At 56.7% G+C, this 113,144-nt stretch carries 112 protein-coding genes, 1 tRNA gene, 2 pseudogenes and 1 other annotated feature (1 of these 116 running past the window's edge); of the genes and pseudogenes, 71 read left to right on the top strand and 44 right to left on the bottom strand.

The window, feature by feature from the left end; translation table 11 throughout:
* The 4 genes from C5F52_RS16435 to C5F52_RS16420 form a co-directional block, all read right to left on the bottom strand.
* Positions 1-821: the 5' portion of a hypothetical protein gene (locus C5F52_RS16435; RefSeq protein ID WP_104799444.1), read on the bottom strand. 16 nt of this gene lie to the left of the window's left edge; only the first 821 of its 837 coding nucleotides appear in the window; the start codon lies at positions 819-821; its stop codon lies off the left edge, out of view.
* Between the two features lie 217 nt (positions 822-1,038).
* Positions 1,039-2,517: a YfjI family protein gene (locus tag C5F52_RS16430; RefSeq protein WP_161499716.1), complete on the bottom strand. Its 1,479-nt coding sequence runs from the start codon at positions 2,515-2,517 to the stop codon at positions 1,039-1,041.
* Positions 2,518-2,685: 168 nt separating this feature from the next.
* A complete protein-coding gene (locus C5F52_RS16425) occupies positions 2,686-2,883 on the bottom strand; it encodes an AlpA family transcriptional regulator (protein ID WP_104799580.1) in 198 nt (65 codons plus the stop codon).
* Between the two features lie 111 nt (positions 2,884-2,994).
* Positions 2,995-3,741: a hypothetical protein gene (locus C5F52_RS16420; RefSeq protein ID WP_104799442.1), complete on the bottom strand. Its 747-nt coding sequence runs from the start codon at positions 3,739-3,741 to the stop codon at positions 2,995-2,997.
* A 316-nt stretch (positions 3,742-4,057) separates the two neighbouring features.
* On the opposite strand from C5F52_RS16420, the gene C5F52_RS16415 reads away from it, so the two are divergent.
* The 6 genes from C5F52_RS16415 to C5F52_RS16390 all read left to right on the top strand — a co-directional run bounded on the left by C5F52_RS16415 (position 4,058) and on the right by C5F52_RS16390 (position 13,134).
* Entirely contained in the window at positions 4,058-5,605 is a 1,548-nt protein-coding gene (locus C5F52_RS16415; protein ID WP_104799441.1) for a class I SAM-dependent DNA methyltransferase, read from the top strand.
* Complete coding sequence (locus C5F52_RS16410) at positions 5,595-6,908, top strand: restriction endonuclease subunit S (RefSeq protein ID WP_104799440.1); 1,314 nt, start codon at positions 5,595-5,597, stop codon at positions 6,906-6,908. The genes C5F52_RS16415 and C5F52_RS16410 overlap by 11 nt, the downstream gene beginning before the upstream one ends.
* Positions 6,905-7,810 carry a DUF3800 domain-containing protein gene (locus C5F52_RS16405; protein ID WP_104799439.1) on the top strand — a complete coding sequence of 302 codons (906 nt, stop codon included), beginning with the start codon at positions 6,905-6,907 and terminating at the stop codon, positions 7,808-7,810. The genes C5F52_RS16410 and C5F52_RS16405 overlap by 4 nt, the downstream gene beginning before the upstream one ends.
* A 67-nt stretch (positions 7,811-7,877) precedes the next feature.
* The gene (locus tag C5F52_RS16400; protein ID WP_104799438.1) at positions 7,878-11,000 is read left to right on the top strand and encodes a type I restriction endonuclease subunit R; all 3,123 of its coding nucleotides are present in this window, start codon (positions 7,878-7,880) and stop codon (positions 10,998-11,000) included.
* Between the two features lie 260 nt (positions 11,001-11,260).
* Positions 11,261-12,403, top strand: a complete 1,143-nt coding sequence (locus C5F52_RS16395; RefSeq protein WP_108358304.1) for an AAA family ATPase — start codon at positions 11,261-11,263, stop codon at positions 12,401-12,403.
* A gap of 5 nt (positions 12,404-12,408) precedes the next feature.
* Positions 12,409-13,134: a DUF4276 family protein gene (locus tag C5F52_RS16390; RefSeq protein ID WP_104799436.1), complete on the top strand. Its 726-nt coding sequence runs from the start codon at positions 12,409-12,411 to the stop codon at positions 13,132-13,134.
* 47 nt (positions 13,135-13,181) lie between these two features.
* Here the strand turns inward: C5F52_RS16390 and yjjJ are convergent, their stop codons facing one another.
* The 4 genes from yjjJ to C5F52_RS30055 form a co-directional block, all read right to left on the bottom strand.
* Positions 13,182-14,525 carry a type II toxin-antitoxin system HipA family toxin YjjJ gene (yjjJ, locus tag C5F52_RS16385; RefSeq protein WP_104799435.1) on the bottom strand — a complete coding sequence of 448 codons (1,344 nt, stop codon included), beginning with the start codon at positions 14,523-14,525 and terminating at the stop codon, positions 13,182-13,184.
* A 227-nt stretch (positions 14,526-14,752) separates the two neighbouring features.
* Complete coding sequence (locus C5F52_RS16380) at positions 14,753-15,211, bottom strand: AlpA family transcriptional regulator (RefSeq protein ID WP_104799434.1); 459 nt, start codon at positions 15,209-15,211, stop codon at positions 14,753-14,755.
* 311 nt (positions 15,212-15,522) lie between these two features.
* Positions 15,523-15,753, bottom strand: coding sequence for a hypothetical protein (locus tag C5F52_RS16375; RefSeq protein WP_369952376.1), 231 nt, complete (start codon positions 15,751-15,753; stop codon positions 15,523-15,525).
* 162 nt (positions 15,754-15,915) lie between these two features.
* Entirely contained in the window at positions 15,916-16,101 is a 186-nt protein-coding gene (locus C5F52_RS30055) for a hypothetical protein (RefSeq protein WP_201747037.1), read from the bottom strand.
* Between C5F52_RS30055 and secA the strand changes: the two genes are divergently transcribed.
* From secA to C5F52_RS16355, 4 genes are read left to right on the top strand one after another with little or no spacing between them, the layout of a single operon-like run.
* The gene (gene secA, locus C5F52_RS16370; RefSeq protein ID WP_104799433.1) at positions 16,021-18,765 is read left to right on the top strand and encodes a preprotein translocase subunit SecA; all 2,745 of its coding nucleotides are present in this window, start codon (positions 16,021-16,023) and stop codon (positions 18,763-18,765) included. The genes C5F52_RS30055 and secA overlap by 81 nt on opposite strands.
* A gap of 6 nt (positions 18,766-18,771) precedes the next feature.
* Positions 18,772-20,013, top strand: coding sequence for a bifunctional glutamate N-acetyltransferase/amino-acid acetyltransferase ArgJ (argJ, locus tag C5F52_RS16365; protein WP_104799432.1), 1,242 nt, complete (start codon positions 18,772-18,774; stop codon positions 20,011-20,013).
* A gap of 11 nt (positions 20,014-20,024) precedes the next feature.
* Complete coding sequence (locus C5F52_RS16360) at positions 20,025-20,897, top strand: ATP-binding protein (protein ID WP_104799578.1); 873 nt, start codon at positions 20,025-20,027, stop codon at positions 20,895-20,897.
* A gap of 3 nt (positions 20,898-20,900) precedes the next feature.
* Positions 20,901-21,371, top strand: a complete 471-nt coding sequence (locus C5F52_RS16355) for an NUDIX domain-containing protein (RefSeq protein ID WP_236657892.1) — start codon at positions 20,901-20,903, stop codon at positions 21,369-21,371.
* Between the two features lie 28 nt (positions 21,372-21,399).
* Here the strand turns inward: C5F52_RS16355 and C5F52_RS16350 are convergent, their stop codons facing one another.
* The 6 genes from C5F52_RS16350 to C5F52_RS16325 all read right to left on the bottom strand — a co-directional run bounded on the left by C5F52_RS16350 (position 21,400) and on the right by C5F52_RS16325 (position 26,295).
* Positions 21,400-21,597 carry a DNA gyrase inhibitor YacG gene (locus tag C5F52_RS16350; RefSeq protein ID WP_104799431.1) on the bottom strand — a complete coding sequence of 66 codons (198 nt, stop codon included), beginning with the start codon at positions 21,595-21,597 and terminating at the stop codon, positions 21,400-21,402.
* 3 nt (positions 21,598-21,600) lie between these two features.
* Positions 21,601-22,353, bottom strand: a complete 753-nt coding sequence (zapD, locus tag C5F52_RS16345; RefSeq protein WP_104799430.1) for a cell division protein ZapD — start codon at positions 22,351-22,353, stop codon at positions 21,601-21,603.
* 70 nt (positions 22,354-22,423) lie between these two features.
* Positions 22,424-23,047, bottom strand: coding sequence for a dephospho-CoA kinase (gene coaE, locus C5F52_RS16340; protein WP_104799429.1), 624 nt, complete (start codon positions 23,045-23,047; stop codon positions 22,424-22,426).
* A 14-nt stretch (positions 23,048-23,061) separates the two neighbouring features.
* Positions 23,062-23,877 (bottom strand): A24 family peptidase, encoded by an 816-nt coding sequence (locus tag C5F52_RS16335; protein WP_104799428.1) that lies wholly within the window; start codon positions 23,875-23,877, stop codon positions 23,062-23,064.
* Positions 23,874-25,082, bottom strand: a complete 1,209-nt coding sequence (locus C5F52_RS16330; RefSeq protein ID WP_104799427.1) for a type II secretion system F family protein — start codon at positions 25,080-25,082, stop codon at positions 23,874-23,876. The genes C5F52_RS16335 and C5F52_RS16330 overlap by 4 nt, the downstream gene beginning before the upstream one ends.
* Positions 25,075-26,295, bottom strand: coding sequence for a GspE/PulE family protein (locus tag C5F52_RS16325; RefSeq protein WP_104799426.1), 1,221 nt, complete (start codon positions 26,293-26,295; stop codon positions 25,075-25,077). Before C5F52_RS16325 ends, C5F52_RS16330 begins: the two co-directional genes overlap by 8 nt.
* Before the next feature lie 293 nt (positions 26,296-26,588).
* Between C5F52_RS16325 and C5F52_RS16320 the strand changes: the two genes are divergently transcribed.
* Both C5F52_RS16320 and C5F52_RS16315 read left to right on the top strand, forming a co-directional pair.
* Entirely contained in the window at positions 26,589-26,981 is a 393-nt protein-coding gene (locus C5F52_RS16320) for an H-NS histone family protein (RefSeq protein ID WP_104799425.1), read from the top strand.
* Between the two features lie 113 nt (positions 26,982-27,094).
* Positions 27,095-27,418, top strand: a complete 324-nt coding sequence (locus C5F52_RS16315; protein WP_104799424.1) for a hypothetical protein — start codon at positions 27,095-27,097, stop codon at positions 27,416-27,418.
* 27 nt (positions 27,419-27,445) lie between these two features.
* Here C5F52_RS16315 and C5F52_RS16310 read toward each other — a convergent pair whose 3' ends face one another.
* On the bottom strand, positions 27,446-28,375 hold the full coding sequence (locus tag C5F52_RS16310; RefSeq protein WP_104799423.1) for a polyprenyl synthetase family protein: 930 nt from the start codon (positions 28,373-28,375) through the stop codon (positions 27,446-27,448).
* 181 nt (positions 28,376-28,556) lie between these two features.
* Between C5F52_RS16310 and rplU the strand changes: the two genes are divergently transcribed.
* The 4 genes from rplU to proB all read left to right on the top strand — a co-directional run bounded on the left by rplU (position 28,557) and on the right by proB (position 31,434).
* Complete coding sequence (gene rplU, locus C5F52_RS16305) at positions 28,557-28,868, top strand: 50S ribosomal protein L21 (protein WP_104796975.1); 312 nt, start codon at positions 28,557-28,559, stop codon at positions 28,866-28,868.
* A 12-nt stretch (positions 28,869-28,880) separates the two neighbouring features.
* Entirely contained in the window at positions 28,881-29,138 is a 258-nt protein-coding gene (gene rpmA, locus C5F52_RS16300) for a 50S ribosomal protein L27 (protein ID WP_100131650.1), read from the top strand.
* Positions 29,139-29,203: 65 nt separating this feature from the next.
* On the top strand, positions 29,204-30,271 hold the full coding sequence (gene cgtA / locus C5F52_RS16295) for an Obg family GTPase CgtA (RefSeq protein ID WP_104799422.1): 1,068 nt from the start codon (positions 29,204-29,206) through the stop codon (positions 30,269-30,271).
* A 23-nt stretch (positions 30,272-30,294) separates the two neighbouring features.
* Complete coding sequence (gene proB / locus C5F52_RS16290; RefSeq protein WP_104799421.1) at positions 30,295-31,434, top strand: glutamate 5-kinase; 1,140 nt, start codon at positions 30,295-30,297, stop codon at positions 31,432-31,434.
* Between the two features lie 42 nt (positions 31,435-31,476).
* Here the strand turns inward: proB and C5F52_RS16285 are convergent, their stop codons facing one another.
* Positions 31,477-32,106, bottom strand: a complete 630-nt coding sequence (locus C5F52_RS16285; RefSeq protein ID WP_104799420.1) for an RNA pyrophosphohydrolase — start codon at positions 32,104-32,106, stop codon at positions 31,477-31,479.
* A gap of 104 nt (positions 32,107-32,210) precedes the next feature.
* Here C5F52_RS16285 and C5F52_RS16280 point away from each other — a divergent pair, with 104 nt between their 5' ends.
* The 3 genes from C5F52_RS16280 (at position 32,211) to C5F52_RS16270 (ending at position 35,154) form a co-directional block, all read left to right on the top strand.
* Complete coding sequence (locus tag C5F52_RS16280) at positions 32,211-33,956, top strand: proline--tRNA ligase (RefSeq protein WP_104799419.1); 1,746 nt, start codon at positions 32,211-32,213, stop codon at positions 33,954-33,956.
* A 128-nt stretch (positions 33,957-34,084) separates the two neighbouring features.
* Positions 34,085-34,729 carry a lytic transglycosylase domain-containing protein gene (locus tag C5F52_RS16275; RefSeq protein ID WP_236657891.1) on the top strand — a complete coding sequence of 215 codons (645 nt, stop codon included), beginning with the start codon at positions 34,085-34,087 and terminating at the stop codon, positions 34,727-34,729.
* Positions 34,726-35,154: a hypothetical protein gene (locus C5F52_RS16270; RefSeq protein ID WP_146100101.1), complete on the top strand. Its 429-nt coding sequence runs from the start codon at positions 34,726-34,728 to the stop codon at positions 35,152-35,154. The genes C5F52_RS16275 and C5F52_RS16270 overlap by 4 nt, the downstream gene beginning before the upstream one ends.
* Before the next feature lie 50 nt (positions 35,155-35,204).
* Here the strand turns inward: C5F52_RS16270 and grxD are convergent, their stop codons facing one another.
* Genes grxD through hemA form a run of 4 tightly spaced genes read right to left on the bottom strand, consistent with a single transcriptional unit; the run spans position 35,205 to position 38,853 of the window.
* The gene (gene grxD / locus C5F52_RS16265; protein ID WP_104799417.1) at positions 35,205-35,522 is read right to left on the bottom strand and encodes a Grx4 family monothiol glutaredoxin; all 318 of its coding nucleotides are present in this window, start codon (positions 35,520-35,522) and stop codon (positions 35,205-35,207) included.
* Between the two features lie 27 nt (positions 35,523-35,549).
* The gene (gene prmC / locus C5F52_RS16260; protein WP_104799416.1) at positions 35,550-36,479 is read right to left on the bottom strand and encodes a peptide chain release factor N(5)-glutamine methyltransferase; all 930 of its coding nucleotides are present in this window, start codon (positions 36,477-36,479) and stop codon (positions 35,550-35,552) included.
* Positions 36,476-37,585 (bottom strand): peptide chain release factor 1, encoded by a 1,110-nt coding sequence (prfA, locus tag C5F52_RS16255; RefSeq protein ID WP_104799575.1) that lies wholly within the window; start codon positions 37,583-37,585, stop codon positions 36,476-36,478. Before prfA ends, prmC begins: the two co-directional genes overlap by 4 nt.
* An 8-nt stretch (positions 37,586-37,593) precedes the next feature.
* Positions 37,594-38,853 carry a glutamyl-tRNA reductase gene (gene hemA, locus C5F52_RS16250; protein WP_104799415.1) on the bottom strand — a complete coding sequence of 420 codons (1,260 nt, stop codon included), beginning with the start codon at positions 38,851-38,853 and terminating at the stop codon, positions 37,594-37,596.
* Positions 38,854-38,877: 24 nt separating this feature from the next.
* Between hemA and C5F52_RS16245 the strand changes: the two genes are divergently transcribed.
* The 11 genes and pseudogenes from C5F52_RS16245 (at position 38,878) to aspS (ending at position 51,927) form a co-directional block, all read left to right on the top strand.
* Positions 38,878-39,162 carry a hypothetical protein gene (locus tag C5F52_RS16245; protein WP_104799414.1) on the top strand — a complete coding sequence of 95 codons (285 nt, stop codon included), beginning with the start codon at positions 38,878-38,880 and terminating at the stop codon, positions 39,160-39,162.
* 117 nt (positions 39,163-39,279) lie between these two features.
* Positions 39,280-43,152, top strand: coding sequence for an FAD/FMN-binding oxidoreductase (locus tag C5F52_RS16240; RefSeq protein WP_104799413.1), 3,873 nt, complete (start codon positions 39,280-39,282; stop codon positions 43,150-43,152).
* A 14-nt stretch (positions 43,153-43,166) separates the two neighbouring features.
* The gene (locus C5F52_RS16235) at positions 43,167-43,586 is read left to right on the top strand and encodes a gamma-butyrobetaine hydroxylase-like domain-containing protein (protein WP_104799412.1); all 420 of its coding nucleotides are present in this window, start codon (positions 43,167-43,169) and stop codon (positions 43,584-43,586) included.
* A gap of 16 nt (positions 43,587-43,602) precedes the next feature.
* On the top strand, positions 43,603-44,334 hold the full coding sequence (ubiE, locus tag C5F52_RS16230; RefSeq protein WP_104799411.1) for a bifunctional demethylmenaquinone methyltransferase/2-methoxy-6-polyprenyl-1,4-benzoquinol methylase UbiE: 732 nt from the start codon (positions 43,603-43,605) through the stop codon (positions 44,332-44,334).
* A gap of 28 nt (positions 44,335-44,362) precedes the next feature.
* Positions 44,363-45,334 (top strand): Tim44 domain-containing protein, encoded by a 972-nt coding sequence (locus tag C5F52_RS16225; RefSeq protein ID WP_104799410.1) that lies wholly within the window; start codon positions 44,363-44,365, stop codon positions 45,332-45,334.
* Positions 45,335-45,393: 59 nt separating this feature from the next.
* Positions 45,394-45,966, top strand: a complete 573-nt coding sequence (locus tag C5F52_RS16220) for a hypothetical protein (RefSeq protein WP_104799409.1) — start codon at positions 45,394-45,396, stop codon at positions 45,964-45,966.
* The gene (ubiB, locus tag C5F52_RS16215) at positions 45,963-47,531 is read left to right on the top strand and encodes a ubiquinone biosynthesis regulatory protein kinase UbiB (RefSeq protein WP_104799408.1); all 1,569 of its coding nucleotides are present in this window, start codon (positions 45,963-45,965) and stop codon (positions 47,529-47,531) included. The genes C5F52_RS16220 and ubiB overlap by 4 nt, the downstream gene beginning before the upstream one ends.
* Before the next feature lie 18 nt (positions 47,532-47,549).
* A pseudogene (locus C5F52_RS16210) lies at positions 47,550-48,995 on the top strand (sodium:solute symporter family protein).
* A 105-nt stretch (positions 48,996-49,100) separates the two neighbouring features.
* Complete coding sequence (locus C5F52_RS16205) at positions 49,101-49,439, top strand: FmdB family zinc ribbon protein (protein ID WP_104799407.1); 339 nt, start codon at positions 49,101-49,103, stop codon at positions 49,437-49,439.
* A gap of 38 nt (positions 49,440-49,477) precedes the next feature.
* Complete coding sequence (locus C5F52_RS16200; RefSeq protein WP_104799406.1) at positions 49,478-50,113, top strand: DUF502 domain-containing protein; 636 nt, start codon at positions 49,478-49,480, stop codon at positions 50,111-50,113.
* Positions 50,114-50,115: 2 nt separating this feature from the next.
* The gene (aspS, locus tag C5F52_RS16195; protein ID WP_104799405.1) at positions 50,116-51,927 is read left to right on the top strand and encodes an aspartate--tRNA ligase; all 1,812 of its coding nucleotides are present in this window, start codon (positions 50,116-50,118) and stop codon (positions 51,925-51,927) included.
* Between the two features lie 86 nt (positions 51,928-52,013).
* On the opposite strand, the gene C5F52_RS16190 is transcribed toward aspS, so the two are convergent.
* The gene (locus C5F52_RS16190; RefSeq protein ID WP_104799404.1) at positions 52,014-52,664 is read right to left on the bottom strand and encodes an ATP-binding cassette domain-containing protein; all 651 of its coding nucleotides are present in this window, start codon (positions 52,662-52,664) and stop codon (positions 52,014-52,016) included.
* A gap of 72 nt (positions 52,665-52,736) precedes the next feature.
* Between C5F52_RS16190 and C5F52_RS16185 the strand changes: the two genes are divergently transcribed.
* Positions 52,737-53,642: an alpha/beta fold hydrolase gene (locus C5F52_RS16185; RefSeq protein ID WP_104799403.1), complete on the top strand. Its 906-nt coding sequence runs from the start codon at positions 52,737-52,739 to the stop codon at positions 53,640-53,642.
* On the opposite strand, the gene C5F52_RS16180 is transcribed toward C5F52_RS16185, so the two are convergent.
* Both C5F52_RS16180 and C5F52_RS16175 read right to left on the bottom strand, forming a co-directional pair.
* Entirely contained in the window at positions 53,608-54,792 is a 1,185-nt protein-coding gene (locus tag C5F52_RS16180) for a class I SAM-dependent methyltransferase (RefSeq protein ID WP_104799574.1), read from the bottom strand. The two genes, C5F52_RS16185 and C5F52_RS16180, sit on opposite strands and share 35 nt — an antisense overlap.
* A 61-nt stretch (positions 54,793-54,853) precedes the next feature.
* Positions 54,854-55,609 carry a hypothetical protein gene (locus tag C5F52_RS16175; protein WP_146100100.1) on the bottom strand — a complete coding sequence of 252 codons (756 nt, stop codon included), beginning with the start codon at positions 55,607-55,609 and terminating at the stop codon, positions 54,854-54,856.
* A 69-nt stretch (positions 55,610-55,678) separates the two neighbouring features.
* Here C5F52_RS16175 and C5F52_RS16170 point away from each other — a divergent pair, with 69 nt between their 5' ends.
* Genes C5F52_RS16170 through C5F52_RS16150 form a run of 5 tightly spaced genes read left to right on the top strand, consistent with a single transcriptional unit; the run spans position 55,679 to position 59,615 of the window.
* On the top strand, positions 55,679-56,416 hold the full coding sequence (locus C5F52_RS16170; RefSeq protein WP_104799401.1) for an endonuclease/exonuclease/phosphatase family protein: 738 nt from the start codon (positions 55,679-55,681) through the stop codon (positions 56,414-56,416).
* Entirely contained in the window at positions 56,413-57,606 is a 1,194-nt protein-coding gene (clsB, locus tag C5F52_RS16165) for a cardiolipin synthase ClsB (RefSeq protein WP_255416374.1), read from the top strand. The genes C5F52_RS16170 and clsB overlap by 4 nt, the downstream gene beginning before the upstream one ends.
* Before the next feature lie 34 nt (positions 57,607-57,640).
* Positions 57,641-58,336: a GTP cyclohydrolase I gene (gene folE, locus C5F52_RS16160; RefSeq protein WP_104799573.1), complete on the top strand. Its 696-nt coding sequence runs from the start codon at positions 57,641-57,643 to the stop codon at positions 58,334-58,336.
* Between the two features lie 11 nt (positions 58,337-58,347).
* Entirely contained in the window at positions 58,348-58,773 is a 426-nt protein-coding gene (locus C5F52_RS16155; protein WP_104799400.1) for a BLUF domain-containing protein, read from the top strand.
* Complete coding sequence (locus C5F52_RS16150) at positions 58,770-59,615, top strand: DUF429 domain-containing protein (RefSeq protein WP_104799399.1); 846 nt, start codon at positions 58,770-58,772, stop codon at positions 59,613-59,615. The genes C5F52_RS16155 and C5F52_RS16150 overlap by 4 nt, the downstream gene beginning before the upstream one ends.
* 5 nt (positions 59,616-59,620) lie before the next feature.
* On the opposite strand, the gene C5F52_RS16145 is transcribed toward C5F52_RS16150, so the two are convergent.
* Genes C5F52_RS16145 through C5F52_RS16125 form a run of 5 tightly spaced genes read right to left on the bottom strand, consistent with a single transcriptional unit; the run spans position 59,621 to position 66,000 of the window.
* The gene (locus C5F52_RS16145; RefSeq protein WP_104799398.1) at positions 59,621-60,952 is read right to left on the bottom strand and encodes a DNA-directed DNA polymerase; all 1,332 of its coding nucleotides are present in this window, start codon (positions 60,950-60,952) and stop codon (positions 59,621-59,623) included.
* A 40-nt stretch (positions 60,953-60,992) separates the two neighbouring features.
* Positions 60,993-62,675 carry a SulP family inorganic anion transporter gene (locus tag C5F52_RS16140; protein WP_104799397.1) on the bottom strand — a complete coding sequence of 561 codons (1,683 nt, stop codon included), beginning with the start codon at positions 62,673-62,675 and terminating at the stop codon, positions 60,993-60,995.
* A 32-nt stretch (positions 62,676-62,707) separates the two neighbouring features.
* Entirely contained in the window at positions 62,708-64,039 is a 1,332-nt protein-coding gene (locus tag C5F52_RS16135) for a sulfatase (protein ID WP_104799396.1), read from the bottom strand.
* 8 nt (positions 64,040-64,047) lie between these two features.
* Positions 64,048-65,025 carry a tripartite tricarboxylate transporter substrate binding protein gene (locus C5F52_RS16130; RefSeq protein WP_104799395.1) on the bottom strand — a complete coding sequence of 326 codons (978 nt, stop codon included), beginning with the start codon at positions 65,023-65,025 and terminating at the stop codon, positions 64,048-64,050.
* Positions 65,026-65,040: 15 nt separating this feature from the next.
* A complete protein-coding gene (locus C5F52_RS16125) occupies positions 65,041-66,000 on the bottom strand; it encodes a tripartite tricarboxylate transporter substrate binding protein (protein ID WP_104799394.1) in 960 nt (319 codons plus the stop codon).
* Positions 66,001-66,087: 87 nt separating this feature from the next.
* On the opposite strand from C5F52_RS16125, the gene C5F52_RS16120 reads away from it, so the two are divergent.
* A complete protein-coding gene (locus tag C5F52_RS16120) occupies positions 66,088-66,621 on the top strand; it encodes a MarR family winged helix-turn-helix transcriptional regulator (RefSeq protein WP_104799393.1) in 534 nt (177 codons plus the stop codon).
* Positions 66,618-67,112, top strand: coding sequence for a thermonuclease family protein (locus C5F52_RS16115; protein WP_236657890.1), 495 nt, complete (start codon positions 66,618-66,620; stop codon positions 67,110-67,112). Before C5F52_RS16120 ends, C5F52_RS16115 begins: the two co-directional genes overlap by 4 nt.
* 63 nt (positions 67,113-67,175) lie before the next feature.
* Here the strand turns inward: C5F52_RS16115 and C5F52_RS16110 are convergent, their stop codons facing one another.
* The 3 genes from C5F52_RS16110 to gpmA all read right to left on the bottom strand — a co-directional run bounded on the left by C5F52_RS16110 (position 67,176) and on the right by gpmA (position 70,230).
* Positions 67,176-67,928 carry a molybdopterin-synthase adenylyltransferase MoeB gene (locus C5F52_RS16110; RefSeq protein ID WP_104799392.1) on the bottom strand — a complete coding sequence of 251 codons (753 nt, stop codon included), beginning with the start codon at positions 67,926-67,928 and terminating at the stop codon, positions 67,176-67,178.
* A gap of 18 nt (positions 67,929-67,946) precedes the next feature.
* Positions 67,947-69,407: a S41 family peptidase gene (locus tag C5F52_RS16105; protein ID WP_104799570.1), complete on the bottom strand. Its 1,461-nt coding sequence runs from the start codon at positions 69,405-69,407 to the stop codon at positions 67,947-67,949.
* Between the two features lie 79 nt (positions 69,408-69,486).
* A complete protein-coding gene (gene gpmA, locus C5F52_RS16100) occupies positions 69,487-70,230 on the bottom strand; it encodes a 2,3-diphosphoglycerate-dependent phosphoglycerate mutase (protein WP_104799391.1) in 744 nt (247 codons plus the stop codon).
* A 94-nt stretch (positions 70,231-70,324) separates the two neighbouring features.
* Here gpmA and C5F52_RS16095 point away from each other — a divergent pair, with 94 nt between their 5' ends.
* From C5F52_RS16095 to C5F52_RS29720, 5 genes are all read left to right on the top strand, one after another.
* Positions 70,325-70,732, top strand: a complete 408-nt coding sequence (locus tag C5F52_RS16095; protein ID WP_104799390.1) for a rhodanese-like domain-containing protein — start codon at positions 70,325-70,327, stop codon at positions 70,730-70,732.
* 19 nt (positions 70,733-70,751) lie between these two features.
* A complete protein-coding gene (grxC, locus tag C5F52_RS16090; protein WP_104799389.1) occupies positions 70,752-71,009 on the top strand; it encodes a glutaredoxin 3 in 258 nt (85 codons plus the stop codon).
* An 83-nt stretch (positions 71,010-71,092) separates the two neighbouring features.
* On the top strand, positions 71,093-71,542 hold the full coding sequence (gene secB / locus C5F52_RS16085) for a protein-export chaperone SecB (protein ID WP_104799388.1): 450 nt from the start codon (positions 71,093-71,095) through the stop codon (positions 71,540-71,542).
* A gap of 20 nt (positions 71,543-71,562) precedes the next feature.
* Entirely contained in the window at positions 71,563-72,618 is a 1,056-nt protein-coding gene (locus C5F52_RS16080) for an NAD(P)H-dependent glycerol-3-phosphate dehydrogenase (RefSeq protein ID WP_104799387.1), read from the top strand.
* A 16-nt stretch (positions 72,619-72,634) separates the two neighbouring features.
* Positions 72,635-72,820, top strand: a complete 186-nt coding sequence (locus tag C5F52_RS29720) for a hypothetical protein (protein ID WP_146100099.1) — start codon at positions 72,635-72,637, stop codon at positions 72,818-72,820.
* A 30-nt stretch (positions 72,821-72,850) separates the two neighbouring features.
* Here the strand turns inward: C5F52_RS29720 and panC are convergent, their stop codons facing one another.
* From panC to metG, 7 genes are all read right to left on the bottom strand, one after another.
* Positions 72,851-73,714 (bottom strand): pantoate--beta-alanine ligase, encoded by an 864-nt coding sequence (gene panC / locus C5F52_RS16075; RefSeq protein ID WP_104799386.1) that lies wholly within the window; start codon positions 73,712-73,714, stop codon positions 72,851-72,853.
* Positions 73,715-73,722: 8 nt separating this feature from the next.
* A complete protein-coding gene (gene panB / locus C5F52_RS16070; protein WP_104799385.1) occupies positions 73,723-74,613 on the bottom strand; it encodes a 3-methyl-2-oxobutanoate hydroxymethyltransferase in 891 nt (296 codons plus the stop codon).
* Between the two features lie 43 nt (positions 74,614-74,656).
* On the bottom strand, positions 74,657-75,454 hold the full coding sequence (locus C5F52_RS16065; RefSeq protein WP_104799569.1) for a ScpA family protein: 798 nt from the start codon (positions 75,452-75,454) through the stop codon (positions 74,657-74,659).
* Between the two features lie 98 nt (positions 75,455-75,552).
* The gene (locus C5F52_RS16060) at positions 75,553-75,756 is read right to left on the bottom strand and encodes a DUF3460 family protein (protein WP_104799384.1); all 204 of its coding nucleotides are present in this window, start codon (positions 75,754-75,756) and stop codon (positions 75,553-75,555) included.
* Between the two features lie 119 nt (positions 75,757-75,875).
* A complete protein-coding gene (locus C5F52_RS16055; RefSeq protein WP_104799383.1) occupies positions 75,876-77,573 on the bottom strand; it encodes a SulP family inorganic anion transporter in 1,698 nt (565 codons plus the stop codon).
* Entirely contained in the window at positions 77,570-78,322 is a 753-nt protein-coding gene (locus C5F52_RS16050) for a YoaK family protein (RefSeq protein ID WP_104799382.1), read from the bottom strand. Before C5F52_RS16050 ends, C5F52_RS16055 begins: the two co-directional genes overlap by 4 nt.
* A 6-nt stretch (positions 78,323-78,328) precedes the next feature.
* Positions 78,329-80,401, bottom strand: a complete 2,073-nt coding sequence (gene metG, locus C5F52_RS16045; RefSeq protein ID WP_104799381.1) for a methionine--tRNA ligase — start codon at positions 80,399-80,401, stop codon at positions 78,329-78,331.
* A 55-nt stretch (positions 80,402-80,456) separates the two neighbouring features.
* Here metG and C5F52_RS16040 point away from each other — a divergent pair, with 55 nt between their 5' ends.
* The 20 genes from C5F52_RS16040 to C5F52_RS15945 all read left to right on the top strand — a co-directional run bounded on the left by C5F52_RS16040 (position 80,457) and on the right by C5F52_RS15945 (position 102,142).
* Complete coding sequence (locus tag C5F52_RS16040) at positions 80,457-80,738, top strand: cupin domain-containing protein (RefSeq protein WP_104799380.1); 282 nt, start codon at positions 80,457-80,459, stop codon at positions 80,736-80,738.
* A gap of 130 nt (positions 80,739-80,868) precedes the next feature.
* A complete protein-coding gene (apbC, locus tag C5F52_RS16035) occupies positions 80,869-81,960 on the top strand; it encodes an iron-sulfur cluster carrier protein ApbC (RefSeq protein WP_104799379.1) in 1,092 nt (363 codons plus the stop codon).
* Between the two features lie 108 nt (positions 81,961-82,068).
* Positions 82,069-82,959, top strand: coding sequence for a helix-turn-helix transcriptional regulator (locus tag C5F52_RS16030; RefSeq protein WP_104799378.1), 891 nt, complete (start codon positions 82,069-82,071; stop codon positions 82,957-82,959).
* 146 nt (positions 82,960-83,105) lie between these two features.
* Positions 83,106-84,773 carry a 2,3-epoxybenzoyl-CoA dihydrolase gene (gene boxC, locus C5F52_RS16025; RefSeq protein ID WP_104799377.1) on the top strand — a complete coding sequence of 556 codons (1,668 nt, stop codon included), beginning with the start codon at positions 83,106-83,108 and terminating at the stop codon, positions 84,771-84,773.
* Between the two features lie 90 nt (positions 84,774-84,863).
* Positions 84,864-86,291 carry a benzoyl-CoA 2,3-epoxidase subunit BoxB gene (gene boxB / locus C5F52_RS16020; protein ID WP_104799376.1) on the top strand — a complete coding sequence of 476 codons (1,428 nt, stop codon included), beginning with the start codon at positions 84,864-84,866 and terminating at the stop codon, positions 86,289-86,291.
* 14 nt (positions 86,292-86,305) lie between these two features.
* A complete protein-coding gene (boxA, locus tag C5F52_RS16015) occupies positions 86,306-87,583 on the top strand; it encodes a benzoyl-CoA 2,3-epoxidase subunit BoxA (protein ID WP_104799375.1) in 1,278 nt (425 codons plus the stop codon).
* Positions 87,584-87,630: 47 nt separating this feature from the next.
* Positions 87,631-88,233, top strand: a complete 603-nt coding sequence (locus C5F52_RS16010; protein WP_104799374.1) for a DUF3305 domain-containing protein — start codon at positions 87,631-87,633, stop codon at positions 88,231-88,233.
* The gene (locus C5F52_RS16005; protein ID WP_104799373.1) at positions 88,223-88,786 is read left to right on the top strand and encodes a DUF3306 domain-containing protein; all 564 of its coding nucleotides are present in this window, start codon (positions 88,223-88,225) and stop codon (positions 88,784-88,786) included. The genes C5F52_RS16010 and C5F52_RS16005 overlap by 11 nt, the downstream gene beginning before the upstream one ends.
* Positions 88,713-90,812, top strand: coding sequence for a 4Fe-4S binding protein (locus C5F52_RS16000; protein WP_104799372.1), 2,100 nt, complete (start codon positions 88,713-88,715; stop codon positions 90,810-90,812). The genes C5F52_RS16005 and C5F52_RS16000 overlap by 74 nt, the downstream gene beginning before the upstream one ends.
* 9 nt (positions 90,813-90,821) lie before the next feature.
* Positions 90,822-91,439 carry a molecular chaperone gene (locus C5F52_RS15995; RefSeq protein WP_104799371.1) on the top strand — a complete coding sequence of 206 codons (618 nt, stop codon included), beginning with the start codon at positions 90,822-90,824 and terminating at the stop codon, positions 91,437-91,439.
* A gap of 196 nt (positions 91,440-91,635) precedes the next feature.
* Positions 91,636-91,854, top strand: coding sequence for a formate dehydrogenase (locus C5F52_RS15990; protein WP_104799568.1), 219 nt, complete (start codon positions 91,636-91,638; stop codon positions 91,852-91,854).
* 12 nt (positions 91,855-91,866) lie between these two features.
* Complete coding sequence (locus tag C5F52_RS15985; protein WP_104799370.1) at positions 91,867-94,833, top strand: formate dehydrogenase subunit alpha; 2,967 nt, start codon at positions 91,867-91,869, stop codon at positions 94,831-94,833.
* Between the two features lie 10 nt (positions 94,834-94,843).
* A complete protein-coding gene (gene fdh3B, locus C5F52_RS15980) occupies positions 94,844-95,473 on the top strand; it encodes a formate dehydrogenase FDH3 subunit beta (protein ID WP_104799369.1) in 630 nt (209 codons plus the stop codon).
* The gene (locus tag C5F52_RS15975) at positions 95,470-95,691 is read left to right on the top strand and encodes a hypothetical protein (protein WP_104799368.1); all 222 of its coding nucleotides are present in this window, start codon (positions 95,470-95,472) and stop codon (positions 95,689-95,691) included. The genes fdh3B and C5F52_RS15975 overlap by 4 nt, the downstream gene beginning before the upstream one ends.
* A gap of 15 nt (positions 95,692-95,706) precedes the next feature.
* Entirely contained in the window at positions 95,707-96,846 is a 1,140-nt protein-coding gene (locus tag C5F52_RS15970) for a formate dehydrogenase subunit gamma (protein ID WP_104799367.1), read from the top strand.
* A gap of 25 nt (positions 96,847-96,871) precedes the next feature.
* Positions 96,872-97,255: a hypothetical protein gene (locus tag C5F52_RS15965; protein ID WP_104799366.1), complete on the top strand. Its 384-nt coding sequence runs from the start codon at positions 96,872-96,874 to the stop codon at positions 97,253-97,255.
* A 73-nt stretch (positions 97,256-97,328) separates the two neighbouring features.
* Positions 97,329-98,216: a formate dehydrogenase accessory sulfurtransferase FdhD gene (locus tag C5F52_RS15960; RefSeq protein ID WP_104799365.1), complete on the top strand. Its 888-nt coding sequence runs from the start codon at positions 97,329-97,331 to the stop codon at positions 98,214-98,216.
* Positions 98,213-100,996 (top strand): ABC transporter permease, encoded by a 2,784-nt coding sequence (locus C5F52_RS15955; protein ID WP_104799364.1) that lies wholly within the window; start codon positions 98,213-98,215, stop codon positions 100,994-100,996. Before C5F52_RS15960 ends, C5F52_RS15955 begins: the two co-directional genes overlap by 4 nt.
* A gap of 25 nt (positions 100,997-101,021) precedes the next feature.
* A complete protein-coding gene (locus tag C5F52_RS15950; protein WP_104799363.1) occupies positions 101,022-101,711 on the top strand; it encodes a DNA alkylation repair protein in 690 nt (229 codons plus the stop codon).
* Positions 101,712-101,734: 23 nt separating this feature from the next.
* The gene (locus C5F52_RS15945; protein WP_104799362.1) at positions 101,735-102,142 is read left to right on the top strand and encodes a group II truncated hemoglobin; all 408 of its coding nucleotides are present in this window, start codon (positions 101,735-101,737) and stop codon (positions 102,140-102,142) included.
* Positions 102,143-102,179: 37 nt separating this feature from the next.
* Here the strand turns inward: C5F52_RS15945 and C5F52_RS15940 are convergent, their stop codons facing one another.
* Together C5F52_RS15940 and radC are read right to left on the bottom strand one after the other, a co-directional pair.
* A complete protein-coding gene (locus tag C5F52_RS15940) occupies positions 102,180-102,821 on the bottom strand; it encodes a Smr/MutS family protein (protein WP_104799361.1) in 642 nt (213 codons plus the stop codon).
* Entirely contained in the window at positions 102,818-103,495 is a 678-nt protein-coding gene (gene radC, locus C5F52_RS15935) for a DNA repair protein RadC (RefSeq protein ID WP_104799567.1), read from the bottom strand. The genes C5F52_RS15940 and radC overlap by 4 nt, the downstream gene beginning before the upstream one ends.
* A gap of 112 nt (positions 103,496-103,607) precedes the next feature.
* Between radC and C5F52_RS15930 the strand changes: the two genes are divergently transcribed.
* From C5F52_RS15930 to C5F52_RS15915, 4 genes are all read left to right on the top strand, one after another.
* Positions 103,608-104,066, top strand: coding sequence for a peptidylprolyl isomerase (locus tag C5F52_RS15930; RefSeq protein WP_104799360.1), 459 nt, complete (start codon positions 103,608-103,610; stop codon positions 104,064-104,066).
* 24 nt (positions 104,067-104,090) lie between these two features.
* The gene (ispH, locus tag C5F52_RS15925; RefSeq protein WP_104799359.1) at positions 104,091-105,026 is read left to right on the top strand and encodes a 4-hydroxy-3-methylbut-2-enyl diphosphate reductase; all 936 of its coding nucleotides are present in this window, start codon (positions 104,091-104,093) and stop codon (positions 105,024-105,026) included.
* On the top strand, positions 105,027-106,349 hold the full coding sequence (gene serS / locus C5F52_RS15920) for a serine--tRNA ligase (RefSeq protein WP_104799358.1): 1,323 nt from the start codon (positions 105,027-105,029) through the stop codon (positions 106,347-106,349).
* 34 nt (positions 106,350-106,383) lie between these two features.
* Positions 106,384-106,473 (top strand) — tRNA-Ser (locus C5F52_RS15915).
* Positions 106,474-106,911: 438 nt separating this feature from the next.
* On the opposite strand, the gene C5F52_RS15910 is transcribed toward C5F52_RS15915, so the two are convergent.
* Both C5F52_RS15910 and C5F52_RS29715 read right to left on the bottom strand, forming a co-directional pair.
* Positions 106,912-107,568: a hypothetical protein gene (locus C5F52_RS15910; RefSeq protein ID WP_104799357.1), complete on the bottom strand. Its 657-nt coding sequence runs from the start codon at positions 107,566-107,568 to the stop codon at positions 106,912-106,914.
* A 67-nt stretch (positions 107,569-107,635) separates the two neighbouring features.
* Positions 107,636-108,247: a hypothetical protein gene (locus C5F52_RS29715; RefSeq protein WP_146100098.1), complete on the bottom strand. Its 612-nt coding sequence runs from the start codon at positions 108,245-108,247 to the stop codon at positions 107,636-107,638.
* A 119-nt stretch (positions 108,248-108,366) separates the two neighbouring features.
* On the opposite strand from C5F52_RS29715, the gene C5F52_RS15900 reads away from it, so the two are divergent.
* From C5F52_RS15900 to C5F52_RS15890, 3 genes are all read left to right on the top strand, one after another.
* Positions 108,367-108,840 (top strand): recombinase family protein, encoded by a 474-nt coding sequence (locus C5F52_RS15900; RefSeq protein ID WP_161499715.1) that lies wholly within the window; start codon positions 108,367-108,369, stop codon positions 108,838-108,840.
* Positions 108,841-109,299: 459 nt separating this feature from the next.
* On the top strand, positions 109,300-110,082 hold the full coding sequence (locus tag C5F52_RS15895; RefSeq protein ID WP_104799566.1) for a TIR domain-containing protein: 783 nt from the start codon (positions 109,300-109,302) through the stop codon (positions 110,080-110,082).
* Positions 110,083-110,094: 12 nt separating this feature from the next.
* Complete coding sequence (locus tag C5F52_RS15890) at positions 110,095-110,820, top strand: serine protease (RefSeq protein WP_104799354.1); 726 nt, start codon at positions 110,095-110,097, stop codon at positions 110,818-110,820.
* A gap of 286 nt (positions 110,821-111,106) precedes the next feature.
* On the opposite strand, the gene C5F52_RS15885 is transcribed toward C5F52_RS15890, so the two are convergent.
* Entirely contained in the window at positions 111,107-111,688 is a 582-nt protein-coding gene (locus tag C5F52_RS15885; protein ID WP_104799353.1) for an SLATT domain-containing protein, read from the bottom strand.
* A gap of 73 nt (positions 111,689-111,761) precedes the next feature.
* The gene (locus tag C5F52_RS15880; protein ID WP_104799352.1) at positions 111,762-112,643 is read right to left on the bottom strand and encodes a nucleotidyltransferase; all 882 of its coding nucleotides are present in this window, start codon (positions 112,641-112,643) and stop codon (positions 111,762-111,764) included.
* Positions 112,644-112,702: 59 nt separating this feature from the next.
* Between C5F52_RS15880 and C5F52_RS15875 the strand changes: the two are divergent.
* Positions 112,703-113,144 (top strand): annotated as a pseudogene (locus C5F52_RS15875) (transposase); the annotation flags it as partial.
* Positions 112,981-113,097: a sequence feature (AL1L pseudoknot), on the top strand. (Overlaps the previous pseudogene by 117 nt.)

The following is a 113,144-nucleotide window of genomic DNA, read 5'->3' as shown; positions in this document are numbered from 1 at the left end:
TCGGATGCCAGTTCGGCCTCCACTGCATCTGACAATTCAGGCGGTATGTCGATCACATAAGAATCCGACTGATTGGTGTGTCCAGCTTCATGTTTGGTGATGGCGGCTCGGGCGATCAACTTCATCACTGGTAGCAAAGCCTCGCGTGAATCAATCTCGGCCACCAGCGCTCGGTTGACGACAAGGCTGCGATGCAGTTCGCGATGCTTGAGAGGAAGAGATGCAAGCTCTTTGCGCAGCAGCTCCTGTTTGGCTTTGAGCTCTTTTTGCGTGACCTGTGCAATGCGCAACTCGACATCCAGCTTGGAAAGCGATTCAGGGGTCACGAAGTCACCTTCTAACTCAAGCATCGATTGCGCAGCTACCTGGGTCTCTTGCAAGATGCGTTCTTCAAGAACGGTGATGCGCTCGTCAAATTTCTCGATCTGGGTTTGTGTCTTTTCAGACGTTGCATTCAGTTCTGCCTCATGACGTGCAAGCGCCGCTATCTCGCCCTTGACCTTTTTCAGGTCCTCTGGCGCATTGACCGTTGGTAACAAATCCATCACTTGCGAATTCAAATGACGCAGATGTATCTCAAGCGTTTGAACTTGTGATTCAGCATGGTTGAGATGCGCCAGAACCTGACGATCGGCAGGACTGGAGCGAGACAGCTTTGAAGCTTCGAGCATTTCCTGATAAGCCGTGTTTCGTTGCAGATGGTTTGCCTTTGCCGTGGCCAGGTCGGTGGTCGTGCTTTCGACCTGGCGTGTCAAAGCGTCGTATTTGCTTTTGATGCCGTTGTAATAAGCGCCAGATTTTTTGAACGGGTTTAGTTGCATGTGAGTCCTTTCGGGTTTGGGTTGAGTTGTGTTGAATCAAGTTGTGCAAGTGCCTCCTCTTGGATAGAGGGAACGCTGGGAGGCTGAGCGTTGGAAACGGTGTGGCTTTGCGATTCGCAAAGATTCGCAAGCTTTCGCATTGGGGTGAGGCCAGTAGCCATGCGGGTATTCGCGGGATTCGCAAAATTCGCAAGGTGCAAAGCTGAAATCTGTTTTTTCATCGGCGCACCACCAGCTCGAACGCTTCTTTGGCGCGTGGGTGAACCGCCGGGGTAACCCAGCCGTGTTCCATCAAGACGCGCATGACTTGCCGTGCAGTATTGGCGCTGCGTATGGCAGCAGGACCATTGCGGTAAATCTCGGTGAGAGAGATGGCGCGGTTGGGGCCGAGTTTTTCTCTCAGCCAGCTCAAGAGCTCTTGGGCCAGACGCAACTCTGGTTTGACCTGACCAGCGCCCCACAACCGCAATGCCTCATCGAGGTAATGCAGCATCAGGTGCAAAGCGCGTGCAATGTGGTCTGCCTGTATTTGGCTCACACCTTCAAACACAGCAAACGTCCCAGCCAAGCGGGCAATGTGTTCTGGTGCCTTGCTGGCTAAAGCACGTACACCGGCATAGCAACCGTCTTGCCCGAGCTGGGCTTCCAAGTCGTTGTAAATGGCAATCCAGTCACGTTTGGCTTGTGGTGACAGGAACAAAAGTGGAGGCTCCAGCTCGTGTTCACTTTTCAGCGGCCATGGATTGGTCAGTAGCGCTTGCACCCTTTGGGCATAAGCTTGATAGGCCATGTCTTGGCTGAGATCCGCTTCCACATAGCTGCGCATGCCAGCTGTGGATTGAGGGAAACTGGTCAGGCAGCGAGCCAGAAATCCCTGCTCACGTGCCAGCGGGTCTGCCAAGAGGCTGGTTGCAACGGCGGGTTGGACCATCAAGTGAAGACTTAAGCGGCGACCGTAATAGCTGCCTGAGCCATCACCTACGCGTACACGGTCAAACTCACCCCGGTCCCACAATCGCGAGAGGGTGGTGAGGGTGCCCAGTCGTTTTTCAGGTGACATGGCAAACCCACCTAAGAACTGCCCGCCTTCATCATTGATCAGACCAATGGATGGCAAGCCAATGATCAATTGACGTTGAATAGCTTCGGTACTGGGTTCAGACACGATCAACAACGGCATGACTGGCGCACAAGGTTTTTCTAATGCGAGAAGCTGCGTTTGACGATCTTCGGAGCTGAGTTTCTTGTCGCTCAGAATTCGCTTGGTTGTGGTTTCATAAATCTCCATTTCTTTTTCATGGGTGGTTCTGTCTTGTTCGTAGGACTGCATGCGTTGCTTTTGATGAGTCCGTACGCCAGCCAGCGCCCAACCATCTGCAGCAGACTTACGTTCACCCGATTCACCCAAGGTCAAGAAATATTCAGACAGGGGTGAGACACGTCCATCGATACAGACGTTTGCGTAAGGCTGTGCCACCTGGTTCATTGCCGCCAAGATGGATTGACCAATCAAGGCAGGGGGTGCTTGAACAACCGTGTACATGGCTTGCACCACGGCAGCACCAATGGATCCCAATGCATCTACGGGATAAGACGAAGCAGGGGGTAACTCACGCGCCAAGGGCAACGGCTCAATGTTTGGGCCTTTGGCCCATTCGGGCGGCTGTGGGTGATGAATGGGATGACCTAGCTTCATGCATGCTCCCATTCAAGTGAGCAGCACATGGTCAATTTCGTGATTTCAGGATGACGCTTTGCGAATCCTGCGAATCTTGCGAAAGTCGGTACCAAGTCTGGGGTTGGGGATGCGCAAGTCCATGCGCATTTTGCGAATCGGCGTGAGCTCATATGTGGCTTTACGGACTCAGCGAGTGGCATTGATCAGCGCACGAATGTCTTCGACACGCCAGACGGTGGTCTTGGTGCCGAGCTTGACGCTTTGGGGGAATTTGCCATCGCGCACGCCAGCCCACCAAGCCGAGCGACTGATGGGAATGACCGCGAGGATTTGAGGAAGCCTAACGAAGCCTGCTTCGGGCAAAGTTGGGCGAATGTGTTTCATATCGAGCATCCATGGTTGTTTGGGGATGCTCGTTATTGAATGCCATACGGCTTCAAATTAGTAGAGACGCTGCGCGCACAATCATCACGCTACGCGCAGCGTGATGGGTAACTATTCTCCGTTCATGCCACGCGCACGACGTGCTGCAAAGATCCAGTTGCGAACAGTGCCAGGTGCTCTGAAAACCTGACTTGCAATCGATGCAGCTGCGGCATCAATCGTTGAGTGATTGGTTGCGAAATACAACTCAAGTGCACGTTGCTTAGCGATACGGTTGCTGTGATGGCGACTGTCCGCTGCCCTCTTGGCTTGCTTGCTTTGGAGCTTCTTGATGTCATCACTTCCAAGTGAATCTGGTGTGAGGCCACGCCTCCATGCTGTTTCGATCGCTGCTGTAACCGGCTGCGCGCTAGGGAGTAATTCCGCGTAAGACCAAGCCTCTTGTGCTTCCAATAAAGTGGCCACTGCTGAAGCGGGAAAGTGCGTCGTCTTGTAGCTGAGGCGTTGCTCAACGACTCCACCCAGCTTAAATGCGGCCAGTACCAAGAAATAAATGTGATTCGGGATGTGAGGCTGACCAGCAGGGATCAGGTGGTTTTCATCAGCCAGAGCTTGCATGAGCCATTCGACGTCACGGTTTTCATCTCGGGTGATGAGTTCATCGCCTGATGCATCGCGCTCTGTTTGAAGGGCGCTTTCGATCATCCCGTTGATGGCTCTCAAGATTGCAACGGCCTGCTCAGGCGTGATGCCCTCAAGTCCCTCGCGCACGTTGTGGGCGAGTTGGACACCTTGGGGAATGGTCAGAAGTTCTTCCAAGGGGGTGGTCAGTGCCAGATGGAGGTGCTGCGAGTTCATCGGAATCAGTTTACCTAGCGTCGTCCAACCAAGGCCAAGTTTGTGCGGCTGGCGCTGTAATTCACGGGTCCTTCCCTGCCAAGAACCTATGCGGGGGGCAAAGGCGCCAGATTTTCCTACCGATAGAGCCGAAATCCGGGTACGCGGTACGCACCGGGTACGCACTTAAACCGCACTATTTCTTCAATTTATGGGTGCCTGAGGAGATTTGGTGCTTTTCCTAGGAAAAATCTGTGCGGCGCCGAAAGCTAATTTTTTTGATTAGTCAGGGCAAAATGTCAGATCAATCTAGCTCCTAAAAATAGAAAATAAAACCATGCTTGACGATATCAAGAAAACCCTTTGGGCTTCGGCTGACAAGTTACGCGCCAACATGGACGCGGCTGAATACAAGCACTTGGTTTTAGGGCTAATCTTCGTTAAATACATTTCAGACGCATTTGTTGCGCGTCAATCTGAACTCACTCGACGTTTAAAGGACCCAAGCGACGAACTGTTCTATGGACATGCACCCTCTGATGAGGATATCGCGGCAGAACTCGAAGATCGTGATTACTACACCTCAGCTAACGTTTTTTGGGTGCCTGAAGGTGCCCGCTGGGAGCAGCTCCGTGCCGCAGCTCCTCAGCCGGATATCGGGAAACGTATCGATGATGCGTTGACCCTAATTGAAGCAGATAACCCCAAACTCAAAGGCATCTTAGACAAGCGATTTGCTAGGGCGCAATTGCCAGATGGCAAGCTTGGTGAGTTGGTTAACTTGATTTCGACGATCGGCTTTGGCGATGATCCATCAAAGGCGCGAGATATTTTGGGACAGGTGTACGAATATTTCCTTGGCATGTTTGCTAGTGCAGAAGGCAAGCGTGGAGGGCAGTTCTACACGCCCGCTAGCATTGTCAAAACACTAGTGGCTGTGCTCTCGCCCAGCAAAGGCCAGATTTACGACCCCTGCTGCGGGTCCAGCGGCATGTTCGTGCAGTCGGAAAAATTCATCGAAGACCACGGCGGCAAGCTGGGTGATGTGTCCATCTACGGCCAAGAGGCCAACCCCACCACCTGGCGCTTGGCGGCCATGAACCTCGTCATCCGGGGCATGGACTACAACCTGGGCAAAGAGCCCGCCGACACCTTCACCCGCAACCAGCACCCCGACCTGCGGGCCGACTTTTGCTTGGCCAACCCGCCTTTCAACATCAGCGATTGGTGGCACGCCAGCCTAGACGGCGACGCCCGCTGGGAATACGGCACGCCCCCGCAAGGCAACGCCAACTACGCCTGGCTGCAGCACATCCTGCACCACCTCAAGCCCACGGGCAGGGCTGGCATTGTGCTGGCCAACGGCAGCATGAGCAGTAGCCAAAACAGCGAAGGCCAAATCCGCGCCGCCATGGTCGATGCCGACGTGGTGGAAGTGATGGTGGCCTTGCCCGGCCAACTGTTCTTCAACACGCAAATCCCCGCGTGCTTGTGGTTCTTGGCCAAACAGAAAAATCGCAAAGGCGAAGTGCTGTTCATCGACGCCCGCAAACAAGCCACCATGATCAGCCGCGTGCAAAGCGAGTTGACAGACGAGGTGATCGAGTGCATCAGCCAAACCGTGACTGCATGGCGCAAAGGTGGTGACAGCTACCAAGACATTGCAGGCTTTTGCCGCAGCGTACCGCTGGCCGAAATCGCCCAACACGGCCATGTGCTCACCCCCGGCCGCTATGTGGGCGCTGAAGAAGTGGAAGACGACGACGAAGCTTTTGCCGACAAGATGCAAACGCTCACCGCCAAGCTGGGCGAGCAAATGGCCAAAGGCGCAGAGCTGGACGCGCTGATTCGGAAGAAGCTGGGGGGGCTGGGGTATGAATTCTGAGTGGCAGCTCACAACCCTTGGTGAAATTTGCACTGAGCAAGGCGGCGCAATTCAAACAGGCCCTTTCGGTAGTCAGCTGCATACATCCGACTACAAAGAAATAGGCATTCCAGTTGTAATGCCAACAAACATTGGTGATGGTGGCATCTCTGAGGATGGCATCGCGCGAATTGACCAATCAGACGTTGATCGACTCTCACAGCACAAACTAATGCTGAACGATATTGTGTTTAGCCGTCGTGGCGACGTGACGAAAAATGCTTTGATTCGTGAGCATGAGGTTGGATGGTTTTGTGGCACTGGTTGCTTGAAGGTACGCTTGGGAACTGAGCGCATTGCAAACGCGAAATTCATTTCACACTGCTTGCGCTTGCCTGATACCAAGGACTGGTTAGTACGGCACGCTGTGGGTGCAACGATGCCCAATCTGAATACAGGAATTCTTTCAGCGGTCCCGATTAATCTGCCGCCTATATCTGTTCAGCATGAAATCGCAGCGATGCTGGGTAGCATGGATGATCGCATCACCCTCCTGCGCGAAACCAACACCACCCTCGAAGCCATCGCCCAAGCCCTGTTCAAGTCCTGGTTCGTGGACTTCGACCCCGTCCACGCCAAGATGCAAGGCCGCGCCCCCGAAGGCATGGACGAAGCCACCGCCGCCCTGTTCCCCGACAGCTTTGAAGAGTCGGATTTGGGGCCTGTGCCGAAAGGGTGGGGGTTTAATTCACTTGATTCAATCGCAACATTCCTCAACGGTTTAGCGCTGCAAAAATTTCCACCGAATGGAGAAAACGATTTACCCGTGATCAAGATTGCACAGCTACGTAAGGGTGACACTGTTGGCGCTGATTTGGCTTCAGGATCAATCAAAAATGAATATATCGTGCAGAACGGTGATGTTCTCTTTTCTTGGTCTGGAAGTCTTGAAGTTGAGATTTGGTGTGGTGGAGTTGGGGCACTGAATCAGCATTTATTCAAGGTTACCTCAGCTGTTTTTCCTAAGTGGTTCTATTTTCTCTGGACACGCCAGCATCTAGAAAACTTCCGACAAATCGCAGCCAGCAAGGCTACAACCATGGGGCACATTCAGCGCGCACATTTGACCGCAGCCAAAGTGATTGTTCCTAATGAAAATTTACTTTGCGCTGCAAACGATGTGATAGATCCAATTTTGCAACAGATCATCAGGAATTCGTTGCGGGTAAATACATTGGCATCTTTGCGAGACTCGTTGCTTCCTCGCTTGATCTCTGGCCAACTTTCACTTGAAACGAATGTGAGTGAGAGGGTTTGTGTATGAATGTCGCAGGATCTCAATATGCACTGTTCGAAGTTCAAGAGTCGTTGCCTGAACAAAAAACATCAGAAGATGTTGGGGAGAAGTTGTTCAGTGATTACATCGTTTATGTAGATGAAAGCGGTGACCATTCGTTAGAGAGTATTGATGCAGAGTACCCCGTTTTTGTGTTGGCGTTTTGTGTGTTCCATAAGCGACATTACAGTGAAAAAATCATTCCGGCGGTGGAGAAGCTTAAGTTCAACTATTTTGGCCATGACAGCGTTGTTCTTCATGAAAATGAAATCAGAAAACAAAAAGGCCCATTTGTATTTTTGAGTCAACTTGCTGTTCGTGAAGAGTTTATGGCCCGTTTGGGCAGCATCATGGATGCAAGCAACTTCATCTTGATTACGTGTGTGGTGGATAAAGCTCGACTAAGTAAGAGCGAAGGTGCTGGCTCTAATCCGTATCACGTTGCATTGGGTTTCTGCTTAGATGCCTTGCGTAGTTTTCTTGCAGAAAAAGCGCAGGACCATTTGAAAACCCATGTGATCGTGGAGTGTCGTGGCCGAAAAGAAGATGCTGAGCTAGAACTTGAATTCCGTCGAATCTGCGATGGCAACAATGCCACCAATAAAAATTTGCCCTTTGATGTGGTGTTTGCAGATAAGAAGACAAACCTCACTGGGTTGCAAGTTGCAGACCTAGTTGCTCGTCCGATTGGTATCAATTACATACGCCCGAACCAACCAAACCAAGCGTTTGAGATACTGCGTCGTAAGTTTTACTGCGATGGGGGCCGTGACTTCGTGGGGCGTGGTTATGAAAACGTCGGGCTGTTAATTCACCCACCCCAGAAAGCGAAAAGCCCCGATGAACCCACCGAGGCTGTAGCGCCGACCAGGAACCCCCAATCCACTTAGGCCTTTAGCTTAACACACTAAAAATTAGGCTGTCGAGTACTCATTAACCCTGCTATTCATAACTCTCATGACCGAAGATCAACTTGAACAGGAAACGCTGGGGTGGCTGAATGATGTTGGTTATCGACATCTTTACGGGCCAGATATTGCGTTCGATGGAGTTACACCAGAGCGTTCTGATTACCGGCAGGTCTTGTTATCGGCACGGCTCAAAAAAGCAATTGATGCTTTGAATCCGTCAGTCCCAGTTTCGGCTCGCGAAGATGCATTTAAGCAAGTAGTTGATCTAGGCATTCCCGCCTTGCTTTCGAGCAACAGACATTTTCACAAGCTTTTGGTTGCAGGTGTTCCAGTCGAATACCAAAAAGATGGTGAAACTCGCGGCGATTTTGTTCGACTGATTGATTGGGCAAACATTGATCGCAACGAATGGCTGGCTGTTAACCAGTTCAGCATCAGGGGGCCAAAGCACACCCGTCGTCCCGACATCATCTTGTTTGTCAATGGGTTGCCGTTAGTTCTTCTGGAACTGAAAAATCCGGCAGATCTGAATGCAGATGTTTGGAAAGCCTTTGATCAGATCCAAACCTACAAAGAACAAATCCCAGATGTTTTCCAGTACAACGAAGTGCTGGTGATCGCCGACGGTACAGAAGCGTTGATGGGGTCCCTGTCGAGCAATGCTGAACGCTTTATGCAGTGGCGCACGATTGATGGCGAAACACTTGACCCACTGGGTCAGTTCAACGAGCTCGAAACGCTAGTTCGAGGTGTCTTAGCCCCCGCATATTTGTTGGACTACTTGCGCTACTTCGTTTTGTTTGAAGATGATGGCACCTTAGTCAAGAAGATTGCGGGCTATCACCAGTTTCATGCTGTGCGTGCCGCGATTGGTCAGGTGGTTTCAGCCTCGCGATCAAATAGCGATCTAAAGATTCGCGGCAAGGGTGGTGTTGTCTGGCATACACAAGGTAGCGGCAAGAGCATCACCATGACTTGTTTTGCTGCGCGAGTAATGCAAGAAACTGCGATGGAGAATCCCACCATCGTCGTGATCACCGATCGTAATGACTTGGATGGCCAGTTGTTTGGTGTTTTCAGCATGTCGCAAGACTTGTTACGCGAACAGCCGGTCCAAGTTGCAACTCGACAAGATTTACGAACCAAGTTGGCAAATCGTCCAGCTGGCGGCATCGTTTTCGCAACCATTCAAAAATTCATGCCGGGTGCTGATGAAGACACATTTCCTGTTTTGTCTGCTCGTCGCAACATTGTGGTCATGGCCGATGAAGCGCATCGCACCCAATATGGTTTCGAAGCCAAACTCAAAGGCAAGCCCGGAGAGCAAACGTATCAAGCTGGCTACGCGCAACACTTACGTGATGCACTTCCGAACGCGACTTTTGTAGCTTTTACCGGGACACCTGTCAGCGGTGAGGACCGTGATACGCGTGCTGTGTTTGGTGATTACATTCACGTTTATGACATGCAGCAGGCCAAGGAGGATGGTGCAACTGTCGCCATCTACTATGAGTCTCGTCTTGCTAAGTTAAGTCTAAATAAAGAAGACTTGCCTCAAATTGATGATGAGGTTGATGAGCTGGCCGAAGATGAGGAAGACAGCGAGCAATCCAAGTTGAAGAGTCGTTGGGCGGCTCTCGAAAAAGTGGTTGGTGCAGAACCTCGCATCGCCAGCGTGGCTGCAGATTTAGTCACTCATTTCGAAGAGCGCCAAAAAGCTCAAAATGGAAAAGCCATGGTCGTCGCCATGAGCCGTGAGATTTGCGTCCATCTCTATAACGAGATCGTCAAGCTTCGACCTGATTGGCACAACGAAGATCCGGAGCTGGGTGCAATCAAGATCATCATGACTGGATCTGCAAGTGATAAAGCGCTTTTGCGCCCACACATTTATAGCAGTCAGACGAAGAAACGCTTGGAAAAACGCTTCAAAGATCCTGCCGATCCATTGCAAATGGTGATTGTGAGAGACATGTGGTTAACAGGGTTCGATGCTCCATGCGTTCACACTTTGTATGTCGATAAGCCAATGAAAGGGCACAACCTGATGCAAGCAATTGCGCGGGTTAATCGAGTTTTCAAAGACAAGCAAGGTGGCTTAGTTGTTGACTACATCGGTATTGGCAATGAGTTGAAGGCTGCAATGAAGGCCTATACCGGAAGCAAAGGTCGTGGCAACGTAACGGTCAATGCTGCTGAGGCCTATGCGGTCTTGGCCGAAAAGTTAGATGTCTTGCGTGCAATGCTTCATGGTTTCGACTATTCCGGTTTTAAAACTGGTGGTCATAAAACTCTGGCGGGTGCCGCCAACCATGTGTTGGGCATCAAGGGCGATAAGGAGCGAGATGGCAAAAAACGTTTTGCTACTGCGGCTCTTGAGATGAGCAAGGCGTTCAGCCTTTGTTGTACTTTGGATGAAGCGAAAGCTGTGCGCGATGAAGTTGCGTTCATGCAAGCAGTCAAAGTTCTTCTGACCAAGAAAGAATTTAGCCTTAAGAAGAAAAATGATGACGAGAAAGATCTCGCCATTCGTCAGATCATCAACTCGGCAGTTGTTTCGGGTGATGTAGTCGACATCTTCGAGTCAGTCGGTCTGGATAAACCAAACATCGGTTTGCTTGACGATGACTTTTTGGCGCAGGTTAAAAATCTGCCAGAGCGTAACTTGGCCGTTGAGCTTCTTGAGCGACTCCTCGCGGGAGAGATTAAAAGCCGTTTCTCCAGTAATGTGGTTCAAGACAAGAAATTCTCGGACATGCTGGCGAATGTGATTCAGCGTTACCAAAACCGAAGCATTGAAACTGCGCAGGTGATGGAAGAGCTGATCACCATGGCAAAGAAATTTCGCGAAGAAGCTGCTCGCGGTCAAACCTTGGGTTTGACGGAAGATGAGGTGCGTTTTTACGATGCGCTTGCAAATAATGAGTCTGCAGTGCGCGTTCTACAAGATGAGATCTTGAAGAAAATTGCCCACGAATTGACTGAAAACCTTCGCCAAAATTTGAAGGTCGACTGGAATGAGCGTGAAAGTGTCCGAGCTAGTCTGCGCTTGATGGTGCGGCGTATTTTGCGGAAATATAAATACCCTCCAGATTTGCAAGATGCGGCGGTTGAGTTAGTGCTTCAGCAAGCGCATGCACTTGGTGAGGAATGGAGCGCTCATTTTTGAGGTGATAGAGTGCTTATTTGTTCGCATTCAGCTCGCGTCGAAATTACAGAAAGCTCTCTATTTAGAGGGGCACCGTGCGCCCATCAACCGTTCTATCGAAACGTTGTCAAAGATCGGCACTCAAGGTTGAGTCAACCAGTAGATGTTGATGTTGCAGAGCTCAAGACGATGACTTCGCTGCTATGTAAGCAGGCGATAATTAGAACGAAACCGCCTATCCCAACATAGGCTGCAAGTAATTTGCTACTAGAGGAAAACTAATGAAGCTTTCAACCATAGAGTATTCTGAGCTCGACGGCACAGCTCAGGCGTGGGTGCTAGACCGTTGCACATTCGCACAAAAGACTTTGCTGGTGGGTAAAAATGCCTCAGGAAAATCTAGGACGCTACGCGTAATATTCGGTTTAGCTAATCATCTAGCAGGCATCTTGCCGCCGACTTCCTCAGCTACTTACAACTGCACATTTAAAGATGCAGATCGCGAATATTCCTATCATTGCATGATGAATGAAGGACACGTTTTGGCTGAGGTTTTGAGAGCTGATAACAAAATTCTCCTTGAGCGGGGTATCGGTGGTGTAGGGAAGATTTTGGCTGAAAAAATTGATGGTGGAGTCCATATTGATTTTCAAACTCCAACCACTGAATTTGCTGCTGTTGCGCGACGTGACTCTATACAACATCCATTTTTAGAGCCTCTTTACCAATGGGCGTCCGCTGTTCGATATTTTCAGTTTGGCTCAAATATTGGTAAGGATCACTTCGCTCATTTCATTCAAAATGGGCCTCCTTTGGATGAGCGAAATCAAGCATCTGTAGTCCCGTTATTTCGTACTGCAAAAAAAGATTTTGAAGAAAAATTCATAAATAATTTAATCAACGATATGGGGTCGCTTGACTACCATCTTGAATCTGTTGATATTGGACCGCCTGTTTCTTTTGCAGCACCGCAAGAAATCGCTCAAGTCGTTGGGCTAAGAGTAAAAGAAACAGACTTGACGGGGTTAACGGATCAGGTCAGTATGTCTCAAGGTATGTATCGCGTGTTGAGTCTACTCATAAACATCAATTACTTCCAGTTGAAAAACACCGGTAGTTGCATTCTGATTGATGATATCGGAGAGGGGTTGGATTTTGATCGCTCTTGTCGTCTTGTCGGTCTTTTGAGGAAGAAATCAGAAGATTCTAATTTGCAAATAATTATTTCAACAAATGATAGATTTGTGATGAATGAAGTCCCGCTGGATGAGTGGTCAATTATTCAGCGTAAGGGAAGCCATGTTAAGTTTAGAAATATTCAAAATTCAAAAGAAATTTTTGAAAATTTTAAATTTACTGGCCTTAGTAATTTTTCATTTCTTGAGCTTGATGTACTAAATGCCCCTGTAGATGAAGAGGCTTGACAGTAATGCGCAAGTTGGCGGTGTTCGTTGAGGGATTTACCGAGCTTAATTTTGTTGAGCGGTTGATAAGTGAAATAGCAGGGGCTCACAATATTAGTTTTGAAAAACGCCAGATAGTTGGCGGAGCAACAATTCCAAGAAAAGTTATTTCTATTAAATCTTCAGATCCCGACTTAGGCCAAAAATTTTATGTCTTGCTATTTGATTGTGGCGGTGATCATCAAGTTAAGCCGAGAATTGAAGAAGAGCACGCATCACTTACTAGAGCCGGATTTTCTGCAATTATTGGATTGCGAGATGTCAGACCAATGTATACGCGGGAGCAAATTCCTTTGCTTGAGAGGAATTTGAAATATGGAATCAAAACCTCTCTTGCTCCAGTGAGTATTATTTTGGCTGTTATGGAAATTGAAGCGTGGTTTCTAGCTGAAGCTGTGCATTTTTCTGTGATTAGCAAAGCCTTAACCATAGATAAGATTTCGGCTGCGATTGGGGGCAATCCTGCAGAGGTAGCATCTTCACGGGAAGAACCAACATTAGATCTTCAAGCCATATATGGGAGTGTTGGTAAAAGTTATGAGAAGCCAGCCCATGAAACAATAAACGCTTTGGACTACTCACGTATTTATCTAGAGCTTGCAGAGAAAATCCCACATTTGGGGCGGTTGATAAAAGAGATAGATTCATTCTTATCTCCTGATGCGAATAACGGAGTGCCTGTTTTATCTTGATATCCCAGTAAGCACTCTGAGGTTGTTGTCAAAGCTACCTTTACTTGTTAAGCCAATCTGTTGATCTGTGCGCTCGCAGATTCCAAGTGTGCCGCAAGTGCGTCAATACAAACTTGGAACTCATTGTTGAATTGATGGGATGCCCGCAAAAACGATAGGTAATTTGTTGCGAGTTCTTGTGCTCTACGCCAACTGTCGTTCCTGACACTGGCGTGAAGCGTGATGGGATGAATGGCATCAGGTAATCGCCCACTACTTGTTGGTGCGAACGACATAGGAGTCATGTCGTATGCAGGGGCGAGTTCATAGGGGCGACCATGTTCTGATACGAACGAGAGGTTGCCGTTATGCATATCCGAGTTGCCGATCAGTGCACCAAACGCCCAGAGTGTTTCTGCCACTTCAGCAGCATCAGGCGTGATGACGCCTTGCTTTGCCAGCGACTTAGTGATCACAGGCCAAGGTTGATTTGCCAACCCAGCAAACTCTGCATCAAATGCAGCTAGTGAAATTACTGCTTTGCGTCCAAGCGTTCCAACACGGTCAAAGCGTTCCACTTCAAGGAATCGCTGACCTTGATGGTCGTAAATAAATGATTCGGCAGCAGTGATATTGGCCTGTCTAAGAGTTTTTAGAGCCATGTGTTCTGCAAGCAATAGATCACGCCAGCGTGAGCTGTTTGGACTTGTCAGTTGCTCACTGAATTTCACAATGACGTGCTTTGCCACTCCAGCAGATTCTGCATAGGCTGTGAATTTGGGTTGTTCACCACCTGCTGAAGAGCCGGGAGAGTCACCTTCTGCTGCGCCGATAGCCAAGCTTGTATATGCCGTAGATTTGTCGGCACTTGAAATGGGCTGAGGCTCAGGCATGTTGATGAATTTATCTCTTGAGATTGTTCCGATCAACAAGTTGCCAACTAAATCGTGACCATGCACGAGCAATGCTCTGATGGCATGGCTATCTGTCCACTCTTTGACTGTGCTTGGCAGACCTAGCTCTGCTCCAAAACGCGCGGCATAAGCGCGACCCAAGAAGCCTTGTGGTCGCATGTCTAGCAACCACCAAGGTAATCCTTCGCTATGAATTTGCACGCCATCGGCTTGTGTGAACACAAAACCATCTGGGCGAACTGGCGCAAGAGTTCCGAGCTCTCTGACTTTGCCTAGTGCATCGACACGATAAACAGGGACTTCGCCGAACCCGCGGCTCTTGTCTCGCAGCAGATAGCGCGTGGACTTTCTCTGCCCCGTTTTGATGACATCGTCCCCCATTGCCGCCAGCGCACGCGTCACCGTCGGCTGGCTCAGGCCGATTTCAGTTCCAATCTGGGTTCCAGATTTGGGGCCTGCCGCTAGGCGAAGGCGTAACGCATCTGCATGAAGTGTCATGATTGAGCAAAGCCTTAAATTATAAAGTGAATTATAAATTTACCTTATTTTTATGGATAAGTCTATATGAATCAATGATTTATCGAAAATCTTAGGGGGTTAACTGCAGAAGAAACTTCTGAACGTTACATGTCGACCACAGCGACACGTTCGCATAACGTGTCGATGAAATGGTGTTTTGGCGACATGAGTTCAGCCAAGAGCCCGAACCTAAAGGGACATTGCTGTCATATTGAGAGTAAACGATCGATCGCTACTCCCCGTGATCTCTTCTGCCCCGTTTGCTGGGTTTCAGCAATTTGCTTTTCAATTTCCGCTTTGTACTGACGTGCCCAAGCCTTCACTTCATTTAGCCTGAACCAGATCTCTTTGTTGACGCGAAAGTGTGGAATGTTCAGCTCTTGTCTCTTGTATGTATTTCTGAACCAGTGCGTTGGCAGTTTGAGGATGAAAGCGACCTCATCGCACTTGAGTGGTTTGGATGTTTCTGACACCGGATTTTGAGCCGTGGACTGCTGCAAAGTGCTTTTTTCAAATTTAAGAACAGTCCGCATTGGATAGAGGATTCGACGGGAAATTTTTAGGTACTGAGGGCCGTAGCCCTTAGTTCTCCACTTTTGCAAGGTTTTGGGTTTGATGCTCCAGTGAGCCGCTAGCTCAGAAGGCGTTAGTAATTTCTCGTCCATTTGGTGATCCAGTTAGTTAGGTCACGCATTCAGGCGTACTTTCTGGAAAAAGCCAAGTCAAAAAGCAAAAAATGGAAAAAGCGGCGAGGCTTAAGCCCATGTAAATCACGTGTTGTTAAAAGTCCACACGGCGGAACTTATTTTGCTTAGCGAAAAAATAGCAATGTATGTCAAGAATCGCCGAGGAAATGAGCATTAATTAAATCGAAGATTTGGTAAGGAGCTTTACGTTTAAGAGGTTCTGTTTACGTGGTTTTGATACGGCACCAAATAAAAGCCTGTTGTACGCAAGTGCAACAGGCTTTTTCTTTTCAGCTGTGCGATTTCACTTTGATGCGGATGGTGTTCACGTCCCATCCTTTGGTTCTGAGGTGCGCGCACAAGGCGGGAATGGTTTGGCGCAGTTTGGCTGCGACGGCACTGTTGGGCACCAACAGGCACCACGCATCGCCTTCCACGCCGCCCGATTGAACCAGCGCACGCAATGACGCTGGTAGTAATGGGGCAATCGCCCGAATTCTTGCCTGCGTGTCTTGGGTCATTGCTGTCAGTTGTGACAGGCCTGGAGCGTTGCTCAGTACCTGATCCAGAGTACGGGATCTGCCCCGAATCAAGACCTTCGCTTTGGGGACGCTGCTGTAGCCCAAGGCGCGATATGCCGCCAGAGTGTCAGGGTGCGGTGTTGAACGGGTAGCCATGCGCAATTATGGATGCGAGTGACGGTTAAAATCCGCAGCTTCTACAAAGCCTTTTACAAAGGATTTTGCGACGCCCTTGCTCAGCAGAGAGGGGTCCACCGCAGTGCTCGCATGGCTCTTAATTTCTTGACTCATATTTTTGGCAGCCGCAATGAGCGCCTGCTGAAACAATTTCGCAAAACTGTCGCGCAAATCAACGCATTGGAACCTTCCTTAGAGAAGCTCAGTGAAGAGGCATTGCGTGCGAAAACAGACGAATTTAAAAAGCGTGTTCAACAAGGCGAAACCTTAGATGCGCTGTTGCCCGAGGCTTATGCCGTCGTGCGCGAAGCGTCTAAACGCGTGATGAAAATGCGTCACTTCGATGTGCAGTTGGTTGGCGGTATTGCGCTGCACCAAGGCAAGATCGCTGAGATGCGCACCGGTGAAGGCAAGACGCTCACGGCGACTTTGCCCGTCTACTTGAACGCCCTGTCTGATCAAGGCGTGCACGTGGTGACGGTGAACGATTACTTGGCCAGCCGTGATGCCAAGTGGATGGCTCGCCTTTACAACTACTTGGGCCTGTCGGTCGGTATCAACCTGCCTCAAATGCCCCGGGATGAAAAGCAAGCGGCTTATCGTGCAGACATCACTTACGGCACCAACAACGAATACGGCTTTGACTATTTGCGCGACAACATGGTCTACGAGCCGCAAGACCGTGTGCAACGTAAATTGAACTTTGCCATCGTGGACGAAGTGGACTCCATCTTGATCGATGAGGCACGCACACCGCTGATCATCAGTGGTCAAGCGGAAGATCACACCGAGTTGTACATCGCCATCAACAAAGTGGTGCCGTTTTTGACGCGCCAAGTGGGGGAGGAAGATCCACACACGGGCGAGGGCATCATCACACCCGGTGACTTCACGGTGGATGAAAAATCGCACCAAGTGTTCATGACCGAACAAGGTCATGAAAATGCCGAGCGTATTTTGGTGGCGCAAGGCTTGCTCGCTGAAGGCGCGTCGTTGTACGACCCTGCCAACATCAGCTTGATGCACCATTTGTACGCTGCGTTGCGCGCCAACCATCTGTATCACCGAGATCAACATTACGTGTGCCAAGACGGTGAAATCACCATCGTTGACGAATTCACGGGCCGCCTGATGTCCGGTCGTCGTTGGAGCGATGGTTTGCATCAAGCGGTAGAAGCCAAAGAAGGCGTTCAGATTCAGGCTGAAAACCAAACCTTGGCGTCCATCACGTTCCAAAACTATTTCCGTCTCTACCAAAAATTGGGTGGCATGACGGGTACGGCCGACACCGAGGCCTACGAGTTCCAAGAAATTTACGGCCTTGAAACGGTGGTGATTCCACCTAACCGCATCAGCCGCCGTGAAGACCAATTGGACCGTGTGTACAAAACCACGGCCGAGAAATACAAGGCTGCGATTGACGACATTCGCGAATGTTATGAGCGCGGTCAACCGGTGTTGGTTGGCACCACCTCCATTGAAAATTCCGAGCTGATTGCCGAGATGCTTGAGAAGGCCAAGTTGCCGCATCAGGTGTTGAACGCCAAGCAGCACGCTCGTGAAGCCGACATCGTGGCGCAAGCGGGTCGCGCCAAGATGATCACCATCGCCACCAACATGGCCGGCCGTGGGACTGACATTGTCTTGGGCGGTAACGTCGAAAAGGCCATTGCGGAGGTTGAAGCCAATGAGGCGCTTGACGCCGCAGCCAAGCAGCAACAGATCGATGCCTTGCGCGTGCAATGGACCAAAGACCATGAGGCGGTCAAATCCTTGGGTGGTCTGCGCATCATCGCAACCGAGCGCCACGAGTCGCGTCGCATCGACAACCAATTGCGCGGTCGCTCTGGTCGTCAGGGCGATCCTGGCTCGTCACGTTTTTACTTGAGCTTGGACGACGCATTGATGCGCATCTTTGCCGGTGACCGTGTCAAAGCCATCATGGACCGTCTGAAAATGCCAGAGGGCGAGGCCATTGAAGCTGGCATCGTCACACGCAGCATTGAGAGTGCGCAACGCAAAGTCGAGGCGCGCAACTTTGATGTGCGCAAGCAGTTGTTGGAATACGACGATGTGTCCAACGACCAACGCCGTGTGATTTACCAGCAGCGTAATGACATTCTGGATGCGTCAGATTTGACGGCTCAAATTGCGGGTTTGCGCGAAGGCACATTCAGCGATTTGGTGCGTCAGTACGTGCCCGAAGAATCGGTGGAAGAGCAATGGGACATCGCGGGCTTGCAGCGTGCGTTGATGCAAGAGTGGTTGATTGACTTGCCTTTGCAAAGCACCATTGAAAAAGCCTCGGCCATCACGGACGAAGAGGTGCTTACCCAAGTGGTGGATGCCGCGAATGCCGCGTTCCAAGCCAAACTCGATCGCGTGGGCCTTGAGCAATTCACCCCCTTCATGCGCGTGGTGTTGCTGCAAAACATCGACAGCCATTGGCGTGAGCACTTGGCCGCCTTGGACTATTTGCGCCAAGGCATCCATTTGCGCGGTTACGCGCAAAAGCAACCCAAACAAGAATACAAGCGCGAAGCGTTTGAGTTGTTTGGTCAGTTGTTGGACATGGTCAAAGTCGAAGTCACCCGCGTGTTGATGACGGTCAAGATTGAGTCGAATGAGCAAATCGAACAAGCGGCCAGCGAGTTGGAAGACCGCGCAGAAACGCTGCACAACGTGACCTACACCGCACCCAATGAGTTGGGTGATGCGGAGGTGACGGCCGATGCCGCCACTTTCGCCACCAGCATGCCGCCCGTTGGCCGCAACGAGCCTTGCCCATGTGGCAGCGGCAAGAAGTACAAACACTGCCACGGCCAATTGGCCTGACCATTTATGCCAGTCAATCTCCTTCCTCCCCAAGTTGCCGACTTGCATGCCATTCCTGGCGTGCGCATCGGGGTGACTCAAGCCGGCATTCGCAAAGCAGATCGCAAAGATTTGACGGTGGTCTTGATCGACGAGGGTGCCTCTGTCAGTGGTGTGTTCACACAAAACCGTTTCTGTGCGGCGCCCGTGCAAATTTGTCGTGAGCATTTAGACGCAGGGCAAGGCATACGTGCGATGGTCGTCAACACGGGCAATGCCAATGCAGGCACCGGCGAAGACGGCTTGAAACGTGCCCGTGAAACCTGCGTGGCATTGGCCGAGGCGCTGCATATTGCGCCCAGTCAAGTGCTGCCTTTTTCAACCGGCGTCATCATGGAGCCGTTGCCGCACGACCGCATCATCGCGGGCTTGCCTGCGGCCATTGCGGCTGCGGGTCAAGCTACGTCGTCGCAGCAGTGGGCTGATGCCGCCGAAGGCATCATGACCACGGACACCGTGCCCAAAGCGGCCAGTACGCAAGTGCAAATTGCGGGCGCCAACGTCAGCATCACCGGCATCAGCAAGGGCGCCGGCATGATTCGTCCCAACATGGCGACGATGTTGGGCTATGTGGCCACCGATGCCTGCGTCGCGCCGGCGTTGATGAAAGAACTCTCGCTGGCTTTGGCCGAGGGCTCATTCAACCGTGTGACGGTGGACGGCGACACCTCGACCAACGACTCCTTCGTGGTCATCGCGACGCACAAAGCCGCGCACCCAACCATCACCAGCTTGAGCAGCGTCGAGGGCCAAGCTTTGCTGCAGGCCATGATGCAAGTGGCGCGCCAATTGGCGCAAGCCATCGTGCGTGATGGCGAAGGTGCCACCAAGTTCATCACCATCCAAGTTGAGGGTGGTCGCGATGGCGCAGAGTGTCGTCAAGTGGCGTACGCCATTGCACATTCGCCATTGGTGAAAACGGCGTTCTTTGCCAGTGACCCCAACTTGGGCCGCATCTTGGCGGCCGTCGGTTACGCAGGCATTGCCGACCTAGACCAGACGGGCATCGACTTGTATCTGGACGATGTGCATGTGGCTGTGCAGGGCGGTCGTCATCCGGCTTACCGTGAAGAAGATGGCCAACGCGTGATGAAGCAATCCGAAATCACCGTGCGCGTGGTTTTGGGTCGCGGTACAGCCAGCGACACCGTTTGGACCTGTGACCTCAGCCACGACTACGTGAGCATCAACGCCGATTACAGAAGCTGATGAGCGATTCCATGCAAAACCCTTTAGAGCGTTTGGTGCAACGCGCCGAGGCGCTGATGGCGCGCATCGAGTCTGTGTTGCCACAACCCATGTCAGCGCCCGATTGGTCGGCGAGCGTTGCGTTTCGCTATCGCAAGCGCACAAGCGGTCACGGTGGTTTGGAGCCTGTGCGCCATGTCGCGCAACTCGGTTTGGCGGACTTGCAAGAGATCGACGGTCAAAAAGAAAAAATCCAGCGCAACACCGAGCAGTTCGTCAAAGGCCTGCCTGCCAACAACGTGCTGCTGACGGGCGCGCGCGGTACCGGCAAATCGTCGTTGATCAAGGCTTGTTTGAATGAATATGCACCGCAAGGCTTGCGTCTGATCGAAGTCGACAAAGACGATCTGACCGACTTGCCCGACATCATTGACGTGGTGTCCACGCGGCCTGAAAAATTCATGATCTTCTGTGACGATTTGAGTTTTGAAGATGGCGAGCCAGGCTACAAAGCCCTCAAGTCTATTTTGGATGGTTCGATTGCCGCGGCCACACCCAACGTGTTGATTTACGCCACCAGCAACCGCCGTCACTTGCTGCCTGAGTACATGAAGGAAAACCTCACCTACACCCACACCGAGGATGGTGAAGTGCATCCGGGCGAGGGCGTTGAAGAGAAAATTTCTTTGTCTGAGCGCTTTGGGTTGTGGGTCAGTTTTTACCCTTTCAGTCAAGACGAGTACCTCACCATTGCTGCGCAGTGGATGTCGTCGCTGGGTGTGTCGCGCGAGGCTATTGAGGCTGCTAAGCCTGAGGCCTTGATTTGGGCGTTGGAGCGTGGCTCTCGCAGTGGTCGTGTGGCTTTTCAGTTTGCACGCGACTACGCGGGCAAGCACGCGGCTTAAGCCGTGACCGATACCGTCGTGCGTGTGGTCGATGCCGACCAGCCTCGTTCAGCTGACCGGACCTTGGTGCAGGTAGCCGTGGGGGTGCTTGTTCGGGCTGATCAAGCCTTCTTGCTTACCAGTCGACCTGAAGGCAAGGCCTACGCAGGGTTTTGGGAGTTTCCGGGCGGCAAACTCGAAGCGGGTGAAACGGTGGCGCAAGCCTTGCGTCGCGAGTTGCAAGAGGAAATTGGCATCACCATTGAAAACTGTGAGCCTTGGAAGATCGAGCGCATTGACTACCCGCACGCGTTGGTGCAACTGAACTTTTGCAAAGTCACGCAATGGTCGGGTGAGTTGCAAATGCGCGAAGCGCAGCAATTTGCTTGGCAGCAACTGCCGGTCGAGATGAAGCCTGTGTTGCCCGGCACCTTGCCGGTTTTGCAGTGGTTTGCGCAAGAGCGTGGGTTTGAGGGCGCAACGCACGCCGTTTAAACCTTGCGGCGACCTTTGGGGGCGCGGTTTATTGCAAGGGCGTGTTCTCGAAGTCGGCGTCGTCTTGCGGCGTTTGATCGGGCAAGCGGTGCTCTTCGTTGGCCCAAGCGCCTAAGTCGATGTTGCGGCAGCGTTCACCGCAAAAAGGGCGAAACAAGTTGGCAGATTCGTAGCGGCTAGGGCCGCCACATTGAGGGCACGTCACGATGCGAAGCGAGGCCGTCATGGGTTAAGCGCACAAAGCCATTTCAAACGCGACGTCGTCGGTGCTGGCTTGCAAGCGGCCTTCACCATCTTGGCGCATCATGCGCACCCAAATCATCAAACGGTTGCCGCTGATTTCAGGAATGAAGCCCAAGGCGGGATCGATGGCGACGCGCATCAATTGGAATTTGCCTTGAGCCAGTGATTGTTGGTATTGACCGCCCATGGCCATGATTTTTTGAGCGCTTCCGGTGTCACGCATCAAAGAGAGCAGCAACTTGACCGAGGCTTGCATGGGTTGAAAAGCTTGCGCCCAGCGCAAGATGTCGCGTCTGCGCACGTCAGGGCTGAGTTGTTGCCAAGCGTGGTAGGCCGGTAAATCAAAGCAGCATGTGCCACCAGGAATCGTGACGCGATTGCGCAATGCGGCCAGCCACTCGTTGTCGGTGATGGTTTGTCCAATTTTGCCGACCGCGCCATTGAGGCCTTCAAAGCATTGCTCCAACTGCCCCAGCAAAATGTCTAAGGCTGCTTCAGAGACCGACGGGTTACCACGCCAGCCGTTGAACTGTTGCTTGTGGCGTTCGAGGTCTTTGAGGATGTCGGATTTCAGATCGGTTCTGCCGCCTGCGTCAACCAGCTCAAACAAGGTGGTGAGCGCAAAGTGGTTGTCGACGGGGTGATCGCGTGACGTGAGCTCTTCAAATCGCTGAAACAGATGTTCCAGACGCAGGTAAGTGCGCACACGTTCATTGAAGGGATGTTCGTACAGAATCACGCAGAAAAACGAAAAATTTGATATTGATAGCTTTGAGCGATGATCATAACCGCTGAGAGCTGTCAGTGCGTCAAACTTTGCATGACAAATCACGCATGATTTGATGTACTTGGATTTTTAGAGCATCCAGCGGCAGCCCTTCGTTGAAGATGACCCAATCGGCGGCCTGCAAGCGTTGCGCCCGAGTGGCTTGGGCGTTGATGATGCCTTGCACAGTTTCTGCGCTCAAACCACTTCTTGATTTGACGCGTTCAATTTGTGTGGCAACTTCGCAGTCCACGACCAAAACGCCGTCGAGTTGTGCACGCCAGCGGCCAGATTCAACCAGCAAAGGCACATCGAACACCAGCAGTGAGTGGCCCGCATTGACCGCAGTTTGTGCTTGGCTTTGTGTGGCCAATGAGACCAAGGGGTGGATGATGGCTTCTAACCTTTGTTTGGCAGACGCGTCTGAAAACACCAGCGAGCGCATGCGGTCACGGTCTAAGGCGCCTTCTGCATTGATGAACTCCGAGCCAAAGACTTGGGAAATGGCGGTAATGGCGGAGCCGTCAGGGGCAGTGACGCTGCGTGCGATGGCATCGGCGTCGATCAAGGCAGCGCCCGCTTCGACCAGCATTTGGCCGACGGTACTTTTGCCGCTGCCAATGCCGCCAGTCAGGCCTAAGCGAAAAGGGGGGAGGGGGGCTTGCATGGCGTTGAGTCTATTCAAAACGCAGGCCAGCCCAAGCTTTGCATGAATTGCGCTGGGTTTTCCCAAGCTAAAAAAGCCCCTGCAGCTGCGAGAAACGGGCCAAACGGTACGTACCCATTGGCCGGCAAGCGATGCCGCCATTGCAGGCTCAGTCCAACAATGGCCCCGGTGAAGCTGGCGAGGATGACAAGCGGAATTAAAGCGAAAGGACCCAACCAAGCGCCTAAGGCCGCAAGTAATTTGAAATCGCCGCCACCCATGCCTTGTTTGCCGGTGATGCGTTCAAACGCGGTGGCGATGCTCCATAAGGCGCCATAGCCCCAAACGGCGCCCCAAACGGCTTGCGTCAGGGGCAATGCCACCCATTGGTCAGCACTGGCGATGAGGCCTAACCAGAGCAAGGGTTGCGTCAAGGCATCGGGTAGCAAGGTGGTTTGCCAGTCGATGAGTGAGAGTGCGAGCAAGCTTGTGCCAAAAAGTGCCCAGCATAGGGCTGTGCTGGTCAGGCCCCAGCGCCATGCGCAAGCTGTCCAAATCAACGCGGTGAGTAACTCGACGGTGGGGTATTGCCAGCCAATGGGATATTTGCAAAAACCACAGCGGCCTTTGAGCCAGACAAAGCTCAGCACAGGCAGCAGGTGTTTGATTTGCAACGGGGTGTGGCAATGTGGGCAGTGCGAGGCTGGCAGACACAGGTCAAAACGAGGCGTGTCGTCGTTGCTTGGCTCGAAACTCGCCATGACCATGCGCGGCAAGCGGTGAACCAGCACATTCACAAAGCTGCCCAAGATCAGGCCCACGCCAAAGGCCAGCCAGAGATTCAAATTCATACCACTTGTCCCAGTTGAAAAATTGGCAAATACAGGGCGACCACCAAACCGCCAATGAGCAAGCCTAGCACCACCATGATGAACGGCTCCATCAAGGTGGACAGTTTGGCGACGGTCGCGGTGACTTCGCGTTCATAGTGCTCGGCCGTTTTATCGAGCATGCGGTCCAAAGCCCCCGACTCTTCGCCAATCGCACACATTTGAACCACCATGGGCGAGAACAAACCATTCGTACTTTCAAGTGCCTGTGCCAACGAGCGCCCCTGCATGAGCTGGGTGTGCATGGACTCGGTCGCGTCTTGGTAATGCAGATTTCCGGCAACGCCTTTCACCGCATCCAGTGCATCCGTCAAGGTGATGCCCGCTGCAAATAAAGTGGCCAAGGTGCGTGTCCAGCGTGCCATGCACGCCTGTCGCACAAGCTTGCCCGCGATGGGCAGGTGCAGCACCCAGCCGTGCAGTCGCCATTGCAGTGTTTTGCTGCGCTTGGCCCATTGCTGCAGAGCCCAGACCGCCAGCAACACTAACAGCAGAAGGGTCCATCCGTGGCGTTGCCAGCCAGAGCTCAAGCCAATCACGAAACGTGTGAGGGCTGGTAATTCGGCGTTGAAAGACTGAAAAATTCCCTCAAATGCAGGCACCACAAACGACAACAGCAGTGCCATCACCACCACCGCGATCACCAACACGGCTGTCGGGTAAATCAGCGCAGAGCGCAAGCTGCTGCGCAGTGCTTCGGCTTTTTCTCGGTGGTGGGCGATCCGGTCGAGCAGCGTGTCGAGCATGCCCGCCATTTCCCCTGCCGCCACCAAATTACAAAACAACGCGTCGAAGACGGCATGACGTTGCAAGGCTTGATGCAAGGCCTGACCGCCTTCGACGTGATGGCGAATGTCTTGCACCATCTGTTGGAGTGCTGTGTGGCGTAGACCGCGCCTCATGATGTCAAAGGCTTGCAGCAAGGGAACGCCCGATTGCAACAGCGTGGCCAGCTGACGGGTGAGTCGTGTCACATCTGAGCTGCTGACGGTGGCGTTGCGCTGTAACCAAACAGGTAGCGACAGCTTGCGATTCACGCTTGTGGCGCGAATTCTTTGGCGTTGCAAAGTGTCTGTCACGGCCGACGAGGTAGGGGCTTGCATCTCGCCGTTGACATTTTTGCCCTCGCGATCGACGCCGCGCCACAGAAAAATAGGCTCAGCCATGGTGCGTCAGCGTCATGACTTCTTGCACAGACGTGATGCCCTGTAGTGCTTTGAGCCAGCCGGCTTGCCGCAGGGTTCGAACACCCTCTTGTGAGGCCTGTTGGGCCAACGCCTGCGTGCTGGCGTTTTGCAAGATCAGCGCTTGTAAGGCGCCTCCGATGGGCATGACTTGGTAGATGCCGATGCGCCCTTTGTAGCCTTGGTCGCAGGCGTTGCAACCCACAGGGTGATAGAGCGTGGGCGAGGGGCGTGACGCCAGTCCAATGGCCTGTTGATCTTGCGTGCTGAGTTGTTGCAGCCACGTTTGTGTTTGCACGCTTGTCGCGCTTTGTTTGCAGGCGTTGCACAAGCGGCGCACGAGCCGCTGCGCCACGATCAAAATAATGCTGGCCGCGACATTGAACGCTTCAATACCCATGTGACGCAGGCGAGCCAAGGTGCTGGGGGCGTCGTTGGTGTGCAAGGTCGATAAAACCAAATGGCCTGTCTGCGCGGCTTGAATGGCGATGGCGGCCGTTTCAAGATCGCGTATTTCACCGACCATGATGATGTCTGGGTCTTGGCGCAATAAAGCTCGCAAGGTGCTGGCAAATGTGACCCCTGCTCGCTCGTTGATATTGACTTGATTTGCGCCGGGTAATTGAATTTCAGACGGGTCTTCCACGGTGGAGATATTCACCTCGGGCCGATTCAGTAACTCAAGGCAGCTGTAAAGCGACAAGGTTTTGCCTGAGCCCGTGGGGCCTGTCATCAGCACCATGCCGTGAGGATGTGCAATGGCGGCCAACAGTCGGGCTTGGTCATCGGCTTCGTAGCCTAGTGTTTCAAGACTTGGGCGTTCGCGGCTGATATTGAGCAAGCGGACCACAATTTTTTCACCATGCAGGGTGGGTAATGAGCTGACCCGTAAATCAATGGTTTGACCCTGGTAAGGGTATTGAATGCGCCCATCTTGCGGCACCCGTTTCTCGGCAATATCCATGCGTGCCAAGACTTTGAGGCGAGAAACCATGGCGTCTCTCAAATGGAGTGCGGGTGTAGCTGCGGTATGCAAGATGCCATCAATGCGAAAGCGCGCTCGGAATTCGGTTTCGCCCGTTTCAAAATGAATATCTGAAGCCCCCTGTGCGACGGCTTGTTTGAGTATGTCGTCTAAGGGTTGAATGACGGACAGTTCGGTGGACTTATTGACCCCTTGAAATGACGGTTGCATGCTGCGCCCCTTGTGTCGTGGAGCTGCATTGTTTGGGCGTGGGTTTTTGTCTTGTGGGAGTCTGCATTACAAAATAGCGCGCTACAAGGTGCATTCGGCGTAGACAGGTTAACTACGTATATACGCGTATGGTTCGTATGACTTCTTTAAAACCTGACCCCAAATTAAATCAATTTAAGAGAGGTGTCGTGCGGAAAATCAGTATTGGATCGTCATCAGATCAATAGCTGCCGATGATTAAAAGAAATTGATATATCATTCTCTTTTTAAATTCGCTTACTGGAGATGAATATATGGCACGTACAACGGTCGCAAACCAACTCGCTACTATTCGCAAGCAACGTGAGTTGTTGGCTAAAAAAGAACAAGCGTTATTGAGCAAATCGCACGACAAAGTGTTGTCGCAAATTGTTCAAATGGCCAAAGATGCAGGCTTGACGGCTGCAGACATCGCCAAGGCCTTGGCCGAAGGTAAGCCCGCGAAAGCTGGTAAAGCCGCGAAGGCGCCCAAGGCTGCAAAAAAAGGTGCTTTGGCTGGTAAGAAAGTTGCCCCTAAATACCGCAACCCTGCCAACCCTGAGCAAACTTGGACAGGTCGTGGCGTTTCGCCAACTTGGGTGCAGGCTTTGAAAACAGCAGGCACTTTGGATACTGCCTTGATTGCCGCAGAGCCAGCTGCCGTTTAAGGTCGTTTTGATGTGCGTCAAAGGCCCGCTGAATGCGGGCTTTTTGTTTTATATCGCACCCTATTTCATACGGCGCAGTCCTAAAATGAAATTTTTAACAAAACGATATCAAAATGAAAAAAACTATTTTGGCTTTTGCTTTTATTGTTTTTGCATTGGCAAGTATGAGCGTGCGTGCTGCGGGTTATCCAACGGTTCCGTTGAACGAGTTGCCTGATCCAATGCGCTCGGCGTGGAAAGAGCAAAAACCAGAAATGACGCCCATGAGCCATTGCGCGGCGGCTTTTGATAGCCATAGTGACGGCGAAAAGATGGTCTTTCGCTGCTCTATACATATCAAAATGTCGGCCGAAGGCGAGCGTCGTGCGATGAAATATTGTGAAGAAAAGCGTGTTGAAAAGAATATCAAAGCACCCTGCAGATTGGTGCAGGAATAACAGCTTCTTGCCCGAAGGACTGGTGCTTTAGCTTCGGCGATCTAAGAGTTGAGCCGCCAAAGCGTGCAGTGCATCACGGTAAGGGCTGGGTGCCAAGACGTGCAAAGCCGCAATCGCGCGCTCAGCTTCTAAGCTAGCGGAACTGCGAGTCGCCTCCAAAGCGCCCGTGCTGCGCACGATACGAACGATGTCGGGCAACGCTTCCATCTCGCCGTTTTCGATGGCGCGTTGAATGAGGGCGCGTTCTTGTTCAGGTGCGCGCTGCATGGCAATGATCAGGGGCAGCGTGTTTTTACCTTCACGCAAGTCATCGCCTAAATTTTTGCCAAGCTCTTGCGCATCGCCGTCGTAATCGAGCACGTCGTCAATCACTTGAAATGCGGTGCCTAAGGCTTGGCCGTAGTTTGCGCATGCCGTTTCCACTTCGGGCGTGCTGCGCGCCATGATGGCCGCCAAACGGGTGCTGGCTTCAAATAATTTTGCTGTTTTGGAGCGAATCACGCGTAAATAACCGGCTTCATCCAGCGAAGCGTCGTGCATGTTCATCAGCTGCAAGACTTCGCCTTCCGCAATCACGTTTGTGGCATCGGCTAAAACCTCCATCACGCGCATTTCGCCGGAGTCGACCATCATTTGGAAGGCGCGTGAATACAAAAAGTCACCCACCAACACGCTGGCTGGGTTACCAAACGATTCGTTGGCGGTGGCGCGACCACGGCGCAACGTGGATTCATCCACCACATCGTCGTGCAGCAGCGTGGCTGTGTGGATGAATTCCACAATCGCAGCCAAGTTGTGGCGCTGTGCGTCTTGGTAGCCCAGCGCGCCAGACATGAGTAAGACCAAGGCTGGTCTGATGCGCTTGCCCCCTGCGGAGATGATGTACTGCGACACGGTGCTCACCAAAGGCACGCCGGAGTCCAAGCGATGCGCGATGACACGGTCAACCTCTGCCATATCGGCAGCAATCAAAGACGGGGCGGAGGAGGAGGCAGAGGTCAAAACAGGGAGGTACTCAACAGTTGAAAAGCCAGCAAATTATAGGTATGTGCGTGCGAGGCTTAGAACTGCTACAATTTCGGGCTCTGCGGAAATTCGTTCGCAGATATCCAAATAGATTCTTATCTAGAGGTCTCACATGTACGCGGTCATAAAAACCGGTGGCAAACAGTATCGTGTTGCTGCTGGTGAAAAAATTAAAGTAGAACAGATTGCTGCGGACGTTGGCCAAGAGATTGTGATCGATCAAGTTTTGGCAGTCGGTAACGGCGCTGAACTCAAGGTCGGCACACCCTTGGTGTCCGGTGCAACTGTCACAGTGACAGTTTTGTCTCATGGCAAGCACGACAAGGTTCGCATTTTCAAAATGCGTCGTCGTAAGCACTACCAAAAACGCCAAGGGCATCGTCAGCAGTTCACTGAATTGCAGATTGCTTCCATCAACGGTTAAGGAGCATTTGACATGGCACAGAAAAAAGGCGGCGGCTCTACGCGAAACGGGCGTGATTCCAAGCCCAAAATGCTCGGTGTGAAAGCTTTCGGCGGTGAGTTGATCTCCGCTGGCGCGATCATCGTGCGTCAACGTGGTACCAAGTTTCACCCCGGCGTTAACGTCGGCGTGGGCAAAGACCACACCTTGTTCGCTTTGGTTGACGGCCACGTGTCGTTCGGCGTTAAAGGCGCTTTGAACAAGCATATGGTCAACGTGACACCTGCTTAATTGAATTAAGCAGAATGTTGCAAAGCCCCGATTCGTCGGGGCTTTACTCTTTTTAGACTACATCCATGAAATTCGTTGACGAAGCCTATATCGACATTGCCGCTGGCGATGGGGGGAACGGCTGCGTCTCGTTCCGCCATGAGAAGTACAAAGAATTTGGAGGTCCCAATGGTGGCGACGGTGGACGCGGTGGGCATGTATTTGCCATTGCCGACATCAACCTGAACACCTTGGTCGACTTCCGCTTCTCGCGCCGCCACGAGGCCAAGCGCGGGCAGCACGGCTTGGGGTCCGACATGTTCGGAGCCGCCGGAGATGACATTATTTTGAAAATGCCCGTGGGCACCATCATCACCGACGCTGAAACTGGCGACGTGCTGTTTGAGTTGCTGACGCCGGGTGAGGTCATCACCATCGCCAAAGGCGGTGACGGTGGCTTTGGCAACATGCGCTTCAAAAGCGCGATCAACCGCGCACCGCGTCAAAAAACACCCGGCTGGCCCGGTGAAAAGCGCAGCTTGAAGCTGGAGCTCAAAGTGTTGGCCGACGTCGGTTTGTTGGGCATGCCTAACGCAGGCAAATCCACGTTGATCTCCGCGATCTCCAACGCACGTCCCAAAATTGCCGATTACCCTTTCACCACCTTGCACCCCAATTTGGGTGTGGTACGTGTGGGCCCAGAGCAAAGCTTTGTGGTCGCCGATGTGCCGGGTTTGATTGAAGGTGCGTCTGACGGCGCAGGTTTGGGCCATCAGTTCTTGCGTCATTTGCAACGCACCCGTTTGTTGTTGCAAATCGTGGATGTCGCACCTTTTGACGATGCTGTGGATCCCGTGGCACAAGCCAAGGCCATCGTGGCTGAGCTGAAAAAATATGACAAAGCTTTGTATGACAAACCACGTTGGTTGGTCTTGAACAAGCTCGACATGATCCCTGCCGAAGCGCGTGCTGCGCTGGTGGCCGATTTCGTCAAGCGCTTCAAGTACAAAGGTCCCGTGTTTGAAATCTCTGCGCTCACGCGTGAAGGTTGCGAGCCTTTGATCAAAGAAATCTACAAGCACATCAAAGCGCAACAGGTGGCCGAGCAGCCGCCTGAGTACATCGATCCGCGCTTTGCTGAGCCCACGCCCTAATGTTTCAACATTAACGTTTCAACATGACAGAACTTCGCTCCACCGTGTTGCGCGATGCGCGTCGCATCGTGGTCAAAGTCGGTTCTAGTTTGGTGACCAATGAAGGTCGCGGTTTAGACGAGCAAGCCATTGGTGAATGGTGTCGCCAACTCAGCGCGCTTATGCGCGATGGGCGCGAACTCATCATGGTCTCCAGTGGCGCCATTGCCGAAGGCATGAAGCGTCTGGGCTGGACCACGCGCCCCAAAGAGCTCCACGAATTGCAAGCCGCTGCCGCCGTGGGGCAGATGGGTTTGGCTCAGATGTACGAAACCAAGCTGCGCGAAAACGGCTTGGGTTCTGCACAAGTGCTGTTGACTCACGCCGATTTGGCCGACCGTGAACGTTATTTGAACGCCCGCTCCACCTTGTTGACTTTGTTGGCCCATGGCGTGTTGCCGGTCATCAACGAGAACGACACGGTGGTCAACGATGAAATCAAATTTGGCGACAACGACACTTTGGGTGCGTTGGTGGCCAATTTGGTCGAGGCCGATGCCTTGATCATCCTCACCGATCAAAAAGGCTTGTTCACCGCCGATCCGCGTCGTGACCCCAACGCCACCTTCGTGCACGAAGCGCGCGCAGGGGACGCCAAGCTCGAAGAGATGGCGGGCGGAGCAGGCTCCAGCATCGGTCGCGGCGGCATGATCACCAAAATCTTGGCGGCCAAACGAGCCGCAGGTTCGGGTGCCTCCACGGTCATTGCTTGGGGGCGTGAGCCTGATGCCTTGTTGCGACTGGCACAAGGCGAGGCCATTGGTACTTTGTTGATCGCACCGACTCAAAAGCAGCAAGCCCGAAAGCAATGGATGGCGGACCATCTGCAATTGCGCGGTTCCATCACCATCGATGATGGTGCGGTTGCCAAGTTGCGCAACGAAGGCAAGAGTTTGTTGCCCATTGGCATGACAGCCGTGAGTGGTGATTTTTCACGCGGTGAAGTGATCGCCATCTTGGATGGGCAAGGTCAAGAAATTGCGCGTGGTTTGGCCAATTACGCCAGCGCCGAAGCGCGCTTGCTCTGTCGCAAGCCATCGACCGATGTGGAGTCGTTGCTGGGCTACGTGGCCGAAGCAGAAATGGTCCACCGCGACAACTTGGTGCTCACCAAGTTGTCCTGAGCAAAGCGATGACATGGGGCACATGCGCCCATGTCAATCGCTTCAACTCTCGTGAGGACGAAGTGCAGATTGAGGATCTGGGTCAAACGTCGCGCCGGGTGGCAGCTCCATGTGACCAGACCCCCCAAATTGCTTGGACATCACCATCATGTCTTGAGGATTTTGATGGGTGTTGCGCTGAAATCGGTTGCGGTTGTCTTGACGCGGCAAAAAGCGTGACAGCTCAGTCAGTGCCATTTCATAGACGCCGCGTTTGAACTCCACCACCACATCCAACGGCACCCAATAATCGTTCCAACGCCAAGCGTCGAACTCTGGATGGTTGGTCGCGCGCAAATTCAAATGGTGGTCAGGCGCCACCAACTGAAGCAAAAACCAAATTTGCTTTTGGCCTTTGTAAAAGCCACGCGCATCACGGCGAATAAACCGGTCAGGCACCTCATAGCGCAACCAATCACGGGTACGGGCAACGATGCGCACATGCTCTTGCTTGAGCCCCACTTCTTCGTGCAGTTCGCGAATCATGGCTTGTTCGGGGGTTTCTCCTCGATCAATGCCACCTTGCGGGAACTGCCAACTGTGCGTGCGAATGCGCTTGCCCCAAAAAACCTGATTTCTTTGGTTGAGCAAGATGATGCCGACATTGGGTCTGAACCCTTCTCGGTCAAGCATAATCAAACCTCAAATTTTTAAACTGAGTCCATTATGCACAGAGCTGCATCTTGTCTCTCAGATTTACCCAAATTCCCCACTGTTTATCGACCTTAGTTGCCCGCATGAAAGCCTCTCAGTTTTTAATTTCTACCCTCAAAGATGCCCCCGCAGATGCCGAAGTGGTCAGCCACAAACTGATGATGCGCGCGGGCCTGATCAAAAAGCTCGGTGCTGGCATTTACAACTACATGCCTATGGGTTTGCGTGTGATTCGCAAGGTCGAAGCCATCGTGCGCGAAGAGATGAACAAGGCGGGTGCCATCGAGCTGACCATGCCCGTGGTGCAGCCTGCTGAGCTGTGGCAAGAAACCGGCCGTTTCGAGAAGATGGGGCCTGAGTTGCTGCGTATCAAAGACCGTCACGGTCGCGATTTTGTGGTGCAACCCACCAGCGAAGAAGTGGTGACCGACATCGCTCGCCAAGAAATTCGCAGCTACAAACAGCTGCCCAAAAACTTTTACCAAATCCAAACCAAATTCCGAGACGAGCGTCGCCCCCGTTTTGGTTTGATGCGCGGCCGCGAATTCATCATGAAAGACGCCTACAGCTTTGACCGTGACCAAGTCTCGGCCAAGCAAAGTTACCAAGTCATGGCCGATGCCTATCGCAAGATTTTTGACCGCTTCGGTTTGACCTACCGCGCCGTGGCAGCTGACAGCGGCGCCATTGGTGGCGATTTGAGCGAAGAGTTCCAAGTGATTGCCGCCACTGGCGAAGACGCCATCGTCTATTGCCCCACCAGCACCTACGCCGCCAACATGGAAAAGGCCGAAGCCTTGGCCCCCACGCAAACGCGCGGTGCAGCCACGCAGGCTTTGACCAAAACCGCCACACCAGGCAAAAGCACCTGCGAAGACGTGGCTGCTTTGCTCAACGTGCCGCTGAACACCACCGTCAAATCGCTGGTGTTGGCGACCGATACCCTCAACGACAAAGGCGAAGTCGTCAAATCACACGTGTGGCTCTTGCTCTTGCGCGGCGACCACGACATGAACGAAGTCAAAGTCGGCAAGTTGCCAGGCTTTGAAGGCGGTTTCCGCTTCGCCACGACGCAGGAAATCGACGACCACTTCGGTTGCAAGCCTGGCTACCTCGGCCCCGTGAACTTGAAGCAACCTTTGAAGATCGTGGCCGACCGCGATGTGGCTGTCATGGCCGATTGGATTTGCGGCGCCAACGAAGTGGACTTCCACATGACCGGCGTCAACTTTGGACGCGATGTGGCCGAGCCCGACTTGGTCGCTGACATCCGCAACGTGGTGGCGGGCGATGCCTCCCCAGACGGTCAAGGCGTGCTCGCCATTGAGCGCGGCATCGAAGTGGGCCATGTGTTCTACCTCGGCACCAAATACAGCCAAGCCATGAACGCCACATTTTTGGATGTGAACGGCAAACCGCAATTCATGGAAATGGGTTGCTACGGCATTGGCGTGACGCGCTTGCCCGCTGCCGCCATTGAGCAAAACCACGATGAGCGCGGCATGATTTGGCCAGACGCGATTGCGCCGTTCACCGTGGTGATTTGCCCCGTCAACATGGACCGCAGCGAAGACGTCAAAACCGCTGCCTTCAAGTTGTACGAAGACCTGTTGGCCTTGGGCGTGGACGTCATCTTGGATGACCGTGGCGAGCGCCCTGGCGCGATGTTTGCCGACTGGGAACTGATCGGCGTGCCTCACCGCGTCACCATTGGCGACAAAGGCTTGAAAGACGGCGTGGTCGAGTACCAACACCGCCGCAACGCCGAGTCCACCAAAGTGGCCGTGGCCGACGTGTTGGCGCATGTGAAGGCCCAACTCGGTTTGTGATGCAACAGGGTGCTCGCTCCCGTTTAGGCCGAACCGGCCTTGCGGGTGTTGAGCTCCTGATTTTTGCTGTGGCGTTCGGTTTGCTGCGTTTGCGGCGGTTGATCGCCTCTTGTTTTTTGGGCTGCGTCGTGTGTGCGGTCACAGCGCACGCAGGCAGCCAACGTGAAGAACCCTTGATCGACTCGGTGCGCACCGCACTGAGTGCCGCTGTGCATCAGGCCGATCCTCCCACCTTGGTACATGCCGATGACAAAGCGGCGCAGGCATTTCAGCAGTGGTTGGCACAGGCTGAGGCCCGTTTAGACAAACAGTTGCAACGCCGCAAAGCAATGCCCACCGCCTCCCATTTGAGTGCGACCTCTGTGACGCCGAATGGCTCACCCGATGTGTTGGCGCACGAGTTAGCCAGTCCGCATTTGCGTCGCGAGTTTTTACAAACTGTGTGGTACGAAAGCCAGCGGGCGGGTTTAGAGCCCGCGCTGGTCTTGGGATTGATTCAAGTTGAGAGTGGTTTTCGCAAGTTCGCGATCAGCAGCGCGGGCGCGAGAGGCTTCATGCAGGTCATGCCGTTTTGGACGCGTGTGTTGGCGCAAGACGACGCGTCGGTGCTGTTTCAGGCGCAGACCAATTTGCGCTTCGGCTGTGTGATCTTGCGGCATTACCTGAACCTTGAAAACGGGCATTTGGCTTTGGCGCTAGGCCGTTACAACGGCAGTCGAGGGCGCATGGACTATCCCAACGCTGTGATCTCAGCCAAAATGATGTGGCAATGAAAACGTTTTTTCTTTCATGTCTGTCTGCCTGCTTCGTCCTGTTGGCAGGATGCGCCACGCCAGAGTACAAGGCGGCGTATCAAGAGTGTTCACCGGGTGCGTTCAGTCAATACCCAGAGGACAAGGTTCGGTCGTTCGAGATGCGCCAACGTTGGATTCAGGTGCCCACAGGGCAAGTCAGCTGCGTCACGGTTCAAGATGCCTCGCACAGCAAGCAAACGGTGTGTACGCCCATCATGTCCATGAGCAGCATCACGGTCATGGAGCCCGTGATCGTGGATCGGAACGAAGAACCGCGGCGGCGTTTGATCAGCGCTTGCACGCAAAGCCTGTGCGTGCAGCGTTTTGGCAATGAAGATTGCAAACCGCCATTGCCATTGCCCATGCCTGCGGGGCAGCCACCCGTCGTCACCACGCCATCATGAAAAAAGCCCGCTCTGAAAGCGGGCTTTTCGTTGTGTGGGGCAAATGCGATTTAGCCGTTGATCACCTGAGTCAACTCGCCCGACTCATACATTTCCATCATGATGTCTGAGCCACCAATGAATTCGCCCTTGATGTAGAGCTGAGGAATGGTGGGCCAGTTGCTGTATTCCTTGATGCCTTGACGAATTTCGGCGTCGTCCAGCACGTTCACGGTCTTGATGGCTTTGGGGTCGACGCCGCAAGCTTTCAAGATCTGAATGGCGCGGCCAGAAAACCCGCACATGGGGAAGCTTGCGCTGCCTTTCATGAACAGCAACACCTCGTTGCCCTTCACCAGTTCATCAATGCGTTGTTGTGTATCGCTCATGAAGTCACTCTCCAAATCAAAAGTTAATTATTTCACTGTTGGCCATTGTCCGCCCGTGCAACGCAGGATGCCCGCGATGTCAGGGCGGCTTTGCACCGCTTGGAAGCCTTGGTTGCTCAGCAAAGTTTGCACGGCATGGGCTTGGTCAAAACCGTGCTCCAGCAGCAGCCAGCCGCCGGGTTTGAGGTGTTGGCTTGCTTGACGCACGATGAGGCGAATGTCGTCCAAGCCGTCGTGGCCCGAGGCCAAGGCGGACAAGGGTTCGTGTTTCAAGGCGGCCAAATGGGCATCGTCGCTGGCCACATAGGGTGGGTTGGAGACGATGGCATCGAACAAAACGGGTGGGGCAGCGTGGGGCGCTCCAAAGGGCGCGAGCCAAGAACCGTGGTGAAACGTCATGGCCAGTCCGAGTTGTTGTGCGTTGGCTTGGGCTACGGCCAAGGCAACGGCGCTGGCGTCCACGGCGCTTAACTGGGCATCAGGGCGCGCGTGCTTGAGGGCTAACGCAATCGCGCCGCTGCCGGTGCCCAAATCCACCACAGTGGGGGCAGGGACGTCGGCCAAGCTAGACAGCGCCCATTCCACCAAGGTTTCGGTGTCGGCGCGGGGGTCGAGCACGCGGGCGTCGACGTGCAAGCGCAGGCCAAAAAACTCTTTGTGACCGGTGATGTAGGCCACGGGTTCGGTGTTGAGTCGTCGCTGCACGTAGCTGGCGAACGCCTCTTGAATGACAGAGGTGAGTACCTCGTCGCTGTGGGCCAGCAGCCAAGCGCGGTCATGCGGTTCGCGGCTCAAGGCATGCAGCAGCAGCACTTGGGCGTCTAGGCGCGGCAGCCCTAAGGTTTGTGCCGCAGTGAGGGCTTGCTGGATGGTGAGCGCGTGCGCATGTGTGCTGCCTTCGGGGTGAAGGTAAGCCTCTAAGTCGGCGTCGTTGTGAGGTAAGGCGTGCTCGCTCATGTGTTGCCCACTTCCAGCGCCGCCAACTGCTCGGCTTCATGGGCGTGACGCAGGGCCTGCAGGGCGTCGCCCAAGTCGCCTTCCATGATGAAGTTGAGCTTGTACAGCGTGAGGTTGATGCGGTGGTCGGTCCAGCGCCCTTGCGGGAAGTTGTAGGTACGAATGCGGTCGCTGCGGTCGCCACTGCCAATCAGGCCCTTGCGCATGGCCGCATCTTTGGCGGCGCGCTCGGCACGGTCTTTTTCTTGAATGCGGGCGGTCAGCACTTTCAGCGCTTGGGCTTTGTTGCTGTGCTGGCTGCGGCCGTCTTGGCATTCGGCCACGATGCCCGTGGGCAAGTGGGTGATGCGCACGGCCGAGTCGGTTTTGTTGATGTGCTGACCACCCGCACCGCTGGCGCGGTAGGTGTCGATGCGCAAATCCGACGGGTTGATTTTGATGGCCTCGGCTTCGTCTGGCTCGGGCAGCACCGCCACCGTGCACGCGCTGGTGTGAATGCGGCCTTGGGTTTCGGTGGCGGGCACGCGCTGCACGCGGTGGCCGCCCGACTCAAACTTGAGCCAGCCATACACGCCGTCGCCGCTTGAGCCGCCGTCCATGCGCACCACCACTTCTTTGTACCCACCCAGCTCGCTTTGCGACTCGCTCACGATTTCGGTGCGCCACCCTTGGCGCTCGGCGTAGCGCATGTACATGCGCAGCAGATCGGCGGCAAACAGGGCTGACTCATCGCCGCCCGTGCCCGCGCGAATTTCGATGAAGGCGGGGCGCGCATCGTCGGGGTCTTTGGGCAGCAGCATGCGCTGCAATTCAGCTTCTAACTGGGTTAACTCGTCTTGGGCGCTGGCGATTTCTTCGTCCGCCATGGCGCGCATTTCGTCATCGTCGCCCACGTCTTGCAGCATCTGTTGCGCGGCCTGCATGTCGGCTTCGCGCTGTTGGTAGCGCGCGAAGCGGCTGGCGGTGGCGGCTACGTCGGTGTGTTCGCGTGACAGGGCCAAAAACTGCGCCATGTCTTTCATGATGTCTTCGCGAGACAGCAAGAAGTCAAGTTCGGCCAAGCGTTGCGTGTAGCGCGCCAGTTGGGCGCGTAAAAAGTCTTTCATGGCCAAGCCTAGCGGTTGCCGCGCAAGAAGAAGTGCTCAATCGCGCGACGTGCGTTTTCGCGTGCGTTGGCGTCACCGGCGTGCAACTCGGCCATCGCGCCGTGCAGCAATTTCTGGGTCAAACCGCGTGACAGGGTTTCGAGCACCGCCTCCACGTCGTCACCTTTGGCCAGTTGTTTGCGGGCACGGGCGAGTTCGGCTTGGCGCCATTCGTCGGCTTGGGTGTTGAGTTGCTGAATCAGGGGCACGTTGCTGCGTTGGTCCAGCCAATTGGCAAAGCTTTGCACGCCCGCATCAATGATGACTTCGGCTTGCGCCACCGCGGCTTGGCGGTTGGCTTGGCCGGTTTGCACCACCACCGACAAATCGTCCACGGTGTAGAGATACACGTCTTCAAGTGATTTGACTTCGGGCTCAATGTCACGCGGCACGGCCAGATCGACCATGAACATGGGGCGGTGTTTGCGTTGGCGCAGGGCCCGCTCGACCGCGCCCAAACCAATCAGGGGCAGGGTGCTGGCGGTGCAACTCACCACCACGTCAAACTCGTGCAGACGCTCGGGCAGGTCGGCCAAGCGCATCACTTCGCCGCCAAATTGGGAGGCGAGTTTTTCGCCGCGTTCCAGCGTGCGGTTGGCAATGGCGATGGCTTTGGGCGTTTTGGCCGCGAAATGGGTGGCGCAGAGCTCAATCATTTCGCCTGCGCCCACAAACAGCACGCGGGTTTCGCTCAAATCTTCAAACAGTTGGCTGGCCAAACGCACGGCAGCGGCGGCCATGCTGATGGAGTGCGCGCCAATCTCGGTGGAGCTGCGCACTTCTTTGGCCACGGCAAAGGAGCGTTGAAACAGTTGGTTGAGGGTGGTGCCCAAGGCGCCGGCTTCAGAGGCGGCACGCACCGCGTCTTTCATTTGGCCCAAGATTTGGGGCTCGCCCAGCACCATGGAGTCGAGGCCGCTGGCGACGCGAAAGGCGTGGCGGGCGGCTTGGTCGTCTTGCAGGGCGTAGGTGTGGCCTTGCAGCGCATCGGGCGACACGCCGCCCGATTGGGCCAGCCAAGCCAAGGTTTGTTGCAGTTGGGTGGCATCGCCCGCGCCGTAAATCTCGGTGCGGTTGCAGGTGGACAAAATGGCCACCTCGCTGTCTTGGCTGTGGCTCAGGCGCAAAGCGCTCAGCGTAGGCCCCATTTTTTCGAGGGCGAACGCGAATTTACCCCGCAAGTCGAGCGGAGCTGTGTTGTGATTGAGGCCCAAAGCCCAGACTGCCATCCTCAGATTATAAAATTTACGCGCATGGGTCCTTTAGAACACGTCATTCACACTTTTAACTTCATCGCCCCCGCTTGGTGGATGGCTTTGTTGTGTGCCTTGTTGGCCCGCTTTGCGCTGCGCGGTTGGCTCTCGGCCTCGCGCTGGAGTGTGCTGAAGCAGACGTTTTGGGGCGGTTTGTTGGGCACGCTCACTTTGTTGGGCGGTCTGTGGCTCTGGGGTGTGGACGGCAAGATGGCCACCTACGGCGCTTTGGTGCTGGTCTGCGCCACCGTCCAGTGGTTGATGTGCCAAGGCTGGCGACGCTGAAGCATCCACTTTGTGCGTAAGTTCTCTCTGAGACGGCCCAATGCTAGGGACATACCCTGCAGTACCATTCATGCCCAATAAGCGAACCTTAAGCGCCGTCTACGCGCCCCCTGATCTATGAACGCTCCCACCTCGCTCAACCATTTGCTCGCCACGGCCCCTGAAAGCCCACGGCTGCGCGAAATCCCCTACAACTACACCTCGTTTTCTGACCGCGAAATCGTGATCCGTTTGCTCGGTCTCGATGCTTGGGAATTGCTCTTGCGTCTGCGTCAAGAGCGCCAAACTGGCCGCTCTGCCCGCATGTTGTACGAAGTGTTGGGCGATATTTGGGTGGTGCAGCGCAACCCCTATTTGCAAGACGATTTGCTGGATACACCGAAGCGCCGCCACCAATTGGTCGAGGCTTTGCACCACCGTTTGGGCGAAGTGGCCCGTCGCCGCACGCCCCAAGACGATGCCGAGCGCGATGCCTTGGTGGGGCAGTTGTTGCAAGCGGCCAGCAGCGCCATTGAAGCGTTCAATGCGCAGTTCGACACCATTGCCGACTTGCGCAAAAAGACTACGCGCTTGTTGAAGAAGCTCACGGCCAGCGACAACATCAAGTTCGACGGCCTGTCGCGCGTGTCGCATGTGACCGACGCTACCGACTGGCGCGTGGAATACCCCTTTGTGGTGTTGACACCTGACAGCGAGGCCGAAATGGCTGGCATGGTCAAAGGCTGTATCGATTTGGGCCTGACCATCGTGCCGCGCGGCGGCGGTACGGGCTACACCGGCGGTGCCATTCCTCTGACATGGCGCAGCGCGGTGATCAACACCGAAAAGCTCGAAGCCATGACCGAGGTGGAAATGCGCAACTTGCCGGGCCTTGACCAGCCCGTGCCCACCATTTGGACCGAAGCCGGCGTGGTGACGCAACGCGTGGCCGACGCCGCAGAGCGCGGTGGTTTTGTGTTCGCCGTCGACCCCACGTCGGCCGAAGCCTCGTGCATTGGCGGCAACATCGCCATGAACGCGGGCGGTAAAAAAGCCGTGTTGTGGGGCACTGCCCTCGACAACTTGGCCAGCTGGCGCATGGTGACGCCGGATGCGCAGTGGCTGGAAGTCACCCGCGTGCAGCACAACCTGGGCAAGATTCACGATGCCGAGATGGCCAGCTTTGTGCTGAACTATTTCGAAGCCGATGGCAAGACGCCCATTCGCGAAGAACGCCTCGACATTCCCGGCAAAACCTTCCGCAAAGAAGGCTTGGGCAAAGACGTGACCGACAAGTTTTTGAGCGGTCTGCCTGGCATTCAAAAAGAAGGCTGTGACGGCCTGATCACCAGCGCCCGCTGGATCGTGCACCGCATGCCCCAGCACACCCGCACGGTGTGCATGGAGTTTTTTGGCAACGCCAAAGACGCGGTGCCCAGCATCGTGGACATCAAAGACTTCATGTTTGCCGAGCAAAAGCGCAGCGGCGTGTTGCTGGCCGGTTTGGAGCATTTGGACGACCGCTACTTGCGCGCGGTGGGCTACGCCACCAAGAGCAAACGCGGTGGCCTGCCCAAGATGGTGTTGATCGGCGACATTGCCGGTGACAACGCCGACGACGTGGCCCGCGTCACCTCGGAAGTGGTGCGCTTGGCCAACTCGCGCAGCGGTGAAGGTTTCGTCGCCGTCAGTGCCGAGGCGCGTAAAAAGTTTTGGTTGGACCGCAAACGCACGGCCGCCATCAGTCGCCACACCAATGCCTTCAAGGTCAACGAAGACGTGGTCATTCCCCTGCCGCGCATGGCCGAGTACACCGACGGCATTGAGCGCATCAACATCGAACTGAGCTTGCGCAACAAGATCGCCTTGTGCGAGGCTTTGGACGAATTTTTTGCAAAAGGTAATTTGCCGCTGGGCAAGTCTGACGATGCGGCAGATATTCCTTCGCCCGAGTTGATGGAAGACCGTGTGCAACAAGCCCGCGCCTTGATTGAGGACGTGCGTGGCCTGTGGCAAGGCTGGTTGCGTGACTGCGATGGTTTGTTCCCGCAGTTGCAAGACCACAGCTTGCGTGCGAGCTGGAAAACGCAAATCCGTGCTGGGTTGCAAAACATCTTCACGGGCGCTCAGTTCTTGCCCATCTTGGACGAGTGCAATGCCATTCACAAACGCGTGCTCAAAGGTCGCGTGTGGGTGGCGCTGCACATGCACGCCGGTGACGGCAATGTGCACACCAACATTCCCGTCAACAGCGACGACTACGCCATGCTGCAAACCGCCCACGAGGCGGTGGCCCGCATCATGGTGCTGGCGCGTTCTTTAGACGGCGTGATTTCGGGCGAGCACGGCATTGGCATCACCAAGCTGGAGTTCATGACCGACGCTGAGCTCAAGCCCTTTGCCGATTACAAAGCCCGCATCGACCCCGAAGGCCGTTTCAACAAAGGTAAATTGCTGCGCCATGTCGATGCTGACGTCAGCGTGCGTCATGCCGATTTGAGCCAAGCCTACACGCCGAGTTTTGGCTTGATGGGCCACGAATCGCTGATCATGCAGCAGTCCGACATTGGTGCCATCGCGGGCAGTGTGAAAGACTGTTTGCGCTGCGGCAAGTGCAAGCCCGTGTGCTCCACCCATGTGCCACGCGCCAACTTGCTCTACAGCCCGCGCAACAAAATTTTGGCGACCTCCTTGTTGGTCGAAGCCTTTTTGTACGAAGAGCAAACCCGCCGTGGCGTGTCCATCAAACATTGGCAAGAGTTTGAAGACGTGGCCGACCATTGCACGGTCTGCCACAAGTGTTTGACGCCTTGCCCCGTCAACATCGACTTCGGCGACGTGTCGATGAACATGCGCAACTTGTTGCGCAAGATGGGCCAAAAGAGCTTCCGCCCTGGCAATGCCGCGGCCATGTTCATGCTCAACGCCACCAACCCAGAAACCATCAAGTTCGCACGCAGCGCGATGGTCGATGTGGGCATGAAGTTGCAGCGCGTGGCGCACGATGTGCTGGGGGTGATGGCGCGCAAGCAAACCAAGGCACCGCCCGCCACCGTGGGCACGGCGCCCATCAAAGAGCAAGTGATTCACTTCATCAACAAGAAAATGCCTGGCGGTTTGCCCAAGAAAACCGCGCGCGCTTTGTTGGACATTGAAGACAAAGATTACGTGCCGATCATTCGCAACCCGCAGGCCACGACTGCTGAGACCGAAGCGGTGTTTTATTTTCCCGGCTGCGGTTCGGAGCGCTTGTTCAGCCAAGTGGGTCTCGCCACGCAAGCCATGTTGTGGCATGCGGGCGTGCAAACCGTGTTGCCACCGGGTTACCTGTGCTGCGGCTATCCGCAAAAGGGTTCGGGTCAGTTCGACAAGGCCGAGCAAATCATCACCGACAACCGTGTGCTGTTTCACCGCGTGGCCAACACGCTGAATTACCTCGACATCAAAACCGTGGTGGTGAGCTGCGGTACCTGTTTTGATCAGCTGCAAGGCTACGAATTCGACAAGATTTTCCCGGGCTGCCGCATCGTCGACATCCACGAGTTTTTGCTCGAAAAAGACATCAAGCTCAACGCCGAGCAGCAAGCGGGCTATTTGTTCCACGACCCGTGTCACAGCCCCATGAAGCAGCAAGACCCGATGAAAACGGTCAAAGCTTTGGTGGGCGATCAAGTGGTCAAGAGCGATCGCTGCTGCGGCGAATCGGGCACCTTGGGTGTGACGCGTCCTGACATCTCGACCCAAGTGCGTTTCCGCAAAGAAGCCGAGTTGCAAAAAGACGAAGTGGCCTTGCGTGCCATGACCGGTCAAGCCAAAGGCGATATGAAAATTCTCACCAGCTGCCCCAGCTGCTTGCAAGGTCTGACCCGTTACGGCGATGACTTGCAAAACGGTTTGCTCGAAGCCGACTACATCGTGGTCGAGATGGCGCGCAAGATCTTGGGCGAGCAGTGGATGCCCGAGTACGTGGCCCAAGCCAATGCCGGCGGCATTGAGCGCGTGTTGGTTTAACCAGAAAGACAGCCATGGCAGGCCTCGAAAAACATACCCCCACCCCGCAAGACATCACCGTGCACGGTGCCTCGCGTGCGCTTGAAATCAGCTTTTCAGACGGCGCTGCGTTTCGCATTCCGTTTGAGTTGATGCGCATCTACAGCCCCTCTGCCGAAGTGCAGGGCCACGGCCCCGGCCAAGAGGTGCTGCAAACCGGCAAGCGCGACGTGGGTCTGGAAGGCTTGGAGCCTGTGGGCAACTACGCCATCAAACCCACCTTCAGCGATGGCCACGACAGCGGCTTGTTCACTTGGGAATACCTGTACTTCTTAGGCTCCGAGCAAGACCAGCTGTGGGCTGATTACGAACGCCGTTTGAGCGAAGCTGGCACCAGCCGCGACGCCCCCATGCCCGAAAAAGCAGGCGCAGGCTGCAGCAGTCACGCACATTGATAAAATTAAAAAAATTATGAGCAGCACCCATTTCGGCTTCAAAACCGTCGACGAAACAGAAAAAGCCAAACACGTCCGTGGCGTGTTTGACTCGGTCGCGTCCAAATACGACGTGATGAACGATCTCATGTCCGCCGGCTTGCACCGCCTGTGGAAGCGTTACACCGTGATGGTGGCCGACTTGCGCGAGGGCTCGCAAGTGCTCGACATCGCGGGTGGAACGGGCGATTTGTCCATGGCCTTTGCCAAAAAGGTGGGTAAAACGGGCCGCGTGGTGCACACCGACATCAACGAAGCCATGTTGCGCACAGGTCGAGATCGCTTGCTGGACCAAGGTTTTGTGCTGCCCACTTTGGTGTGCGACGCCGAAAAACTGCCATTCCCCGACAACCATTTCGATGTGGTCAGCGTGGCCTTTGGCCTGCGCAACATGACGCACAAAGACGTGGCGCTCAAAGAAATGTGCCGCGTGCTCAAGCCCAACGGCAAGTTGCTGGTGCTGGAGTTCTCTAAAGTGGCCAAACCGCTAGAGAAGGCTTACGACTGGTACTCCTTCAACATCTTGCCCAAGCTGGGCCAGATGATTGCGGGCGATGACGCGAGTTACCGCTACTTGGCCGAGTCCATTCGGATGCACCCGGGTCAAGAAGAACTCAAAGCCCTTATGAAGCAAAGTGGTTTTGGTCATGTGGACTTTCACAACATGAGCGCCGGTGTAGTCGCACTTCATGTTGGAATCAAGTGCTGAGCTTTCAAAAATAAATGGAGATGAAAAAATGAAACAACTGTGGTCCACAATTTTGGTCATTGCCTTGGCTTTTACAAGCCTGCACGCCGATGCGGCGAAACGTTTGGGTGGCGGTAAGTCCGTCGGGCAGCAGTCCAGCAACGTGACGCAACGCGACGCCGCTAAACCCGCGCCAGCCGTCACGCCTGCGCCAACGGCCGCACCTAGCGCAGCGCCTGCTGCGGCTCAGCCTAAGAAATCTTGGGGTATGGGTGGCATGTTGGGTGGTTTGGCCGCCGGTTTGGGTTTGGCTTGGTTGGCCCACTCACTGGGTTTTGGCGCTGAGTTTGGCCAATTCTTGATGTTTGGTTTGATCGCTTTGGGCATCATGATCGTGGTGGGCATGGTCATGCGCCGTCGTCAATCTGCGCAGGCAACAGGCAATAGCCCTTTCGCTTTTGAAGGTGCTGGCGCACCCGTCAATCCCAGCAACTTGCCGCAGTACAACCCCAAAAATGTGGGCAACGACGCTTCGGCTCGTCCGATGGACACCGACCCCACTTACGCCCCTCAGGCTGCGTATGCAGGCGGTTCCATGATTGGTTCTGGCTTGGCTGGCAACCAGACGTGGGGTATTCCAGCTGGATTTGATGCTTTGGGTTTTGTGAACGCCGCCAAAGAAAACTTCATCACGTTGCAGCAAGCGTGGGACCGTTCAGACATTCCTGCTTTGCGCGTCATGATGACCGACAGCATGTTGGACGAAATCAAAACCCAATTGGCCGAGCGCGAGGCAACGGCCAGCGGTCAAGTCAACCACACCGAGGTGGTCATGTTGGACGCGCAGTTGTTGGGCGTTGAAGAGGTTGGTGCGGCTTACATGGCCAGCGTCGAGTTCTCAGGTTTGATTCGTGAAGATGCGTCTGCTGGACCCACCCCATTCCGCGAAGTCTGGAACATGACCAAGCCCAAAGACGGCAGCTTGGGCTGGTTGGTGGCAGGCGTGCAAGCGCTGCAATAAACCTCGGTCAGATCAGGGCGCTTCGAGAGGAGCGCCCAAACAGGGAATAATTGGGGACTATGGCAACACAGTCCCCTTTTTCTTGGTTGGCCGACGCAGCAGATGCGTTGCGCGCCAAAATTCCTACCGATTTCCCGTCTTCTTTCACGCCGCCCGCTTGGGCGGTGGCTGAAGTGCAGCAGCGCGTGGTCTTGTTTTTGAACCATGTGTTGATGCACGAGCCCGCGGCGCGTGACCGCTTGCAGCGCCAAAAAGGCCGTCAAGTGCAGGTGTGCTGGCGCGACCAAGTGTTTCAATGTCAATTCACGCCTGCAGGCTTGGTCGAGTTCATGCCGCCTCAAGGCGGCGCCTCGGTGGCCGATTTGGTCTTGCGTGTGAATGAACCTTCCCCTTTCGCGTTGGCCAAAACCGTGTTGCAGGGCGACAAGCCACCTATTCGCATTGAGGGCGATGTGCAGCTGGCTGCCGAAGTCAATTGGCTCATCGACCATGTGCGTTGGGATGCTGAAGAAGACTTGGCCCGTTTGATTGGCGACGCCCCCGCCCACACCTTGGTGCAAACCGGTCTGCGTGTGGTGGATGCTTTACGCAGCTTTGTGCAACAGCGCATGACGACAAAGGCTTCGACATGACACGCTTGTTGCGCGGCATCTACATCGTTCTCATCGTCTTGCGCTATGGCTTGGACGAGCTGGTGCTCACCAGTTTTCAAAAGCCGGGCCTGCGTTTGCTGGCGCGCATCGTGTCCATCGGACGCGACTTGTCGGCGCCACGTGGCCAGCGTTTGCGCGAAGCGCTGGAGCACCTCGGCCCCATTTTTGTGAAATTCGGCCAAGTGCTGTCCACCCGCCGTGATTTGCTGCCCCCCGACATTGCCGACGAGCTGGCGCACTTGCAAGACCGTGTGCCGCCGTTTTCGTCGGACGCCGCCGTGGCCATCATTGAGCGTGCGTTTGGTCGTTCGTTGGATGAAATCTTTGTTGAGTTCACGCACCAGCCGGTGGCCAGTGCCTCCATCGCGCAGGTGCACTTTGCCGTCATCCAAGACCGCAATGGCTTGACCCGCGAAGTGGCCGTCAAAGTGTTGCGCCCCGGCATGCTGACGGTCATCGACAAAGACCTGAGCCTCATGCGCATGATGGCCGGTTGGGTTGACCGCCTCAGTGCCGACGGCAAACGCTTGAAGCCCCGTGAAGTGGTGGCCGAGTTTGACAAGTACCTGCACGACGAACTCGATTTCGTGCGCGAAGCCGCCAACGCCGCGCAACTGCGCCGCAACATGGAAGGCCTCGATTTGGTGCTGATCCCCGAAATGATTTGGGACTTCTGCCACACCGATGTCATCGTGATGGAGCGCATGAAGGGCGTGCCCATCAGCCAAGTGGACCGTTTGCGTGCCGCGGGTGTGGACATTCCTAAGCTGGCGCGCGACGGTGTGACCATCTTCTTCACCCAAGTGTTTCGCGATGGTTTTTTTCATGCGGACATGCATCCGGGCAACATCCAAGTCAGCCTCGACCCAGCCACCTTTGGCCGCTATGTGTCGCTGGACTTTGGCATCGTGGGCACGTTGACAGAGTTTGACAAAGAGTACTTGGCGCAAAACTTCACCGCTTTTTTTCGCCGTGACTACAAGCGTGTGGCTGAGCTGCATGTGGAGTCGGGCTGGGTGCCAGCGGACACGCGGGTGGACGAGTTGGAGTCGGCCATTCGCGCCGTCTGCGAGCCGTACTTTGACCGCCCGCTGAAAGAGATTTCGCTTGGCATGGTGCTCATGCGTTTGTTCCAAACCTCGCGCCGCTTCAATGTCGAGATTCAGCCGCAGCTCGTGTTGCTGCAAAAAACGCTGCTCAACATCGAAGGCTTGGGCCGTCAACTCGACCCCGAGTTGGATTTGTGGAGCACCGCCAAACCGTTCTTGGAAAAGTGGATGCTCGACCAAGTGGGCCCCAAAAAGTTGTGGGACCAATTGGTGGCCGAAGCACCGCGCTACGCCAAGCTCTTGCCCGAGTTGCCGCGCTTGGTGCACGATTTTTTGAAGCACCGCCAAAACGACGGCAACGCCCAGTTGCAATTGCTCATCGAAGAGCAGCGCCGCACCAACCGCATGCTGCAACGCCTGATGTGGGTGGGCGCTGGCTTTTTGGGCGGTTTGATCGTGGTTCAGGTGGTGTTGCGCACCCACGCGTTTTTTTGATTTTTCGGGAGTTGACCCGTGCTGCTCACACTCGTCATCGTCTATTTGCTGGTCACCATCGCGATTGGTCTGATGGCGGCCAAGCGTGTTCAAAACTCGGCTGACTTTGCCATCGCAGGTCGTCACCTGCCCATGGCCATGATCGTCACCACCACGTTTGCGACGTGGTTTGGTTCTGAGACGGTGTTGGGCATTCCTGCCAAGTTTGTGAACGGCGGTTTGCACGGCGTGGTGGAAGACCCCTTCGGCGCGGGTTTTTGCTTGATTTTTGTAGGCTTGTTTTTTGCCGCCAAGCTCTACCGCATGACCTTGCTCACCATCAGCGACTACTTCCGCGAGCGCTATGGCCGCACGGTGGAAGTGGTGTGCTCGCTCATCATCATGGTCAGCTACCTCGGCTGGGTGTCGGCGCAAGTCACGGCTTTGGGCTTGGTGTTCAACCTCTTGTCCGATGGCGTGGTCAGCTTAGAGCTGGGCATGGTGATTGGTGTGGTGTCGATCTTGGCTTACACCTTGTTTGGTGGCATGTGGTCGGTGGCCATCACCGACTTCATTCAGATGATCATTTTGGTGGTGGGTCTTTCCATCTTGGCTGTGTTTGCCGCAGGGCAGGCCGGTGGTGCCGACAAGGTGATTGCGCTGGCGATCAGCCAAGACATGTTCAAGTTTTGGCCTGAGCCCAACACCAAGGACGTGTTGTTTTTCTTTGCCTCGGCCATCACCATCATGTTGGGGTCGATTCCGCAGCAAGACGTGTTTCAACGCGTCATGTCGGCCAACAGCATCAAGGCCGCCACACATGGCCCCGTGATTGGCGGCATTTGCTACATCTTGTTTGCGTTTGTGCCCATGTTTTTGGTGGTCAGCGCCATGATCATCATGCCCGAGCAGGCGAAGGCGCTCATGGCTGACGACCCTCAAAAAGTGCTGCCCACCTTGGTCATGACGCAAATGCCGTTTGTCATGCAGGTCTTGTTTTTTGGTGCGCTGTTGTCGGCCATCAAGTCGTGCGCTTCGGCGACTTTGCTGGCGCCCAGCGTGACGTTCACCGAGAACATTTGGCGTCAATTTCACCCCCATCAAAGCGACTAACAAGAACTCAAAGCCATGCGTGTGACGGTGCTGGTGTTCAGCCTGTTGGTGCTGGGGTATGCCGTCCGTATGCAGGGCACATCGATTTATGAAATGGTGTCGAGTGCTTACCAAGTCACCTTGGTCGGTACGTTTGTGCCATTGGCATTTGGCCTGTATTGGTCGCGCGCCACGACCCAAGGCGCCATTTTGGCGATTGTGTTGGGCTTGCTGACTTGGGGCGTTTTTTTACTCACGCCTGCGGGTGAGGTGTTTCCATCCCAATTGGCAGGGGTGTTGGCCAGTTTGACGGGGATGGTGTTGGGTTCGTTGGGGCCGCAAACCATTCGCAATACCCACAGCAGCCATCACAAATTGGTGGGTGTGGCCTGACGGCCCAGAGGTGCTGGGCAAGCCCCTGTTGTGCGGGCTTGGCGCATGGGCCTTGAAGACGGGGCGGGCGCCTATAATTGGTGGTTTTACCGAACCCTCCTAGCCATGCCCATTTATGCCTACAAATGCGGGTCCTGCGGCCATGCCAAGGACGTCCTGCAAAAAATGGCCGACGATCCGTTGACCGACTGCCCAGCTTGCGGCAAACCCACGTTTTCTAAACAACTCACAGCCGCTGGTTTTCAGCTCAAAGGCTCGGGTTGGTATGCCACCGACTTCAAAGGCGGTTCTGGCGGCACTTCGGCGCCAGCAGCCGTGCCTGCCGATGCGTCAGCGCCTAGCAGCGATAGCGCTGCGGCACCTGCGGCTGCGAGCACCAGCGAGTCTTCGGCCAGTACCCCGGCGGCTGCCGGTGGTTGTGGCGCGTCATGCGCTTGCCACTGATTTGCGTTTAAAAACTTCCCTCCTTACCCGAGCACTTCATGCCCATTAAAAAATATCTGCTCGCAGGCCTGTTGGTCTGGACACCTTTGGCCATCACGGTTTGGGTGCTGACTTGGCTCGTGGGCGTGATGGATGGCATCTTCATCGACACCATCTCCAAGTTTCGCCCTTTGGTATCTCAGGACAGCGTCACGAACATGCGCAGCATGACCGGCTTGGGCGTGGTCTTGGTGCTGCTTGTGCTGTTGGTCACCGGTGCTTTGGCCTCCAACGTACTGGGTAAATGGCTGGTGCGTCAGTGGGACAAGTTGTTCACCAACATCCCCATCGTCAAGTCGATTTACGCCAGCGTGAAGAAGGTGTCGGACACCTTGTTTTCTAGCAACGGCAATGCGTTTCGCAAAGCCTTGTTGGTGCAATACCCCCACGCGGGCATGTGGACCATCGCCTTTCAAACGGGGACTCCCGTGGGTGAAGTCGCTTCCAAGTTGCAAGGCGAGCACCTGAGTGTTTACGTGCCCACCACCCCCAACCCCACCAGCGGATTTTTCTTGCTGGTGCCACGCAGTGATGTCATCGATCTCGATTTGAGTGTGGATGAAGCGCTGACGTATGTCATCTCCATGGGCGCTGTATCTCCTAGCGCCCCAGCTATCAACGAAAAGAGAAAATAAAAATGGCAATGCGTTCCCACTATTGCGGTCTGGTGACCGAAGCCCTGATTGGCGAAACCGTGAGCCTGTGCGGCTGGGTCAACCGTCGCCGTGACCACGGTGGCGTGATCTTCATCGACTTGCGTGACCGTGAAGGTTATGTGCAGGTGGTGTGCGACCCTGACCGTCCCGAGATGTTCAACGTGGCCGAGAACGTGCGCAATGAGTTTTGTATCCAAGTCAAAGGCTTGGTGCGCGCCCGTCCTGATGGCACGACCAACGAAGGTTTGAAGAGCGGCAAGATCGAAGTGCTGTGCCACGAACTCATCGTGTTGAACGAGTCGGTCACACCGCCGTTCCAAATTGATGACGACAACTTGTCTGAGACCACACGCCTCACACACCGCGTGCTGGACCTGCGTCGCCCGTACATGCAAAACAACCTGATGCTGCGCTACAAAGTGTCGATGGAAGTGCGCAAGTACTTGGACGAAAACGGCTTTGTGGACATCGAAACTCCGATGCTCACCAAGAGCACGCCCGAAGGCGCCCGCGACTACCTCGTGCCTAGCCGCGTGCATGACGGCCACTTCTTTGCGTTGCCTCAGTCGCCTCAGTTGTTCAAACAGCTGTTGATGGTGGCGGGCTATGACCGTTACTACCAAATCACCAAGTGCTTCCGTGACGAAGACTTGCGCGCTGACCGCCAGCCCGAATTCACCCAGATCGATATCGAAACATCGTTCCTGACCGAAGAAGAAATCCGCGACATGTTCCAGGGCATGATCAAGCGCGTTTTTCAGAAGACCATTGGTGTGGACCTGGGCGAGTTCCCGGTCATGACCTACCAGGACGCCATGCACATCTACGGCTCCGACAAGCCCGATCTGCGCGTGAAGCTGCAGTTCACCGAAGTGACCGACGTCATGGGCGATGTGGACTTCAAGGTGTTCTCGGGCGCTGCCAACATGAAAGGCGGCCGCGTGGTTGCTTTGCGCGTGCCCAATGGCTCGGTCGAAGGTGGCGGCATCAGCCGTGGCGAGATCGACGCCTACACCGAGTTCGTCAAGATCTACGGTGCCAAGGGCTTGGCCTACATCCGCGTGAACGACCTGTCCAAGGGCCGTGACGGCTTGCAGTCGCCCATCGTCAAGAACATCCACGACGCGGCCCTCAACGCCGTGCTGGAGCGTTCCGGCGCACAAAACGGCGACCTGATCTTCTTCGGTGCCGACAAGGCCAAGGTGGTGAACGACGCCATCGGCGCTCTGCGCATCAAGATCGGCCACAGCGCCTTCGGAAAAGCCAACGGCCTGTTTGAAGACCGTTGGGCGCCGATGTGGGTGGTCGACTTCCCGATGTTCGAGTTCGACGATGAAAGCCAACGCTACACCGCTGTGCACCACCCCTTCACGGCACCCAAAGACGGCCACGAAGACTGGATGGTCACCGCGCCCGAGAAGTGCATCTCCAAGGGCTACGACATGGTGTTGAACGGTTGGGAAATGGGTGGCGGCTCGGTGCGTATCCACCGCGCCGATGTGCAACAAAAAGTGTTTGATGCTTTGAAGATCACGCCCGAAGAAGCCCAGCTCAAGTTCGGCTTCTTGCTCGACGCCTTGCAATACGGCGCGCCTCCACACGGCGGCTTGGCCTTCGGTCTGGACCGCATCGTGACCTTGATGACCGGCGCCGAATCGATCCGCGACGTGATTGCTTTCCCCAAGACCCAACGCGCCCAGTGCTTGCTCACCCAAGCCCCAAGCCCGGTGGACGAGAAGCAACTTCGCGAACTGCACATCCGCTTGCGCAACTTGGATGCAGCCAAGGCTTAATCAGCCCTGATGTTCCTCAGCAAAACGCCACCTTCGGGTGGCGTTTTGCTTTTGTGGCCGCGTTGAGTGTTCTCGATGGAGCCAGATCAAAGCGCGATGAGCGACGCCAAATCTACACCTGCAGGCGCTGTGTAATCTGCCACCACCCAAGCCCGTGTGGGGTGCGCGCTCATGTCTTGTAAAAAGTTCAGCACTTCTTGGATGGACACCGCGTCGAGTGACACAAACGGTTGATCTAGCAAGGTCACAGCGGCGCCCGAGGCCAGCGCGCCTGCAATCGCGACTTTGCGGCGACTGCCGGTGGACAGCATGAAGAGCTGTTTGTGCGTGTGTTCGGTCAAGCTCAGCGCTGGCATGAGCTGTTGCAACAGCGCATCGTCGAAGCGGGGGTAGCGCATTCGCCAGGCATCCCAGCAGGCTTGCACGGTGTCGTTGTCTTGACCAGGCAAACTCAAATCGCACCAAAACACTTGGTGTTGGTAGTCGGTCGTTTGCACGGGCCATTGGCAGTGGGGGCTGTGCAGCGTCATTTGCCCCTCTGTGGGTTGGAGATGAGCGGCCAGCAGGCGCAATAAACTGGTTTTACCTTGGCCCTCGTCGCCCACCACGGCCGTGACGCCGGCGGGAAGGAAGAAGTCTAGGTTGGTGAACAAAGGCGTTGCGCCGGGTCCGCCAGTCAGCCCCGAAAGGCTCAGAACAGTCGTGCTGTCGTTCGTGGCGTAGGTGTGTTTGAGCATGAACGAGATGTTAGCGGCGACCTCACTGGCGTCGTCAAGGTGCTGGCGAATCGATTAGGATAAACCCTAGTTATGACTACTTTCCAATTTCCCGCTCGCCACTACGCACTGCCCGCTGCCCAGCGCCACTTGGCGTACAGCGAGGTAGGCGATGCCAACAGCACACATGTGTTGTTGTGTTTGCCGGGTCTTTTAGAAACCCGTGCATCGTTTGATCCTTTGCTGCAAGCAGCGCAAGGCGTGCGTGGACTGCGCGTGATCAGCTTGGAGCATGCAGGCCGTGGTGATTCGAGCCCACTGCCGGGCGATCAGGGCTACGCCATGTCGGTGTATTTGGCCGACACCTTGGCGTTTTTAAAGCAGGTGGTGCTGCGCGAGGACGGCGTTGTCATGCGTTTGGATGTGTTGGGCACCAGCATGGGTGGCATTTTGGCGATGTATCTGGCGCACGAATTGGGCCCGCGTGTCGATGGTTTGTTTTTCAACGACATTGGCCTGAGCTTGCATTGGATGTCCATTTACGGCCTTTACGACGGCATGAAAGTGCAAGGCCGTTTGCCCGAGCCCGAGATGCTTGCTGCAAAACTCAACGTCACCTTGGGTGCGGTGCAGGCGGTGCAGTCGCCCGCGCACTTCGATTTGCCTTACCGCAAGGACTGGAAGGGCATGAAGTTTGGCCACTTGTTGAGCCACTTCGACGGGCCGGTTCGCCTGATTCACGGCGGCGCGTCAGGCGTGTGTCCGTCCAGCCAAGTGCGTGAGATGCAGCAAGAGTTTGCGCAATGCGAGGTGTTGGAGGTGGCGGGAGCTGGGCACCCTGCGCCATTCACGCCAGCGGTGTGCCAGTTTGTGTTGCAGGCCTTAAGTCAAGTGCCGGTTGACGCAGCCTTCACGGCGGCCAAGCAAGCCCAAGAAGACACCGAGCGTGGCTTTTGGCCGTGGATCAAGCGGCGCTACCAAGGCGCCACAGGGACGTGATCTCTTGAGACCGCGCGGCATGCAGCGGGTCAGACGTGTCAGCCGCTTTGCCATGACGCGGACGCACATCGTGACGGCCCAACACGGTCAAGCCACCCTCGGCGATCCAGCCCAGCAGCTCTTCGCGTGAGCGCAGGCCCAAGTGCTCTGCCAAATCCGACAAGATCAGCCAGCCTTCACCTTGAGGGCTGAGATGCTCGCGCAGGCCTGACAAAAAACCGCGCAGCATGCGGCTGCCTTCGTCGTACACCGCATGTTCGATGGGGGAGCTGGGGCGGGCGGGCACCCAAGGCGGGTTGCACACGATCAAGGGCGCTTGGCCTTCGGGGAACAAGTCGGCTTGCACCAGTTCTACTTTGTCGATGCGTTGCAGGCGCTTTAGGTTCTCGCGGGCGCAGGTGAGGGCGCGCGGGTCGAGGTCGGTGGCGACGATGCGCTGCACCCCGCGTTTGGCCAGCAAGGCCGAGAGCACACCGGTGCCCACACCAATGTCAAAGGCCAAGGTTTTGTTGGGCAGTGGTGTGGAAGCCACCAAGTCGAGGTATTCGCCGCGCACGGGCGAGAACACGCCGTAGTGCGGGTGAATGCGGTTGTTGGGGGCCTCGCCTAGGGCTGGTATTTCAAGGCCCTTCTTGCGCCATTCGTGTGCGCCTACAAGGCCTAACAGTTCGCGCAACGACACCATGCACGCTTCGCCCGTGGCAGGGCCCCACGCTTCGGTGCAGGCTTGACGCAAATCAGGCGCGCGGCGCAGGGGGATGGTGTAGTCGCCGTTGAGTGGCACCAGCACCATGGCCAACGTGCGGGCGCGCTGGCCCAAGGCTTGGCGGTGCAGGTGGAAGTGTTGAGCGGCAGATGCTGCGGCCAAGCTTGCGGTGGAGGCCTCTGCCGAGGGGGCTGCTTCTGCCGTTTTGCTGGCTTTACTGACTTTGCGTGGCTTGCGCTCAGCGCGGCGCATGAGGGCTTGCAGCAATTGGCGGGCGTTGTGAAAGTCGCCTTGCCACAGCAAGCCTGTGCCTTCGCAGGCCAAGCGGTAGGCCGAATCGGCTGACAGCGTGTCGTCGGCGCGCACCACGCGGCGGGGTGCGGGGGCGCCGCTTTCGGCGCGCCAAGTGGGTAAGTCAGTGAGGAATTCGGGAGCTTGGGACATGGCGCGCATCATAGAGGCGTGCTAGGCCGCGCGGTGTGCGGCCGTCCCAAGCGTGAGGCGCTTAGAAATTCAGGACTGCGCCGATTTGCCAGCGTGTGCTCTTGGGCTCAAACCAAGATTGACCACCTGACTTCACGGTATCGGAGTCGCCCAAGCGCGTTATCCGGACGAAGGGTGAGAGGTTGGTGCCATCGTCTAATTTGAAACGTGTGCTGGCTTGCAGGTACGCGCCATTGGTTTGGGTGTTGCGAATGTCGGCATTGATGGGGTTGGCTTGAGACAGACGTGAGGTGTGTGTGCCGCGCAATAGCAGCGCCCCTTCGAGTTCCCATGTCGCAGCGCTGGTCCAGCGCACAGGCAGCCAAATTTGCGTGGCTTGGCGTTCGTAGCCGCTGTGATTGGTGCTGGTTTGGCCGCGCAAATCGTTCCACAGTGTCTGCAAGCCTAGGCCTGCAGACAGGCCTTCTTGGCCCGTGCCTGTTTGATAAACGGGTGCCAGGGCGCGCCAACGGGTTTCGATGTTTAAAACGCCATCCATGTCACCGGTGTTTGTGCTGGTGTACTTTTGACGACCCAGCAACACATCGCCTTCTAATTGCCAGTTAGGCAAAGCTTCTAAGCCGTTGAGGCGCGCGTGGACACCGACTTCGGTACCCAGTAGTTGCATTTTGGATTCGGTGTAGCGGTCCAACCCTAAGCTCATGCCCCATTGCACTTTGGGCGCAGCTTCGCGTGGCGTCACGCTGTCGTTGGCAACCGCTGATGTGCAACCCAGCACAAGCGAAGAAATAAGTAGGAAAGTATTGGTTTTCATCATGCCTAGTTTGTATCAGATTTTTGTGACCTTGGTTCGCCTGCTGGCTCAGGCACACTCTGGCGCATTCAGATGAAAACCTTCAAAGTCGCCACTTACAACATCCACAAAGGCGTGCAGGGCTTGGGGCCCGCACGTCGTTTGGAAATTCACAACTTGGGTCATGCGGTGGAGCAGTTCGATGCGGACATCGTGTGTCTGCAAGAGGTGCGGGCTTTCAACCACCGCCATGCGCGGCGTTTTGCGCATTGGCCTGCCTTGGGCCAAGCGGACTTTTTAGCGCCCGAGGGGTACACGCCGGTGTACCGCACCAACGCCATCACGCGCCATGGCGAACACGGCAATGCGTTGCTCAGCCGTTGGCCCGTCCTGACGCACAGCCATGAAAACATGTCGGACCATCGCTTCGAGCAACGCGGCTTGTTGCACGTTGCCCTGCGTGTGCAAGAGCGCGAGGTGCATGTGGTGGTGGTGCATTTGGGGTTGTTGCCCGCCAGTCGCGTTCGGCAAATCAAGCAGTTGCACGATTACATCGCCCGTGAGGTGCCTGTCGATATGCCATTGCTGGTGGCCGGTGACTTCAACGACTGGGGCAGCACCATCACGCGCATGATGGCGGACGTGGGTTTGCACACCAACCACGAGGCGCCTGCGCCGACGTATCCCTCGCGCTTGCCTTTGGTGCAACTCGACCATGTGTATGCGCGCGGGGTGCACATCGTCGACACCCATGTGCCCAAAGGCGGCATTTGGGCGCGCATGTCGGACCATTTGCCACTGCTGGTTGAACTGGCTTGGGTGCAGCCGTGACCCGATCTCACTCCACCGCTGTCAACACGCATTCCATGCGTTTGTTGGTGGGGGCGGTCGATTTATTTCCCGCGTTGGTGGAGGCCATTGATGCCGCTCAGCATGACGTTTGGTTAGAGACGTACATCTTCAGCATGGCCGGTGCAGGCGCCGATGTGGCCGAAGCGTTGATGGCTGCCGCGCAGCGCGGTGTGGTGGTGCGCGTGGTCGTGGATGGTGTAGGCACCGGGCAAGTGCCTGATGTGTGGTCGCAACGCTTGGCCCAAGCGGGGGTGCAGTGGCGGGTGTTTTCGCCCTTGAACCGTTTGGGTTTGACGGTGCCTAGCCGCTGGCGACGGCTGCACCGCAAACTGTGCGTGGTCGATGCGCAAGTGGCCTTTTGCGGCGGCATCAACATCTTGGATGATTTTTTAGACCCCCATGTGCACGGCTTGTTGAGCGCACCGCGTTTGGACTACGCCGTTCAAATTCGCGGCCCTTTGGTGCGCGCGGTGCTAGACACCATGACCCAGCTGTGGTCGCGCATGGAGGCTGTGCGTGATTTGCGTTATCAAGATTTTGCGGGCGCTTTGGACGCGTTGCGCTTGGCCAACCCGTTGCGACATTCGCCCTCGCGTGGGGGCGCGCATTTTGTGCTGCGCGACAACGTGCGCCATCGCAGTGAGATTGAGCGCACCTACCGCAAAGCCATTGGCACTGCGCGCCACGAGGTGGTGGTGGCCAGTGCCTATTTCTTCCCCGGACTGCGCTTGCGCCGTGCCTTGGTGATGGCGGCCAAGCGAGGCGTGCGCGTGCGCTTGTTGCTGCAAGGTCAATACGAGTACCTGCTGCCTTACCGTGCCTCGCGTCAGCTGTACGGGCAGCTGATGTCGGCGGGTGTGGAAATTTACGAATACCACGCCAGTTTTTTGCATGCCAAAGTGGCGGTGATTGACGGGCATTGGGCCACCGTGGGCTCGTCCAACCTCGATCCTTTGAGCCTGTTGCTGGCGCGCGAGGCCAACGTGGTGGTGCGCGACGATGCGTTTGCCCGCGCTCTGCAGTCCAACTTGGAGGCCGCCATGAATGCGGGGGCTCGTCGCGTGGAGCCACACGATTACCTCAACCGCCCTTGGACCCAGCGCGCCTTAGATGTTTTTTCGTCTTGGGTGCTGCGCTTTGGTGTGTTTTTGACTGGAAAACGTTACTGAATGGGGGTATTTGTTCGCTGCTACCATCGACGCCATGAATGAGAATGACAACTTTGAAGGCACCCCCGTATCTGTCAAGATTCGTGAGCGCATTGCCGCCGCCCGCAAACGCTTCCACAGCAACGACAACATTGCCGAGTTCATCCAACCGGGTGAATTGGAGGCCTTGCTCGACGAAGTCGAAACCAAAATGCAAGGTGTGCTCGACAGCTTGGTGATTGACACCGAGCACGACCACAACACCGGCGACACCGCCCGCCGCGTGGCCAAGATGTACTTGCAAGAAGTCTTCAAAGGTCGTTACGTCAAAGCACCGGCCATCACCGAATTTCCCAATGCCGAGCACCTGAATGAGCTGATGATCGTTGGCCCCATCACCGTGCGCAGCGCGTGCAGCCACCACTTTTGCCCCGTCATTGGCAAGATCTGGATTGGCGTGTTGCCCAACGAGCGCACCAACGTGATTGGCTTGTCCAAGTACGCACGCTTGGCCGAATGGGTCATGGGGCGCCCCCAAATTCAAGAAGAGGCCGTGGTGCAATTGGCCGACTTGATTCAAGAAAAAACCCAACCCGATGGCTTGGCCATCGTGATGGAAGCCAGCCATTTCTGCATGTCATGGCGCGGCGTGAAAGACATGGACAGCAAGATGATCAACTCGGTCATGCGCGGGGCGTTCTTGAAAGACCCCAACTTGCGTCGTGAGTTCTTGTCTCTGATTCCTAAATAAGGATTGATGCCATGTTGGTTCGCTTGTTGTACGTCAGCCGTTCGGTCAAACCCGAAACCCCCGAAGAGACGGAATCCATTCTCAACAGCTCGCGTGAGCACAACATCAGCAACGGCATCACCGGCGTGCTGTGCTTTGGTGGTGGCATTTATTTGCAAGCCATTGAAGGTGGTCGCAACCAAGTCAACGCGCTGTACACCCACATCGTCAAAGACCCGCGTCACAAAGATGTGGTGATCTTGGCCTACGAAGAAATTTCTGAGCGTCGCTTTGGCGGTTGGACCATGGGCCATGTGCGTTTGGACAAACTCAATCCGTCCATCGTGTTGAAGTACTCTGAAACCCCTGAGCTCGATCCTTACGGTGTGTCGGGCAACGTGTCGTTCGCGCTGCTGGAAGAGTTGATGGCCACTGCGTCCATCGTCGGCCGCGCTTGACCCTGATTGGCTGCGATTTCAGCAGCAGCCCCACTAAACGCAAACCTATCGTCGTAGCTATCGGCCACGCCCAAGCTGGCCGCGTGCAGCTGCAAAGCCTCGAACGTTTTCAAACCTTGGGCGCCTTTGCCGACTGGCTGAAACAGCCTCAAGCGTGGGTGGGCGGTTTCGATTTGCCGTTTGGCTTGCCGCGCGAACTGGTGGAAACCTTGAACTGGCCCAACGATTGGTTGGCCTGCATGCAGCACTACGCCGCCCTCAGTCGCGCTGAGATTCGCGACATTTTCAAAACCTTTTGCGATGCGCGTCCCGTGGGCGGCAAATTCGCCCATCGCGCCACCGACACGCCAGCGGGGTCTAGCCCGTCCATGAAATGGGTGAACCCACCGGTCGCTTTCATGCTTCACGCGGGTGTGCCGTTGTTGATTGAGGCGGGTGTCACGCTGCCAGCCTTGTACGCGCCCGCTGCACCCTCTGCGCCAGCCACACCCTCCCAGCCAACGCGTATCGCGCTGGAGGCTTACCCCGGCTTGCTGGCGCGTGAGTTGATCGGCAACACCAGCTACAAAAGCGACGACAAGGCCAAACAAACGCCCGAGCGTTTGATTGCACGCAAACAGTTGCTGCAAGCTTTGGAGATGGGCCAAACCCGCTTGGCCCTGCGCCTCAAACTCACCCACGCCCAGCACGACACCTTGGTTGACGATGCCAGTGGCGATAGCCTCGACGCCGTGCTGTGCATGGTGCAAGCTGCGTGGGCGCAAGCGCAGCATGCAGCGGGTCATGCCCAATACGGACTGCCCGCGTGCGATCCGCTGGAGGGGTGGATCGTGACGGCTTAAAACGCCTAACGCTCCGACTCCAAATCAGGAATCCGATTGAACGCAATCCGCATGGGCGCGTGGTCTAGCCCCGCTTGAGCGCTGGCGAAGTACACCGTGTTTTTGCCATGCTTGCCGTTGAGCATGTCGATGGCGGCTAGTAGTTTGCGGCGGTCCCGCACAGGCTCTATCTTTTGAGCCGTGCGCGCTGACAATGAGCCCGTAAGTTGGGGCACACCCTCTGCATCCGCAGCATCCGCCGCGGCTTCATCAAACCCAAACAAATCGCCCGTGTGTTGACCCGCTTCAACCAACCCATGCAATTGCACACCCACCGTCACAGGCTGAGCTAGCAAGTGCAAGCCGCTGTGCCACAGCTGTTCTAGCGTGTGCAGCAAAAACGCGGTGTCTTGGGTTTCACCAATGTGTGCGGCGCGGTCATCGCCCATCATTTGCCCGCGGTTGCCGCCGTACCCGTGGCGGCAGCGCACATGCACGCTCATGCTGGAGGCGTACACGTTTTGCTTGCGCAAGCGCATGGCAGCTTTTTGCGTCAAGCGGTTGAGCACCGCAAACGCGCCTGCGGGGTTGCGCAAGTCGGGCGGTAGCACGTGTGAGTGGCCCAGCGACTTGGCCACCGCCTCGCGCGGGCCATACCACTGGCCGCGCAGCTTGTCGTACATCTCGGCACCCGCCACGCCGCCCCATGCCGTGCGCAGCAGCTCGCGGGGGGCGGCATACAGCTGCGCCATCGTGTGAATGCCGCAGCTTTGCAAACGCTGCATCAAGCGAGGACCAATGCCGTTGATTGCCGACGGCTTGAGCGCCAGCAGGCGTTGTGGAATGTCGTGCGTCTCAAGAACCGTCAGCCCGTCGGGCTTTTGCATGTTCGACGCCAGCTTGGCCAGCAGCGTGTTGGGCGCAATGCCCACCGAGGTGCGCATGCACTCGCCCAGCTGCGCCACCACCTCGGCCTTGATGCGCTCGGCCAGCCCCACCGCACGTTCGCGCTGTTGCCAACGACCCGTTAGCTCGCACTCCATCTCGTCAATCGACAGCACTTGGCGCACGGGGGCCAGCGTGTCCACCACCGCCACCGCGCGGTGGTGCATCTCCACATACTTGGCGTGGTCGGCCAGCACGATGGCAATGTCGGGGCACAGCCGCCGCGCCTCGGCCACACCGGTGCCTGTGCCGATGCCCAGCGCCTTGGCCTCGTAACTGGCGGCAATGCAGCACGACGTTTCGGCCAGCACCGGCACCACGCCCACAGGCCGCCCGCGTAGCGCGGGGTTGAGCTGTTGTTCAACCGAGGCGAAGTAGCTGTTGAAGTCGACGAAGAGGGAGCGAAGCGTCATTGAATACTGTTTATAAAAACAGTATTCTAGTGGACGAGCTTTAAATACACCACCCCATATCTGCAGGCAACGTCTCCAACTGCCGCAACTGCGCAATCGCTTCCGCGTCCGTGCGATACATGTGCAGCCCCGCATGCGCTTGCAGACAGCCTGCGCGGCGCAGCACGGTTTCTACAGGTAGCTTCATGCCGCTGATGTGCAGGCTGATGCCGCGCTCGCGCAGCATGGCTTCAAGTTTGGCAAGGCTCTCGACACCCGTGGCGTCGATGCGGTTGATGGGCATGGCAAACAGGCACACATGGGTGACGTTGGGGTGCTGGCTGAGGTGTTCCATCACGGCGCGCTCAAGGGTGCTGGCGGCGGCGAAGTCGAGTTCGGCGTCCATGCGCAGGGCGTAGAGGTGGTTGGCCAAGGGGGGCAGTTTCCACAGATGGCGGTCGCGCAGGCTGCCGTCGGCGTGCAGGCCCACTTCAATGATGCGCGGGTGCAAGCGCGTGTGCAAAAAGTGGCTCAGGCCCATCACCACACCGGCCAATACGCCCCAATACAAACGCGGCGCTGAGAGCAGGGTAATCACAAACGTCACCACCGCCGTGGCGGCTTCGACGCGGTCAATTTTGTAAAGCTGCACAAATGCACGGGGCTTGATCAGCCCCATCACCGCGGCCACCACGATGGCGGCCAGCACCGACTGCGGCACGGGGTGCAGCATGGGGGTGAAGAGCAAGAGGATGGCCAAGATCACCACCACCGACACCAAGGTGGCCCAGCTTGATTGCGCGCCCGCATACAGGTTCAGCGCCGAGCGGCTGAACGACGAGCTGGTCGGAAACGCGCCGCACAAGCCCGAGGCCACTTTCGCCAAGCCTTGGCCAATCAAGTCTTGGTCTTGGTCCCAGCGTTTGCCGCTGCGGTCGTTGTCGACCTTGGCGCTGGAGGCGGTTTCTAAAAAGCTCACCAGCGTGATGACCAAGGTGGGCAGCACCAATTGTTTGAATATTCCCCATTCAATGACGCTGGGCAGATACAGCGCGGGCAAGCCTTGCGGCAATGCGCCCACCACCGCTGTGCCTGAGGCTTCTAGCCCCAGCGCCCAGCTCAGTCCCGCCGCGCCCAGCACCACCACCAACACGGTCGGAAACGTAGGTCGCCAACGGCGTGCCAACACCAGCAGCACCAACGTCACCAACCCAAACGCCAAGCTCGCCCAGTCCATGCCCGTGCCTGTCAGCAGGGTGGACCAGCCATGTTGAAAACCCAGCAACGCAGGCAGCTGCGACGAGATGATGAGCACGCCCGCGCCTTGCGTGAACGCCATCAACACCGGTGAACTGACCAAATTCAGCAACCAGCCAAACCGTGCAAAACCCAACACCACCTGCAGCAAGCCCGTCATGAGCGACAGCCACACCGTGAGGTTGATCCACGCTGAACTGCCCGGTTCGGCCATGCCACTGAGCGACGCCGACACCAAAATGGCCGTGAGCGCCGTGGGCCCCACCGACAAACGTTGCGATGCGCTGAACAGCACCGCCACCAACGCCGGCAGCAACGACGCGTAAATGCCGGTGATGAGTGGCATGCCCGCCAACGCGGCATACGCCACGCCTTGCGGGATGACCATCAGGCCCACACTCAAGCCCGCGAAGGCTTCGCTTTTGAGCAATTGCGAAGTCGGGCGTTGCCAGTTTAGGAACGGGAGCCAGTGTTTCAGGTGGTGCATGCGCTGATCGTAATCGGACTCGCGTTGTTATATCAGCGTTGAGGCATGTCTTTGACCGAATAGCCCAAACTCACGGTGGCGTCTTCGGGAATAGGGGGCATGGTGGCGTGCCAGTCTTCCCACGCTTGACGCATGGCTTGCAAACGTTCGGGCTGACGGCCGCCGAGGTTGGCACGCTCGCGTTCGTCGGCTGGAATGTTGAACAGGTAGTCGTTGCCGTCGACGCGCAAATACTTCCAGTCGCCATGACGCAGGGCGCGTTGGCCACGGTGGTTCATGCGCCAGTGCAGGGGACGGTCGAACTGGTGCGAGGCATCGCGCAGCACGGCGGTGAGCGACACGCCGTCGAGTGGGTGCTGTGCATCGGGCGTGGCGCCACCGAGCTCCAGCATGGTGGCCGACCAGTCCATGGTCATGCAGTGCTGTTGGCTCACGCCGCCGGGGGCAATCACGGCAGGCCAGTGGGCGATCCATGGCACGCGGATACCGCCTTCGGTCAAGTCCATCTTGCCGCCGACCAAGGGCCAGTTGTCGCTGAAGCGTTCACCGCCGTTGTCGCTGGTGAAGACCACCAAGGTGTTGTCGCGTTGGCCCGTGCGCTCCAGCGCTTGCATGATCCAACCAATGCCTTCGTCCATGTGATGGATCATGCGGTGGTAGGTGTGGATGTTGCCGCCGTGCAGGTGGAACAGGTTGCTTTTCACTTCCTCGGCTAAGGCGTGGTCTTCGCGTGTTTCCCAAGGCCAATGGGGGGCGGTGTAGTGCAGGCTCAAAAAGAAAGGCGTGTCTTGCGCTGCACCTGGGGCCATGCGTTCCACGTAATCGACGGCGCGTTTGGACAGCAAGTCGGTCAAGTAGCCTTCTTCCGCGTGCTCTTCTTCACCTTGGTAAAGGTCGTGGCTGCCATTGCCGCTGCAATGGCTGAAGTAGTCCACGCCGCCCGCCATTGGCCCATAGAACTCTTCGTAGCCTGATTTGAGGGGGCTGAACGAGGGCGGATAGCCCAAGTGCCATTTGCCAATCAACGCGGTGCGGTAGCCGCTGGCTTTGAGCAACGATGGCAAGGAGGGGTGCTCGGGCGGCAAGCCCAGCGTGGTGCTGCCTTTGCTGCGGCTGTTGATGGGCTCTTCGGCGGCACCGCGCAAGCGGTATTGGTAGCGCGCCGTCATCATGGCGAAGCGGGTGGGCGAGCACACGGGGGAGTTGGAATAGCCTTCGGTCAAGCGCAGACCGTTGGCGGCTAGGCCATCGAGCACGGGGGAGACGGGACCAAATTTGGCATCGCGGCCGCCGTAGCAGCCGAGGTCGGCAAAGCCTAAGTCGTCGGCGACGATGAAGATGATGTTGGGGCGTTGTGTCGTCATGAGCGGTGTTATTCGATTTGCATGCCAGTGGCTTTGATGATGGGGGCGTAGCGGTTGCGCAGGTTTTCAAGGCGCTGTGCAGCGGCGCTGCCTGTCTCGGCTTCGATGACCAAGTCCAAGTTGTCTAAACGTGTTTTGATGTCAGGACGTGCCAAGGCTTCCGTCATGCCTTTTTGCAAAATGGCCACCACGTCAGGGGGCGTGGCGGTGGGCACCATCGCGATGTAGAGCACTTCCAGCGACAAGTCTTTCAAACCCAGTTCGGCCACCGTGGGCACCTCGGGCGCGAGGGGCGAGCGTTTGCGGCTGGTCACGGCCAGCGCGTTCATCTTGTCGGCTTTGACGAAGGGCAGCATGCCGGGGGTGGCCAGCACACCGCCGTCGACCTCACCCGAGATGACCGCGGTCACCGCAGGCGTGTTGCCCTTGTAGGGCACATGGGTCACTTTGACGTTGGCAGCATCGCCAAAAATCTCTGCGGCCAAGTGCCCAGGGCTGCCGTTGCTGCCCGAGCTGAAGGTCAAGCCTTTGCCGCGTCCGCGCGCGATCAAGTCGTTCATGGTTTTGATCTGCGTGGCGGGGTTCACGCCAATCAGCAAGCCCGAAGACGCAATGATCATCACGGGTTTGAGATCGCTCAGCTTGTACGGCATGTTTTTGTAAATGCCGGGGTTGACGGTGAATGTGGTGTCGATGCCGATCAGCACCGTGTGGCCATCGGGCGCGCTTTTGGCCACCAAGTCAGCGCCTAAGTTGCCGCCTGCGCCCGGGCGGTTTTCCACCACAAAAGGTTGCTTCAAGGTTTGCTGCAAGGCCTCGCCCAGCGAGCGGGCCAAGATGTCAGAAGGGCCACCCGGCGGAAAGCTGTTGATCAACTTCACCGGCTTGCTCGGAAAGCTGGGGGCTTGCGCCAAGGCTGCCGAAAAGGGGCTGATGCAAGCGATAGCCAGTGCCACCGTGCGTAAAAGAGCGTGTGTGTGTGTCATACGATGTGATGTGGTTCAGTCCAGCGAGATGCCGGTGGCTTTGATGGGTTTTTCCCAGCTTTTCAAATCGGCCTTTTGCGCTGCAGCCAAGTCTGCACCGTTGGAGCCAATCGCTTCGTAACCGAGTTTAAGCATGCGTTCGCGCATGGCGGGATGGTTCATCGCTTTCATGGCCGACTTCTCCAGGCGTTGCAACACTTCGGGCTTCATGTGTGCGGGGCCGTACATGGCAAACCACGCCGTGGCCTCCATGGGGATGCCAGCTTCTTTCAGGGTGGGAACTTCCGGCACTTGCGGGTCGCGCTTGGCGCCGGTCACGGCGATGATGCGAACCTTTTGCGTGCGGTGCAGCTCGGCGGTTTCAGACACCACGTCAAACTTGTAGCCAATGTGGCCACCGAGCAAAGCGTTGTTGGCGGGTGAGCCGCCTTGAAACGGCACATGGTTGAGCGAGATACCGGCGGCTTGTTCGAGCATCACGCCCATGAAGTGCGGCAGCGTGCCGGAACCGGCTGTGCCGTAGCTCGCGTTGTTGGGGTCGGTGCGGGATTGGGCGATCATCTCTGCCATGGTCTTGACGTGGCTGGCCGGGCCCGACACCACGCCAAACTGAAAGCGCGCGAGCTGCGACACGGGGGTGAAATCTTTCACCGCGTCGTAGTCCAATTTTTTGTAAACGTGTGGAAACAGCACCATCGGGCCGCTGGGCAGCACGATCACAGTTTGTCCGTCGGGCTTGGCGGCTTTGACAAAGGCCAAGGCGATGCGCCCACCTGCCCCTGCTCGGTTGTCGACGGTGACGGAGCTGAAGTCTTCGCGCATGCCGTCTGCCATCAGACGGGCCAGGGTGTCGGCAGAGCCGCCCGGTGGAAAGCCGACCACTATTTTGAGCGCAGGTTTGTCTTGCGCCTGCACGGCGGGCAGCAGTGAAAAGCTAGCCAGCAGCAAGCAGAGGTGTTGAAGTTTGAATGTCATCGTGGGCGGGGTGAAGGTGGGAAACCTTCACAATGTAGGTGCCAGATGCTTGATTGTTCTAATCAATTGCTCCTCTCGGAAACCCTGATGACACAACGCACCCCTTCTCAACGCCTCGACTCCGTCGATGATTTGCTTTTGTTTCGACTCGGCCTGTTGTCGGCCGAAGCGGGCGCCATGGTCGTGCGTTTGTGCGAAGGGCGTTATGGCATCACGCGTCGCGAATGGCGTGTGCTGGGCTTGCTTTACGGGCACGAAGGTGTGCCTCCGTCCACGCTGGCGGAGCGCGCACATTTAGACCGAGCGCGCACCTCGCGTGCCATCAGCACCTTGGTGGAAAAGCAACTGATCAAGCGCACCACGACGCCTTCCGACCGACGAGGCGCTCGCTTGACGTTGACGGCAGAAGGTTTGCGCTTGTACCAAGACTTGATGCCCGAGGTGCAAGAGATCAATCGGCGCATTTTGGGTGTCTTGTCGCCTGAAGACATGGTGCAGTTAGACAGCTTCCTTGCGCGCTTGCATGCCAGTGCCCAAGCCCTGAAAAAAGAGATTGCGCCTGATTTGCCCAAGACTTACCGTTTGCGGGGGCGTCAATTTTCAGGAGACACGTCGTTGTGACGGTGCTTCCGTCTTGGCACTTGCGCCGCCTTGTCGTTTGGGCGTGTTGTTGGGTGAGTGCGTCAGCGCTGGCGTGGCCCGGCATGGTGACGCATGTGAGCGATGGCGACACGGTGTGGGTGCAGCCGCTGCAAGGGGGCGAGGCTAAGAAAATACGTTTGCTGGGGCTGGACGCGCCCGAGGTGTGCCAAGCGTGGGGGCCGCAGTCGCGCGAGGCCTTGCATGGGGTGTTGCAAGGTCAGTTGGTGGAGGTGCAGGGGCGTTACCGCGACACGTATGGCCGTTTGTTGGCGAACATCTCGCGCCAAGGGCATGACGTGGGGGCGTGGATGGTGGCGCAGGGCCACGCTTGGTCTTCGGGTTACCAGCAGCGCGCAGGCCCGTATGACGCGCTGCAGATGCAGGCACAAAGTCAGCACTTGGGGTTGTTTGCCGATGGGCGGGCTGTGCCGCCTCGGGCGTTCAGAAAGCGTTTTGGGTCTTGCCACTGAGGGCGCTGACATGCGGGATGCGCAGCGTTGGTGAAGCCTTGGCTTTGTGCTGAGACTTGGGCGTCAGTGGTTTTGCCCGCAGACGGGGCAGCTGGGGTTGCGCTTCACGCGCATTTCGTTCCATTCCATGCCGCGACCGTCCAACATTTGCAAGCGGCCCACCAAGCGAGAACCGATGCCCGTGATCAGCTTGACCGTTTCCATCGCTTGCATGGTGCCAATCACGCCCACCAGCGGCGCGAGCACGCCCATGGTGGCGCAGCGCACTTCTTCTGGCGCGGTGTCTGGCGGGAACAGGCAGGCGTAGCAGGGCGATTGCGCGTCGCGTGCGTCGTACACCGCCAATTGCCCATCCAAGCGAATGGCTGCGCCTGAGACGAGCGGCACTTGGTGCTTCACGCAAGAGGCGTTGACAGCTTGGCGTGTGGTGAAGTTGTCGCAGCAATCGACCACCACGTGCACGGTGGGCACCAAGCGGTCGAGTTCGGCGGCGTCGAGTTTGTGGGCCAGCGGGGTGATGCGCACTTCGGGGTTGAGCGCGTGCATGGCCTGCGCCGCCGAGGTGACTTTGGCTTCGCCCACACGTTTGGTGCTGTGGGCGATTTGACGTTGCAAATTGGTGAGGTCCACCGTATCGTGGTCGGCGATGGTGATGTGGCCCACGCCCGAGGCGGCCAAGTACAAGGCGACGGGCGAGCCCAAGCCGCCGGCGCCGACGATCAACACATGGCTGTCAATGAGTTGCTGCTGCCCCTCAATGCCCACCTCGTCGAGCAAGATGTGGCGCGAGTAGCGCAGCAGTTGGTCGTCATTCACCGCAAGCGCACCTGTGGCTTATTTGTCTTTTTTCTCGGCAGTACGCTCGGTTTGCGTCTTGCTGGCCAGCACGGGCTGGCCTTTGAGTTGCTTGAGGGCTTGTTGCAGTTGGAAGTCTTGCTCGCTGCCAAATTCAGGCGGGCGACGCTCGCTGTTGGGCTTTTTGGACTCTTCTTCCAAACGCTTCATGGCTTCTTCACGCGCTTTTTCTTTTTCCTTTTCTTTGGCCACGTCTTTGGCATCTTTGCCTTGACCGCTTTCCAAATGCTTGTCGAGGTCTGCTTCACGCATGCGCAAAATGGCGAACGGGCTGCCTTCGGCGGTGTCGTCCAACAACACTTCAGGCACGATGCCTTTGGCTTGGATGGAGCGGCCGCTTGGCGTGTAGTAACGCGCTGTGGTGATCTTCAGCGCCGTGTCTGCACCCAGCTGGCGCACGGTTTGCACCGAGCCTTTGCCAAAGGTTTGGCTGCCCATGATGGTGGCGCGTTTGTGGTCTTGCAGAGCACCGGCGACGATCTCGCTGGCCGAGGCCGAGCCTTCGTTCACCAACACCACCAAAGGCACGGTGCGGTAAATGCCTTTGGTCGCTTGGTGCAAGCGGGCAATGGGGTCGTTGCCACTGGTGCGGCGGTAAAACTCAGGCGAGGCTTTGTAGACAAACTTGCTCTCTGCCAATTGACCGTTGGTCGACACCACGGCCACGTTTTCAGGCAAGAAGACGGCCGACACGGCCACCGCGGCATCCAACAAACCACCGGGGTCGTTGCGCAAGTCGAGCACCAAGCCTTTGAGCTTGGGTTCTTGTTTGTAGATCTCTTCGAGTTTCTTGGCGAAGTCGTCCACCGAGCGTTCTTGGAACTGGCTCAAGCGAATCCAGCCCATGCCGGGCTCCATCACTTTGCCTTTGACGCTTTGTGTTTTGATTTCTTCGCGAATGATGTTCACGGGGAAAGTGCGGTTCTCGTCCTTGCGGAAAATGGTCAACAGCACTTTGGTCCCAGGCTCGCCACGCATGCGTTTGACCGCGTCGTTGAGCGAGAGTCCTTTGACGGCGGTGTCATCAATCTTGGTGATCAAGTCGCCCGACTTCATGCCCGCACGGAAAGCGGGTGAGCCCTCGATGGGCGACACCACTTTGATCAAACCTTCTTCTTGGGTGATCTCAATGCCCACGCCCACAAAACGACCTGTAGTGCCTTCGCGGAACTCTTTGAAGGTCTTTTTGTCGTAGTACTGCGAGTGCGGGTCAAGGCTAGCGACCATGCCGGTGATGGCGTCGCTGATGAGCTTTTTCTCGTCCACGGGTTCGACGTAGTCGCTCTTGACCATGCTGAACACGGCGGCGAGCTGCTGCAGCTCTTCCAGCGGCAGCGGTGCCATGTTGGCGCGTGCCGTGGTTTGCAGCGAGACGGTGGTCAGTGCGCCAGCCAGCGCGCCGACGGTGATCCAACCTGCGATCTTGAGTTTGTGGCTCATGTTGCCCTTGAGTGTTGACGTGATTTGCGAGGAAGCCAATATACAACGCGCCTTGGCGGCGCGTGGGTTGACAGCCCGATTAGGCTTTGCCTTGTGAGGCCACTGCCGCAGCAGCTTTGGCGGCAGCTTCGGCGTCGCCCAAGTAATAGTGGCGAATGGGCTTGAGGTTTTCGTCCAGTTCGTACACCAGCGGGATGCCGTTGGGGATGTTCACGCCCACGATGTCGTCATCGCCGATGTTGTCGAGGTACTTCACCAACGCGCGGATGGAGTTGCCATGCGCAGCCACCACGATGCGTTTGCCCGCCTTGATGGCAGGGGCCATTGACTCGTTCCAGAACGGCATGACGCGCTCGACGGTGTCTTTCAGACATTCGGTCAGCGGCACTTGCGCAGGGTCGAGTTTGGCGTAACGGGGGTCGCTGCGCTCGCTGCGGGGGTCGGTGGCTTCAAGCACAGGCGGGGGCGTGTCGTAGCTGCGGCGCCAGATCAGCACTTGCTCGTCGCCGTACTGTTTGGCCATGTCAGCTTTGTTCAGGCCTTGCAAGCCGCCGTAGTGGCGCTCGTTCAGGCGCCAGCTTTTCACCACGGGCAGCCAGGTGCAGTCCATCTCGTCCAAAGCGAGGTACAGGGTGCGAATGGCGCGCTTCAAGACGCTGGTGTAGGCCACGTCGAACTGAAAACCTTCCGCCTTGAGCAAGCGGCCAGCCGTTTTGGCTTGTTCGATGCCCGTGGGGGTGAGGTCCACATCGGTCCAGCCGGTGAAGCGGTTTTCAAGGTTCCAGGTCGATTCGCCGTGGCGGATTAAAACAAGCTTGTACATGGTGTGTGAAACAAAGTCAGTGAAAGGTTGGCCGTGATTTTAGAATGCGGGGCTGACACGAATTTTTCTAACCCCCCCCTGAACTGGATTCCCCGTGAAATTTATTCTCGACAACTGGATGCTGATCGCCGTGGCGCTCGGCAGCGGCTTCTTCTTGGTGCTGCCTGTGGTGCAAGGCGCCGCCGCTACCGGTATTTCGCCCAATGAGGCCGTGCAGTGCATGAACCGCGAAAAAGGCGTGGTCATTGACGTGTGCAGCGCCGAAGAGTTTGCGGTTTCGCACATCAACGGCGCGGTGAACGTGCCTTTGGACCAACTCGAAGGCCGTTTGGCCAGCGTGGTTAAAAACAAAAGCGTGCCTTTGATTTTGGTGTGCGCGGCGGGCTCACGCTCCAAGCGCGCCCAAGCCATGGCTCAAAAACTGGGCTACGAGAAGGTGCATTCTTTGCAGGGCGGACTGAAAGCTTGGAAAGAAGCTAATCTTCCTGTCTCCAAAGCCTAATTACTTCTGAAAGACCTGCATGCAAGCCGTCAAGATGTACACCACCGCCGTTTGCCCGTATTGCATCCGCGCCAAACAATTGTTGACCGCCAAAGGTGTGGCCCACATTGAAGAGGTGCGCATCGACACCGACGCCCAAGCGCGGGCGCACATGATGGAAATCACGGGCCGCCGCACGGTGCCCCAGATTTTCATTGGTGACACCCATGTGGGCGGTTGTGACGATTTGATGGCCCTCGACAGCCAAGGCGGTTTGCTGCCTTTGTTGCAAGCCTGAAACTGACATAATTCAGCCTCCCGATGGGTCGCCCGCCTCGGTGTTTTGCCGGCGCGGGTTTTTTTATGCACTTGGAAAAAATAATGTCTGACGAACAACAAACTCCCGTATTTCAAATTCAACGCGTCTACTTGAAAGACATGTCGTTGGAGCAACCCAATTCGCCTGCCATCCTGATGGCCCAAGAGCAGCCGTCGGTGGACATCCAATTGGGCGTGGGCATGGAACAAGTGGCTGAAGGCATTGTTGAAGTCACCGTGACTGCCACCGTGACCACCAAAATTCAAGACAAAACTGTGTTTTTGGTCGAAGCCAAACAAGCCGGTATTTTTGAAGTGCGCAACTTGCCTGAAGACCAAATGGGTCCCGTCATTGGCATCGCTTGCCCACAAATCATTTACCCCTACCTGCGCGGTAACGTGGCCGACATCATCCAACGCGCTGGTTTCCCACCTGTGCACTTGGCTGAAATCAACTTCCAAGCCATGTACGAGCAACAACAGCAGCAACAAGCTGCCGCTGCGGTTCAGTAAATTCAAAGCGGGTTCAGGCCATGAAGATTGCCGTGCTTGGCGCCGGTGCCTGGGGCACCGCCTTGGCCATCAACGCAGGCGCACACCATGCTGTGACCTTGTGGGCGCGTGATGCGTCGCAAGTGCAAGCCATGCAAGCCGAGCGCGTGAATACGCGCTACTTGCCCGGCTTGCCGTTCACCGCGGGTGTGCAGGTGTCTTCAGACGCTTTGGGCCCTTGGTTGGCCGAGCAAGATTTGGTGGTCGTGGGCTCGCCCATGAGCGCCCTGCGCGGCATGCTGACCCAATTGGCCCCGATCTTGGGCGACCGAGTGCCAGTGGCTTGGCTGTGCAAAGGCTTTGAGGCTGTGCAGCCTGAGGCCTCTCACTTAGACGCTTCGCACGCCAGTGCTTCACGTCCTGATGTATCGCCCATGGGCGTGGGCTTGATGGCCCACGAAGTGCGCGCGCAAGTCGCCCCCGTGTTGCGCGGTGGCGCCTTGAGTGGCCCCAGCTTTGCCCAAGAAGTGGCGCGCGGCATGCCCACCGCCTTGGTGGCGGCCAGCAGCGATGCCGCAGCCCGCGACGCCATGGTGCAAGCCTTTCACAACCCCAGCCTGCGCGTGTACGCCAACGACGACATCGTCGGCGTCGAAGTGGGCGGCGCGGTGAAAAACGTGCTCGCCATCGCCACCGGTTTGTGCGACGGCTTGCAACTCGGCCTCAACGCACGCGCGGCGCTGATCACCCGAGGTTTGGCCGAAATCACCCGCTTAGGCGTGGCATTGGGCGCCAAAGCCGAAACCTTCATGGGCTTGTCGGGCTTGGGCGACTTGGTGCTCACCGCCACCGGCGACCTCAGCCGCAACCGCAAAGTGGGCCTCGCCTTGGCCCAAGGCATGACCTTGCAACAAGCGGTGGACTCACTCGGCCATGTGGCCGAAGGCGTGTACTGCGCCCGCACCGTGGTGCAACGCGCCCAAGCCTTGGGTGTGGACATGCCCATTGCCCAAGCTGTTGTGGCTTTGTTGGACGGTCACATTTCGCCTGCACAGGCCGTGGCTGTGTTGATGGGGCGTGGGGCTAAGGGCGAGTAAAGACGGACGGCAACAGATGCGTGTACTTTTTGCGTGGCTGTTGTGCACTGGTTTGACGGCGTGTGGCGTGCTCACTGAGCAGTCTGTTTATGAAGGCATCCGTGCCACGCAGCGCGCGAAATCTGCCGGTACGGGGCAAGACGACAAAGCTTTGCCAGACTACGACCAATACAACCAAGAGCGCGAGAATCTCAAAAAATAGGTGTCAGCAGCAGCTTTGACGCCATCGCACTCACACCTCCAAGTTATCAATCAACCGCGTCTTCCCCAACTTAGCCGCCCCCAACACCACCAGTGGCTCAGCGCATGGCCCCGTCAGCGGCGATAAATCATGCTGGCGGCGCACCGTCACGTAGTCAGGTTGCCAGCCACGCGCACGCAGGGCTTCCATCGCAGCGGCTTCGGCAGCCGCCACATCGAATGCACCAGCCGCATTGCCCGCAAGGGCCGCCGCAGCCAAGTCCTTCAACGCGATCGACAGTTGCACCGCTTCTGCGCGTTCTTCGGCACTCAAGTAGCCGTTGCGTGAGCTGAGGGCCAAGCCGTCGTCGGCACGTCGCGTTTCGCCGCCGATGATCTCAATGGGCAGTGCCATTTGTTGCACCATGCGGCGGATGACCATGAGCTGTTGGTAGTCTTTTTTGCCAAAGAGCGCGATGTTGGGTTGCACGACGTTGAAGAGTTTGTGCACCACGGTGCTCACGCCGACAAAGAAGCCGGGGCGGAAGGCGCCTTCCAAGATGTCGGCCAAGTCTGCGGGGGGGTGCACTTTGAACACTTGGGGTTCGGGGTACAGGTCTTTTTCAGAAGGGGCAAACAGCACGTCGCAGCCGTTGGCGGCGAGTTGTTCGCAGTCGCGCTCAAAGGTGCGGGGGTAGGTGTCGAAGTCTTCGTTGGGGCCGAATTGCAGGCGGTTCACAAAGATGCTGGCCACGGTCATGCCGCCTTGCGGGGCGCGGGCGTCTACCGTTTGGCGGGCCATTTGCATGAGGTCCAAGTGGCCTTGGTGCAGGTTGCCCATGGTGGCCACAAAGGCGCGCAGCGCGGCGGGTTTCAGGGCGCGACGGAGGTCGTCAAGGGTGTGGACGATGTGCATGTGTGTGTTTACCAAGCGTGTTCAGCGTTGACAGGAAAGCTGCCGTCTTTCACGGCGGCGACGTAGGCAGCCATGGCGGCTTGCACACTGGGGCTGCCGGTCATGAAGTTGCGTACAAATTTTGGGTTTTTACCGAGGTTGATGCCCAGCATGTCGTGCATCACCAGCACTTGGCCAGCAGTGCCGTTGCCCGCGCCAATGCCAATGGTGTGGCAGCGCGGCAGTTCTTGGGTGAGGGCGGTCGACAGGGCTTCGGGCACCATCTCCAGCACCACCATGGCGGCACCGGCATCTTGCAGATCCAAGGCGTGTTGGCGCAGTTGGGTGGCCGAGTCGCCACGGCCTTGCACGCGGTAGCCGCCCAAGGCGTGCACGGTTTGCGGTGTCAGGCCCAAATGCGCGCACACGGGAATGCCGCGCTCGACCAAGAAGCGCACGGTCTCGGTGGTCCAGCCACCGCCTTCGAGTTTGACCATGTGGGCACCCGCTTGCATCAACACGCTGGCGCTGCGCAGGGCTTGCTCTTTGGACTCGTGGTAGCTGCCAAAGGGCAAGTCGCCAATGATCCAGGTGGTGCCTTGCACGCGTTGCACGCCACGCGCCACGCTTTCGACGTGGTAGCGCATGGTCTCTAAGCTGACGCCCACGGTGCTCGACAAGCCTTGGCACACCATGCCCAACGAGTCACCCACCAACAGACATTCCACGCCCGCCGCATCGGCCACGGCGGCAAAGGTGGCGTCGTAGGCGGTGAGCATGGTGATTTTCTCGCCCCGCGCGCGCAACTCGTGCAAGCGCGGCAGGCTGATGGGTTTGCGGGCCGACACGGGCGAGGCCGGTGGCAAGGTGCCGTAGGGTGAGGCAGTTTGACTTTGGGGGGCGTTGCTGGAGTTGCTCATAAAGGGTGCGGCCAGATGCCAGTCGTTGAAGGTGAATGAGGGGTCAGCTCGGCGTGTAGGCCAAGCGCACGTAAATGGGTGCAAAGGCCTCGGCCTGCGTGATTTCGATCAGCGTTTCTTTGCCCAGTTCGAGCAGTGCGATGAAGGTGACCACCAACACGGGCACGCCCTGTGCGGGGTCAAAGAGTTTTTCAAATTCCACAAAGCGTTGGCCTTGCAGCTTGCGCAGCACGATGCTCATGTGCTCGCGCACCGACAGCTCTTCGCGCGAAATTTTGTGGTGCTGAATGAGTTTGGCGCGCTTCAAAATGTCGGCCCACGCCTGCTGCAACTCCACCACATGCACGTCAGGAAAACGCGGTTGCAACGATTGCTCGATGAACACCTGCGCCTTCAAGAAATCGCGGCCATATTGCGGCACTTCGTTGAGCTTGGCGGCGGCCAGTTTCATTTGCTCGTATTCGAGCAAACGGCGCACCAGCTCGGCACGCGGATCTTCGGGCTCTTGGCCCTCGGCCACCTTTTTGGGCGGCAGCAACATGCGCGATTTGATCTCGATCAGCATGGCCGCCATCAGCAGGTATTCGGCGGCCAGCTCTAAGTTGCGGCTGCGAATCTCGTCCACATAGCTCAGGTACTGGCGCGTGAGCGCGGCCATCGGGATGTCGAGGATGTTGAAGTTTTGCTTGCGGATGAGGTACAGCAGCAAATCCAGCGGGCCTTGGAAGGCTTCGAGGAAAACTTCCAGCGCATCGGGCGGGATGTACAAATCCTGCGGCATGGTGAACAGAGGCTCGCCATACAGGCGGGCCACGGCCACGTTGTCGATCACCTCAGGCATGGCGGAGGCGGGTTGTGCCTCAGCGTTGGGCAGGGTGATGTCAGCAGGGTTCACAGGATGCGCTTCATCGAAAGAGCTTAGGCCAAGACCGTCGCTCTTTATGCGTTGGTTTGGTAAACGTAAGGTTTTTGCGCCACGCGACCGGCTTGCAGGTCTTGCTGCACGTCGCGGTTCACCTGTTTGTCCCACAGCAGGGCGCGGCCATCGCGTTGCGCTTGTTCCAAGCCAGGCTTTTGGGCTTTGAGCTGTTCGATGAACTGCGTGGCTTCGGAGGTGTAGTGGTCGCGTTGAAAGATCGACATGGTGAGTATTCCTAATAGAAGGGAAGGATTTTAACGACTGAGGCTGCACGGGCCCTGACGCGCTTGGCGGCGCTCATCTTTGGGCGGCACACGACACACTCATGAGTGGGTAAATGCGTTCATGTTCGCGCGCTTGGTTGTGCCAGCGCCTGCGCAATGCCTTGTGCCAAATCAGGCGCCCATTCGGCATGCGAGGCCTCGCCCAGCAAACCGCTGCGTTGGGCAATGTCCAGCGGCTGGTGGGCCAAGCCACACAGCACCAAGCGCCGTTGTTTTTTGTGACACGCACGCGCCAAAGACAGCAGCGCATCGACGCCCGAAGAGTCGATGTAAATCAAGTTTTTCAGGTCCAGCACCACGGCTTGGGTGGGCAGGTTTTCTTCAATGGCTTCCACCAACTTGACGGCGCCAAAAAACAAGGCGCCGTAGAAACGGTGGGCCTGCACCGCATCACCCCGTCCCGCCAAAGCGGGTTGGTCTTGTGCTGACACGGGTTCGGCGCGGGTGAGGTTGGAGATGCGGTAGATGAAGGTCAGGCAAGCCGCAATCAGGCCCACCTCGACGGCCACCGTCAAATCGACCACCACGGTCAGCAAAAACACCGCCAGCAGCGTGGCACGGTAAGGCATGCGGTATTGGCGCAGGTGCACAAATTGGCGCCATTCGCCCATGTTCCACGCGACGAACATCAAAATGGCCGACAAGGCTGCCAGCGGCACATGGCCCGCCAGCGGCGCGGCCACCAGCATCACCATCAACAAGGTGAGGGCGTGCACCATACCGGCGATGGGGCTGTTGCCGCCGTTTTTCACATTGGTCACGGTGCGGGCGATGGTGCCGGTGGCGGGCATGCCGCCAAAAAATGGGGTCACCATGTTGGCAATGCCTTGCGCCATCAACTCTTGGTTGGCGTCATGGCGGTCGCCATAGGGGCCGTCGGCCATCATTTGATCGGCAATGCGGGCGCACAGCAGCGACTCAATCGAGCCCAGCAAAGCCAGGGTGGTGGCCGGAATCAGCAGAAATTTGGCGGTTTCCCAGCTGAAAGTGGGCCACTCAAACGCAGGCAAGGTGCTGGGAATGCTGCCAAAGCGCGAGGCGATGGTTTCTACGTTCAAATTCAGCGCTTGGCTGGCCAGCGAGGCCAGCACCAACACCAAGACGGAGCCAGGCACCACACTGATTTTTTTGGCGTGCGCGTGCTGCTGACTCAGTTTGGGCAGCACAAACTGCCAACTCACCAGCAAGCCCAAGCAGGCACAGGCCAGCAACAAGGCTTGCAGGTTCAGGGTGTCCAAGTGCGAGGCCAGCGTGTGCAAAATGCCAAAAAAATCAGCAGGCATGGTCTTGACGCTGAGCCCCAAAAAGTCCTTCACCTGCGACACCATGATCAGCACCGCAATGCCGTTGGTGAAGCCGATCACCACGGCGACGGGGATGAAGCGAATCAAGCTGCCCAAGCGCATCAGCCCCATGGCAAACAGCATCATCCCCGACATGACGGTGGCAATCATGAGATTGGCCAAGCCGTAGCGCTCCAAAATGCCATACACGATGACGATGAACGCGCCCGCAGGCCCGCCAATTTGCACGCGGCTGCCGCCCAGAGCCGAAATCAAAAACCCCGCAATGATGGCGGTGAACAAACCCGCTTCAGGCTTGAGGCCCGAGGCAATGGCAAACGCCATGGCCAGCGGCAACGCCACCACGCCCACGGTGATGCCTGCGCCCACGTCTTGCACCAAGCGCGCACGGTTGTAGCCCTGCAAGGCGTCGAGCAAACGGGGGCGGAAAAAAGAGAGAGAAGCCAAATTCATCGTTGCCATTTCACGTTGACGTCGTCCAGCACGGGGCGCAAGGCCACGGTCCACAGCAACAACGCCAGCGGCAAGGTGGTGATGTAACCCCAGCCCTTAAAGCCCAGAGCACCCACCAGTCCGCCACCAAAAAAACAAACAATCAACAGCGCTTGAAGGCGCAAACGTTGACGGTTCGCTCGCACCTGAGGCACGCCTTGCGCCGAGGTGGTGCTGCGGTTCACGTAGAACAATTTGCCCAGCTCAATGCCAAAGTCGGTCACCAAACCGGTGATGTGCGTGGTGCGAATTTCGGCGTGGGAGATTTTGGTGATCACCGCGTTTTGCAAACCCATCATGAAGCACAGCAGCATGACGGTGAGTGGCAAGAACACGCTGGCAAAACTGCTGATCGCCGCACCAAACAAACCAAACACCAGCAGCGCCAAAGACTCCAGCAGCAACGGCAAGCTGTACGCGCTGGCGAGATGGCGGCGCAGTCCCCAATTCACCAACACGGCGGTGCACATGGCCCCTGCCACAAAGGCCATCAGACTGCCCAGACCCGTGGCGACCAAGTCGAAATGCCCCAGCACCAAGTCGTCGGCGACCGAAGACACCACACCGGTCATGTGCGAGGTGTAGCGTCCGACGGCTAAGAAGCCACCCGCATTGGCCGCGCCCGCCACAAAACTCAACACGGCCCCCAACTTGACGTTGGCTTGGGTTGACCGCGCAATGCTGGTCCAGCCGTGGATGAGTGGGAACATGCCGACTTAGTGAATCCGCATGCCAGGCTTGGCGCCGGGCCATGGGTGCAGCACGTAAATGCCCGCATCGGTTTTGTCGTCCGCGTGGCTGGCGGCGAGCACCATGCCTTCACTCACGCCAAACTTCATCTTGCGTGGCGCCAAGTTGGCCACCATCACCGTGAGCTTGCCTTTGAGGTCTTCGGGCTTGTACATGCTGGCCACGCCTGAGAACACATTGCGCGTTTTGCCTTCGCCCACATCCAGCGTGAGGCGCAGCAACTTGGTCGAGCCTTCCACCGCTTCGCAGTTGACGATTTCGGCAATGCGTAAATCGACCTTCGCAAAGTCGTCGATGCTGATAGTGGGTGCGATTTCTTCGCCGCCTGGGGTGACTTTTTCTTCCACGACGACGGGTGGCTCAAACAAGGCTTCGAGTTGTTCGGGGGTGACGCGTTGCATGAGGTGTTGGTAAGGTTGAATGGTCGCCACGTAGCCTGTGGCGTTCCAGTTTTGCATGCTGGTGCCAGTGAAGGCTTCCACCGCTTGCGCAAGCGCGGGCAGCACAGGGGCCAAGTAGCGGCTCAGCTCGGCAAAGGCGTTGATGAGCAACGAGCACACTTGGTGCAGGGCTTCGTTGTTGGCGGCATCTTTGGCCAAGTCCCAAGGCTTGTGTTGGTCTACATACGAATTGACCTTGTCGGCCAGCAACATGATTTCGCGTGCGGCTTTGCCGTATTCGCGGGCGTCATAGGCTTGGGCAATGCTGTCTTTGGCGGCGTGAATGTCGCTCAACAGCGCGGTGCCTTGTTCGCCAAAACTTTGTGTGAGCTTGCCTTCAAAACGCTTGGTTAAGAAGCCCGCCGCACGCGACGCGATGTTGACGAATTTGCCAATCAAATCGCTGTTCACGCGCAGCATGAAATCTTCGGCGTTGAAGTCCACGTCTTCGTTTTTGTTGTTCAGCTTGGTGGCCAAGTAGTAACGCAGCCACTCGGGGTTCATGCCGAGGCTGAGGTACTTGAGCGGGTCGAGGCCGGTGCCACGGCTCTTGCTCATCTTCTCGCCGTTGTTGACGGTGAGGAAGCCGTGCACAAACACGTTGTTGGGCGTTTTACGGCCGCTGAAGTGCAGCATGGCGGGCCAGAACAGCGTGTGGAAAGTGACGATGTCTTTGCCGATGAAGTGGTATTGCTCCAGCTTGTCGTTGGCCATGTAGGCGTCGTAACTCTCGCCACGTTTGTCGAGCAAGTTTTTCAGCGAGGCCAAATAGCCCACAGGCGCGTCGAGCCAAACATAAAAGTACTTGCCTGGTGCATCTGGAATTTCGATGCCGAAGTAAGGCGCATCGCGCGAGATGTCCCAGTCGCCCAAGCCTTCGCTGGTCGTGCCATCGGGGTTGGTGCGCACCGTGAACCACTCTTTGACCTTGTTGGCCACTTCGGGTTGCAACTTGCCGTCTTGGGTCCACTTTTCTAAGAACGCCACGCAGCGTGGGTCAGACAACTTGAAGAAGAAATGCTCGGAGCTTTTCAGTTCAGGCTTGGCGCCCGACAAAGCAGAGAACGGGTTGATCAGGTCGGTGGGGGCGTAGACCGCGCCGCACACCTCGCAGTTGTCGCCGTACTGGTCGTGGGCGTGGCACTTGGGGCACTCGCCTTTGATGAAGCGGTCGGGCAAAAACATGTTCTTCTCGGGGTCGAAGAACTGGTCAATCGTGCGGCGCTCAATCAGCGAACCGCCTTGTGATTCGGGGATGTCGCGCAAGTCACGGTAAATCTGGCGGGCCAGCTCGTGGTTCTCGGGCGCGTCGGTGCTGTGCCAGTTGTCAAACTGGATGTGAAAGCCATCCAAATACGGCTTGCGGCCTGCGGCGATGTTGGCCACAAACTGCTGCGGGGTGATACCTGCCTTCTCGGCGGCAATCATGATGGGCGCGCCGTGCGTGTCGTCCGCGCCCACGAAATCGACCTTGTGGCCCTGCATGCGCTGGAAACGCACCCAAATGTCGGCTTGGATGTACTCCATGATGTGGCCGATGTGGAAATTGCCGTTGGCGTAGGGCAGGGCGGTGGTGACGAAAAGCTGGCGCTGTGACATTTAGAACAAGACCTTTGAACAAGGGGGTGGATTTTAGTTCCTGCAAAATTTGGCCATGAACCTCCCTAGCTTTGACGAATTCAAACAAACCGCCATGGCCGCCGGCTTTGACGAAGTCCTGGCCCGCGAATGGGCACCCAACACCGTGCTGGCCACCCACACCCACCCGTTTGCCGTGCAAGCCGTGGTGACGCAAGGCGAGATGTGGCTGACCGTGGATGGCCAAACCCAGCACCTGTTGCCGGGCTCAACCTTCGCGCTGGCCCGCGATGTGCCCCACGACGAGCGCTATGGCCCCGAGGGCGCGGCGTATTGGGTGGCGCGTAAAAACGCTTGATTGGCGACGCACGTTCGTCGGTTTCTCTCATTCATAGGCGCTCAGTCGCACGGATGACCTGCGTTGCATGCGGTCAAACGCGCCGCGCTAGACTTGCCCGCAATTCCTATTTCAAGAACAAAGAAGTTTTATGGCCCTGAACGAACAAGCCCTGACCGCCGCCCTGCAGACCGTCATCGACCCCAACACGGGCAAAGACTTTGTCACCACCAAAGCCCTGAAAAACCTGCAAATTCAAGGCGGCGATGTGTCGTTTGATGTGGTGCTGGGCTACCCCGCCAAGAGTCAAATTGCAGGTTTCCGCAAAGACTTGATCGCCGCTGCCAAAGGCGTGGCGGGTGTCGAGAACGTGTCGGCCAACATCACCATGAACATCGTGGCGCACGCCGCGCAGCGCGGTGTGGCTTTGCTGCCCCAAGTCAAAAACATCATCGCCGTGGCTTCGGGCAAGGGCGGCGTGGGCAAAAGCACCACCGCCGCCAACTTGGCGTTGGCCTTGGCCGCCGAAGGTGCCAGCGTGGGTTTGTTGGACGCTGACATTTACGGCCCCAGCCAGCCCATGATGATGGGCATCGAAGGCCGCCCCGAAAGCACCGACGGCCAAACCATGGACCCTTTGGAAAACTACGGCGTGCAAGTCATGTCCATCGGTTTCTTGGTGGACCAAGACGAAGCCATGATTTGGCGCGGCCCCATGGCCACCCAAGCGTTGGAGCAGCTGCTGCGTCAAACCAACTGGAAAGCGCTGGACTATTTGATCGTCGACATGCCCCCAGGCACGGGTGACATTCAGCTCACGCTCAGCCAGCGCGTGCCCATGACCGGTGCGGTCATCGTCACCACGCCGCAAGACATCGCGTTGTTGGACGCCAAAAAAGGCATCAAGATGTTCGAGAAGGTGGGCGTGCCCATCCTCGGTTTGGTCGAAAACATGGCGGTCCACGTTTGCACCAACTGCGGCCACATCGAACACATTTTTGGCGCGGACGGTGGCAAGAAATTGGCTGCCAAAGACGGCATGGACTATTTGGGTGCCTTGCCCCTGAACATGCAAATTCGCCTGCAAGCCGACAGCGGCAAACCCACCGTGGTCGCCGATCCTGACGGCGAAGTGGCAGGCATCTACAAGGCCGTGGCCCGTCAAGTGGCGGTGAAGATCGCGGCCAAGGCCAAAGACTTCTCCAGCAAATTCCCAAGCATCAAGATCTCCAAAGACACCTGAGCGCCGGTTTTTCGGTGTCAGCCCAACCCGCAACCGCGTCCGCGTTTGCGGGTTTTTGCTGTCTGCACTATTTTGCAGTTCAACTCGAATTTGCATTAAAGTGCAGCCATGTCTTACGCTGACGACGACCTCACCCGCCATCCGTTTCTCACCACCTTGGGCGAGCGCGTGCGCACCTTGCGCGCGCGTCGCGGCCTCACGCGCAAGGCGGTGGCGCAGGCGGCACGCGTGTCGGAGCGGCATTTGGCCAATTTGGAGTCGGGCACCGGCAACGCGTCCATCCTGATCTTGTTGCAAGTGGCGCAGGCGCTGCAGTGCACGATTTTTGAGCTGCTGGGCGACGTGACGACGTCATCGCCCGAGTGGTTGTTGATTCGCGAATTGCTCGAAAAGCGCAACGAAGGCGAGCTGCGCCGCGTGCGGCAGCAGATTGGCGACATGTTTGGCACCCACGGCGACGAGCAAGCGCGCAGCAACCGCATCGCCTTGGTGGGCTTGCGCGGCGCAGGAAAAACCACTTTGGGTCAGCGTTTGGCAGACGATTTGGGGTTCCCCTTCATCGAACTCAGCCGCGAGATCGAGAAGTTTGCGGGTTGCAGCATCAGCGAAATTCACAACCTCTACGGCACCAATGCTTACCGCCGCTACGAGCGCCGCGCCTTGGAAGAGGCGATTCAGATCTACCCCGAAGTGGTTATCGCCACCCCCGGCGGCTTGGTGTCGGACTCGGCCACGTTCAACGAAACGCTGTCGCATTGCTTCACGGTGTGGCTCAAAGCCGCGCCCGAAGACCATTTGGGCCGCGTCGCCGCACAAGGCGACATGCGCCCCATGGCGGGCAGCAAAGAGGCGCTGGAAGATTTGAAGCGCATCTTGGACGGCCGCTCGGCCTTCTACGCCAAAGCTGACCTCACCTTTGACACCAGCGCCCAGCCGTTGGACGACAGCTTTTTAGCGCTGCGCACCCAAGTGCGTCAGGCGCTGAAGCTGCCGCTTTAAGTTTCCCCATCTGTTCGGCCTAGGCATATTCCCTAACATGCACAAAAATGCAGTTGCAAAATTTAGAATATGCAATATGATGCACATCACGGCGATGAAATCATCGCATGTCATGAACCAGCGCCAAGCCACCTTTGGAGATTCCCATGAGCCAAGCCAACACCGTCGACTACCAGATTGACCCCAGCCAGTACAAGCACTGGTCGGTCAAGTACGAAGGCGAAATCGCCACCTTGCAACTCAACATCAACGAAGACGGCGGCATTCGCCCTGGCTACAAGTTGAAGCTCAACTCCTACGACTTGGGCGTGGACATTGAGTTGTACGACGCGCTGCAACGCATCCGCTTTGAGCACCCCGAAGTCAAAAGCGTGGTGGTGACCAGCTTGAAAGACCGCATCTTCTGCTCGGGCGCCAACATCTTCATGTTGGGCCTCTCCACCCACGCGTGGAAAGTGAACTTCTGTAAATTCACCAACGAAACCCGCAATGGCATTGAAGACTCCAGCCGCCACGATGGCCTGAAGTTTGTGGCTGCTGTGAACGGCGCTTGCGCGGGCGGTGGCTACGAATTGGCCTTGGCCTGCGACGACATCGTGTTGGTGGACGACCGTTCTTCCAGCGTGTCGCTGCCCGAAGTGCCTTTGCTGGGCGTGTTGCCAGGCACCGGCGGTTTGACCCGCGTGACCGACAAGCGCAAAGTACGCCACGACCACGCCGACATCTTCTGCACCAGCGTGGAAGGCGTGCGTGGCCAAAAAGCCGTGGACTGGCGCTTGGTGGACGAGATTGCCAAGCCCGCCAAATTTGCCGAAGCCGTGCAAGCACGCGCCCAAAAATATGCCGCCAGCAGCAAGCGCCCAGGCGCTGCTGCCGCTGGCAAAGGCGTGACGCTCACACCGTTGAACAAAACCGTCTCGGCTGACGCGCTCACCTATGACTACGTGCAAGTCGCCATCGACCGCACCAAGCGCACAGCCACCTTCACCGTCCACGCGCCCAAAGCCGCCGTGCCCACCACCGTGGAAGGCATCGAAGCCGCTGGCGTCAATTGGTACCCGCTGCAAATGGCCCGTGAGTTGGACGATGCCATTCTGAACATGCGCACCAACGAGTCGGAAATCGGCACGTGGCTCTTGCGCACTGCTGGCGACGTGCAACTCGCCTTGGACTCAGACGCTGTGCTGGCCCAGCACCAAGCGCATTGGCTGGTCAATGAAACACTGGGCATGCTGCGCCGCACCTTGGCCCGCATTGACGTGTCATCGCGTTCGCTGTTTGCTTTGATCGACGAGGGCTCGTGCTTCGCTGGCACCTTGGCCGAGTTGGCCTTTGCTGCCGACCGCGCTTACATGTTGGCCTTGCCTGATGCGCCTGAAAAAGCGCCCAAGTTGGCCTTGAGCGAACTCAACTTCGGCCACTTCCCGATGGTCAACCACCAGTCGCGCTTGCAACGTCGCTTCTACGAAGAAGTTACGCCACTTGAAAACGTGCGTGCTGTCGTGGGCCAACATCTGGACGCCGACCAAGCGCTGGCCTTGGGGCTGGTCACCGCCGCGCCAGACGACATCGATTGGGCCGACGAAATTCGCCTCGCCGTCGAAGAGCGCGCCGCCATGTCGCCTGACAGCTTGACGGGTTTGGAAGCCAACTTGCGCTTCTGCCAAAAAGAGTCGATGGAAACCCGCATTTTTGGCCGCCTCTCGGCGTGGCAAAACTGGATCTTCCAGCGCCCCAACGCCGTGGGCGAAAAAGGTGCCTTGAAGGTGTACGGCAAAGGCGAAAAAGTTCAGTTCGACATGAACCGCGTTTGATGTTTTTGCGTTGTGCAGTGCGGTGCCCGGTGGTCCACGCTGCAACCGAAATTTGACCCCACCGTTGCTTCTTAATTTCTGGAGACCCTCATGTCCGGTATCAACTACAGCGAAAAAATCCCCAACAACGTCAACCTGAGCGAAGACCGCACCCTGCAGCGCGCCTTGGAGCAGTGGCAGCCCAACTTCATCAACTGGTGGGACGATATGGGCCCTGAAGGTTCCACCGATATGGACGTGTACCTGCGCACGGCCGTGAGCGTGGACCCGCAAGGCTGGGCCCAGTTTGGCCACGTCAAGATGCGTGACTACCGTTGGGGCGTGTTCCTGAACCCCGGTGAGCAAGACCGCAAGATCCATTTTGGCGACAACATCGGCGAAAAAGCCTGGCAAGACGTGCCTGGCGAACACCGCGCCAACCTGCGCCGCATCATCGTCACACAAGGCGACACCGAGCCAGCGTCTGTGGAGCAGCAGCGCCACCTGGGCCTGACCGCGCCCAGCATGTACGACCTGCGCAACCTGTTCCAGATCAACGTCGAAGAAGGCCGCCACCTGTGGGCCATGGTGTACCTGCTGCACAAATACTTCGGCAAAGACGGCCGTGAAGAAGCCGATGCCTTGCTGCAGCGTAACAGCGGCAACGAAGACAATCCCCGCATCTTGCAGGCCTTCAACGAGAAGACACCCGACTGGTTGAGCTTCTTCATGTTCACTTACTTCACCGACCGTGACGGCAAGTTCCAGTTGTGCGCTTTGGCCGAATCTGCATTTGACCCATTGGCCCGCACCACCAAGTTCATGCTGACCGAAGAAGCGCACCACATGTTCGTGGGCGAGTCCGGCGTGAGCCGCACCATCCAGCGCACCGTCGATGTGATGAACGAACTCAAGACTGACGATGTGGGCAAGCTGCGTGCTGCCGGTGTGATCGATTTGCCGACCATCCAGCGTTACATCAACTTCCACTTCTCGGTGACCATCGACTTGTTCGGTGCCGACCAGTCGTCGAACGCCGCCACCTTCTATAGCTCCGGTTTGAAAGGTCGTTACGAAGAAGGCAAACGCGGTGATGACCACGTCTTGAAGGGCAACAGCTACAAGATCTTGTCCGTGGAAAACGGTTCCTTGGTCGAGAAAGAAGTGCCCATGCTCAACGCTTTGAACGAAGTGCTGCGCGACGACTACATCACCGACTCCAAAGGCGGCATCGACCGTTGGAACCGCGTGATCGCCAAGGCGGGCATTCCTTTCACATTGACCGCGCCCCACAAAGCGTTCCACCGCAACATCGGCTCTTTGTCCGGTGCCAAGATCACGCCCGATGGCCGTGTGGTGAGTGACGAAGAGTGGATGTCCAAGGTCGGCGAGTGGTTGCCTTCCAACGAAGACCGCGCTTTTGTCGCCAGCCTGATGGGCCGTGTCGTCGAGCCAGGCAAGTTCGCCAACTGGATCGCGCCACCCGTCATGGGCATCAACCGTCAGCCCGTGGACTTCGATTACGTCCGTTTCAACTGAGTTAAATTTGTGCCATGAACGCCACCCCCGAACTCATTCAGCAGCATCTGATCGATCCTGAGATCTGCATCCGATGCAACACCTGTGAAGCCACATGTCCGGTGGGGGCGATCACGCACGATTCGCGCAATTACGTGGTCATCGCCGACAAATGCAATTTGTGCATGGCTTGCGTGCCACCGTGCCCCACGGGCTCCATCGACAACTGGCGCAGCATGCCCAAAGCGGCGGCGTACAGCATTGAAGAGCAATTGACGTGGGACGAGTTGCCCGCAGCCTTGACCGAAGCCGAGTTGCAAGCGGCGGGTGTGTCGGGCGATGCGTCTGCCGAACCGCAAGCGAGCGCGCCTTCAGCAGCGTCTGTGAGTGCCTCACCCGGTGAGGGTGAGGCGTTCAACTCAGGCGCGTTTGGTGCCAGCACGCCGCCTTGGTCTGCCGCGCATCCGTACACCAATTTGCACGGTCCCAAAGCGCCAGTGACAGCCAGCGTGGTGGGCAATGTGCAGGTCAACGAGGCAGGCACGGTCAACGAAACGCACCACATCGTGCTCGACTTTGGCAGCTTGCCGTTCCCCGTGTTGGAGGGCCAATCGATTGGCATCATCCCGCCCGGCTTGGATGCGCAAGGCAAGCCACATCACGCACGCCAATACTCGATTGCCAGCCCGCGCAACGGTGAGCGCCCCGGTTACAACAACCTGTCGTTGACGGTGAAACGTGTGGTCGAAGACCACCAAGGCAAAGCCGTGCAAGGCGTGGCGTCTAACTTCTTGTGCGACATGAAAACCGGTGACACGGTGCAGGTGATTGGCCCCTTCGGCGCCAGTTTCTTGATGCCCAATCACCCCAAATCGAACATCGTCATGATTTGCACGGGCACCGGCAGTGCGCCCATGCGCGCCATGACCGAGTGGCGTCGCCGCTTGCGCGCCAGTGGCAAGTTTGAAGGCGGCAAGCTCATGCTGTTCTTTGGCGCTCGCACCCAAGAAGAGCTGCCTTACTTTGGCCCGCTGCAAAAGCTGCCCAAAGATTTCATTGATATTCAGTTTGCGTTCTCACGCACGCCTGGCCAGCCCAAGCGCTACGTGCAAGACCTCATGCGCGAACGCAGCGCCGATGTGGCGGCCTTGCTCAAAGACCCCAACACGTATTTCTATGTGTGCGGTTTGAAGAGCATGGAAGAAGGCGTGGTCATGGCCTTGCGCGACATCGCCAACGACGCAGGCCTCGGCTGGGACAACGTGGCGCCCGCCTTGAAGCGCGAAGGGCGCTTGCATTTAGAGACGTATTAACCCCAGTCAAACAGCAGGACGGCGGGGCCAAGTACCATGTGCCCCCTATGAATCACCGTCCCAGTTTGCAAGTTGCTGTTGTCATGCGCCGCGAGCGCGTGCCTGGCGCCATGAGCCGTTGGCAAACTTGGCGCTGGGTCCTGCACGATGTGGTGGGTCACGACCTCACGCCGCACGAGGCGCACTTTGGCACCGCACCGCGTTGCCTGCGTCAGACCGAGGACGAGCAGTTGTGGCTGCACCCCGGCTTCACCGTTGAACTGTTCAAAGACGATGCCGAGGGCTATTACCTCAACAGCACCACGCCTGCGCCGTGTTGGTTTGTGCTGTGGCGCATGGAAGAAGAGCCCGCCATCAGCGACGAGGTGATGGCCGTGCCCACCATGGTCAGCCTGAGTTACCACGATGCAGGCCGCTGGTTGGACGCCCAAGAAAACGTGGACCAGGTGCCCGCCCCGCCCGAGGTGGTGGCGTGGATGAATGAATTCATGGACGAGCATTGGGTGGTCGAGGCCAAGCGTCGCAAACGCCCCGACAGCTTCAGAGCCTTGCAAGACCGCTTTGGCAACCCCGCGTCTGTGAGCACCGAAAAAACTCGCGGTGGTGGCATGGGTGGTGGTAACTCCGGAGGCGCTGGCCATGGCCAATGACGAAACGCCCGCTGGCTTTTTAAGCCGCTGGTCGCGCCGAAAAGCGGAGGTGCGCGAAGGCCGTGTGTTGGATGAACCGCCAGCGCCGACCCCCATCTCGACCCGTGCTGTGCCACAACCCAGCCCGCAATCAGCCCTTGCCGATGCTGCCCCAGCCGCGGCTCAGGCTGGGCAGCCAGCGCCTAAACCCGAAGCGCCCACTTTGGCGGATGTGGACCAACTCACGCCAGAGTCCAGCTACGCCAACTTCATGTCCCGCGACGTGGCCCCCGAGGTCAAAAACGCGGCCATGAAGAAACTGTTCAGCGATCCGCACTTCAATGTGATGGACCGCATGGACATTTACATTGACGACTACGGCATTCCCGACCCCTTGCCTGCCGCCATGCTGCGTCAAATGACCAGCGCCAAGTTCTTGAACTTGTTCGACGACGAGCCCGAGCTTGTCGACACCCCTTCACTCACAGATAGCCCCACGCATGACCACGCTGATTTGCGACTGCAACCAGACGCAGCCCCTAGACCCGAAGGCACTGAGCCAAAGCCTCTCTGAAAACCTCACGCTGCACACGGCCTTGTGCCGTCGTGAAGCGGGGGCGTTTGTCAAAGCCGTGCAAGGCACCGACGATGTCGTGGTGGCCTGCACCCAAGAACAACGCTTGTTTGGCGACTTGGCCGTGGAGGCGCAAGCCAAAACCTCGGTCATCAAATTCGTCAACATCCGCGAGACCGGTGGTTGGAGCAGCGACGCCAAAAACGCAGCGCCCAAAATGGCCGCGCTCTTGGCCGCTGCGCATTTGCCCGAGCCCGAACCCGTCACCACCGTCACCTTCAAAAGTGCAGGGCGCTTGCTGATTTTGGGTGACCTGGACCAAGCCGAAAAAGCCGCGGCATTGTTGGCCGACACCTTGAACGTGACGATCTTCACCCAAGGCGCGGGCGACGCGGGCGGCTCCCAAGACCGCCGCTACCCCGTGTTGGGCGGCAAAGTGTTGCGCGTGGATGGGTGGTTGGGCGCCTTCACCCTGACATGGCAACGCACCAACCCGATTGATTTGGATCTGTGTACCCGCTGCAACGCTTGCGTGGCCGCTTGCCCTGAGCAAGCGATTGGCCTGGACTACCAAATTGACCTGAACAAATGCACCTCGCACCGCGATTGCGTGACCGCTTGCGGCGCCATCGGTGCGATTGATTTTCAGCGCGTGGCACAAGAAGAAACGGCGGAGTTCGACTTGGTGCTCGACCTGCGCGCGCACAGCGCGTTCAACCGCCATGCCTTGCCGCAAGGCTACTTCCGTGAAGCCAGCGTGGCCAACCTCATGCGCTTGCGCGAGTTGGTGGGTGAGTTTGAAAAGCCCAAATTTTTTGCCTACAAACAAAAACTGTGCGCGCACAGCCGCAACGAACAAGTGGGCTGCAACGCCTGCGTGGACATTTGCTCTGCTGAAGCGGTTAGCTCCGACAAGTCGCGTCAGCAAATCAAGGTCAACCCCAACCTGTGCGTGGGCTGCGGCGCATGCACCACCGTCTGCCCGACAGGGGCGTTGACCTACGGTTACCCGCGTGCCAGCGAGCAGGGGCAAAAGCTCAAAACGTTGCTCAGCACCTACCAAAAAGCAGGCGGCAAAGACGCCGTCATCTTGTTGCACAGCCAAGAGGCGGGCCAAGCGGTGGTGCAAGAGTTGGGCCGTGCGGCGCAGCTCAAGCTGGCGCAGGGCGTGCCCGCGCACGTCATCCCCGTGTCGGTGTGGCACACGGCCAGCTTGGGGTTGGATGTGTGGTTGTCGGCCTTGGCCTATGGTGCGGCTCAACTTCTGGTGCTCGTCACCACTGAGGAGGCCCCGCAATACCTGGATGGTTTGCAAGCGCAGATGGACCAAGCGCAGGCGTTGCTAGAAGGCTTGGGCTTTGCCAAACCGGCCCAAGCGCCGGTGCAACTGGTGCGCGCCACGCAAGCCTTGGAGTTGGATGCGGAGTTGCAACGTCTGACCACGGGCAAGTCACGCTTGAACGCGGCTGTGCCTTTGGCCACCTTTGCGGTCACGGCTGAAAAACGCAGCACCTTGAATTTTGTGATCGACCACTTGCTGGAGCATGCCCCTGCCTTGAAGGCCAACACCGCCCCCGAAGCGCTGGCCTTGCCCGCCGACGGTGCTTTGCTGGGCACGGTGGAGGTCAACAAAGACAGCTGCACCTTGTGCATGAGCTGCGTCAGCGCCTGCCCCGCCAACGCTTTGCAAGACAACCAGCAAGCGCCGCAATTGCGCTTCTTCGAGAAAAACTGCGTGCAGTGCGGCTTGTGCGTCAGCACCTGTCCTGAAAAAGCGCTGAACTTGGTGCCGCGTTTGCTGCTGACACCCGAGCGCAAAGAAGTGCGCGTGCTCAACGAAACCCAGCCCTATGGCTGCATCCGCTGCCGCAAACCCTTTGGCACGCTCAAAGGCGTCGAGGCCATGATCGGCAAACTCGCTGGCCACGCCATGTTCCAAGGCGCGGCGCTGGAACGCCTCAAAATGTGCGGCGACTGCCGCGTGATCGATATTTATTCGTCTGGCGACGAGCAAAAAATCCTCTAAATTATTTGTATGACCGCACCTCACCTGACCTCTGCCCTTGACGAAGAAACCGCGCGCGCCGAGTTGTATGGCTTGATTGCCGAGCTGTTTTACGCCCCTGCACGCCCTGACATGCTGGCCCAGTTGCGCGTGGCGCCCACCGAGGCGCCCACTGCCGGTGGCTTTTTGGAGGAGCCTTGGCGCCAGTTGGTCGGCGTCACCCGCGACATGGACGATCTGAGCATTCAGCGCGAACACGACGCCTTGTTTGGCGGTGTGGGCAAGCCCGAGGTCTACGTGTACGCATCGCACTTTTTGACGGGTTTCTTGAACGAGAAGCCGTTGGCCCAGTTGCGCACCGATTTGGCCGCGTTGGGGCTCACGCGTGACGCCAGCACCATGTCCGAAACCGAAGACCACGTGTCGTATGTTTTTGAAGTCATGCGCTTTTTGGTAGCGGGTGACGATGTGGCGGTGTCCAACCTCACGCAGCAAGCAAAGTTTTTTGGCAACCATGTGCAAACCTGGTTGCCCGCGTTTTGTGATGCGTTGCAAGCCAACCCACGCGCCCGCTTTTACGGTGCCTTGGCCGAGTTGACGCGCGCGTTTGTGAGCGTTGAGTCACAAGGCTTTGACATGCTGAGTTGAGTGCATGGGCGCGTTTCACTTCTTCTTTTGAAAAGAGTGAGACGTTTGGAGGGTTGCAAAGCGGCGTTTCGCCAAGGACCCCATACTTTTTCCGAGTGTTTTCTAGTGCTTTGGCGTAACTACGTACTAGACAAACGCCTTTATTCGATACAGTATGCAAAGTTGTGCATACGCACAAACCCAAGAGGAGCAAGACATGCAAAAAGAACACGCCAAAGACCAAGCTGCGCCATCGCGCCGTGGCTTCTTCATGGGCGCCGCAGCCGCAGGTGCTGCCGTCGCCGCAGTCACCGCATTGCCTGGTGTGAACGCACCCGAAGCAGCCGTCAAAGCACTGCCTCCCGCGCCTGAAAACGGTGGCGGTTACAGCTTGAGCGAGCACGTCAAACGCTATTACCAGACCGCCCGCGTCTGATTTGGAGCACCTATGTTGTTAACCCGTAAATCTTCCAGTGCTGCCAGCCCATCGGCTGGTGGTTCGACTTTGGTCAACCGCCTGCAGCGCGGTTTGTCGCAAGCATTGCCGACTTTGGACCGCCGCGGTTTTCTGCGTCGCTCCGGTTTGGGCATTGGCGTGGGTTTGGCTGCTACGCAGCTGAGCTTGGTCAAAAAAGCGCAAGCCTCAGGCACGATGTCTGGCGATACCCCCAACAAAATTGAAGTCAAACGCACGGTGTGTACCCACTGCTCGGTGGGTTGTGCGGTCGATGCCGTGGTTGAAAACGGCGTCTGGGTACGCCAAGAAGCGGTGTTTGATTCGCCCATCAACCTCGGCGCCCACTGCGCCAAAGGTGCGGCCTTGCGCGAGCACGGCCACGGCGAGTTCCGCCTGCGTTATCCCATGAAATTGGTCAACGGTAAGTACGAGCGCATCAGCTGGGACACGGCCTTGGACGAAATCAGCGCCAAGCTGTTGGAGCTGCGCAAGACCTCTGGCCCCGACAGCGTGTACTGGATTGGTTCGTCCAAGCACAACAACGAACAAGCCTATTTGCTGCGCAAGTTCGTGAGCTACTTCGGTAGCAACAACTGCGATCACCAAGCTCGTATTTGCCACTCCACCACCGTGGCCGGTGTGGCCAACACGTGGGGTTACGGCGCGATGACCAACTCGTACAACGACATGCAAAACAGCAAGGTCGCGATGTACATCGGTTCCAACGCGGCAGAAGCCCACCCTGTGTCCATGATGCACATGCTGCATGCCAAAGAAAACGGCTGCAAGATGATCGTGGTGGACCCACGTTTCACACGCACGGCAGCGAAGGCCGACGAGTACGTGCGCATTCGCTCGGGCTCTGACATTGCTTTCTTGTTTGGCTTGTTGCACGTCATTTTTAAGAACGGCTGGGAAGACAAGAAGTACATCAACGACCGCGTGTTCGGCATGGACAAGGTCAAAGAAGAAGTCATGGCCAAGTGGACGCTCGACAAGGTCGAAGAAGTCTGCGGCGTGTCGCCTGAGCAGGTGACCAAAGTGGCCACCATGCTGCACGAAAACAACCCCGGTACCGTGGTGTGGTGTATGGGTCAAACCCAGCACACCATCGGTAACGCCATCGTGCGTGCCTCGTGCATCTTGCAATTGGCTTTGGGCAACATCGGCAAGTCCGGTGGCGGCACCAACATCTTCCGTGGCCACGACAACGTGCAAGGCGCGACCGACGTGGGTCCTAACCCCGACTCGTTGCCCGGCTATTACGGCATCGTCGAAGGTTCATGGAAGCATTTCGCCAAAGCATGGGGCGTGGAATTCGATTGGCTCAAAGGTCGTTTTGCATCGCCCGCGATGATGACCAAGCCCGGTATCACTGTGTCGCGTTGGATCGACGGCGTGATGGAAAAGAACGAGCTCATCGACCAAGACAGCAACCTCAAGGCCGTGTTCTATTGGGGCCATGCCCCCAACTCACAAACCCGTGGTTTGGAGATGAAGCGTGCCATGGACAAGCTGGACTTGTTGGTGGTCGTTGACCCCTACCCATCGGCCACGGCAGCGATGGCTGCCATGCCCGGCAAAGCCGAAGACCTCAACCCCAACCGCGCGGTCTATCTGTTGCCGGCTGCCACGCAGTTTGAAACCAGCGGTTCTTGCACGGCTTCAAACCGTTCGTTGCAATGGCGTGACAAGGTCATCGAACCTTTGTGGGAGAGTCGCACCGATCACATGATCATGTATCAGTTCGCCCAAAAGCTCGGTTTTGGTCCAGAGTTGGTCAAGAACTACAAGCTGCAAAAAGTCAAAGGCATGGACGAACCCATGCCCGAAGACATCTTGCGCGAAATCAACAAGTCGGTTTGGACCATTGGCTACACCGGCCAAAGCCCAGAGCGCTTGAAGGCGCACATGAAGAACATGCATTTGTTCGACGTGAAGACCCTCAAGTCCAAAGGCGGCAAAGACAAAGAAACCGGTTACGACTTTGGTGGCGATTACTTCGGCTTGCCTTGGCCTTGTTACGGCACGCCCGAACTCAAGCACCCAGGCACCTCCAACCTGTACGACACCTCCAAGCACGTCATGGACGGCGGCGGTAACTTCCGCGCCAACTTCGGCGTTGAGAAAGATGGTCAAAACCTGTTGGCGGAAGATGGCTCGCACTCCAAAGGCGCGGACATCACCACGGGCTACCCTGAACTCGACCACGTCTTGCTCAAGAAACTCGGTTGGTGGGACGAACTCACCGATGCCGAAAAAGCATTGGCCGAAGGCAAGAACTGGAAGACCGACAACTCGGGCGGCATGATGCGTGTGTTCATGCAGAACCACGGTTGCCATCCCTTCGGCAACGCCAAAGCGCGTGCCGTGGTGTGGAACTTCCCAGACCCCATCCCACAACACCGCGAGCCTTTGTATGGCACGCGTCCTGACTTGATGGAAAAGTACCCCACGCACGCTGACAAAAAAGCGTTTTGGCGTCTGCCCACCTTGTACAAAACCGTGCAAGACAAAAACATCGCCGACAAGGTGCATGAGAAGTTCCCGCTCATCCTCACCTCGGGCCGTCTGGTCGAGTACGAAGGTGGCGGCGAAGAGACCCGTTCCAACCCTTGGCTGGCCGAGCTGCAACAAGAAGCATTTGTTGAGATCAACCCCAAGACTGCGGCTGACCGTGGCATTCGTAACGGCGAACGTGTGTGGCTCAACAGCCCCACTGGTGCACGTTTGAATGTGCAAGCTTTGGTGACCGAGCGCGTGGACACTGGCACCGTTTGGATGCCGTTCCACTTCTCGGGCCGCTGGCAAGGCAAGGACATGCTGGAGTTCTACCCCAAGGGTGCAGCGCCCATCGTGCGCGGTGAGGCCGTGAACACGGCCACGACTTATGGTTACGACAGCGTCACCATGATGCAAGAAACCAAAACCACCGTTTGCAACATCGAACGCGCCTAAGGAGAATTAAATGGCACGCATGAAATTTATCTGTGACGCTGAGCGTTGCATCGAGTGCAACGGTTGCGTCACCGCTTGTAAAAATGAACACGAAGTGCCATGGGGCGTGAACCGCCGCCGTGTGGTGACTTTGAACGACGGCGTCCCCGGCGAGAAATCGATCTCTGTCGCGTGTATGCATTGTTCCGACGCACCTTGTATGGCCGTTTGCCCTGTGAACTGCTTCTACAAGACCGACGAAGGCGTGGTCTTGCACGACAAAGACATTTGCATTGGCTGTGGCTACTGCTCTTATGCTTGCCCGTTCGGCGCACCTCAGTTCCCAAGCCAAGGCACCTTCGGTGTGCGCGGCAAGATGGACAAGTGCACCTTCTGCGCCGGTGGTCCAGAAGCCAACGGTAGCGAAGCCGAGTTTGAGAAATACGGTCGTAACCGTTTGGCCGAAGGCAAGTTGCCTGCTTGCGCCGAAATGTGCTCGACCAAAGCCTTGCTCGCCGGTGACGGCGACATGGTGGCCGACATCTTCCGCAACCGCGTGGTCAAGCGCAACAAGGGTGCAGAAGTGTGGGGCTGGGGCACGGCTTACGGCTCTAAGCAGGCCGGCCAAGCACCCGCCAAAGTTGAAGGAGTGAAAAAATGATGAAACGCATGTCACTCATCATCTTGAGCGCGGCCGCGCTCACCGCTTGCGGCGAGAAAGCGCAAACGCTGGGCACCAAAAACGACGCCACAGCCTACAGCGGTGCTCAAAATCACTTTGTAGAGCCAGGCTGGACAGCCGGTGACAAAACCAGCTGGGAGCAACAGCTGCGCGCTCGCGGCCAATACGGCCAAAACGACCACAGTCGCGCACCGTAAATCAAGGGGCACACCATGTACCGCTCTTTTCAATCGGTGTTGTGTGCAGCTTTGACGGTGTTCGCACTGTCGGCTGTCGCGCAAGACAAAGCGCCTGCGGCGGCTCCGGCCATCCAGAGCGTCAACATCCAAGACGTCAAGCCTGATGCCAGCGATGCGCCCGGCTATGCCGAGCAAAGCAATGGCGAACGTGCCAAAGTTCAGCCCGGCAACAACGCGCCCATGTGGCGCGCGGTAGGCGCAGGTGTGGAAGGCTATAGCAGCTTGCCCAAGTCACAAGCCCCCGAAGCTGGCGTGCTGATTCAACCCTTTGTGCAGTACCCTGGCTCACGCGTGACCAACGCGGGTGAGGCATGGCGCCAAGTCCGCAACAACTGGATCATTCCTTACGGCGGTTCACTGTTGGTGATCGTGTTAGGGGCCATTGCCGTTTTCTACTGGCGCAAAGGCATGATGCGTTTGCACGGCGCGCCTACGGGCAAAGAGATTGAGCGCTTCACACCGTTTGAGCGTTCGGCCCACTGGACCAATGCGATTGCGTTTGTGGTCCTGACGCTGTCAGGCATCACCATGGCGTTTGGCAAGTTTTTCATGCAACCCATCATTGGCGACACGTTGTTTGGCTGGATCACGTACTTGCTGAAGAACGCGCACAACTTTGCCGGTCCGTTGTTTGCCGTGTCGTTGACTGTGGTGTTTTTCACCTTCCTCAAAGACAACTGGCCCAGCAAAGAAGACTTTGTGTGGCTCATCAAGGCCGGTGGCATGTTCGGTGGCAAAGAAGTGCCTTCGCACCGCTTCAACGCCGGTGAGAAAGTCGTGTTCTGGGGCGGCGTGTTTGGCTTGGGCTTGGTGGTGGTGGCGTCTGGCTTTGTGCTCGACAAGATCGTCCCCGGCTTGATTTACGAACGCAGCACCATGCAAATGGCGCACATGGTGCATGCCGTGGCTACGCTGTTGATGATCGCTATGTTCATGGGCCACATTTACATGGGCACCATCGGCATGGAAGGCGCTTACAAAGCCATGCGTACAGGCTACGTCGACGAGACGTGGGCCAAAGAACACCATGAACTCTGGCACGATGACATCCAAGCTGGCAAGATTCCCGCACACCGCTCTGAGCCCGTGACGGGCCCTGCGGTTCGCGCTTGAACACCGCCTCGATACAGGAACTGATATGACCAAAACACTCTTAGTTTTTATGTTGGCAGTGGCCAGCGCCACCGCGTTTGCCAAATTGCCTGCGCCTAGCGACGAAGCCAAGGCCAAAGCGGCTGAGGCGGCTGCCAAGACAGCGCACGCGGGTAAAACAGACGCCTATTTGCTGTGCAAGTCACAAGACAAAGTGGCCGCACATGTGCAAAAAACCAACAAAGCCCAAGCAGGTAAACCTGCCACTACGGCACCTTGTGTGGACCCCGGCAAGTTTGTCTACACACCGCCAGAAGCTGCGCCTGCTGCGGCAGCACCAGCGGCTGGGGCCACTGCCCCTGCGGCGGCTGCCACGACAGCAGCCCCAGCCAAAACCGCAACGCCTGCGGCACCGGCTAAAAAATCGTAATCCACACAGCCTCGCTGTGCATTGGGCCGCGCCTGCCAAGGTGTCGGCCCTTTTTGTTGTAGCCTGTCGTTCTATGCCCCTCGTTTTATCTTCTGTGCCATCTCTGCCCCGTCTCACCCAAGCCCAAGCCGAATTGACGCGCCAAATTGAGGTCGTCAATGAGCACGGCGTGCGCGAGTTCACGTCCATCCCAGCGGAGCGCGCGTTGACCGTCTATGTGGACAAGCGCGAAATCGTCACCCTCATGACCCTTGGCGCACACCCCGAGTTGTTGGTGCTGGGCTATTTGCGCAACCAACGCTTGGTGGGCCATGTGAGCGAGGTCGAGTCCATCACCGTCGATTGGGACGCAGGCGAAGACGGTGCAGGCGTGGCGGCGGTGAAAACCCACCAAGGCATTGCCGACATTGCCGCGCGCACTGAAAAGCGCGTGGTCACCACCGGTTGCGGGCAGGGCAGTGTGTTTGGCGACTTGATGGGTGAGATCGACACCTTGGTGCTCCCCGATGCGCGCATCAGCCAAGCGCGTTTGTATGGCTTGCTCAATGCCATTCGCGTGCAAGAAACCACTTACAAATCGGCGGGCTCGGTGCATGGTTGCGCTTTGTTCAGCGGCGAGCAGATGCAAATCTTTGTGGAAGACGTGGGACGCCACAACGCGATAGACACCATCGCCGGCTGGATGTGGATGAACGGGGTGGTTGCCGATGCCGATTCAATTTTTTACACCACGGGCCGCTTGACCAGCGAGATGGTGATGAAGTCTGCGCAAATGGGCGTGGCTGTGGTGGTGTCGCGCAGCGGCATCACGCAAATGGGCTACGACGTGGCCACGCGCTTGCAGCTGTGCACCATTGGTCGCGCCACCAACAAACACTTTTTGGGCTACACCGCACTTGAACGTTTGCAGTTGGACCCCGCGCTGGCGGTTGGTGGCGTACGCAAGGTGGAGCAAGCATGAGCGAGCGCACGCAAGATGCGTCTACGCATGACACAGCGCAATCGCTTGGCGCGGTGGTTACACCGGCAGGGCTCAAACAAACAGGCGTGACTTGGTGGACGCAAGCATGGCGCACGCTGTGGCGCGATGCCCGCGCAGGCGAGCTGCGCTTGCTGGTGGTGGCCGTGGCGCTGGGCGTGGCAGCACTCAGCTCGGTCAGCTTTTTGGCCGACCGTTTGAACGGTGGTTTGCAGCGCGATGCCCGTCAACTTTTAGGGGGTGATGTGGTGGTGGTGAGCGACCAAGCCACACCCGCGCACATCGTGCAACGCGCTAAAACGGACGGCTTGCAGGGTGTGACCACCTTGAGCTTTCCGACCATGGCGCGTGGTCAGCCACAAAGCGGTGGCGAGAGTAACAGCCGCTTGGTCGCACTCAAAGCGGCAGAAGCTGGTTATCCGTTGCGCGGCGAACTCAAAGTTGCCAGCAGCTTGGCGCAAGCGCAACTCGTGCTGAGCCATGACAACACAAGCAGCGACGACAGCAAAAGCCCCAGCGTCAATGGCCGCAGCATCCACACAACAACCGTTGAAAAAAACACGAAAATTCCCGCCAGCGGTGACGTGTGGGTCGAACCTGCTGGCCTAGAAGCCTTGGGCCTCGATGTGGGTGACAGCGTATCGCTAGGCAATAGCCGCTTGCGCATCAGCCGCGTGCTGGTGAACGAGCCAGACCGTGGCGCAGGCTTCATGAATTTTGCACCGCGCGTGTTGATGAACAGCGCTGACTTAGACGCCACGGCTTTGATCCAACCCGCCAGCCGCGTGACCTGGCGCTACGCCGTCGTCGGCGCAGACAACGCCACGAAAAAATTTTTAGCGTGGGCCGAAGCCGAGAGTAAAAAACCAGAAGTGCGCGGTGTGCGTGTGGAGTCGCTCGAAGCAGGCCGCCCCGAGATGCGCCAAACCTTGGACCGTGCGGGCAAGTTCTTGAACTTGGTGGCTTTGCTTGCGGCGTTGCTCAGCGCGGTGGCCGTGGCACTCGCGGCCCGCGCCTTTGCCGCACGCCATTTGGACGACTGCGCCATGCTGCGCGTGTTGGGCTTGAGTCAGCGCCACATTGCGTTGTCGTACACCGCCGAATTTGTGTGGGTGGGCACCTTTGCCAGCACCTTGGGTTTGGCCTTGGGCTATGCCGTGCACTTGGTGTTTGTGGCTTTGCTCAAAGGCTTGGTGGACACCGCCTTGCCTGCGCCCAGCGTGTGGCCGGTGGTGTATGGCTTGGGCACGGGCCTCACCTTGTTGCTGGCGTTTGGTTTGCCGCCTGTATTGCAGCTGGCCAGCGTGCCCGCACTGCGTGTGATGCGTCGTGATGTGGGTGAACTCAAAGCCACCACGCTCAGCGTGTGGGCCTTGGGACTCACCGGTTTTGCCGTGCTGTTGATCGCTGTCAGCCGTGATTTGAAACTCGGTCTCATGGTGGTGGGTGGCTTTGCAGGTGCGGTGTTGGTGTTTGCGGGAATGGCTTGGTTGGCCGTGCAAGTGCTGCGCCGCAGCGTGGTGGAGGGCAGTGCGCCGCCGTGGCTCATGCTGGCCACGCGACAAATCAGCGCACGTCCTGTCTACGCCATGGTGCAGGTGAGCGCGCTGGCGGTGGGCTTGTTGGCCTTGGCCTTGTTGGTGCTGCTGCGCACTGACCTCATCAGCAGCTGGCGCAATGCCACGCCGGTGAATGCGCCCAACCGTTTTGTCATCAACATTCAACCAGATCAAGCCGCCTCGTTTTTGCAAACCCTGCACGACGCAGGCGTGCGCAAGCCCGATTGGTACCCCATGATTCGTGCGCGCTTGGTGGCGGTCAATGGCAACACCGTCACCCCCGACAGCTACACCGAAGAGCGTGCCCAGCGTTTGGTGGACCGCGAATTTAATGTGTCGTTCAGCGCCGATCAACCCGAACACAACACGGTTGTTGCGGGTGCGTGGCAAGCTGAGGAGCTGGATGGTTTGAGCATCGAAGACGGCATTGCCAAAACCCTGAAACTCAAGCTGGGCGACCGCTTGCGCTTTGACATGGCGGGCGTGTTGCACGAAGCACGCATCACCTCGGTGCGACGTGTGGACTGGACCTCCATGCGCGCCAACTTCTTTGTGATGTACCCCGTCAGCCGACTCGTCACGGGCGCGGGCTTTGATGTGCCCACCACCTACATCGCTGCTTTCCGTGTGCCGCAGCGTGTGGCAGGTGCAGACGCAGTGGCTGAAGCAAGCGCCACGCCTTCTGCCAACCCGACCCGCAAGTTGGTGAAGTCTTCTCCCACATTCGACAACCAACTCATCAGCCGCTTCCCCAACGTCACCAGCGTGGACATGGGCGCGACCTTGAACCAAGTGCAAAACGTGCTTGGCCAAGTGGTGAGTGCGGTGGAGTTTTTGTTCTTGTTCACCTTGGCCGCTGGCTTGGTCGTCTTGTTTGCGGCGGTCACCGCCACGCGCGAAGAGCGTGCGCGTGAATACGCGGTGTTGCGTGCGCTGGGTGCGTCTAACCACTTGCTCGCCAAGGTGCAGCGTGCCGAACTGGCGGGCGTGGGCGCGTTGGCGGGCTTCTTGGCCAGTGGCGTCGCGATGGCCATGGGCTGGGGCTTGGCCCGCTTTGCGTTTGAGTTTGAATGGACGGCCAGCCTGTGGGTGCCTTTGCTGGGCGCGGTGGTGGGCGCGTTGTTGGCTTTGGCTGCAGGCTGGTGGGGCCTGCGCGATGTGCTGCGTCGCCCTGTGGTGCAGACCTTGCGCCAAGCATCTTGAATCGCGCGCTAGCTTGTAGAGCAAGATGACGCCAAAGCAGTTTGTCCATGCCGTTGAACTCGCTTTGATGCCCTTGGCCGATGAAGCCAAGGCGCAAGGCATGAAAGCCTATTTGCTTAACCAATTTGAGTTCTTAGGATTGGCAGCGCCCGTGCGCCGCGCAGCGGTCAAAGAAATTGGCAAAGTGAAGTGGCAAAGCTCAGCTGATTTGTTGGCCGCCGCCGAATTACTGTGGCAAAAGCCCGAGCGTGAATACCGCTACACCGCCGTGGATTTGCTGCGCCAACACAGTGGCCTGCTGAGCGTGAATGACCTGCCCGCGTTGCAAGCCTTGCTGCTGCGCGACGCATGGTGGGAAACCGTGGACGGCTTGAGTGCCGTCATCGCCGAGGTGATGCGCGCAGCGGTGCTGCAAAAACCAAACGCAGCCGTCACGATGGAGACATGGCTGAAGCACCCCAGCCATTGGGTGCGCCGCTCGGCCATGCTGCATCAGTTGGGCTGGCGCTTAGACACCGACACCACGCGCTTGTTTGGCTTTGCGCAACAACTGGCGGATGAGAAAGAGTTCTTCATCCGCAAAGCCATTGGCTGGGCACTGCGCGACTACGCGCGCTGGAACCCGCATGCGGTGACCGAATTTTTGGTGCAACACCGCGCCAACCTGTCTGGCCTCACCATGCGTGAGGCCGCCAAACATTTGACCTTGCCTTGAGCCCCAGCGCTGACAATCTCACTATGCAAATCGAAGAAAAATCACCGTTTGACACCCCGTTTGAATGGATAGGCGGCGAGCCGCGCGTGCGCGCCTTGGTGGATCGCTTTTATGACCTGATGGACTTAGAGCCCAGCTATACCGAGCTGCGTGCTGCTCACGGCCCCGAGTTGGCCAATGCCCGCGAGCGCTTGTTCATGTTCTTGTGTGGCTGGTTGGGCGGACCCGACTACTACGTTGAAAAACACGGCCACCCGCGCTTGCGCATGCGCCACATGCCGTTTTCGATTGGCATCAAAGAACGCGACCAATGGGTGGCGTGCATGGACCAAGCGATGGGCGAAACCGGTGTGCCTGAAGGTTTGCGAACGCGCTTGAAGAACAGCTTTTTTCAGACGGCGGATTGGATGCGTAACAAAGGCATGGCCTAAACAGCGCAGGCCTCGGGCGCGGCTGCGCTGCCAAACTTTAAACGTTGCTTGGCCCCAGCAACACCACCAACGCCCCCGCACCGCCATCCGATGGTTTGGCCTGCACAAAAGCCAGCACTTCGTTTTTTTGCACCAGCCAGCGCTGCACTTTGCTTTTGAGCACGGGCTCTTTGCCCGGTGAGCCCAAACCTTTGCCGTGCACCACGCGCACGCATCGCCAGCCCATGCGTTTGGCATCGCGCACAAATTGGCCCAGCGCTTCGCGGGCTTCGTCGCTGCGCAGGCCGTGCAGGTCGAGTTGGCCTTGCAGGCTCCATTCGCCTTTGCGCAGTTTGCGGGTGATGTCGGTGCCAATGCCGGGGCGTCTAAAGCTCAGTTGGTCGTCCACGTCGAGCAGGGTGCTCACATCGAACTCGTCGCTCATACTCTCTAGCAGCGCGGCTTGGTCGTCCAAGTCTTGTTGCAAGGGGCGTGGCTCGGGGCGTTTGGACAGGTTGAGCACGCGCGCTTTGGCGGGAATGGGTTTGACGGCACCCACGGCACGCACAAACAAATGGCGTTCTGCCTCGGCTTTTTGTGCGGCTTCGATGCGGGCTTTTTCGGCGGCGGCAGCGGCCAGCGCGGCGTTGTTCACCTGCTGGCGAATGGCGGCCAAGTCTTGCAACGATTTGGCTTTCACAGCAACCCTTCTTCGGCCATCGACAGGTATTTGCCTTGGGCCACGATGATGTGGTCGCGCACGGACACATCGATCAAGGCCAGTGCTTCTTGCAGGGTGCGGGTGAGTTTCATGTCAGCTTGTGAGGGTTTGACGGTGCCGCCGGGGTGGTTGTGCGCCAACACCACGCCGTCGGCCCCCAAGGCGAGCGCCGTTTTGGCGACTTCTCGGGGGTAGACCATGGTTTGCGACAGCGAGCCGCGAAACATGGGCTGGTAAGACAGCAGGCGGTTGTGGGCGTCAAGGAACAAAACGGCAAAGACCTCGTGTTTGAGTTGCGCTAATTCGAGTTGTAAGTATTGTTTCACCGCATTGGGCGAATTCATCACCGTGGTTTCAGTTAATTGTTGAGTCAAGGCCCGTCGCGCCATTTCGAGCACGGCCACCAATTGCGAGCGTTTGGCGTCGCCACCCATGCCTTTGAAGGTTTTGAGCTCGGCTGCGCTGGCGTGGATGAGGCCTGCAAACCCTTTGAATCGGTCCAGCAGTTCTTGGGACATGACAAACACGCTTTTGCCCTTGATGCCGGTGCGCAGAAACAAGGCCAGCAGCTCGGTGTCTGTCAGCGCCGAGGCCCCGTGCTTGAGGAGCTTTTCGCGAGGGCGCATGTCAAGGGGGAGTTGCTGGATCGACATCGGTTCGGTCATGGCGTGGCTCTCTCAAAAAGGGCGGTGGGCGCTCGTGCAAGCAGAAATGAGCGACAGGGCTGGAGCTTTCTACAATAGGCCCCAGTTCAAAGAGAGTCCCATGTCTGCATCCAACGACCACCCTACCATCGGCCCCGCTTCCTTTTTAACGCTGCACTACCGGCTTTCGGGACCGCAAGGCGATGTCATCAACACCTTCAACGACAAACCGGCCACGTTGTCGCTGGGTTCGGGCGAGTTGTCGCCTGCGTTGGAGCAGCAGTTGCTGGGATTGGCCGAAGGCATACGCACCACGTTTGAGTTGCCCGCTGGCGCCGCTTTTGGCGAGCGCAACCCTGACATGCAGCAGTGGGTCAGCAAGAGCCTGCTCAAAGAGTTTGGCGACCCTGACGAGCAATACGCCGTGGGCGATGTGGTGCAGTTTCCTGCACCCAACGGCCAAGGCTCGTTTGCCGGTGCGGTGCAACAAGTGACCGACGATTCGGTGCTGTTCGACTTCAACCACCCGTTGGCCAACCAGCCCGTGACGTTTGAAGTGCACGTCATTGGCATTTTGTAATTGCCCCGTGCGAGCCGCCGTTTTATGAGCACTACTTTTCAAGAAATCGTCCTGGCCGAACCGCGTGGCTTTTGTGCGGGCGTGGATCGCGCCATCGAGATCGTGGAGCGTGCGCTGAACAAGTTTGGCGCGCCCGTGTATGTGCGCCACGAGATCGTGCACAACACCTATGTGGTGGACAACCTCAAGCAGCGCGGTGCCATCTTCATCGAAGACTTGGCCGATGTGCCCCCAGGCGCGACGCTGGTGTTCAGCGCGCACGGCGTGCCCAAGTCAGTCGAAGAAGAAGCAGCGCGGCGCGGCTTCACCGTGTTTGACGCGACTTGCCCGCTGGTGACCAAGGTCCACGTCGAAGTGGCCAAGCTGCACAAAGAGGGCTTTGAGTTCATCATGATTGGCCACAAGGGCCACCCCGAAGTGGAAGGCACCATGGGCCAATTGCTCGACGGTATTTACTTGGTGGAAGACGTGGCCGATGTGGCCCATGTGACGCCTAAGCAAACCGAGCGTTTGGCGGTCGTGACCCAAACCACGTTGAGCGTGGACGATGCCGCGCACATCACCGATGCGGTGATCGCCCGTTTCCCCAGTATCCGCAAGCCCAAGATGCAAGACATTTGCTACGCCACCCAAAACCGCCAAGACGCGGTGAAGGTGCTGAGTGCTGAGGTGGATTTGGTCATCGTGGTGGGCAGCCCCACCAGCTCCAACAGCAACCGTTTGCGCGATGTGGCCCAGCGCTATGGCGCAGAAAGCTACATGGTCGACAACGCCGAAGAACTTCAACCCGCTTGGTTTGAAGGCAAAGCCCGCGTGGGCTTGACCGCTGGCGCTTCAGCGCCCGACATCTTGGTGCAACAAGTGATTGCCCGCATGCGCGCCTTGGGCGCCGTGTCTGTACGAACCTTGGATGGTGTTGAAGAAACCATCAAATTCCCGCTTCCCAAAGGATTGAAGTAAATGTTAGACATCACCCAGTTGCGCCGTGACTTGCCCAGCGTCATTGCCAAACTCGAAACCCGCAAAACCCCTCAAGCGTTTTTGAATGTGGACGCGTACCAAGCCTTAGAGGCCGAGCGCAAAACCCTGCAGACACGCACGGAAGAGCTGCAGTCCAGCCGCAACACACTGTCCAAGCAAGTGGGCATGCTCAAGGCCAAAGGCGAGAACGCGGACGCTGTGATGGCGCAAGTGGCCGACATCAAAACCGAGCTCGAAAGTTCTGCTGTGCGACTGGACGCCTTGCAAGCTGAACTGCAAGCCCTGTTGTTGGCTGTGCCCAATTTGCCCCACGACAGCGTGCCTGTCGGCGCTGACGAACATGCCAATGTGGAGCTGCGCCGTTGGAGCCCTGTGGGCACCGAACCCGCTGAGCTGGGTTTCGCCCCCAAAGACCATGTGGACTTGGGTGAGCCCTTGGGCCTCGACTTTGAAATGGGCGTCAAGCTGACCGGCTCGCGCTTCACCGTGATGAAGGGCCCCATTGCCCGCATGCACCGCGCCCTCGCGCAGTTCATGCTGGACGTGCAAACCCAAGAGCACGGCTACACCGAGTGCTACACGCCTTACATCGTCAACGCCGATAGCCTCAAGGGCACCGGTCAGTTGCCCAAGTTTGAAGAAGACTTGTTTGCCGCCAAAAAAGGCGGCCAAGACGGCGTAGCCAGCGGCGAAAGCACTGAGTTGTATTTGATCCCCACCAGCGAAGTGCCATTGACCAACTTCGTGCGCGACGTGATCGTGGCCGAGGCGGAGTTGCCCATCAAACTCACCGCCCACACCCCTTGCTTCCGTTCTGAAGCGGGCAGCGCAGGACGCGACACGCGTGGTTTGATTCGCCAGCACCAGTTCGACAAAGTGGAGATGGTGCAAATCGTGCACCCCGACCACAGCTACCAAGCCTTGGAAGACATGACCGGCCATGCCGAAGCCGTGTTGAAAAAGTTGGAATTGCCCTACCGCGTGATGGCGCTGTGTACCGGCGACATGGGCTTTGGCGCCACCAAGACCCATGATTTGGAAGTGTGGTTGCCTGCGCAAAACACGTACCGGGAAATCAGCTCGGTCTCAAACTGCGAAGCCTTCCAAGCCCGCCGCTTGCAAGCCCGTTTCAAAAACGCGCAAGGTAAAAACGAACTCGTGCACACCTTGAACGGCTCGGGTTTGGCCGTGGGCCGCACCTTGGTCGCGGTGTTGGAGAACCACCAGCAAGCCGATGGCAGCATTCGCGTGCCTGTCGCGCTGCGCCCGTACATGGGCGGTATTGAGGTGCTGCGCGCCTGATAGAATACTGGCTTCGACAAAACGAACCGCATCAGGAGAGGTGGCAGAGTGGTCGAATGTACCTGACTCGAAATCAGGCGTAGGGGCGACCCTACCGAGGGTTCGAATCCCTCCCTCTCCGCCATTGAATAACCCTAAGTGATTGATTTGCTTAGGGTTTTTTCTTTTCCATCTGGGTAACAGATACTGGTTACCTCACTAGTTACCACGTAACTTAGCAAAAATTACCACTACAGACAAGATTACAACATACGCCCACATTGCGTTTCATCTGTGTGTGAATTGATGCATCTGTCTTGGTGAAGCAAGTTGTCGGCGAAAAGGGCATGTATTTGCGGATTGACCAGCCAATAGTCATCACTGTGCCAAGCACTTCCTGATGCGTTTGACAGACCTCAATTGGCTACAGAACTCTCACATCCCTTTGATGCTCATTTATTCGAAGGACCGCTTTTATCGCTCTGTATACGACTGGATCGGTATGGTCAAGCGCTTTAGCGGCAAAACGGATCAAAAGTAATTTCATCAGGGAAGCTGTTTGTTCCAAGTCTTTGCCAAAGTGCTATGGTGGGTATGCTCGGCAGTGGCGAATTGCCTTCGGAACTTTCACGATGAAAGGCTGATTGTTGGTCTTATTAGGAACCCAGATAGCACGCCATTCTTTCTGATACTCATATTCTGGGTCTTTCATCACCGCAGGGTGCAGAGTATGCGGTTGTGTGTAATGAGTCGTTTTATTTAGATATGCGACGGGTCCTAGTCCGTTGAAGACGGCTTGATGGCGAATTTTTCTGCTGATTACATCGAAGAACTCATATGGTCGAAAAATCTGTAGGCAAGCATCGCAGCCGAACTCCTTCATGACAGTTGGGCTGTATTCTGAAGATACGCAGTAGATATAGAGATCTGGGGAATTGCTATGTGCAATTAGGCGCGCACCATCTTCGAGAATGATTTTGACTTTGGCATCTCGCTGTTCTGGCTGTAATACATGTTTACGAAAATACTCAGACTCTGGTGAGTTGGATGCTAGGTCAATTTCGCCACCACCTTCCAAAAACAACTCTGTCTTGTGAAGGCCTTCGTTTTTATCGCCGATGACATCCCCATAGGATTCAGTTTTTCTGTAGTCGTGCAGTGTGCCTATCTTCAAGCTGCCACGTGAAAGGAATGCTTGCAGATATTGCTTAGGTAGGTACTTGTAGAGTGGCTGTTGCATGTATCAAAATGACCAAATTCAGCGCTCGCACACTATGCTGTACGCTGGAATATTAGATTGTTAGAACTCACAACAAGGAGTCCATTTCTTCCATTAGAAGAATGAACTCAACCGCGGTGAGGTCCTGATAAAGAAGTTGTCGACCATTCTGCGCAGGTCCATAGGTAAGTGTTTTCCAAGTGACCGGAGCTGCACTTGAGTTCTGGATGTTGATGATCCCCTTGTGAGAGAGAGCATTTCGTACAACACGACCAAAGTTCCATGTTGCTGGCCAAGCATGAACATTGCTGCCATATTTAGACTCAGCAGTGCAGCGATTGGACTCGAAGTATTGAACAAATGCATTTGCAATCATTGATCCATGAACTCCTTGCATGCCAGTCAGCCAAATCGGATGACTTGGTGGTGCATGATTTATGGGAACCTCGTGTATCACTATACGGGTTGGCCATTGATTCGCAAGCAGAGCGGTAAGTACTGGTTCTGGAAATACGTGAAACTCGCATGAAGCGACATGCGGTAACCCAACTACAGCTATGAAATCATTCGGACCGAATTGATGTGTTGGAAGACCTGCCTGAGCTTGAAACGCGAGGCCGAGCGATGAAATTCCTGCGATAAACGACACGATGTTGTCGAAAAATCGATGACTCTGGGCGGTGTATGTGTGTTTCAGCATTTATGCGATCAGTCAGTTTGGGCTAGCTCTATAACGTTATCCGCCGCATTTCACTCATTAGATAGTAAGGGACGACTTACTATCTACCTGAAACCGCGAAAATTGCTATGAGTATGCACTTGGATAAGACCTTCATTGACAAGGCATCAGGCAAAGATACTGATCGCCCACAACTTACAGCCGCTCTTGCTCATCTCCGTGAGGGTGACACATTCATCATCTACTCGATGGATCGCCTCTCCCGCTCTTTGAACGATTTAATCGGTATGGTCAAAAGTTTGACCGCCAAAGGCATCAAAGTTCAATTTATCAAAGAATCATTGACATTCACTGGTGACAACAACCCAATGGCTAACTTGATGTTGGGCATCATGGGGTCACTGGCTGAATGGGAGCGATCTGTGATTCGAGAACGTCAGTTGGCGGGAATTGCCATTGCCAAGGCTAAGGGCGTTTACAAAGGTCGCAAAAAAGCACTTTCGGCGGATGAGCAAACCGAACTCAAAGCACTTGCCCTTGGTGGCGCAAATAAGTCAGATCTTGCAAAGCAGTTCAGCATCTCGCGTCAGACACTCTATTCGTACCTGAGTTAAATGAGAGTGGGTGAAACAAGCTGTGTCGCTAGCTACGAACGTAGTTTGTTTGAAGTCTTTAACCAAGGGCTATGGTGGGTAGGTTTCATTTCTTTCCCCAATAATCGCTGCTATTTCCAATAAGCGATTAGATTCTCTTTGATGTGGTTCCTGTGTCTTAGCGTTTTCAGTAACACTAGGCATTGAAGTCCAAAGTTAATTCAACTTTTTTCACATTTTTTCTTGAGTGATTGATCTTTTCGTTCGCGCTGACATCCACACCTCCATCGCGATGGTCTCCGATCAGCCTTGATCTGAAGTTGCCAACATGGATGACCGGAGTGCCGCGATTGCAGACATCGACCAACAGTGAAGGTTACCTACTGCCGGCCGAGAGCAACGTTTAATAAGGCAGTAGCTCGGCACCTAATGGTGTTCGCTTCAAAGTATATGAGCGAGAATCGTCCTCGAAGGAACACTATGAACCCAGCGACCCTGATGGCAAAGTTGGCCGGCATTCGAAAGGCCGTTAATGACCTGTTGAGCGAAAACGTCTCGCGCAATCAGAGCCAAGGGCGAGTCGTTTTGCGATCACATTACGAACCCAGTCTGGTTGGTCACTACTTTGAGCAGGCGAGTATTCACGTCAACAAGCTCCGCATGCTCCTGCCAGAGTTATTCGGGGACTTCCAAACGATCGAGACAGAGGCTACAACCAAAATATCAATGGGGCCGACCGACCAAAAGCCAAACCACTTCGGTCGACAACAGCTAGAACGGCTCACGCGAGACATTGATCAAATTTTCGAGATTCGCGCCAATAGTGTGCTTGCTCAACCCGTAGTCGCCGCTTCACGTTGCGTGTTCATCACACACGGTCGTTCTGATGACTGGCGAAAAGTTCAGGCCTACATCGAGAAAGATGTGGAGCTTCCCACTATCGAGTTAGCGCAACAGCCGAACATCGGACAGACGATTATCGAGAAACTCGAACGCGGTGGATCGCTTTGTGACAGCGCAGTCATTGTCATGACTGGTGACGATTTCGCAGAGGATCAAATCCGGGTGCGCGAGAATGTGATGCATGAAATTGGGTATTTCCATGGTCGATTCGGACGCGATCGAGTAATCCTACTGCACGAGGAAGGCGTCAATGTTCCGACAAATCTCGCCGGCATCGCATATGTGCCTTTCCCTAAAGGTACGATCGAGGTAGGCTTTCACGTACTGATGCGCGAGTTGACCGCGATGTACAAGTGCTGAAAAAGTAAAAGCATGGCTGGACCAATTACTCCGACTGACGGGATCATTGCTATTGTTGAGACCGATAACGGCGACGTGAAACGCTTCCTAGGTACGGGATTTTTTGTCGGAGACGGCAAAACTGTCATAACTGCGAAGCATGTCGTTGAGGACGCGCTAAAGACCAAGGTTCTGGTCGGAGTAGCGCAAATTCAGCGCGATGGGAGCATGAAGTGCTGCGATATTTTGTCCGCTTTGGTAGACGATGTTTTTGACATTGCCGTCTTAACGCTACTCGTAGCCCCTTCAAACTTGATATGCCTTTCCATCTCTCGGGAGCAAGTTTCCTCAAACATTGACGTTCTATGTGTTGAGTACAGCCAGACTGTCAATCGACTTGATCCCAACGGAGAGCGCAAAATAGTCTTCAATACGTTGGCACATAAGGGCAATGTCGTATCTCATTACCTCAGCGATTTCCCCGAAACGGCACCCACGCCTTCATTTGATACATCCTTCCCTGCATTGAAAGGGGCCAGTGGCGCTCCCGTAATTCGGGGGTATGATTTTGTAGTTGTCGGGATGTTGGTGGCCAACAGGGAAAGGCATTTGTTACCCGCTCAAATAGAACGCATTGACGACAGCGGCAAGATTGTCGAGGAACGTAGTTACTTCCTGCCTATGGGAAAAGCATTGGAGGCGTCAGTCATCGCAGACTTCCTTGAAAGGCATCAGATTGCAGTGACGGTAGCGCCTTGAAGGCTTGTAAGCCAAACTGGATTGGATGACCGCTCTGGGATTGTCGATCTCGGAGTGCAACTGCAGCCATTGGTCGAAGCCATCCTGACCACCTCTTGCGCGACTGACCGCAACCAGCCTTTAGGCGACCTCCATGGGCGAAGGACTGGATTGCAGCGGTTGTTGCCGCTCATCTCAAAAATCTCATCGTCCCGTTTTAAGCACTCAGCTGTCGTTCGTCAAAAAGGAAGCGGCTTCTGATGACTGAATTTACCAAGCGTGCGTAGTTTCCCTGCCAGACCACCTTTCAGGCCACCTTATCGCTACCTACGCGCAGTGCGGGGGGCAGTAAATGGTCCAATTCGTCATCAGAGAAATAAAGTTCCTCGGCATTCTTCAGCGCATTCTGGGCAGCCGCATAGGCTTTTCCGTCGGTACGTGGAGCTGCCTTGTAAATTACCTCAAGCTGTCCATTAATCTCATCGCGTCGAACTCGAATCTGGACCTCATCGCATCCACCGCGCATGTCTGTGATCAAGCTCAGCATGCCTTCACGGAGCCCCCACAACTTCGCTGCAGTCTCAGTGTGGCGTTGAGCTTCGGCACCCATGTTCTCCTCCTTTACGTAAAGAACAACACCGAGAAGAATGGTCGACAGTATGGCGCCAACAATTGTTCCGCAATGTGAATCGCCAAAGACTGCCAAAACAAGCGCGCTGCTCGTAACTGCTGACAACCAGATTTCGATCTTTTTCACAAAGTGATAGCGTTCGATTAATGCATCAGCCATTTTCATGTGAGTCTTGTGCGTGTAAGCGACCCGGCCATACATCTCCCTGAGTTGGCTCTCAAGTGGCTTCGGCTTATTTTTTTCTGCTGTAGCAGTCATCTAACTCCTCCCATTTTGAAAAAATTTATGCCAACGTTACGTCGTTGAACCCGAGTTGTAAACGTTTCAATTCCTATACCGGAAAGGCCTTTCCATAGATTTGACGGTACTTGTTCTTTGCGGCCCAGTGCTCGTTGTTCGCCATATTCTCGATAGCTTGGAGCGCGTAGATTCTGCTCTCTTGAGATCTTGCACGAAACGCCCCAACTTTGTAAACGTAGGACCCGCTACCGGGTGCTCGCCAGAAAGTCTGGCTGGTATCCTGAACCGTAAGGTACGTAAAGAAATCACGCGTCATGAAGTCGTAATAGAGATATGACTTGTCACGGTAAGTCCACGTTTCCATAAATTGATACGCTAGAGTATCAAGGAGCATCCCGCTCATCTGGACATCATTCTTGTCGCGCCATGCTCGTGCCATACGACCGAGCGTCACAAGATTACCGTTTGATTCAACGTTACGGGTACGAAAAGCATCAATTTCATGCTTGGGTTTGCATATCTTCCAGCTACCACCTCCGTTGGAGTCTGCATAGGTATATGAATTGTCTTTGTTCAGAAAGACTGGAACGATCTCATAAGTGATGCCGTCTGTGAATGCAATTTTCACTATCTGGCCGTCTGCGATTACTGCAGAGTCAGGATAAGTTTTGTTTAACGACGTGCGTACAGCCTGAAGAAGTGCGGACTGTCCATTCCCCGCGTGCCCGTTGAACTGCTGGTATACCGCGTAAGGCATGACATAAAGCAGGTCTACATCGCTCACCGAAGCAATTGCTGTATTTCGGCCGTAAGAACCGCCGTAGAAGCTATTTGTGGTATTCGAATCAGTGCCACGAAAATCCGTGTTTAAACGCCTAGTTATTGTTGCCGTCCGGTCCGAAATTGAATCCCGCTTTGCCTTTGGTATGGGCAATTGCGTGCAGAAATTCTCGAAGTATTGAGCTATCGACATCTAACAGTCTGAATCGCCCCGTGTTTTGAGGAGGCTCCAACCTTTGAGAAGATGGAGCTATGAGCAAATCAAATCGTTTTTCCCCCGAAGTACGCGAACGCGCTGTTCGCATGTTGCAAGACCACCGTGGCGAATATCCGTCCACATGGGCGGCCATTGAATCAATTGCACTCAAGATCGGCTGCGCCCCTCAAACCCTTCACGAATGGGTTCGTAAGCACGAAGTCGACAGCGGCGTGCGCGGCGGCACCACCAGCGCTGAGCATGACCGAATCAAGGAGCTTGAACGCGAGAACAAAGAGCTGCGTCGGGCCAATGAGATCTTGAAGGTGGCCAGCGCGTTTTTCGCCCAGGCGGAGCTCGACCGCCGACTCAAGTCTTGAAGCGTTTCGTCGACCAGCATCGCAATACCTTCGGGGTCGAGCCAATTTGCAAGGTTTTGCAAATTGCCCCGTCTTGCTACAGGCGACACGCCGCCCTGCAACGCAACCCACAACTTCG

The organism is Limnohabitans sp. TS-CS-82 (assembly GCF_002943475.1).
This window is presented reverse-complemented; position numbering and strand designations above follow the sequence as displayed.

Coding starts and splice junctions, on each gene's coding strand:
- C5F52_RS16180 (WP_104799574.1), bottom strand. CDS start 54,792: ATGTCCCAAGCTCCCGAATTCCTCACTGACTTACCCACTTGGCGCGCC.
- C5F52_RS16200 (WP_104799406.1), top strand. CDS start 49,478: ATGCCCATTAAAAAATATCTGCTCGCAGGCCTGTTGGTCTGGACACCT.
- secB (WP_104799388.1), top strand. CDS start 71,093: ATGTCTGACGAACAACAAACTCCCGTATTTCAAATTCAACGCGTCTAC.
- C5F52_RS15975 (WP_104799368.1), top strand. CDS start 95,470: ATGATGAAACGCATGTCACTCATCATCTTGAGCGCGGCCGCGCTCACC.
- cgtA (WP_104799422.1), top strand. CDS start 29,204: ATGAAATTCGTTGACGAAGCCTATATCGACATTGCCGCTGGCGATGGG.
- C5F52_RS16205 (WP_104799407.1), top strand. CDS start 49,101: ATGCCCATTTATGCCTACAAATGCGGGTCCTGCGGCCATGCCAAGGAC.
- C5F52_RS16155 (WP_104799400.1), top strand. CDS start 58,348: ATGTTGGTTCGCTTGTTGTACGTCAGCCGTTCGGTCAAACCCGAAACC.
- ubiE (WP_104799411.1), top strand. CDS start 43,603: ATGAGCAGCACCCATTTCGGCTTCAAAACCGTCGACGAAACAGAAAAA.
- grxD (WP_104799417.1), bottom strand. CDS start 35,522: ATGAGCGATACACAACAACGCATTGATGAACTGGTGAAGGGCAACGAG.
- C5F52_RS15895 (WP_104799566.1), top strand. CDS start 109,300: ATGAACCCAGCGACCCTGATGGCAAAGTTGGCCGGCATTCGAAAGGCC.
- C5F52_RS16375 (WP_369952376.1), bottom strand. CDS start 15,753: ATGACCCAAGACACGCAGGCAAGAATTCGGGCGATTGCCCCATTACTA.
- C5F52_RS16185 (WP_104799403.1), top strand. CDS start 52,737: ATGACTACTTTCCAATTTCCCGCTCGCCACTACGCACTGCCCGCTGCC.
- boxB (WP_104799376.1), top strand. CDS start 84,864: ATGTCCGGTATCAACTACAGCGAAAAAATCCCCAACAACGTCAACCTG.
- apbC (WP_104799379.1), top strand. CDS start 80,869: ATGGCCCTGAACGAACAAGCCCTGACCGCCGCCCTGCAGACCGTCATC.
- radC (WP_104799567.1), bottom strand. CDS start 103,495: ATGTCGATCCAGCAACTCCCCCTTGACATGCGCCCTCGCGAAAAGCTC.
- C5F52_RS16060 (WP_104799384.1), bottom strand. CDS start 75,756: ATGTCGATCTTTCAACGCGACCACTACACCTCCGAAGCCACGCAGTTC.
- C5F52_RS16235 (WP_104799412.1), top strand. CDS start 43,167: ATGGCAGGCCTCGAAAAACATACCCCCACCCCGCAAGACATCACCGTG.
- C5F52_RS16125 (WP_104799394.1), bottom strand. CDS start 66,000: ATGACATTCAAACTTCAACACCTCTGCTTGCTGCTGGCTAGCTTTTCA.
- C5F52_RS15970 (WP_104799367.1), top strand. CDS start 95,707: ATGTACCGCTCTTTTCAATCGGTGTTGTGTGCAGCTTTGACGGTGTTC.
- ubiB (WP_104799408.1), top strand. CDS start 45,963: ATGACACGCTTGTTGCGCGGCATCTACATCGTTCTCATCGTCTTGCGC.
- C5F52_RS15985 (WP_104799370.1), top strand. CDS start 91,867: ATGTTGTTAACCCGTAAATCTTCCAGTGCTGCCAGCCCATCGGCTGGT.
- serS (WP_104799358.1), top strand. CDS start 105,027: ATGTTAGACATCACCCAGTTGCGCCGTGACTTGCCCAGCGTCATTGCC.
- C5F52_RS16120 (WP_104799393.1), top strand. CDS start 66,088: ATGACACAACGCACCCCTTCTCAACGCCTCGACTCCGTCGATGATTTG.
- C5F52_RS16270 (WP_146100101.1), top strand. CDS start 34,726: ATGAAAACGTTTTTTCTTTCATGTCTGTCTGCCTGCTTCGTCCTGTTG.
- ispH (WP_104799359.1), top strand. CDS start 104,091: ATGAGCACTACTTTTCAAGAAATCGTCCTGGCCGAACCGCGTGGCTTT.
- C5F52_RS15995 (WP_104799371.1), top strand. CDS start 90,822: ATGACCGCACCTCACCTGACCTCTGCCCTTGACGAAGAAACCGCGCGC.
- argJ (WP_104799432.1), top strand. CDS start 18,772: ATGCCAGTCAATCTCCTTCCTCCCCAAGTTGCCGACTTGCATGCCATT.
- C5F52_RS16080 (WP_104799387.1), top strand. CDS start 71,563: ATGAAGATTGCCGTGCTTGGCGCCGGTGCCTGGGGCACCGCCTTGGCC.
- C5F52_RS16280 (WP_104799419.1), top strand. CDS start 32,211: ATGAAAGCCTCTCAGTTTTTAATTTCTACCCTCAAAGATGCCCCCGCA.
- C5F52_RS16145 (WP_104799398.1), bottom strand. CDS start 60,952: ATGACGCTTCGCTCCCTCTTCGTCGACTTCAACAGCTACTTCGCCTCG.
- C5F52_RS15890 (WP_104799354.1), top strand. CDS start 110,095: ATGGCTGGACCAATTACTCCGACTGACGGGATCATTGCTATTGTTGAG.
- C5F52_RS15950 (WP_104799363.1), top strand. CDS start 101,022: ATGACGCCAAAGCAGTTTGTCCATGCCGTTGAACTCGCTTTGATGCCC.
- C5F52_RS16415 (WP_104799441.1), top strand. CDS start 4,058: ATGCTTGACGATATCAAGAAAACCCTTTGGGCTTCGGCTGACAAGTTA.
- C5F52_RS16050 (WP_104799382.1), bottom strand. CDS start 78,322: ATGTTCCCACTCATCCACGGCTGGACCAGCATTGCGCGGTCAACCCAA.
- C5F52_RS15910 (WP_104799357.1), bottom strand. CDS start 107,568: ATGCAACAGCCACTCTACAAGTACCTACCTAAGCAATATCTGCAAGCA.
- C5F52_RS16055 (WP_104799383.1), bottom strand. CDS start 77,573: ATGAATTTGGCTTCTCTCTCTTTTTTCCGCCCCCGTTTGCTCGACGCC.
- C5F52_RS16240 (WP_104799413.1), top strand. CDS start 39,280: ATGAACGCTCCCACCTCGCTCAACCATTTGCTCGCCACGGCCCCTGAA.
- C5F52_RS16170 (WP_104799401.1), top strand. CDS start 55,679: ATGAAAACCTTCAAAGTCGCCACTTACAACATCCACAAAGGCGTGCAG.
- C5F52_RS16410 (WP_104799440.1), top strand. CDS start 5,595: ATGAATTCTGAGTGGCAGCTCACAACCCTTGGTGAAATTTGCACTGAG.
- C5F52_RS16310 (WP_104799423.1), bottom strand. CDS start 28,375: ATGGCAGAGGTTGACCGTGTCATCGCGCATCGCTTGGACTCCGGCGTG.
- hemA (WP_104799415.1), bottom strand. CDS start 38,853: ATGGCAGTCTGGGCTTTGGGCCTCAATCACAACACAGCTCCGCTCGAC.
- C5F52_RS16245 (WP_104799414.1), top strand. CDS start 38,878: ATGGGTCCTTTAGAACACGTCATTCACACTTTTAACTTCATCGCCCCC.
- prfA (WP_104799575.1), bottom strand. CDS start 37,585: ATGAAAGACTTTTTACGCGCCCAACTGGCGCGCTACACGCAACGCTTG.
- fdh3B (WP_104799369.1), top strand. CDS start 94,844: ATGGCACGCATGAAATTTATCTGTGACGCTGAGCGTTGCATCGAGTGC.
- C5F52_RS15965 (WP_104799366.1), top strand. CDS start 96,872: ATGACCAAAACACTCTTAGTTTTTATGTTGGCAGTGGCCAGCGCCACC.
- C5F52_RS16400 (WP_104799438.1), top strand. CDS start 7,878: ATGACCGAAGATCAACTTGAACAGGAAACGCTGGGGTGGCTGAATGAT.
- C5F52_RS16380 (WP_104799434.1), bottom strand. CDS start 15,211: ATGGACGAGAAATTACTAACGCCTTCTGAGCTAGCGGCTCACTGGAGC.
- proB (WP_104799421.1), top strand. CDS start 30,295: ATGACAGAACTTCGCTCCACCGTGTTGCGCGATGCGCGTCGCATCGTG.
- C5F52_RS15885 (WP_104799353.1), bottom strand. CDS start 111,688: ATGACTGCTACAGCAGAAAAAAATAAGCCGAAGCCACTTGAGAGCCAA.
- C5F52_RS16390 (WP_104799436.1), top strand. CDS start 12,409: ATGCGCAAGTTGGCGGTGTTCGTTGAGGGATTTACCGAGCTTAATTTT.
- C5F52_RS16220 (WP_104799409.1), top strand. CDS start 45,394: ATGGCAACACAGTCCCCTTTTTCTTGGTTGGCCGACGCAGCAGATGCG.
- coaE (WP_104799429.1), bottom strand. CDS start 23,047: ATGCAAGCCCCCCTCCCCCCTTTTCGCTTAGGCCTGACTGGCGGCATT.
- C5F52_RS16350 (WP_104799431.1), bottom strand. CDS start 21,597: ATGACGGCCTCGCTTCGCATCGTGACGTGCCCTCAATGTGGCGGCCCT.
- C5F52_RS16420 (WP_104799442.1), bottom strand. CDS start 3,741: ATGAACTCGCAGCACCTCCATCTGGCACTGACCACCCCCTTGGAAGAA.
- C5F52_RS16325 (WP_104799426.1), bottom strand. CDS start 26,295: ATGCAACCGTCATTTCAAGGGGTCAATAAGTCCACCGAACTGTCCGTC.
- C5F52_RS15960 (WP_104799365.1), top strand. CDS start 97,329: ATGCCCCTCGTTTTATCTTCTGTGCCATCTCTGCCCCGTCTCACCCAA.
- C5F52_RS29720 (WP_146100099.1), top strand. CDS start 72,635: ATGCGTGTACTTTTTGCGTGGCTGTTGTGCACTGGTTTGACGGCGTGT.
- secA (WP_104799433.1), top strand. CDS start 16,021: ATGGCTCTTAATTTCTTGACTCATATTTTTGGCAGCCGCAATGAGCGC.
- C5F52_RS16430 (WP_161499716.1), bottom strand. CDS start 2,517: ATGAAGCTAGGTCATCCCATTCATCACCCACAGCCGCCCGAATGGGCC.
- C5F52_RS15930 (WP_104799360.1), top strand. CDS start 103,608: ATGTCTGCATCCAACGACCACCCTACCATCGGCCCCGCTTCCTTTTTA.
- folE (WP_104799573.1), top strand. CDS start 57,641: ATGAATGAGAATGACAACTTTGAAGGCACCCCCGTATCTGTCAAGATT.
- aspS (WP_104799405.1), top strand. CDS start 50,116: ATGGCAATGCGTTCCCACTATTGCGGTCTGGTGACCGAAGCCCTGATT.
- grxC (WP_104799389.1), top strand. CDS start 70,752: ATGCAAGCCGTCAAGATGTACACCACCGCCGTTTGCCCGTATTGCATC.
- C5F52_RS16140 (WP_104799397.1), bottom strand. CDS start 62,675: ATGCACCACCTGAAACACTGGCTCCCGTTCCTAAACTGGCAACGCCCG.
- C5F52_RS16010 (WP_104799374.1), top strand. CDS start 87,631: ATGAATCACCGTCCCAGTTTGCAAGTTGCTGTTGTCATGCGCCGCGAG.
- C5F52_RS16330 (WP_104799427.1), bottom strand. CDS start 25,082: ATGGCTGAGCCTATTTTTCTGTGGCGCGGCGTCGATCGCGAGGGCAAA.
- C5F52_RS16285 (WP_104799420.1), bottom strand. CDS start 32,106: ATGCTTGACCGAGAAGGGTTCAGACCCAATGTCGGCATCATCTTGCTC.
- C5F52_RS16360 (WP_104799578.1), top strand. CDS start 20,025: ATGCAAAACCCTTTAGAGCGTTTGGTGCAACGCGCCGAGGCGCTGATG.
- boxC (WP_104799377.1), top strand. CDS start 83,106: ATGAGCCAAGCCAACACCGTCGACTACCAGATTGACCCCAGCCAGTAC.
- C5F52_RS15945 (WP_104799362.1), top strand. CDS start 101,735: ATGCAAATCGAAGAAAAATCACCGTTTGACACCCCGTTTGAATGGATA.
- C5F52_RS16000 (WP_104799372.1), top strand. CDS start 88,713: ATGACCACGCTGATTTGCGACTGCAACCAGACGCAGCCCCTAGACCCG.
- C5F52_RS16130 (WP_104799395.1), bottom strand. CDS start 65,025: ATGACACACACACACGCTCTTTTACGCACGGTGGCACTGGCTATCGCT.
- C5F52_RS29715 (WP_146100098.1), bottom strand. CDS start 108,247: ATGCTGAAACACACATACACCGCCCAGAGTCATCGATTTTTCGACAAC.
- C5F52_RS15990 (WP_104799568.1), top strand. CDS start 91,636: ATGCAAAAAGAACACGCCAAAGACCAAGCTGCGCCATCGCGCCGTGGC.
- C5F52_RS16315 (WP_104799424.1), top strand. CDS start 27,095: ATGAAAAAAACTATTTTGGCTTTTGCTTTTATTGTTTTTGCATTGGCA.
- C5F52_RS16190 (WP_104799404.1), bottom strand. CDS start 52,664: ATGCTCAAACACACCTACGCCACGAACGACAGCACGACTGTTCTGAGC.
- C5F52_RS15955 (WP_104799364.1), top strand. CDS start 98,213: ATGAGCGAGCGCACGCAAGATGCGTCTACGCATGACACAGCGCAATCG.
- C5F52_RS16105 (WP_104799570.1), bottom strand. CDS start 69,407: ATGAGCCACAAACTCAAGATCGCAGGTTGGATCACCGTCGGCGCGCTG.
- C5F52_RS16175 (WP_146100100.1), bottom strand. CDS start 55,609: ATGATGAAAACCAATACTTTCCTACTTATTTCTTCGCTTGTGCTGGGT.
- metG (WP_104799381.1), bottom strand. CDS start 80,401: ATGTCACAGCGCCAGCTTTTCGTCACCACCGCCCTGCCCTACGCCAAC.
- C5F52_RS16335 (WP_104799428.1), bottom strand. CDS start 23,877: ATGAATTTGAATCTCTGGCTGGCCTTTGGCGTGGGCCTGATCTTGGGC.
- C5F52_RS16030 (WP_104799378.1), top strand. CDS start 82,069: ATGTCTTACGCTGACGACGACCTCACCCGCCATCCGTTTCTCACCACC.
- yjjJ (WP_104799435.1), bottom strand. CDS start 14,525: ATGACACTTCATGCAGATGCGTTACGCCTTCGCCTAGCGGCAGGCCCC.
- boxA (WP_104799375.1), top strand. CDS start 86,306: ATGAACGCCACCCCCGAACTCATTCAGCAGCATCTGATCGATCCTGAG.
- C5F52_RS16005 (WP_104799373.1), top strand. CDS start 88,223: ATGGCCAATGACGAAACGCCCGCTGGCTTTTTAAGCCGCTGGTCGCGC.
- panC (WP_104799386.1), bottom strand. CDS start 73,714: ATGCACATCGTCCACACCCTTGACGACCTCCGTCGCGCCCTGAAACCC.
- C5F52_RS15880 (WP_104799352.1), bottom strand. CDS start 112,643: ATGTCGATAGCTCAATACTTCGAGAATTTCTGCACGCAATTGCCCATA.
- gpmA (WP_104799391.1), bottom strand. CDS start 70,230: ATGTACAAGCTTGTTTTAATCCGCCACGGCGAATCGACCTGGAACCTT.
- C5F52_RS16040 (WP_104799380.1), top strand. CDS start 80,457: ATGAACCTCCCTAGCTTTGACGAATTCAAACAAACCGCCATGGCCGCC.
- C5F52_RS16405 (WP_104799439.1), top strand. CDS start 6,905: ATGAATGTCGCAGGATCTCAATATGCACTGTTCGAAGTTCAAGAGTCG.
- rpmA (WP_100131650.1), top strand. CDS start 28,881: ATGGCACAGAAAAAAGGCGGCGGCTCTACGCGAAACGGGCGTGATTCC.
- panB (WP_104799385.1), bottom strand. CDS start 74,613: ATGAGCAACTCCAGCAACGCCCCCCAAAGTCAAACTGCCTCACCCTAC.
- C5F52_RS16135 (WP_104799396.1), bottom strand. CDS start 64,039: ATGACGACACAACGCCCCAACATCATCTTCATCGTCGCCGACGACTTA.
- prmC (WP_104799416.1), bottom strand. CDS start 36,479: ATGAGCGAGCACGCCTTACCTCACAACGACGCCGACTTAGAGGCTTAC.
- C5F52_RS16320 (WP_104799425.1), top strand. CDS start 26,589: ATGGCACGTACAACGGTCGCAAACCAACTCGCTACTATTCGCAAGCAA.
- rplU (WP_104796975.1), top strand. CDS start 28,557: ATGTACGCGGTCATAAAAACCGGTGGCAAACAGTATCGTGTTGCTGCT.
- C5F52_RS16395 (WP_108358304.1), top strand. CDS start 11,261: ATGAAGCTTTCAACCATAGAGTATTCTGAGCTCGACGGCACAGCTCAG.
- C5F52_RS16225 (WP_104799410.1), top strand. CDS start 44,363: ATGAAACAACTGTGGTCCACAATTTTGGTCATTGCCTTGGCTTTTACA.
- C5F52_RS16065 (WP_104799569.1), bottom strand. CDS start 75,454: ATGCCTGAGGTGATCGACAACGTGGCCGTGGCCCGCCTGTATGGCGAG.
- C5F52_RS16425 (WP_104799580.1), bottom strand. CDS start 2,883: ATGAAACACATTCGCCCAACTTTGCCCGAAGCAGGCTTCGTTAGGCTT.